The sequence below is a fragment of the Streptomyces sp. HUAS 15-9 genome (assembly GCF_025642155.1).
Taxonomy (GTDB): domain Bacteria; phylum Actinomycetota; class Actinomycetes; order Streptomycetales; family Streptomycetaceae; genus Streptomyces.
In genome coordinates this window covers 1,016,866-1,130,233 of record NZ_CP106798.1, presented here as the reverse complement: position 1 = coordinate 1,130,233, position 113,368 = coordinate 1,016,866, and the positions used below count along the sequence as shown (strand labels likewise).

Annotated in this window: 101 protein-coding genes and 10 pseudogenes (2 of these 111 running past the window's edge); 63 read left to right on the top strand and 48 right to left on the bottom strand. The window is 71.1% G+C overall.

Annotation, left to right across the window (positions count from 1 at the left end; all coding sequences use genetic code 11):
• The 3 genes from N8I87_RS05060 to N8I87_RS05050 all read left to right on the top strand — a co-directional run.
• Positions 1-166: the final stretch of a TetR/AcrR family transcriptional regulator gene (locus N8I87_RS05060; RefSeq protein WP_263205842.1), read on the top strand. Its footprint begins 494 nt before the window's first position; 166 of the gene's 660 nt are visible here — the last part of the coding sequence; its start codon lies off the left edge, out of view; its stop codon occupies positions 164-166.
• A 91-nt stretch (positions 167-257) separates the two neighbouring features.
• Positions 258-1,496 (top strand): sensor histidine kinase, encoded by a 1,239-nt coding sequence (locus tag N8I87_RS05055; protein WP_263205839.1) that lies wholly within the window; start codon positions 258-260, stop codon positions 1,494-1,496.
• Positions 1,493-2,158 carry a response regulator gene (locus tag N8I87_RS05050; RefSeq protein ID WP_263205837.1) on the top strand — a complete coding sequence of 222 codons (666 nt, stop codon included), beginning with the start codon at positions 1,493-1,495 and terminating at the stop codon, positions 2,156-2,158. Before N8I87_RS05055 ends, N8I87_RS05050 begins: the two co-directional genes overlap by 4 nt.
• On the opposite strand, the gene N8I87_RS05045 is transcribed toward N8I87_RS05050, so the two are convergent.
• Both N8I87_RS05045 and N8I87_RS05040 read right to left on the bottom strand, forming a co-directional pair.
• A complete protein-coding gene (locus N8I87_RS05045; RefSeq protein WP_263205836.1) occupies positions 2,119-2,403 on the bottom strand; it encodes a DUF6332 family protein in 285 nt (94 codons plus the stop codon). The genes N8I87_RS05050 and N8I87_RS05045 overlap by 40 nt on opposite strands.
• 73 nt (positions 2,404-2,476) lie before the next feature.
• Complete coding sequence (locus N8I87_RS05040; protein ID WP_263205834.1) at positions 2,477-3,979, bottom strand: MFS transporter; 1,503 nt, start codon at positions 3,977-3,979, stop codon at positions 2,477-2,479.
• Between the two features lie 85 nt (positions 3,980-4,064).
• Between N8I87_RS05040 and N8I87_RS05035 the strand changes: the two genes are divergently transcribed.
• Entirely contained in the window at positions 4,065-4,457 is a 393-nt protein-coding gene (locus N8I87_RS05035) for a MarR family winged helix-turn-helix transcriptional regulator (RefSeq protein WP_263205832.1), read from the top strand.
• Between the two features lie 10 nt (positions 4,458-4,467).
• On the opposite strand, the gene N8I87_RS05030 is transcribed toward N8I87_RS05035, so the two are convergent.
• The 3 genes and pseudogenes from N8I87_RS05030 to N8I87_RS05020 form a co-directional block, all read right to left on the bottom strand.
• A complete protein-coding gene (locus N8I87_RS05030) occupies positions 4,468-5,202 on the bottom strand; it encodes a maleylpyruvate isomerase family mycothiol-dependent enzyme (RefSeq protein WP_263205830.1) in 735 nt (244 codons plus the stop codon).
• Positions 5,203-5,269: 67 nt separating this feature from the next.
• Positions 5,270-6,754 carry a basic amino acid/polyamine antiporter gene (locus N8I87_RS05025; protein ID WP_263205828.1) on the bottom strand — a complete coding sequence of 495 codons (1,485 nt, stop codon included), beginning with the start codon at positions 6,752-6,754 and terminating at the stop codon, positions 5,270-5,272.
• A 76-nt stretch (positions 6,755-6,830) separates the two neighbouring features.
• Positions 6,831-7,399: pseudogene (locus N8I87_RS05020) on the bottom strand (MFS transporter).
• Between the two features lie 242 nt (positions 7,400-7,641).
• Between N8I87_RS05020 and N8I87_RS05015 the strand changes: the two are divergent.
• Together N8I87_RS05015 and N8I87_RS05010 are read left to right on the top strand one after the other, a co-directional pair.
• Positions 7,642-8,613, top strand: a complete 972-nt coding sequence (locus N8I87_RS05015; protein ID WP_263205825.1) for a hypothetical protein — start codon at positions 7,642-7,644, stop codon at positions 8,611-8,613.
• Positions 8,614-9,091: 478 nt separating this feature from the next.
• Positions 9,092-9,487: a luciferase domain-containing protein gene (locus N8I87_RS05010; RefSeq protein WP_263205824.1), complete on the top strand. Its 396-nt coding sequence runs from the start codon at positions 9,092-9,094 to the stop codon at positions 9,485-9,487.
• A 17-nt stretch (positions 9,488-9,504) separates the two neighbouring features.
• Here N8I87_RS05010 and N8I87_RS05005 read toward each other — a convergent pair whose 3' ends face one another.
• Positions 9,505-10,284: a DeoR/GlpR family DNA-binding transcription regulator gene (locus tag N8I87_RS05005; protein WP_263205821.1), complete on the bottom strand. Its 780-nt coding sequence runs from the start codon at positions 10,282-10,284 to the stop codon at positions 9,505-9,507.
• A 122-nt stretch (positions 10,285-10,406) separates the two neighbouring features.
• Here N8I87_RS05005 and N8I87_RS05000 point away from each other — a divergent pair, with 122 nt between their 5' ends.
• Positions 10,407-11,288: an SIS domain-containing protein gene (locus N8I87_RS05000; RefSeq protein ID WP_263205819.1), complete on the top strand. Its 882-nt coding sequence runs from the start codon at positions 10,407-10,409 to the stop codon at positions 11,286-11,288.
• A 23-nt stretch (positions 11,289-11,311) separates the two neighbouring features.
• Positions 11,312-12,157, top strand: coding sequence for a class II fructose-bisphosphate aldolase (locus N8I87_RS04995; RefSeq protein WP_263205818.1), 846 nt, complete (start codon positions 11,312-11,314; stop codon positions 12,155-12,157).
• A gap of 50 nt (positions 12,158-12,207) precedes the next feature.
• Here the strand turns inward: N8I87_RS04995 and N8I87_RS04990 are convergent, their stop codons facing one another.
• On the bottom strand, positions 12,208-13,341 hold the full coding sequence (locus N8I87_RS04990) for a methyltransferase (protein ID WP_263205817.1): 1,134 nt from the start codon (positions 13,339-13,341) through the stop codon (positions 12,208-12,210).
• 80 nt (positions 13,342-13,421) lie between these two features.
• On the opposite strand from N8I87_RS04990, the pseudogene N8I87_RS04985 reads away from it, so the two are divergent.
• The 7 genes and pseudogenes from N8I87_RS04985 to N8I87_RS04955 all read left to right on the top strand — a co-directional run.
• Positions 13,422-13,788 (top strand): annotated as a pseudogene (locus N8I87_RS04985) (2OG-Fe(II) oxygenase family protein); the annotation flags it as partial.
• A 242-nt stretch (positions 13,789-14,030) separates the two neighbouring features.
• Positions 14,031-15,095: a tyrosine-type recombinase/integrase gene (locus N8I87_RS04980; protein WP_263205814.1), complete on the top strand. Its 1,065-nt coding sequence runs from the start codon at positions 14,031-14,033 to the stop codon at positions 15,093-15,095.
• 827 nt (positions 15,096-15,922) lie between these two features.
• Positions 15,923-17,404 (top strand): tyrosine-type recombinase/integrase, encoded by a 1,482-nt coding sequence (locus tag N8I87_RS04975; protein WP_263205812.1) that lies wholly within the window; start codon positions 15,923-15,925, stop codon positions 17,402-17,404.
• 132 nt (positions 17,405-17,536) lie between these two features.
• On the top strand, positions 17,537-18,880 hold the full coding sequence (gene istA / locus N8I87_RS04970; protein ID WP_438829308.1) for an IS21 family transposase: 1,344 nt from the start codon (positions 17,537-17,539) through the stop codon (positions 18,878-18,880).
• Positions 18,877-19,647, top strand: coding sequence for an IS21-like element helper ATPase IstB (gene istB / locus N8I87_RS04965; protein WP_263205806.1), 771 nt, complete (start codon positions 18,877-18,879; stop codon positions 19,645-19,647). Before istA ends, istB begins: the two co-directional genes overlap by 4 nt.
• A 72-nt stretch (positions 19,648-19,719) precedes the next feature.
• Positions 19,720-20,058: a hypothetical protein gene (locus N8I87_RS04960; protein WP_263205803.1), complete on the top strand. Its 339-nt coding sequence runs from the start codon at positions 19,720-19,722 to the stop codon at positions 20,056-20,058.
• Entirely contained in the window at positions 20,055-20,630 is a 576-nt protein-coding gene (locus N8I87_RS04955; protein WP_263205801.1) for a DUF6262 family protein, read from the top strand. Before N8I87_RS04960 ends, N8I87_RS04955 begins: the two co-directional genes overlap by 4 nt.
• Before the next feature lie 109 nt (positions 20,631-20,739).
• Here the strand turns inward: N8I87_RS04955 and N8I87_RS04950 are convergent, their stop codons facing one another.
• A complete protein-coding gene (locus N8I87_RS04950; RefSeq protein WP_263205799.1) occupies positions 20,740-21,690 on the bottom strand; it encodes a hypothetical protein in 951 nt (316 codons plus the stop codon).
• Positions 21,691-21,693: 3 nt separating this feature from the next.
• Positions 21,694-22,104, bottom strand: a complete 411-nt coding sequence (locus N8I87_RS04945; RefSeq protein WP_263205797.1) for a hypothetical protein — start codon at positions 22,102-22,104, stop codon at positions 21,694-21,696.
• Positions 22,105-22,242: 138 nt separating this feature from the next.
• Between N8I87_RS04945 and N8I87_RS04940 the strand changes: the two genes are divergently transcribed.
• The 4 genes and pseudogenes from N8I87_RS04940 to N8I87_RS04925 all read left to right on the top strand — a co-directional run bounded on the left by N8I87_RS04940 (position 22,243) and on the right by N8I87_RS04925 (position 28,484).
• Positions 22,243-25,911: a CHAT domain-containing tetratricopeptide repeat protein gene (locus tag N8I87_RS04940; protein WP_263205794.1), complete on the top strand. Its 3,669-nt coding sequence runs from the start codon at positions 22,243-22,245 to the stop codon at positions 25,909-25,911.
• Positions 25,912-26,209: 298 nt separating this feature from the next.
• Entirely contained in the window at positions 26,210-26,797 is a 588-nt protein-coding gene (locus N8I87_RS04935) for a hypothetical protein (protein ID WP_263205792.1), read from the top strand.
• Positions 26,798-26,903: 106 nt separating this feature from the next.
• Positions 26,904-27,197: pseudogene (locus tag N8I87_RS04930) on the top strand (alpha-ketoglutarate-dependent dioxygenase AlkB); the annotation flags it as partial.
• A 48-nt stretch (positions 27,198-27,245) separates the two neighbouring features.
• Positions 27,246-28,484, top strand: coding sequence for an ROK family protein (locus N8I87_RS04925; RefSeq protein ID WP_263205789.1), 1,239 nt, complete (start codon positions 27,246-27,248; stop codon positions 28,482-28,484).
• Positions 28,485-28,523: 39 nt separating this feature from the next.
• Here N8I87_RS04925 and N8I87_RS04920 read toward each other — a convergent pair whose 3' ends face one another.
• Genes N8I87_RS04920 through N8I87_RS04905 form a run of 4 tightly spaced genes read right to left on the bottom strand, consistent with a single transcriptional unit; the run spans position 28,524 to position 31,022 of the window.
• Positions 28,524-29,432: a phosphotriesterase family protein gene (locus N8I87_RS04920; protein ID WP_263205787.1), complete on the bottom strand. Its 909-nt coding sequence runs from the start codon at positions 29,430-29,432 to the stop codon at positions 28,524-28,526.
• Positions 29,429-30,013 (bottom strand): DUF4865 family protein, encoded by a 585-nt coding sequence (locus N8I87_RS04915; RefSeq protein ID WP_263205785.1) that lies wholly within the window; start codon positions 30,011-30,013, stop codon positions 29,429-29,431. The genes N8I87_RS04920 and N8I87_RS04915 overlap by 4 nt, the downstream gene beginning before the upstream one ends.
• A 28-nt stretch (positions 30,014-30,041) precedes the next feature.
• Positions 30,042-30,437 (bottom strand): (R)-mandelonitrile lyase, encoded by a 396-nt coding sequence (locus tag N8I87_RS04910; RefSeq protein ID WP_263205783.1) that lies wholly within the window; start codon positions 30,435-30,437, stop codon positions 30,042-30,044.
• Between the two features lie 12 nt (positions 30,438-30,449).
• Positions 30,450-31,022: a TetR/AcrR family transcriptional regulator gene (locus N8I87_RS04905; protein WP_263205781.1), complete on the bottom strand. Its 573-nt coding sequence runs from the start codon at positions 31,020-31,022 to the stop codon at positions 30,450-30,452.
• Between the two features lie 177 nt (positions 31,023-31,199).
• Here N8I87_RS04905 and N8I87_RS04900 point away from each other — a divergent pair, with 177 nt between their 5' ends.
• From N8I87_RS04900 to N8I87_RS04890, 3 genes are read left to right on the top strand one after another with little or no spacing between them, the layout of a single operon-like run.
• A complete protein-coding gene (locus N8I87_RS04900) occupies positions 31,200-31,490 on the top strand; it encodes an SHOCT domain-containing protein (RefSeq protein WP_263205779.1) in 291 nt (96 codons plus the stop codon).
• Positions 31,487-32,248 carry an ABC transporter ATP-binding protein gene (locus N8I87_RS04895; RefSeq protein ID WP_263205778.1) on the top strand — a complete coding sequence of 254 codons (762 nt, stop codon included), beginning with the start codon at positions 31,487-31,489 and terminating at the stop codon, positions 32,246-32,248. The genes N8I87_RS04900 and N8I87_RS04895 overlap by 4 nt, the downstream gene beginning before the upstream one ends.
• A complete protein-coding gene (locus tag N8I87_RS04890; protein WP_263205777.1) occupies positions 32,245-34,806 on the top strand; it encodes an ABC transporter permease in 2,562 nt (853 codons plus the stop codon). Before N8I87_RS04895 ends, N8I87_RS04890 begins: the two co-directional genes overlap by 4 nt.
• 116 nt (positions 34,807-34,922) lie before the next feature.
• Here the strand turns inward: N8I87_RS04890 and N8I87_RS04885 are convergent, their stop codons facing one another.
• Both N8I87_RS04885 and N8I87_RS04880 read right to left on the bottom strand, forming a co-directional pair.
• The gene (locus N8I87_RS04885) at positions 34,923-35,465 is read right to left on the bottom strand and encodes an ATP-binding protein (protein WP_263205776.1); all 543 of its coding nucleotides are present in this window, start codon (positions 35,463-35,465) and stop codon (positions 34,923-34,925) included.
• 191 nt (positions 35,466-35,656) lie between these two features.
• On the bottom strand, positions 35,657-35,980 hold the full coding sequence (locus tag N8I87_RS04880; RefSeq protein ID WP_263205774.1) for a hypothetical protein: 324 nt from the start codon (positions 35,978-35,980) through the stop codon (positions 35,657-35,659).
• 356 nt (positions 35,981-36,336) lie between these two features.
• Between N8I87_RS04880 and N8I87_RS04875 the strand changes: the two genes are divergently transcribed.
• Positions 36,337-37,461, top strand: coding sequence for a PLP-dependent cysteine synthase family protein (locus tag N8I87_RS04875; protein ID WP_317633449.1), 1,125 nt, complete (start codon positions 36,337-36,339; stop codon positions 37,459-37,461).
• Positions 37,462-37,596: 135 nt separating this feature from the next.
• Here N8I87_RS04875 and N8I87_RS04870 read toward each other — a convergent pair whose 3' ends face one another.
• Together N8I87_RS04870 and N8I87_RS04865 are read right to left on the bottom strand one after the other, a co-directional pair.
• The gene (locus N8I87_RS04870) at positions 37,597-38,067 is read right to left on the bottom strand and encodes an SRPBCC family protein (RefSeq protein WP_263205773.1); all 471 of its coding nucleotides are present in this window, start codon (positions 38,065-38,067) and stop codon (positions 37,597-37,599) included.
• A gap of 67 nt (positions 38,068-38,134) precedes the next feature.
• Positions 38,135-38,968, bottom strand: coding sequence for a DeoR/GlpR family DNA-binding transcription regulator (locus N8I87_RS04865; RefSeq protein ID WP_263205771.1), 834 nt, complete (start codon positions 38,966-38,968; stop codon positions 38,135-38,137).
• Between the two features lie 295 nt (positions 38,969-39,263).
• Between N8I87_RS04865 and N8I87_RS04860 the strand changes: the two genes are divergently transcribed.
• On the top strand, positions 39,264-41,660 hold the full coding sequence (locus tag N8I87_RS04860) for a hypothetical protein (protein ID WP_263205770.1): 2,397 nt from the start codon (positions 39,264-39,266) through the stop codon (positions 41,658-41,660).
• On the opposite strand, the gene N8I87_RS04855 is transcribed toward N8I87_RS04860, so the two are convergent.
• The 4 genes from N8I87_RS04855 to N8I87_RS04840 form a co-directional block, all read right to left on the bottom strand.
• The gene (locus N8I87_RS04855) at positions 41,630-44,068 is read right to left on the bottom strand and encodes a right-handed parallel beta-helix repeat-containing protein (protein ID WP_263205769.1); all 2,439 of its coding nucleotides are present in this window, start codon (positions 44,066-44,068) and stop codon (positions 41,630-41,632) included. The genes N8I87_RS04860 and N8I87_RS04855 overlap by 31 nt on opposite strands.
• A gap of 156 nt (positions 44,069-44,224) precedes the next feature.
• Positions 44,225-44,830 carry an Rv1733c family protein gene (locus N8I87_RS04850; protein WP_263205767.1) on the bottom strand — a complete coding sequence of 202 codons (606 nt, stop codon included), beginning with the start codon at positions 44,828-44,830 and terminating at the stop codon, positions 44,225-44,227.
• 239 nt (positions 44,831-45,069) lie between these two features.
• Entirely contained in the window at positions 45,070-45,894 is an 825-nt protein-coding gene (locus tag N8I87_RS04845) for an MOSC domain-containing protein (protein WP_263205766.1), read from the bottom strand.
• Between the two features lie 42 nt (positions 45,895-45,936).
• Positions 45,937-46,401, bottom strand: coding sequence for a DUF6643 family protein (locus N8I87_RS04840; protein ID WP_263205764.1), 465 nt, complete (start codon positions 46,399-46,401; stop codon positions 45,937-45,939).
• Between the two features lie 301 nt (positions 46,402-46,702).
• Between N8I87_RS04840 and N8I87_RS04835 the strand changes: the two genes are divergently transcribed.
• Entirely contained in the window at positions 46,703-48,025 is a 1,323-nt protein-coding gene (locus N8I87_RS04835) for a TerD family protein (protein ID WP_263205762.1), read from the top strand.
• Positions 48,026-48,059: 34 nt separating this feature from the next.
• Here the strand turns inward: N8I87_RS04835 and N8I87_RS04830 are convergent, their stop codons facing one another.
• Complete coding sequence (locus N8I87_RS04830; RefSeq protein WP_263205760.1) at positions 48,060-49,253, bottom strand: glycosyltransferase; 1,194 nt, start codon at positions 49,251-49,253, stop codon at positions 48,060-48,062.
• Positions 49,254-49,292: 39 nt separating this feature from the next.
• Between N8I87_RS04830 and N8I87_RS04825 the strand changes: the two genes are divergently transcribed.
• Together N8I87_RS04825 and N8I87_RS04820 are read left to right on the top strand one after the other, a co-directional pair.
• Entirely contained in the window at positions 49,293-50,078 is a 786-nt protein-coding gene (locus N8I87_RS04825) for a glutamate racemase (protein ID WP_263205759.1), read from the top strand.
• Between the two features lie 78 nt (positions 50,079-50,156).
• Positions 50,157-50,702, top strand: coding sequence for a hypothetical protein (locus N8I87_RS04820; protein ID WP_263205757.1), 546 nt, complete (start codon positions 50,157-50,159; stop codon positions 50,700-50,702).
• A gap of 68 nt (positions 50,703-50,770) precedes the next feature.
• On the opposite strand, the gene N8I87_RS04815 is transcribed toward N8I87_RS04820, so the two are convergent.
• Positions 50,771-51,802, bottom strand: a complete 1,032-nt coding sequence (locus N8I87_RS04815; RefSeq protein WP_263216300.1) for an O-antigen ligase family protein — start codon at positions 51,800-51,802, stop codon at positions 50,771-50,773.
• Positions 51,803-52,033: 231 nt separating this feature from the next.
• On the opposite strand from N8I87_RS04815, the gene lnt reads away from it, so the two are divergent.
• The 4 genes from lnt to N8I87_RS04795 all read left to right on the top strand — a co-directional run bounded on the left by lnt (position 52,034) and on the right by N8I87_RS04795 (position 57,110).
• The gene (gene lnt, locus N8I87_RS04810; protein WP_263205755.1) at positions 52,034-53,656 is read left to right on the top strand and encodes an apolipoprotein N-acyltransferase; all 1,623 of its coding nucleotides are present in this window, start codon (positions 52,034-52,036) and stop codon (positions 53,654-53,656) included.
• A 75-nt stretch (positions 53,657-53,731) separates the two neighbouring features.
• Positions 53,732-54,211, top strand: coding sequence for an NUDIX hydrolase (locus N8I87_RS04805; protein WP_263205753.1), 480 nt, complete (start codon positions 53,732-53,734; stop codon positions 54,209-54,211).
• A gap of 54 nt (positions 54,212-54,265) precedes the next feature.
• On the top strand, positions 54,266-55,066 hold the full coding sequence (locus N8I87_RS04800; RefSeq protein WP_263205751.1) for a 3-hydroxybutyrate dehydrogenase: 801 nt from the start codon (positions 54,266-54,268) through the stop codon (positions 55,064-55,066).
• A gap of 76 nt (positions 55,067-55,142) precedes the next feature.
• Positions 55,143-57,110: a helix-turn-helix domain-containing protein gene (locus N8I87_RS04795; RefSeq protein ID WP_263205748.1), complete on the top strand. Its 1,968-nt coding sequence runs from the start codon at positions 55,143-55,145 to the stop codon at positions 57,108-57,110.
• Positions 57,111-57,155: 45 nt separating this feature from the next.
• Here the strand turns inward: N8I87_RS04795 and N8I87_RS04790 are convergent, their stop codons facing one another.
• A complete protein-coding gene (locus N8I87_RS04790; RefSeq protein ID WP_263205746.1) occupies positions 57,156-58,565 on the bottom strand; it encodes an MFS transporter in 1,410 nt (469 codons plus the stop codon).
• Positions 58,566-58,979: 414 nt separating this feature from the next.
• Between N8I87_RS04790 and N8I87_RS04785 the strand changes: the two genes are divergently transcribed.
• Positions 58,980-59,819 (top strand): IS5 family transposase, encoded by an 840-nt coding sequence (locus N8I87_RS04785; RefSeq protein WP_263205744.1) that lies wholly within the window; start codon positions 58,980-58,982, stop codon positions 59,817-59,819.
• Positions 59,820-59,985: 166 nt separating this feature from the next.
• Here the strand turns inward: N8I87_RS04785 and N8I87_RS04780 are convergent, their stop codons facing one another.
• The 7 genes and pseudogenes from N8I87_RS04780 to N8I87_RS44275 all read right to left on the bottom strand — a co-directional run bounded on the left by N8I87_RS04780 (position 59,986) and on the right by N8I87_RS44275 (position 68,208).
• Positions 59,986-61,842, bottom strand: coding sequence for an alpha-keto acid decarboxylase family protein (locus tag N8I87_RS04780; RefSeq protein WP_263205742.1), 1,857 nt, complete (start codon positions 61,840-61,842; stop codon positions 59,986-59,988).
• Positions 61,839-63,968 (bottom strand): flavin monoamine oxidase family protein, encoded by a 2,130-nt coding sequence (locus N8I87_RS04775; RefSeq protein WP_317633448.1) that lies wholly within the window; start codon positions 63,966-63,968, stop codon positions 61,839-61,841. The genes N8I87_RS04780 and N8I87_RS04775 overlap by 4 nt, the downstream gene beginning before the upstream one ends.
• 484 nt (positions 63,969-64,452) lie before the next feature.
• Positions 64,453-65,949, bottom strand: a complete 1,497-nt coding sequence (locus N8I87_RS04770) for a Dyp-type peroxidase (RefSeq protein WP_263205740.1) — start codon at positions 65,947-65,949, stop codon at positions 64,453-64,455.
• 379 nt (positions 65,950-66,328) lie between these two features.
• The gene (locus tag N8I87_RS04765; protein ID WP_263205738.1) at positions 66,329-66,763 is read right to left on the bottom strand and encodes a septal ring lytic transglycosylase RlpA family protein; all 435 of its coding nucleotides are present in this window, start codon (positions 66,761-66,763) and stop codon (positions 66,329-66,331) included.
• Positions 66,764-66,841: 78 nt separating this feature from the next.
• Entirely contained in the window at positions 66,842-67,210 is a 369-nt protein-coding gene (locus N8I87_RS04760) for a glycosyl hydrolase (RefSeq protein ID WP_263205736.1), read from the bottom strand.
• A gap of 94 nt (positions 67,211-67,304) precedes the next feature.
• Positions 67,305-67,469 (bottom strand): annotated as a pseudogene (locus N8I87_RS44280) (glycosyl hydrolase); the annotation flags it as partial.
• Complete coding sequence (locus N8I87_RS44275) at positions 67,426-68,208, bottom strand: chitinase (RefSeq protein WP_411577195.1); 783 nt, start codon at positions 68,206-68,208, stop codon at positions 67,426-67,428. The pseudogene N8I87_RS44280 and the gene N8I87_RS44275, both read right to left, overlap by 44 nt.
• Before the next feature lies 1 nt (position 68,209).
• Between N8I87_RS44275 and N8I87_RS04745 the strand changes: the two genes are divergently transcribed.
• Positions 68,210-68,470 carry an ATP-binding protein gene (locus N8I87_RS04745; RefSeq protein WP_411577194.1) on the top strand — a complete coding sequence of 87 codons (261 nt, stop codon included), beginning with the start codon at positions 68,210-68,212 and terminating at the stop codon, positions 68,468-68,470.
• Positions 68,471-68,556: 86 nt separating this feature from the next.
• Here N8I87_RS04745 and N8I87_RS04740 read toward each other — a convergent pair whose 3' ends face one another.
• The gene (locus N8I87_RS04740) at positions 68,557-69,732 is read right to left on the bottom strand and encodes an MFS transporter (protein ID WP_317633447.1); all 1,176 of its coding nucleotides are present in this window, start codon (positions 69,730-69,732) and stop codon (positions 68,557-68,559) included.
• 199 nt (positions 69,733-69,931) lie between these two features.
• Between N8I87_RS04740 and N8I87_RS04735 the strand changes: the two genes are divergently transcribed.
• Both N8I87_RS04735 and N8I87_RS04730 read left to right on the top strand, forming a co-directional pair.
• Complete coding sequence (locus tag N8I87_RS04735) at positions 69,932-70,717, top strand: DeoR/GlpR family DNA-binding transcription regulator (RefSeq protein WP_263205735.1); 786 nt, start codon at positions 69,932-69,934, stop codon at positions 70,715-70,717.
• A gap of 190 nt (positions 70,718-70,907) precedes the next feature.
• Positions 70,908-72,527, top strand: a complete 1,620-nt coding sequence (locus N8I87_RS04730; protein WP_263205734.1) for a sigma-70 family RNA polymerase sigma factor — start codon at positions 70,908-70,910, stop codon at positions 72,525-72,527.
• Between the two features lie 116 nt (positions 72,528-72,643).
• Here the strand turns inward: N8I87_RS04730 and N8I87_RS44855 are convergent.
• Positions 72,644-72,709 (bottom strand): annotated as a pseudogene (locus N8I87_RS44855) (hypothetical protein); the annotation flags it as partial.
• A 10-nt stretch (positions 72,710-72,719) separates the two neighbouring features.
• Here N8I87_RS44855 and N8I87_RS44850 point away from each other — a divergent pair.
• Positions 72,720-72,893 carry a hypothetical protein gene (locus N8I87_RS44850; protein WP_491743932.1) on the top strand — a complete coding sequence of 58 codons (174 nt, stop codon included), beginning with the start codon at positions 72,720-72,722 and terminating at the stop codon, positions 72,891-72,893.
• Positions 72,894-72,920: 27 nt separating this feature from the next.
• Positions 72,921-73,895 carry a threo-3-hydroxy-L-aspartate ammonia-lyase gene (locus N8I87_RS04720; protein ID WP_263205732.1) on the top strand — a complete coding sequence of 325 codons (975 nt, stop codon included), beginning with the start codon at positions 72,921-72,923 and terminating at the stop codon, positions 73,893-73,895.
• 3 nt (positions 73,896-73,898) lie between these two features.
• On the opposite strand, the gene N8I87_RS04715 is transcribed toward N8I87_RS04720, so the two are convergent.
• On the bottom strand, positions 73,899-74,312 hold the full coding sequence (locus N8I87_RS04715) for a DUF3291 domain-containing protein (RefSeq protein ID WP_263205730.1): 414 nt from the start codon (positions 74,310-74,312) through the stop codon (positions 73,899-73,901).
• A gap of 143 nt (positions 74,313-74,455) precedes the next feature.
• Here N8I87_RS04715 and N8I87_RS04710 point away from each other — a divergent pair, with 143 nt between their 5' ends.
• Positions 74,456-75,097 carry a MerR family transcriptional regulator gene (locus tag N8I87_RS04710; protein WP_263205728.1) on the top strand — a complete coding sequence of 214 codons (642 nt, stop codon included), beginning with the start codon at positions 74,456-74,458 and terminating at the stop codon, positions 75,095-75,097.
• A gap of 34 nt (positions 75,098-75,131) precedes the next feature.
• Here N8I87_RS04710 and N8I87_RS04705 read toward each other — a convergent pair whose 3' ends face one another.
• On the bottom strand, positions 75,132-76,553 hold the full coding sequence (locus tag N8I87_RS04705) for a family 2B encapsulin nanocompartment shell protein (RefSeq protein ID WP_263205727.1): 1,422 nt from the start codon (positions 76,551-76,553) through the stop codon (positions 75,132-75,134).
• Between the two features lie 557 nt (positions 76,554-77,110).
• Between N8I87_RS04705 and N8I87_RS04700 the strand changes: the two genes are divergently transcribed.
• Positions 77,111-78,223, top strand: a complete 1,113-nt coding sequence (locus N8I87_RS04700; protein ID WP_263205725.1) for a hypothetical protein — start codon at positions 77,111-77,113, stop codon at positions 78,221-78,223.
• A 64-nt stretch (positions 78,224-78,287) separates the two neighbouring features.
• Entirely contained in the window at positions 78,288-79,178 is an 891-nt protein-coding gene (gene pqqB / locus N8I87_RS04695) for a pyrroloquinoline quinone biosynthesis protein PqqB (RefSeq protein ID WP_263205724.1), read from the top strand.
• Positions 79,179-79,184: 6 nt separating this feature from the next.
• On the opposite strand, the gene N8I87_RS04690 is transcribed toward pqqB, so the two are convergent.
• Both N8I87_RS04690 and N8I87_RS04685 read right to left on the bottom strand, forming a co-directional pair.
• The gene (locus N8I87_RS04690) at positions 79,185-79,592 is read right to left on the bottom strand and encodes a MarR family winged helix-turn-helix transcriptional regulator (protein WP_263205722.1); all 408 of its coding nucleotides are present in this window, start codon (positions 79,590-79,592) and stop codon (positions 79,185-79,187) included.
• A 91-nt stretch (positions 79,593-79,683) separates the two neighbouring features.
• Entirely contained in the window at positions 79,684-80,034 is a 351-nt protein-coding gene (locus N8I87_RS04685; protein ID WP_263205721.1) for a VOC family protein, read from the bottom strand.
• Positions 80,035-80,199: 165 nt separating this feature from the next.
• Between N8I87_RS04685 and N8I87_RS04680 the strand changes: the two genes are divergently transcribed.
• The 16 genes and pseudogenes from N8I87_RS04680 (at position 80,200) to N8I87_RS43960 (ending at position 94,131) form a co-directional block, all read left to right on the top strand.
• Positions 80,200-80,349 (top strand): hypothetical protein, encoded by a 150-nt coding sequence (locus tag N8I87_RS04680; protein WP_263205719.1) that lies wholly within the window; start codon positions 80,200-80,202, stop codon positions 80,347-80,349.
• Positions 80,350-80,447: 98 nt separating this feature from the next.
• A pseudogene (locus N8I87_RS04675) lies at positions 80,448-80,720 on the top strand (Beta-galactosidase C-terminal domain); the annotation flags it as partial.
• Positions 80,721-80,832: 112 nt separating this feature from the next.
• A pseudogene (locus N8I87_RS04670) lies at positions 80,833-81,488 on the top strand (arabinogalactan endo-1,4-beta-galactosidase); the annotation flags it as partial.
• Positions 81,489-81,731: 243 nt separating this feature from the next.
• On the top strand, positions 81,732-82,019 hold the full coding sequence (locus tag N8I87_RS04665) for an ArsR family transcriptional regulator (protein WP_263205718.1): 288 nt from the start codon (positions 81,732-81,734) through the stop codon (positions 82,017-82,019).
• Between the two features lie 128 nt (positions 82,020-82,147).
• Complete coding sequence (locus N8I87_RS04660; RefSeq protein WP_263205717.1) at positions 82,148-83,113, top strand: SMP-30/gluconolactonase/LRE family protein; 966 nt, start codon at positions 82,148-82,150, stop codon at positions 83,111-83,113.
• A 126-nt stretch (positions 83,114-83,239) separates the two neighbouring features.
• Positions 83,240-83,700 (top strand): annotated as a pseudogene (locus tag N8I87_RS04655) (fluoride efflux transporter FluC).
• A complete protein-coding gene (locus N8I87_RS04650; RefSeq protein ID WP_263205716.1) occupies positions 83,697-84,071 on the top strand; it encodes a DUF190 domain-containing protein in 375 nt (124 codons plus the stop codon). Before N8I87_RS04655 ends, N8I87_RS04650 begins: the two are co-directional and overlap by 4 nt.
• A 2-nt stretch (positions 84,072-84,073) precedes the next feature.
• The gene (gene crcB, locus N8I87_RS04645) at positions 84,074-84,448 is read left to right on the top strand and encodes a fluoride efflux transporter CrcB (RefSeq protein WP_263205715.1); all 375 of its coding nucleotides are present in this window, start codon (positions 84,074-84,076) and stop codon (positions 84,446-84,448) included.
• Between the two features lie 72 nt (positions 84,449-84,520).
• Positions 84,521-85,357 (top strand): undecaprenyl-diphosphate phosphatase, encoded by an 837-nt coding sequence (locus N8I87_RS04640; protein WP_263205714.1) that lies wholly within the window; start codon positions 84,521-84,523, stop codon positions 85,355-85,357.
• Between the two features lie 182 nt (positions 85,358-85,539).
• Positions 85,540-86,217: a FadR/GntR family transcriptional regulator gene (locus N8I87_RS04635; RefSeq protein ID WP_263216298.1), complete on the top strand. Its 678-nt coding sequence runs from the start codon at positions 85,540-85,542 to the stop codon at positions 86,215-86,217.
• Complete coding sequence (locus N8I87_RS04630) at positions 86,214-87,653, top strand: amino acid permease (RefSeq protein WP_263205712.1); 1,440 nt, start codon at positions 86,214-86,216, stop codon at positions 87,651-87,653. The genes N8I87_RS04635 and N8I87_RS04630 overlap by 4 nt, the downstream gene beginning before the upstream one ends.
• Positions 87,654-87,697: 44 nt before the next feature.
• Positions 87,698-88,714, top strand: a complete 1,017-nt coding sequence (locus N8I87_RS04625; protein WP_263205710.1) for an asparaginase — start codon at positions 87,698-87,700, stop codon at positions 88,712-88,714.
• 110 nt (positions 88,715-88,824) lie between these two features.
• Complete coding sequence (gene aspA, locus N8I87_RS04620; protein WP_263205708.1) at positions 88,825-90,237, top strand: aspartate ammonia-lyase; 1,413 nt, start codon at positions 88,825-88,827, stop codon at positions 90,235-90,237.
• A 50-nt stretch (positions 90,238-90,287) separates the two neighbouring features.
• Positions 90,288-91,226, top strand: a complete 939-nt coding sequence (locus N8I87_RS04615; RefSeq protein WP_263205706.1) for a glutaminase — start codon at positions 90,288-90,290, stop codon at positions 91,224-91,226.
• Between the two features lie 137 nt (positions 91,227-91,363).
• Positions 91,364-92,758 (top strand): polyprenol phosphomannose-dependent alpha 1,6 mannosyltransferase MptB, encoded by a 1,395-nt coding sequence (mptB, locus tag N8I87_RS04610; protein ID WP_263205705.1) that lies wholly within the window; start codon positions 91,364-91,366, stop codon positions 92,756-92,758.
• A complete protein-coding gene (locus N8I87_RS43960) occupies positions 92,755-94,131 on the top strand; it encodes a glycosyltransferase 87 family protein (protein WP_317633445.1) in 1,377 nt (458 codons plus the stop codon). The genes mptB and N8I87_RS43960 overlap by 4 nt, the downstream gene beginning before the upstream one ends.
• A gap of 59 nt (positions 94,132-94,190) precedes the next feature.
• Here the strand turns inward: N8I87_RS43960 and N8I87_RS04600 are convergent.
• A pseudogene (locus N8I87_RS04600) lies at positions 94,191-94,994 on the bottom strand (D-alanyl-D-alanine carboxypeptidase family protein); the annotation flags it as partial.
• Positions 94,995-95,096: 102 nt separating this feature from the next.
• The gene (rho, locus tag N8I87_RS04595) at positions 95,097-96,245 is read right to left on the bottom strand and encodes a transcription termination factor Rho (protein ID WP_263205701.1); all 1,149 of its coding nucleotides are present in this window, start codon (positions 96,243-96,245) and stop codon (positions 95,097-95,099) included.
• A 236-nt stretch (positions 96,246-96,481) separates the two neighbouring features.
• Here rho and N8I87_RS04590 point away from each other — a divergent pair.
• Positions 96,482-97,670 (top strand): annotated as a pseudogene (locus tag N8I87_RS04590) (IS110 family RNA-guided transposase).
• Between the two features lie 583 nt (positions 97,671-98,253).
• On the opposite strand, the gene N8I87_RS04585 reads toward N8I87_RS04590, so the two are convergent.
• Complete coding sequence (locus tag N8I87_RS04585) at positions 98,254-98,673, bottom strand: nuclear transport factor 2 family protein (protein WP_263205699.1); 420 nt, start codon at positions 98,671-98,673, stop codon at positions 98,254-98,256.
• A 100-nt stretch (positions 98,674-98,773) separates the two neighbouring features.
• On the opposite strand from N8I87_RS04585, the gene N8I87_RS04580 reads away from it, so the two are divergent.
• Entirely contained in the window at positions 98,774-99,499 is a 726-nt protein-coding gene (locus tag N8I87_RS04580) for a class I SAM-dependent methyltransferase (protein ID WP_263205697.1), read from the top strand.
• Positions 99,500-99,526: 27 nt separating this feature from the next.
• Here N8I87_RS04580 and N8I87_RS04575 read toward each other — a convergent pair whose 3' ends face one another.
• The 5 genes from N8I87_RS04575 to N8I87_RS04555 form a co-directional block, all read right to left on the bottom strand.
• Positions 99,527-100,270, bottom strand: a complete 744-nt coding sequence (locus N8I87_RS04575) for a GntR family transcriptional regulator (RefSeq protein WP_263205695.1) — start codon at positions 100,268-100,270, stop codon at positions 99,527-99,529.
• A 145-nt stretch (positions 100,271-100,415) separates the two neighbouring features.
• Positions 100,416-101,582, bottom strand: a complete 1,167-nt coding sequence (locus N8I87_RS04570; protein ID WP_263205693.1) for a serine hydrolase domain-containing protein — start codon at positions 101,580-101,582, stop codon at positions 100,416-100,418.
• A gap of 139 nt (positions 101,583-101,721) precedes the next feature.
• Positions 101,722-102,690: an acetylxylan esterase gene (locus N8I87_RS04565; RefSeq protein WP_263205692.1), complete on the bottom strand. Its 969-nt coding sequence runs from the start codon at positions 102,688-102,690 to the stop codon at positions 101,722-101,724.
• A gap of 157 nt (positions 102,691-102,847) precedes the next feature.
• Complete coding sequence (locus tag N8I87_RS04560; RefSeq protein ID WP_263205690.1) at positions 102,848-103,435, bottom strand: Rv1733c family protein; 588 nt, start codon at positions 103,433-103,435, stop codon at positions 102,848-102,850.
• Between the two features lie 144 nt (positions 103,436-103,579).
• Positions 103,580-103,981 (bottom strand): MarR family winged helix-turn-helix transcriptional regulator, encoded by a 402-nt coding sequence (locus tag N8I87_RS04555; RefSeq protein WP_411577364.1) that lies wholly within the window; start codon positions 103,979-103,981, stop codon positions 103,580-103,582.
• A gap of 121 nt (positions 103,982-104,102) precedes the next feature.
• On the opposite strand from N8I87_RS04555, the gene N8I87_RS04550 reads away from it, so the two are divergent.
• A complete protein-coding gene (locus N8I87_RS04550; protein ID WP_263205686.1) occupies positions 104,103-105,164 on the top strand; it encodes an ABC-2 transporter permease in 1,062 nt (353 codons plus the stop codon).
• 179 nt (positions 105,165-105,343) lie between these two features.
• Positions 105,344-106,120, top strand: coding sequence for a putative protein N(5)-glutamine methyltransferase (locus tag N8I87_RS04545; protein WP_263205684.1), 777 nt, complete (start codon positions 105,344-105,346; stop codon positions 106,118-106,120).
• 215 nt (positions 106,121-106,335) lie between these two features.
• Here the strand turns inward: N8I87_RS04545 and N8I87_RS04540 are convergent, their stop codons facing one another.
• Together N8I87_RS04540 and N8I87_RS04535 are read right to left on the bottom strand one after the other, a co-directional pair.
• A complete protein-coding gene (locus N8I87_RS04540) occupies positions 106,336-107,115 on the bottom strand; it encodes a hypothetical protein (RefSeq protein ID WP_263205682.1) in 780 nt (259 codons plus the stop codon).
• Positions 107,116-107,244: 129 nt separating this feature from the next.
• Entirely contained in the window at positions 107,245-109,311 is a 2,067-nt protein-coding gene (locus N8I87_RS04535; RefSeq protein ID WP_263205681.1) for a SpoIIE family protein phosphatase, read from the bottom strand.
• A 425-nt stretch (positions 109,312-109,736) separates the two neighbouring features.
• On the opposite strand from N8I87_RS04535, the gene N8I87_RS04530 reads away from it, so the two are divergent.
• The 3 genes from N8I87_RS04530 to N8I87_RS04520 all read left to right on the top strand — a co-directional run bounded on the left by N8I87_RS04530 (position 109,737) and on the right by N8I87_RS04520 (position 113,078).
• Positions 109,737-110,105, top strand: coding sequence for a hypothetical protein (locus N8I87_RS04530; protein ID WP_263205678.1), 369 nt, complete (start codon positions 109,737-109,739; stop codon positions 110,103-110,105).
• A gap of 134 nt (positions 110,106-110,239) precedes the next feature.
• Positions 110,240-112,255 (top strand): oxidoreductase, encoded by a 2,016-nt coding sequence (locus N8I87_RS04525; protein ID WP_263205677.1) that lies wholly within the window; start codon positions 110,240-110,242, stop codon positions 112,253-112,255.
• Between the two features lie 247 nt (positions 112,256-112,502).
• Entirely contained in the window at positions 112,503-113,078 is a 576-nt protein-coding gene (locus N8I87_RS04520) for a PadR family transcriptional regulator (protein WP_263205674.1), read from the top strand.
• Positions 113,079-113,126: 48 nt separating this feature from the next.
• On the opposite strand, the gene N8I87_RS04515 is transcribed toward N8I87_RS04520, so the two are convergent.
• A protein-coding gene (locus tag N8I87_RS04515) for a hypothetical protein (protein ID WP_263205672.1) crosses the window boundary here: on the bottom strand, positions 113,127-113,368 show its end. 310 nt of this gene lie beyond the right edge of the window; the window shows 242 of its 552 coding nt (coding positions 311-552); its start codon lies beyond the right edge, outside the window; it ends in the stop codon at positions 113,127-113,129.

Below are 113,368 nucleotides of genomic sequence, written 5' to 3'. Positions count from 1 at the left end.
GGCGGGCCACCCCGCCCCGCCCGCTGCCCTGCACCGGGCGCTGCTGTGCTGGACCCGGCTGCACGGGCACCTCTCACTGGAGCTCGCGGGTCATTTCACCGGCATGGGATTCGACCCCGAGCTGCTGTTCGCCGCCGAGGTGGACGAGCTGGCGGGCGGTCGCTGATCACGCCGGCGGGCGTACTCCCCCGGGAGTACGTGTGATCACCTCGTCCGGCTGACGTCCTCGCGGACCGAGGACGTCTAGCGTGGCGGACATGGGAGAGCAGCGCGTGCGCGGACACGCCCCGCCGCAGTGGTGGCGGTACGGGCCCCCGTGGTGGCACCACCCGGACGGCGACACCGAGCCGGGCCGCGCGCGCCTGCCGTGGCGCTCCACCGTGCCGCTCATGGTCTTCGTGGTGTTCGGCTCGAACTTCGCCGCGCACGAACAGCTCCATCGTGTGCCGCTCGACGGCTACGCGCGCGTGCTGCTGCTCGTGGCCTCGGGGCTGCTGCTCTGGCGGCAGCGGTACCCCGCGTTCGTGGCGTTCGGCACGGCCACGACCGCCCTGGTCTACCTGGGCGCCGGCTACCCGTACGGACCGATCTTCCTCACCGTCGCCGTCAGCTGCTTCAGCGCCGTCGTCACAGGCCACCGTCTCGCCGCCTGGGCGTCGGTCGGAATGCTCTGGGCCGGACACGCCCTGATCACGCTCTGGCTCTACCGCTGGCTTCCGCCACCGGGCGACGAGGCCGCGAGCCTCAACCAGGAGATCGTCATCGCGACCTGGGTCGTGGCCGTCGTCGCGGTGTCCGAACTGGCCCGGGTACGACGGGAACAGTGGGCCCGGGAACGCGCCGACCGCGCCCAGGCGGCCCGCCGGCGCGCGGACGAGGAGCGGCTGCGCATCGCCCGCGAACTGCACGACGTCCTGGCCCACAGCATCTCCGTCATCAATGTGCAGGCGGGTGTCGGCCTCGCCCTCCTCGACACCGACCCGGAGCAGGCACGCGAGGCGCTCACCACCATCAAGGCCGCCAGCAAGGAGGCGCTCGGGGAGGTGCGCCAGGTCCTGGACACCCTGCGTGCCCCCGGCGCCGCGCCGCGCGCCCCCGCGCCCGGCCTGAACCGGCTGCCGGAACTGGTGGAACAGGCGGCGGGCGCGGGCCTCACCGTCGACATCGAGGGCGAGCCCCCGCGCCTCGCGCCGGGCGCCGGCCTCGCGGCGTTCCGCATCGTCCAGGAGGCGCTCACCAACGTCGTACGGCACTCCGGCTCGCGGCACGCTCGCGTGTGCTTCGAGGACGACGACGGCGTGCTGCGGCTGCGCATCGACGACGACGGGCCCGCGACCGGCGAGGACGCGGGCGGCAGCGGGAACGGGCTGGCGGGGATGAGGGAACGGGCCGCCGCGCTGGGTGGCACGATCGAGGCGGGCCCGCGTCCCGACGGGGGCTTCCGGGTGCTCGCCATACTGCCGTTGAAGGTGAAGGTCAAGGAGGACGGCCGGTGATCCGTGTACTGCTCGCCGACGACCAGTCGTTGGTGCGGGCCGGCTTCAAGGCGCTGCTGGACGCGCAGCCGGACATCGAGGTGGCCGGTGAGGCGGCCGACGGCGAGGAGGCCCTGCGCGAGGTGCGCGAACTGCGCCCCGATGTCGTCCTGATGGACATCCGCATGCCGCTCCTGGACGGCCTGGCCGCCACCCGCCGTATCACCGGTGCGCCGGAGCTGAAGGATGTGAAGGTGGTCATGCTCACCACCTTCGAACTCGACGAGTACGTCTTCGAGGCCCTCCGCTCGGGCGCCTCGGGCTTCCTGGTGAAGGACACCGAGCCCGAGGAACTCGTGCGCGCCGTAAGGGCGGTGGTCGAGGGCGACGCACTGCTCTCACCGGGGGTGACCCGCCGGCTGATCGCCGAGTTCGCGGCCCGCTCCAAGGAGCCGGCGGCCGCCGACGCACTGACCCAGCTCACCGAGCGGGAAAGGGAGGTGATGGCCCTGGTCGGCATCGGACTGTCCAATGAGGAGATCGCCCGCCGCCTGGTCGTCAGCCCCCTCACCGCGAAGACCCATGTGAGCCGCACGATGGTGAAACTGGGGGCGCGCGACCGGGCCCAACTCGTGGTGCTGGCCTATGAGTCGGGGTTGGTGCGGCCCGGCTGGCTGGGCTGAGGCCCGCGCCGGAAGCGGACCAGCACGGACACGACCCGGGCGACGCCGACGACCGCCGCCAGCGCCAGCCCCGAGCGCAGCAGCAACGCGGACAGCAGGTCCGGCAGCTCGAAGAGGAACACCGGTCCGGCGACAGCCCCGAAGACCACCGCCGCCGCGAACCCCGCGCTGAGCAGCGCGTACCCGAACTCGACCGTCGCCGCGTCCTGCTCGGCCTTGGTGCGCCGTCCCCCGTACCCGTTCATACGGCCAGTCTCACAGCCGTGCGCCCGGCGGGGCAAGCGAAACCCCGCCGGGCGCAGACTCGGAGGCGTCCCCCTAGTCGCGGACCGGGACCGATACCGACACCGGTTCCGCCTGCGCCTCCTCCACAGTGGACCTCGCGACCACGATCGACGCCTGCGTGCGGCGGCCGCGCAGACCGGTGAGCGTGATGAGAAGTCCGGCCACGGCGATGCCCGTGACCACCATGAACCCGGGCCGGTAGCTGTCGAGTACGGCCTGCGGGGTCGCACGGTCGGGGGCGCCCGCGGTGACCACGGCCGTGACCACCGCCAGGAAGACGGCGCCGCCGACCTGGACCGAGGTGTTGAGCAGACCGGAGACCATGCCCTGCTCGTGGTCCTCGACGCCGTTGGTGGCCTGGATGTTGAGCGAAGGGAAGACCAGCGCGCAGGCCGCGCCGATCAGCAGCATCGACGGCAGGACGACGGCCGCGTACACCGGGTCGAGGTCGACGCGCAGGAACAGCGCGTACCCGACGACCATCAGCGCGAAGCCCACCGCGATCAGCCGAGGGGTGCCGAAGCGGTCGACGACCGAGCCGACCTTCGTCGAGGACACCGCCACCAGCGCGCCCGCGGGCAGGAAGGCCAGCGCGGTGTGCAGCGCCGACCAGCCGAGCAGCGACTGCATGTACAGCGTGGTCAGGAACTGGAATCCGACGTACGACCCGAAGAAGGCCACCGCGCCGAGCTGGGCCCGTACTTGGCTGCCGGCGCGCAGCACCCCGAGCCGGATCAGCGGGCTCGCCGCGCGCCGCTCGACCAGGACGAAGGCGGTCAGCAAGGCGGCCGCCGCGAGGAAAGACAGCAGGGTGCGGGCGGATGCCCAGCCGGCCTCGGGCGCCTGGACGACGGTGAAGACGAGCAGCAGCATCGACGCGGTGCCGATGACGGCGCCCGGGATGTCGTAGCCGTCGTGGTCGCGCTCGCGCGTGGTACGCGGCAGCAGCCTGAGCCCGGCGAGCAGGGCGAGCAGCGCGATGGGCGCCGGCAGCAGCATGGTGAGCCGCCAACTGGCCTCGGTCAGCAGGCCGGAGAGCACCAGGCCCATGGAGAAGCCGGTGGCCGCGCAGGTGGTGTAGATGGACAGGGCGCGGTTGCGCAGCGGGCCCTCGGGGAAGGTCGTGGTGATGATCGAGAGGCCCGCGGGAGCCGTGAACGCCGCGCTCAGGCCCTTGATGAAACGGCTGGCGATCAGCAGCGGACCCGAGTCGACGAGCCCGCCGAGGAGTGAGGCGAGCGCGAAGACGCCGAGGGCCACCAGGAACACCTGACGCCGGCCGAGCAGATCGGCGGTGCGGCCGCCGAGGAGGAGCAGCCCGCCGTATCCCAGGATGTAGCCGCTGACGATCCATTGCAGCGTCGACGTGGAGAGGTGGAGGTCGGAGCCGATGGACGGCAGGGCGACGCCGACCATCGACACATCGAGCGCGTCGAGGAACATCGCGGCGCAGAGCACCAGCAGTGTGCCCCACAGCCGGGGAGTCCAGCGAACCGCCGACGACGGCGCCGCGGGGGTGGTGAGCGGAGAGGTCATGGCGAAGACACTACATGCGCATGCATCGAATGCAAGTGCATTTAATTCTGATGCAATGAATTTACTTCTCTGCTACGGTGCGGCCATGGCGGCGAAGAATGCCGAGCAGGCGCTCGTGGACCAGTGGCGGGACATCCTGGCGCTGCACGCCCGCACCCAGTGCGAGCTCGACCGCGCCCTGCACGGACACGGCCTGTGTGCCAGCGACTTCGAGGTCCTCGACCTGCTCGCCGAGGGCCGCGCGGCGGACGGCGGCTGCGCCTATCGCGTCCAGGAGATCTCGGAGCGGGTGCATCTCAGCCAGAGCGCTCTGTCCCGGCTGATCGCCCGTCTGGAGAAGGACGGCCTGGTCGACCGGGCCATGTGTGCGGAGGACCGGCGGGGCGTGCGGGTGGCGCTCACACGGAAGGGGCGCGCGCTGCACGGCGAGGTGCTGCCGGTGCAGCGCGCGGTACTGACCCGGATGCTGGCGGGCTGACCGGCCGCCGTCAGATGCCGGACCGCTCCCGCCACAGCGCGGCGAGCGCGGCGTTACCGGCCACCTCGGGCATCGGCACCCGGTTCCACAGGGCGAGGTACAACTGGTCGGCCGGGCCGGACAGTTCGGCCTCCGCCACGCCGGACTCCTCCCGAGTGGTCACGGGCGGCTCCGCGGACAGCCGTACGGTCCACACGTCCCCGGTGTCCGAGGCACGCACCCGCAGCACGCGCGGCTCGTCCGTGCGCACCCGGCTCCTCGTGCGGGCGTGGAAGCCGCGCAGCAACTCGTCGATGCCGTCCACCGCGAAGTCCCGCGCCACCGGGGACGGAACCCCGGTCCGCGCGGACTCGGCGTCATAGCGGTGCACGGTCGTCTCGTGGGCCTGACGCCTGGTCCAGAACGCCAGCGGCGAGGGGGAGGGCGCGGGGTGGAAGGTCCAGCACTCCAGGTCGGACGGCGCCGCGGCCAGGGTGTCGACCAGACGATGGTGGCTGTCCCGGTACCAGGCCACCAACTCGGCGCCGTCCAGGTCCGGGAGGTCACCGAAGGGGCGCGGCGCGGTCTGCTCGTCGGCGATGATCCCGGCGGCCCAGCGATGCACCGCGCCGGTGTGCCGCAACAGGTCGCGCACCTGCCACTCCGGGCAGGTCGGCACCTTGGCGTCGGTCCCCGCCACCTCGGCGGCCGCGGTCAGCAACCGGCCCTCCCGGTCCAGGGTCTGAAGGAAGTCGGCAGTCTCCATGCAGGTGAGTGTGCCGTATGGAACGACCGTGCATACGACAACCTTGCGTCAGCCCGCGTCCGGGACGTCAGAGGCTGATCCAGCCGAGCGTCAGGGCGAGGACGCCGAGGCCCGCTCCGGCGACCGAGACGGCGAGTACGACGCGCTCGCCCTCCGAGAAGAGCCGGCGGCCCTGTTCCCGGCGGGCCATCATGAACAGGACGGTCGCGGGGGCGTAGACGATGAAGGACAGCAGCAGGAACTTCGGGCCCGCCGCGACGAGGAGGAAGACCGTGTAGACGCTGGCGAGGGAGCCGACCACCAGGTCCCCGGTGCTGTGCCGCCGGGTCCGTCGCTGCCCCGCGATCTTCACGGCGAAGGCCGTCGCCAGCAGGTAGGGGATCAGCGCCAGCGCGCTCGTCAGACCGAGCGCGAAGGTGAAGGCGTCCTTCGAGAACAGCGTGATGACCAGCACGGCCTGGGACAGCAGGGTCGTCATCAGCAGCGCGCGTACGGGCACGTCGTCCGCGGTCGCCCGGCGCAGAAAGCGCGGCATGTCGTCGTCCTGGGCGGCGACGAACAGCACCTCGGCGGCCATCAGCGTCCAGGCGAGGTACGCGCCCAGCACCGAGATGATCAGCCCGACGCCGACGAAGACCCCGCCCCAGGTGCCGACCGCGTGCTCCAGGACGCCCGCCATCGAGGGCCGGCGCAGCTGGGCGATCTCGCCCATGGGCATGATCCCGTACGACACGATCGTCACCGAGGCGAAGACGCACAGGACGCTCAGGAACCCGAGCAGGGTTGCGCGGCCGACGTCCTCGCGCCGCTGGGCGTGCCGGGAGTAGACGCTGGCACCCTCCACCCCGAGGAACACGAACACCGTCGCCGGCAGGGTGCCGCGGACCTGGTCGAACAGCGAACCGGTGGAGGCGGTGCCGTGGAAGTTGGCGGCGAAGACGTCCGTGTCGAGGTAGCAGAGGGCCAGGACGATGAAGACCAGGATGGGGACGGTCTTCGCCACCGTGACGATCCTGTTGATCGACGCGGCCTCCCCGACCCCTCGCCGGATCAGCAGGAAGAACCCCCACAGACCGACCGTGGACAGGGCGGCGGCCACGACCGTGTCGCCCTCGCCCAGCGCGGGCCACACTGCGCCCACCGTCGACATGATCAGCACCCCGTACGCCACATTGCCGACGCAGACGCTCGCCCAGTACCCGAACGCCGAGAAGAAGCCCAGATACTCGCCGAACCCCGCCTTGGCATACGCGTACACGCCCGCGTCGAGGTCCGGCCGCCGCAGCGCGAGGGTGCGGAAGACGAGCGCCAGCATCAGCATGCCGGCACCCGCGATCCCCCAGGCGATCAGGGCGCCGGCGACACCGGTCTGTTCGGCGAAGTGCCGGGGCAGCGAGAAGACACCGGCGCCCACCATGGAACCGATGACCATCGCGGTCAGCGTGGGCCGCGTCAGCCTGGCCGCGGGCGTCGGCTTGGCCGCAGGCGGTGTGGTGCCGGGACTCTCGGTCGACCGAGTCTGCGCCTGAGCCTGAGTCTGCGCCTGAGCCATGATGATCACGCTGGGGCATTCACCAGGGCTCCGCACCTTTTGTTGGGCGAGATGTGTCCGTCGGTCTGACGTGGGGTCAGCCCGATGCCGCGCGGCGAGTGATGACGCCGATCAGGGCCGCCAGTGCCGCGACGCTGGTGAGCGCGGTCGGCAGGGAGAACCAGTCGGCCATGAAGCCGATCGCGGGCGGCCCGAGGAGCATGCCGCCGTAGCCCAGGGTGGAGGCGACCGCGACGCCGGAGGGGCCGGCCAGGGCACCGGCCCGTTCCACGGCGACCGGGAAGAGATTGGCAGGCCGAGTCCGGTGACGGCGAACCCGATCAGCGTCGCCCACACGGACGGGGCGAGCGAGCCGAGCAGCGAGTGGGTGAGCGGGGGCAGCGCGACGCCGAGGGAGAGGAGGACGGCGCACGCGACGGTCACCGGGTGACTTCCGTAGCGGCGGCACAGCCGTCCCGTGAGCATCATCGTGATCACCGCGCCGGCCGAGACGCCGAGCAGCGCGAAGCCCAGCTCGGTGGCCGAGGCGTGGGTCTGTTCCTTGATGGCCGGGATGCGGACGACCCAGCCGGCGAAGACGAAGCCGTCCAGTGCGGAGAACACGGTGAGGGCGACACGGAGACGGGTGAGGTCGCTGCCCGGCACGACGTTGTGCGATCGGGCTTTGTTCATTAGCGGCACAAAGTCGGCCCAGGGGGGTGCCGAAGGTCGGGCAAGGGCAAGGCCGGGCGCATGCCCTGTCCTTCGTGTGTGCGGCAAGCAGCCCCATGGCATGGCCCGCGCGGGCGACCCTCCGGCCCCGGCTGCCGACGCCGCTCACCTGCGCACCCTCATCGTGGTCCGGGCCCGTGTGGCGGTGCTCATGTCCTGTTCGAAGAGAGGTTTCCATGCCCCGTCTTCCACGCCTGGCCGGCGCCGCCGTGGCAGCCGTCATCGTCAGCGTGCTCGCGTCGGCCACCGCGTCGGGCGGTGAGCCGGAGCGCTCGGACGCGCGTGTCGTCGCCCGCTTCGACTTCGCCGCCGGGCAGACACCGGAGAACATCGCGCTCGAACGCGACGGCTCCGCCGATCTGGCCTTCGCGTTCGCCCGGCAGGTCGCCAATGTCACCCCGCGCGGCCGCACCCGGATCCTCGCGACCCTGCCGGAGGTCAAAAACCCGAACACCCCCATCGTCCACAGCGCGGTGGTCCTCGGTATCGCCCGGGCCCACGACGACACGCTGTACGTCACCTACGCGACCGGGACCCGCAAGACCGGCATCTGGCGCATCACGCGCGACGGCGGCACACCGAAGCAGATCGCGAAGCTCCCGGCCGACGGACTGCCCAACGGGCTCGCCCTCGACGAGCACAGAGGTGTGCTCTACGCCGCCGACTCGGTGCTGGGCACGGTCTGGCGCGTCCCGCAGGAGGGCGGGACCGCCACGAAATGGGCCAAGGTCCCCGCGCTCGCCCCGTCCCACGCCCCCTCGGGCGGCTTCGGCGCCAACGGAATCAAGGTCCACGGCCATGCCGTGTGGGTGTCCAACAGCGACCGGGGGACGCTGCTGCGCATCCCCGTACGGCCGGACGACTCCGCGGACGCGATCGAGACCAGAGCGACCGGGCTGCACGGGATCGACGACTTCGCCTTCACCGGCCGCGGGCACACCGTCCTCGCGGCCCTGACCGCCACGGGCCAGATCGCCCTGGTACGACCTGACGGCACCCGCACCATCGTGCTCGCGCGAAAGGACGGCCTGGCCGATCCGACCTCGGTGGCCGTGCGTGACCGGAGCGTGTATGTGCCCAGCGCGGCGTACTTGACCATGCGGGACCCGAACCTGGTCGTGGCCCGCCTGCCGTGGCGCGCGGGCTGACGGCCGGGGGCCGGTGAGTGTCACGGGCCGTTAGTCGGTGCGTTGCGCGGATCAGGACCGTGAGGCCGGCCGTGCCGTCGGGATCGTCCGTGTACCGCGCGACGGGCAGCGGCCCGGCCTCGGCCGGCCGTCCGGTCGCGCCAGGACGCCCCGACCTCCGTGGCCGTGCGTGACCGGAAGTGTCCGTGTGCCCGGTGTGGCATACCGGTTCGAGCCGTACGGAGTTGCCATCCGGTGAATCGCGCGCGACCCCCGGACCGTCGTCGGGCACGAACACCCGCCGCCCGGCGGTGACTTCCGTCGTCTTTCGGCCACTTGCTCGCCCCGCCCGGGCGCGCAAAACATGCTGAAGTGCCTGGTCCGGGAGGAGATGGGCCTGATTTTCCGGTGGTGCGTCTTCGGCCAGACCGTGGATACGGGTCGGTTAATGCTCGCTCACGTGCTGGTTGCGCAAGAGTGAGCGGGCCATGATGGGCCCATGACGTTGGCCTCGCGTGCTCTCACGCAACTGGCGACCTGGCCGGACCTGAGACAGGCCGTACCGAGCTGCGGCCTGGGGCAGGCGCTCAGCTCGGACCGGGGCGAGATCGCCCACTTCCACTCGGACCGGGACGTCGACCTGCATCTGACGGACCGTGCCATCCGGCGTTTCGCCAAGGACCTCAAGGGTTCGGGGGCGATCCGGATCGTCCCGGGTTCGCAGTGGGTGACCATACGCCTCGATGCCGCGAGTGACGTCGACCTGCTGATGACCCTGGTCAGCGTCGCGCTCCAGGCCCAGCAGGTGTGGCCGGACCCCGTCGGCCGGTTCGAAGCGGGCTGCAACGACCAGCGGGGCGCGGGGTTCGTACGGGCGGATCCCGGCGGCATCTGACGCGGCGTGCCGGGGCGTCACACGACGACGACCCGCATCCCCGCCTCCTCGAACCGGCGCACGGTGTTCGGCCCCACTGCTGTGTCCGTGACGAGTGTGTCCACCGTCTCGGCCGCGCAGATCCGGGCGAACGCCCGCCGGCCCAGCTTGCTCGAGTCGGCCGCGACGATCACTCGTTCGGCTTGTTCGCACAGCAGCCGGTTGATCGCGGCCTCCGCCTCGTCGTGCGCCGCCGCGCCGTGCGTGACGTCGAAGGCCACCACCCCCAGCACCGCCACGTCGAGCGTGATCTGGCCGAGCACCCCGTCCGCCAGCGGCCCGATCAGCTCGTACGACTGCGGACGCGCGACCCCGCCCGTCACCACGATCTTGAACTGGGGCCGTACGGCCAGCTCGTTGGCGATGTTGAGCGCATTGGTGACGACGGTCAGCGCCGGTGAGCCCGACGCGAGGTCCGCGCGCACGGCCAGCGCTCGGGCCACCTCGGTCGTGGTCGTACCGCCGGTCAGGCCCACCGCCTCGCCCGGCGCGACCAGGTCCGCCACCGCCTTGGCGATGCGCTGCTTCTCGGAGGCGTGGCGCGCTGTCTTGTAGCGCAGCGGCAGTTCGTACGACACCCCGTGCACGACCGCCCCGCCCCGGGTGCGCACCAGCATCTGCTGTTCGGCGAGCTGGTCGAAGTCCCGGCGGATGGTCGCGGCCGACACCGACAGTTCCGCCGCGGCCTCCTCGACGTCCAGGCGGCCGCGTTCCACCAGCAGTTCCAGCAGCGCCTTCCAGCGGGCATCGCGCGACATCCGGAGCCTCCGTTCCTCGATCTTCCGCGACCCTAGCGCACCCCGTCCCGCCTCGAATGCTTGATTGTGCTTGAAAGCTGGCTATATCTTGCAAGAAAAATCAGCCAGGGGAGGGGTACGGCATGACCCATGTCGAGGACGAGCTGAACAGCCAGCCCGAGTGCTGGATACGGGCGGCCGCACAGGCGGCGCACAGCGGCGGGGCGCTGCCGGGACCGGGGGAGCGGGTCGCGATCGTCGGCTGCGGCACCTCGTACTTCATGGCACAGGCGGCCGCGGCCCTGCGGGAAGGGGCGGGCCAGGGCGAGACCGACGCCTTCGCCGCGTCCGAGTTCCCGTACGGGCGCCCGTACGACCGTGTCGTCGCCCTCACCCGCTCCGGCACCACCACCGAAGTGCTGGACCTGCTGGGGCAGTTGAAGGGGCGCACCCGCACCGCCGCGGTCACCGCGGATCCGGACACCCCCGTGATGACGGCCGCCGACGACATCGTCGTACTGGACTTCGCTGACGAACGGTCCGTCGTGCAGACCCGGTTCGCCACCAGCGCGCTCACCCTGCTCCGCGCCCACCTCGGCCTGCACCCCGACACGGTCGTCGCCGACGCCCGCGCCGCGCTGTTCACCCCGCTGCCCGAAGGGCTCGTCGACTGCACCCAGTTCACCTTCCTGGGGTGCGGCTGGACCGTCGGACTGGCGAGCGAGGCAGGGCTGAAGATGCGCGAGGCCTCGCTGTCCTGGACCGAGGCCTACCCGGCGATGGAGTACCGGCACGGCCCCATCAGCATCACCACGCGCGGGACGGCGACCTGGATGCTCGGCCAGGCGCCGGACGGACTGGCCGAACAGGTGCGTGCCACCGGCGGGTTGTGGGTCGACGGCTCGCTCGACCCGCTCGCCGAACTCGTCCGCGCCCAGCGCCTCGCGGTGGCCGTCGCCGCCCGCCGGGGCCTCGACCCCGACCGGCCCCGCCACCTCACCCGCTCGGTGATCCTCGCCCCCTGACCCACGACCCGCAAGGAGAAGCCGTGCCCCTCGTACGCACCGGCGAGCTCGTCACCCGCGCCGCCGAGGCACGCTCGGCCGTCGCCGCCTTCAACATCATCACGCTCGAACACGTCGAGGCCGTCATCGCCGGGGCCGAAGCGGCGGACGCGCCGGTCGTCCTCCAAGTCAGCGAGAACGCCGTCAAGTTCCGTTACGGACGCCTGCTCCCGCTGGCCCGCGCGGCCGCGGTGGCCGCCGAACGCTCCTGCGTACCCGTCGCGTTGCACCTCGACCATGTACAGAGCGACGACCTGCTGCGCCAGGCGGCCGACGCCGGCTTCGGCTCCGTGATGTACGACGCGGCCCGCCTTCCGTACGCCGAGAACCTTGCCGCGACCCGCGCCGCGGTCGACTGGGCGCATGGCCAAGGGCTGTGGATCGAGGCGGAGTTGGGGGAGATCGGCGGAAAGGGCCGACCGCCGCTGGACGCCCACGCGCCCGGCGCCCGCACCGACCCTGCCCAGGCGGCCGCCTTCGTCGCGGACACCGGTGTCGACGCCCTGGCCGTCGCCGTCGGCAGTGTCCACGCGATGACGACCCGTACGGCAGCCCTCGACCACGAACTCCTCAAACGGCTGTCCGTCACCGTGCCCGTTCCGCTCGTGCTGCACGGTTCCTCGGGCGTGCCGGACGAGGGGCTCGTCGCGGCCGTCGCGGGCGGCATCGCCAAGGTCAACGTCGGCACCGCCCTCAACATGGCCATGACCGGCGCGATCCGGGACTTCCTCGCCACTCATCCCGAGGCGGTCGACTCGCGCAAGTACCTCAGCGTGGGGCGGGAGGCGATGGCACGAGAGGTGGCACGGATCATCAGGGTGCTCGACTAGCCGCCCGACAGCGTTCGGCCGACGGGGGGGCGGCCGGCAGAGGGCGACCGCTACCGTTTGACGGCCTTGAGCACCACGAACTTCGGGTCGGAGGCCACCAGTTGGCTGTTGCCGAACAGGCGCCGCAGCTTCACGTGGTAGCCCAGGTGACGGTTGCCGATCACCCACAGCTCGCCGCCCGGCCGCAGCGCGCGCCGCGCTCCGCTGAACATCCGCCACGCCGTCGCGTCCGTCGTCGCCTGGTGGGAGTGGAACGGAGGATTGTTGAGGACGACGTCCACGCTGCCGGCCGCCACCCCCGCCAGCCCGTCCCCGACCCGGAACTCCGCGTGCCCCGGCACCCCGTTGGCCTTGAACGTGGCCTCCGCCGACGCCACGGCCTGGAACGACTCGTCCACGAACAGCACCTCGGCCGTGGGGTCGGCCAGCGCCACCGCCGTACCCACGACCCCGTTGCCGCACCCCAGGTCCACGACCCGGCGCGGGCCGCGGCCGGCCGGCAGGTGCTGGAGGAAGAACCGCGTGCCGATGTCCAGCCGGTCGGCGCAGAACACGCCCGCGTGGTTGACGACGGTCCGCCCGGAGACCGTGCCGATGCCCTCGGGCAGGGCGTAGCTGTACGGCCACGGATTGGCGGCGCGCTCCAGCGCTGGGTCCGGGGTACAGAGGATCAGCCGGGCCTTCTGCTCCGCGAGAGAGGTCCGGGTCGGCCCGAGAATCCGCTCGAACAGCTCCAGCGTGGAGGTGTGGATCTCCTTCACCATCCCGGTGCCCACGACGACCGTGCCCTCGTGCACGGCGGGCGCCAGCCGCTGCAACTGGTCCTCCAGCAGCGCCAGGCTCTTCGGCACGCGCACCAGCAGGACATCGACGCGGTCCGGCGGGGGATCCTGGGTGGTGAGGAGCCGTACGCCACCCGGCTCGACGCCGGCCCGCGCGAGGTTCGCCCGGGTCGCCTCCTGACTGAGGAAGGAGTCGGTGATCTGCACCGGCCCGTGCTCCGCGAGCGCCGTGACCAGCGCGCCCCAGCGGTCCCCGAGGACCACGACCGTGCCGGAGAGCGGGATCCGCTCCTGGGCCAGGTGCCGCAGCAGATACGCGTCGGAGGCGTCCCAGGCACGCAGCCGGTCACGGGGATCCTCGGGGAAGCGGGACAGCTCGAACTCGCCCCACGCAGTCGTCATACGGTCGCTCATTGTGGGTCCAGGCTATCGGAGCCGCAGATCAGGCCAGGTTGCGCGGAGCTTCGGGCAGGATGGAACGCATGGACGTGGAGCTGTTCCCCAGGGCGCGCCGAGGTCGCCCCCGGCGCCGTGCACATGCCGGACTGGCTCGACGTCCGCGCCCAGCGGGAGCTGCTGGCGGCCTGCCGGGAGTGGGCGCGCCCGCCGGCGGGCCTGCGCACGGTCCGCACCCCCGGCGGCGGCACCATGACCGCCCGCCAGGTCTGCCTGGGCCGGCACTGGTATCCGTACGCCTACGCCCGCACGGTCGTCGACGGCGACGGGGCCCGGGTGAAACCGTTCCCGTCCTGGCTGGGTGAGCTGGGCCGCCGGGCGGTGGCCGACGCGCTCGGCCCGCGGGCGGTGGCATCGGCGCCGTACGACATCGCACTGATCAACTTTACCGACTGGGCAGTGAGTGTTCAGTACGGCCGTTCGGGTGTCTTTTAGTCGCCTCACGTTCGCCTTTACCAAGTCTGGCAAGCCTCTTCGTCGCGTGTTGGACGCAGGGACGAGGGGGTCTGGTGCGAAGCGGGATGGTTCTTGGGGACATCCGAGTACAGCCGATGAAAAGAGCTGGTGGCGGGTGGTCGTACACGATCGTCTTGCCGGATGGGGCTGTCGACGAGGAGGCTGACAGTTTCCTCCGTGTGTACGACGGGCGGGGTACGCAGAAGACCTACGCGTACTACCTGGTCGATCACCTGCGGTGGCGGGCCCGCGAGCAGTTGACGACCCAGACTGCGTCGCTGCGGGATCTGCTGCGGTACATGGGGGCAGTTGGGGCGAGAGTGGAGATGCCGTTCGGTGAGCCGTGGCGGACGCCGCCGAAGCGCCCTTACGGTGCGTCGGCGCTTCAGATCGCTGCCTCGTGTGTGAAGGGTTTCTACCTGCATCAGTGCGGCCTGGGGGCGAATCCGGGGCTTCGGGCCGCCCTGGACGTAAGGGAGTTGCCCACCCGGGTGGACCGGGACCGGGCTCTGCTGGGACACGTGATGGCCTCGGTGGCGAAGAATCCGCTGGCGCCTGCGCAGGGCACGCGGCGGAGGCATCCGAAGATGCTGCCGGACGGTGCGCGCCCGGAGCTGGTGACGGTCGTGAACACGGCGCGGGACAGGATGGTGGTCACCTGGCTGTCCGACACGAGCCTGCGGATCGGGGGTTTGACGGGGCTGCACCTGGTGGACCTGCATCTGCGGGAGAACGCGGGGTGCGGCGAGTGCCGGAGCCCGCACGTCCACGTCTGTCACCGCTGGGGCAATGTCAACCGGGCCGCAGCGAAGGCGAAACCGGACTGGCGGATGGCCAGCGGGGTGATCAGCGGCGGCGAGATCTACCGGGTCAGTCCAGCGATGATCAGCAGTTACTTCGAGTACATGACGACGGAGTACGCGCAGGTGGCCACTGGGCACGGCATGCTGCTGATCCAGCTGTCCGGGCCGAACCGGGGCGAGCCCTGGACCTCGGACGCGGCCCGCGGAATGCTCCGCCGGGCTGGCCGCAGGGCCGGGCTTCCGGGAAGGATCAGGCCTCACTCCTTCCGGCACAGCTTCACCTCGGCGATTCTCGACGCCTCCGGCAATGACCTGTACGTCGCTAAGGAGGCCGGTAACTGGGCTTCGGTGCGGACCGTCGACGAGGTCTACGGACACCCTGACCAGCATTCGCCGGAGTTCATCCAGGCGCTGCGTGCGGTCTGGGGTGAGGAGGAGTGACCGCTTTGCCGCTGGTGGCCGTCGGTGGTTCGCATGCGAGGCGCACGGTCACCGACCGGCTTGAGGCGCTCCAGGCACTGATCGGGGCGCCTGACTTCGACCCGCTGCTGCGGCCCGATGTCATCAGCCTCCCGAGGGACCATCCGACCTACGGGTGGTCGTGCCGCGTCCCGGACTGCGCACGGTCGAAGGCGACGGCGAAGGATTTCTGCAGAAAACACGAAGACGAGTGGCTCGCCTGGCAGAAGGACGGCGGGCACATGGGCGGGTTTCTCCAGGCCGCGCGGCCGCTGTCCCCCGTGGGGTGGTTGGTCGCGCCGCCCTGTCGCCTCTGCCCGGACCTGCCGGCCAAGGGCAAGGAGGGCATGTGCTACCTGCACACGGAACGCTGGATCGGATATCGCAAGCTGCGCAGGGGCCGAGGCCGGTCGGTCGACTTCGAGAGCTGGCTGGCTGGTCAGAAACCCTTCGTCGGCTTCGGGAAGTGCCAGGTGGTCGCCTGTCCGTCGGTCGCCGACCGTCCGCTCGGCCTCTGCCGTCAGCACCACCACCGCTACGTGAGCGCGGGCAAGCCAGGCGGTGCCAAACTCCCGCCCGGCTGGACGCCCCGGCACCTGGAGCGAGGCGAACGTCCCGTGATCAGTTATGCGGACAAAGCCGCCTTCCGGGCTTGGTGCTTGACTGTCCGCCCGGTCGCCCGGATGAATGGGCAGCTGTCCCTGCTGGGACTGCGGTCACTGGTGAAGGCAGAGATCAAGTGGACGGTGTTCCGGCACACGCAGCAGCAGGGCGACGGCCGACGCTGGTCGCTCCCCTGGATCCAGCACGTGGCCGACGAATGCCGGGAACAGAATGTCACCTCGCTCGCCGACTTCGACGAGGCCCAGGCCCGGCCGCATACCAGACACATCGTCAAGGTCATGCTCGACCAGTTGCGGCACGTCTACTTCACCCGCGAGGACACCAAGGACGCTGGGTTCATCGACACCGAGTTCTACGGGGTCCGCGTCCGCAACCGCAGCACAGTCATCGACCTGTCAGGCGTCACTCAGCGCTGGCTCCGCGACCTTCTCTGGGATCTGCTGGACGCCCGGCTGACATCCAACCCGCCCCGCAGCAACAGCACCCTCACCCGGCCGCGCCGAGGCTGTATCGAACTCAGCGCCTTCCTGGAAGCGCAGGCCCCCGCGGGAGGCCATGACCCGGCACTGCTGGCCAAAGACCACGCTGTCACTTTCGTCGCCGACCAGCGACACCGGCGCGAACACGGACTGCTGTCGCTCGGCCTCTACGAGAATGGCAGCAGGTTCGAGCAGAGTCCCGTCACCAAGTGCACGGTGGCGGCGACGTTCTCAGGAGCCCGTCAGGTCTTGCGGACTGCTTTGGAATTAGGTGAGGCCGAACGGCTGGGCCTGGCCCGGGAGTTCATCATCACTATCCCTCTGTCCACCGCGAAGTCGGGCCGCCGCCGTCCCTTTCCCGACGGTGTCGCACGCGCGCTGGCCGGCGAGGACAACCTGCGAAGGCTTGAGGACTTCGACCTCGACGACCGCGGGCTCCGTGACATCTGGGAGGCTCTCGTCTTCACCGGCCGACGCGGCAGCGAGGTCTCCGGCGTCCGCTTCGACTGCATCAGCCGCCTCAACGGCATCCCGATGTTCTGGCACGACCAGACCAAGGTCGGCAACTATGACCAGGCCATCCGCATCCCTGAACGGCTCTATGAACGCATCGAACGGCGTCAGGCAACCACAGTCGCCCGGTTCGTCCGGCAGCACGGCCGTCCGCCGACCGGCCAGGAGCGAAGCGGACTCGCTCTCTTTCCCCGCCGCTCAGCCAATGCCAGCGGACAGCACAGCGTGACCCACGCCTGGTTCGGGCGCTGTTTCCGTGACTGGGTAGACACCCTTGACGTCGGACACTACGTGGCCCATCAGGCCCGTCACACCCTGGCCACCAACCTTCTGCGCAACGGTGCCAACCTCACTCACATCAAGCGTTACCTCGGGCAGGTCTCCGAGAGGATGGCCGAGCACTACACCCACCTTGCCAGCACCGACCCCCGCCTGGAGGATGCGCTGAACGCCGTCTGGGTCGCCGGACCCGGATCGGCGGAGCCAGGACTTCTCCTGTCAGGCAGCGAGCCGATGACACGAGAAGAAGCCGAAGCTCTCGCCGTCGATCTCACCCGCAGATCCACCCCAGCCGAAGGCGGCTTCTGCACCTTCCAGCCCGTCGTCGACGGCGATGCTGTCGGCGTACACCTGAACGTCCCCACCCACGTACGGGCGAATGCGGCCAGTTCCTGATGTGCTGAGGTGGGCTGGTCGGCACTCTGCTGCGTAGTCGGTGTCTGCGGCAGGGGGTGGTCGGCAGTGGTCCTGGATCCGCGCCGGTGGTCCGAACTACGGCGTTTCCGTGGGCTGTTGGAGTCCGGGGCCATGAGCCTGTCGGAGATCGCCCGGGAGACGGGGCTGGACCGCAAGACGGTCCGCAAGTACCTCGCGGGCCCGTCGACGCCGCCGCGTCGTTCGGCTGCCGGTCAGGTGGTGCCCAGGGTGATCGACGAGTTCGCGCCGCTGGTCGACTCGATGCTGCGGGCCGAGATCCTGATGAAGGCGTCGGTGATCCACGAGCGGCTGGCCGCGGAGTACGGGTTCACCGGCAACTATCAGCGCGTCAAGCTCTACGTTCAGCAGGCCCGGCCCAGGATCGCCGAGGAACTGGGCATCACGCCAAAGGAGTTGGCGGGCCTGCACCGCCGCTTCGAGGTCATTCCCGGGGCCCAGGCCCAAGTCGACTGGGGTGATGAGGGCAAGATCCTTGCTCACATGGGCATCGGCAAGGTCTATTCGTTCCACATGGTGCTGTCTTACTCGCGCGACCCGTTCTGCTGCTTCACCACGAGCCAGGACCTGCAGACCTTCTTCGAGTGCCACCGGCGGGCGTTTGCGCACTTCGGCGGGGTGCCGATGACGATCGTTTATGACCGGACCAAGACGGTCGTGCGCCGGCACGTTGCCCCGGGCGAGGCCGTTCCGCTGCATCCGGAAGCGGTCGGGTTCGCCGGCCACTACGACTTCGACATCGACGTCCTGGCCGCCTACCGGCCCACGGGCAAGGGCCGCGTCGAGCGCCAGGTGTTGATCGTCCGCGATCATGTCCTGTCCGGGCGGGCGTTCTCTTCGATCGAGGAGATGGATGCCGCGTTCGCCACGTGGGTGCCGAGGCGCCGGGACCAGATCCACAAGACGCACCGGGAAGTCATCGGCGTCCGGGCCGCCCGCGACCACGCGGCCCTCAAACCGCTGCCGCCGACTCCGTACTTGGTGACTGAGCGACATCTGCGTCCGGTCGGCAAGGACTGCCTGGTCGCCTTCGACGGGAACCTCTACTCAGTGCCAGCCCGCAAGGTCCGCCCACGGCAGCTGGTCGAGATCCGGGCGACGAAGTCCCAGATCATGCTGCACACGACCGTTCCCGACACCAGCGGCGAGACCTTGCTGTCCGCCCACGCGCGGGTGGTCGGCCGCGGCGCCGTCGTCAAGGCGGACGAGCACTGGGACGGCCTGCCCACCGGCAAGAACCGCCGCACGACCACCGGCGAGGGACCCCCGCCGCGTCGCGAACCGGCCTCCGGCAGCCAAGTCGGTTCGCTGCAGGCCCTGTTGAACCGCTCCGCGGCCACCCAGATCGAGGTCTCACGCCGCCCGCTGTCGGTCTATGACGAGCTGACCGGGACCAGGCCCTTCACCACCAAGTCGTCGACGAGGGAGTCGTCTTGAGCGAGCTGACCGGCAACCGCATCCGCAGCACGGCCGGCAAGCTCGGCCTGCCCCACCTGGTGGAGAACATCAACGAGTACATCCGCCGCGCTGACGAGGGCAAGCTCGGCTACCTCGACTTCCTCGACCTGGTCCTCTCCGAGGAGCTGGCCGTCCGCGACGACCGCCGCTTCCGCAACGGCCTGCGGCTCTCCAAGCTGCCGCACCACAAGACGCTGGATGAGTACGACTTCTCCTTCCAGCCCGAGCTCGACCCGCGCAAGGTCAAAGACCTTGCCACCCTCTCCTTCGTCGAGGCGAAGGCCAACGCCGCTCTGCTGGGGCCGCCCGGGGTCGGGAAAACGCATATCGCGGTCGCGTTGGCGGTCGCGGCCTGCCGGGCCGGCTACTCGATCTACTTCACCAGCCTCGACGACATGGTCCGTCAGCTCAAAGCCGCCGAGACCGCCGGGCGGCTGACCAGCAAGCTCACCACCTACCTGCGGCCGAGCGTCCTCGTGGTCGACGAGGTCGGCTATCAGCCCTTGGAACGGGCGGAGGCGAACCTGGTCTTCCAGGTGATCTCCAAGCGTTACGAGAAGGGCTCCATCATCCTGACCTCGAACAAGACCTTCAGCGAGTGGGGCCAGGTGTTCGGTGACGAGGTCCTCGCAACCGCGATTCTTGATCGTCTCCTGCATCACTGCGAAGTGATCTCCATCAACGGCCCGAGCTACCGCCTCAAGAACCGCCTACAGGCCATCGAGCGAGAGAACCAAGTGGCCTGACAGCTGGGGACGTTCGCCCGTACGCACCTGGGGAGAGAACCTCGTACGCCGACAGATGCCTGCCCCTGGAATATGGACTGCCACAACTGCGACAAGTTCGTCCTGTCAGGCGCTGACCTCGTCTATTGGCAGCGCAAACGGGAGCAGTGGCGGATGCTCGCGGAACGCGCCCCCACCAGTGCGACTGCCGACTACCTGCACCGGGTCTTCGAGCCCACAGCCCGCGCGATCAACGGCCTGGAGAGGGCTCTGGCCGCCGTCGACCTCCTCGAAGAAGCCCTCACCCTCGACCTCCGCCGACCGCAGGACTACTTCGGCCGCGTCTGGTCCACCACCTTCCGGGCACGAGAGCTCGCCCGCCACGGGGACACCGACGCCCTCCACGACGACGATGACTCCGAGGCACGGTGACCGCCGCCCCGGACCAGACCGCGGCGGCGACGGCCGCCCGCCGCCGCCAGACCCAGGACAAACTCCACCGCGTCGAGAAGGCCATCGGCCAGCTCCGCCGCGAACGCGGCCGCCTCACCGTCCGGGCGATCGCCCAGCGCGCAGGCGTGTCCGCCACGTTCCTCTACGAGAACACTGACGCCCGCAGTCTCGTCCAGGCCGCCGTCACCGAAAGCAAGAGCCGCCACGACCACGTCAGCCAGAACGAACACGAGCGCATCGAAGCATCATGGCGAGAACGAGCCCTCAACGCCGAGGACCAGCTAACCCGCGCCCAGAACGAAATCCTCGCCCAGCGACAACGAATCGGGGAACTCATGGGTCAGCTCAGGGACTTCGATCAGATGGTCCCCGGCGAATCCGTCCAGCAGCTCACCACCGAGAACACCACTCTCAAACGACGAGTCCAGCAACTGGCCCAAGAACACCGAACCCTGCAAGAGCGACTTGAAGGCGCCCGTTCCAACCTGCGTTTCGCCGAGAAACGCATCGCCGACTTCGAAGCCCGGCTCCTTGAAGGTGGTCAACTGTGAAGTTTCGACTCCGGGGACGGTGGCTCGACGGCATCGTTACTCTGCGCGGGTGATCATCCTCGACACCAACCAACTGGGAGAGCGAGAGAAACCACCGGATAAGGGGCCATTATCCGCCGACAGGCGGGGGTGGTGGGGGTGGGCTGTGTGCCAGGAGACGGGTGAGGTCGTCCCCGGCCTCCCGGGTGAGGGGCCCGGTGAAGTCCAGGCCGAGATGGCGGGCAAGGTCGCCGACATGCACGCGGGTGACGGCCTCCAGCAGTAGCGCGTAGGTGTCGGCGGCAGCCCGGGTGCGGACCTGGCCGGTGAGGGCGAGGGTGACCGTGATCAGGACGGCGGGCCACCACCACGCGACGAGGGGGAGGTAAAGCAGGGCCCAGGCGAACAGGGTGGTGGCGCGGCTCAGGGTCTGGCGGGCGGATGTGATCTCGGCACGGGGGGCATCGGGCAGGAACAGCCACAGGTGGGGCCAAACGGTGGCCAGGCCTAGGTGGTAGTCGCGCTCCAGGCGAACGGTGGCGGCGTGGATGCGGTCTCCGCTCCAGGTGGGGCGGGCAGGGCGTTCGGGAGCAATGCGGGCCATCGCCTGATAGGCGTCTTGACGGGGGGCAGGGTCGGTCTGCCGCCCACCGGAGGCGAGGGCCAGGGCGGCATCCTCGCGGTACTGGTGCCAGGCGCGGGCAGCGGCATCCCAGTCTCTTTGCCGACCGGTAACGTGCTCATCAACGTGGCGGCTTAGGCGAGAGGGCCAAGTGCGCCAGTCGACGGCCAGGTAGAGGCGCTCGGTCAACGAGCCGAGAGCTTGAGCCGCCAGGCCGACCGCAGCCGAGGCAGCCAGTATCGCGGCCAACAGCACGACTTGGCCGCCCAGGGTACGGGCGGCGGGTGCATGGGCCCAGGCGGTGACCTGGTCGGTGAGCCGGGAGAGGGCGAAGGGGTGGGTGTGGCCGAGCGCGTGAGCTGCGGCAGCGACGGCCAGGTACAAAGCACCCGGCAGGACGAGGAGTGACAGCCAACGCTCGGCGAGTTTCTTGCCGAGTTCGGACAGCAGCCCGCCCACCGCTTACAGCCGTCCCCGGCGCAGCTTCTCCCCCCTGATCTGGCACTGGGGTACGGACGCGGCGGCCTGCGGCCACCAATAGCGCGAACACTGGCTGACCGGGCACAGGTACACGATTTCGGGCGGGCCCGATGCATCAATCCCGGCTGGGTGAAGACCGTGGGGAGCTGCACCGTTGCGGATGTTCCCGTAGATGCCCTTGGCATCGCCGTCTGCCTGCAGACGATGGTGCAGCCGGTCGAGCGGGCCGGTGAGGTCCCCGCCGTCGCGTATTGCGGCCAGGAGTTGGTCCAGTGGCGCCTCGTCCCCGCCCGCACCGGTGCACAGGTCCTCGCGGATCTGCTCCACCTTCGCACACACGTAGGCCAACGTTGCGGCCGTGCGCTGCGCCACCTCATTTGAGCTGTCGGTCATGGATCTCTCCCGTGTGCGGTGCCCGTGACGCTCTGATTTCCCGCCCCTGCCGCTAACGACGGCCTGCGGCCGGGCAAAGAGACCGTATCGGGGAAACATCCGGTCGTTCCACCGATTGTGCGACTAACCTCACCATGTGTGAGTGAGCAGACGGGGGAGCGAGCACGCAGACTCGCCGTGATACAGGCGCGGCTGCACCGCATTGTTGCGGGGGATCTCTCCGCGGCGGTGGAGCCGAAGGCGCTGACCGAGGCACGACAGCTTGCCGAACTCCTGTGGGATAACGACGAGGACCCCCTTGAGGCCTCATATAGCCTTGGTTGGTTGCACTGGTTCCGGTACCAGGTGCTCCCCGAAGGGGAGGACCAGGCGGACCTCGAGGCCACGGTTGAGTGGCTTGCGCCGTGTTTTCTCGCTGGCGTCGACGCCCTGCCCGAACCGCTGCTGCCGCTCTTCGCCGACGCCATCGAGCCAGTTGCTACCCGCTTGCTCCAGCAGGCGTTCATCTCCACCGAACTGACTGTGATCTCCGCTGCCGTGGAGCTGTGGCAGCGTATTCTGCACGCCACCCCTGCCGATCACCCCGACCGGGCGGGCTACCTGTCCAACCTGGGCGCCGCGCTGCAGGTGCGGTTCGGGCGCACCGGGGACCAGGCGGATCTGGATGAGGCGATCCGCCTTGGCCGGGAGGCGAGCCAGGCCACCCCTGCCGATCACCCCGACCGGGCGGGCTACCTGTCCAACCTGAGCCTCGCGCTGCGGGAGCGGTTCGAGCGCACCGGGGACCAGACAGACCTCGACGAGGCGATCCGCCTTGGCCGGGAGGCGACCCAGGCCACCCCCGCCGACCACCCCGACCGGGCAGCGATGCTGTCCAACCTGGCTGGGGCGCTGCAGGTGCGGTTCGGGCGCACCGGGGACCAGACGGATCTGGACGAGGCGATCCGCGTCGGTCAGGAGGCGGTGGAGGCCACCCCCGCCGGCCACCCTGACCGGGCAACGATGCTGTCCAACCTGGGCGCCGCGCTGCGGAAGCGGTTCGGGCGCACCGGGGACCAGACGGATCTGGATGAGGCGATCCGCCTTGGCCGGGAGGCGACCCAGGCCACCCCCGCCGACCACCCCGACCGGGCAGCGATGCTGTCCAACCTGGGCCTCGCGCTGCGGGAGCGGTTCGGGCGCACCGGGGACCAGACGGATCTGGATGAGGCGATCCGCGTCGGTCAGGAGGCGACCCAGGCCACCCCCGCCGACCACCCCGACCGGGCGGGTCGTCTGTCCAACCTGGGCGCCGCGCTTCGGGAGCGGTTCGGGCGCACCGGGGACCAGACGGATCTGGATGAGGCGATCCGCCTTGACCGGGAGGCGACCCAGGCCACCCCCGCTGGCCACCCCGACCGGGCGGGCTACCTGTCCAACCTGGGCGCCGCGCTGCGGGAGCGGTTCGGGCGCACTGGGGACCAGACGGATCTGGATGAGGCGATCCGCCTTGGCCGGGAGGCGGTGGGGGCCACCCCCGCTGGCCATCCCGACCGGGCGGGTCGTCTGTCCAACCTGGCTGGGGCGCTGCAGGTGCGGTTCTGGCGCACCGGCGACCAGGCGGATCTGGATGAGGCGATCCGCCTTGGCCGGGAGGCGACCCAGGCCACCCCCGCCGGCCACCCCGACCGGGCAGCGATGCTGTCCAACCTGGCTGGGGCGCTGCATATGCGGTTCGGGCGCACCGGGGACCAGACGGATCTGGATGAGGTGGATCTGGATGAGGCGATCCGCGTCGGTCGGGAGGCGACCCAGGCCACCCCTGCCGACCACCCCGACCGGGCAACGATGCTGTCCAACCTGGGCCTCGCGCTTCGGGAGCGGTTCGGGCGCACCGGGGACCAGACGGATCTGGATGAGGCGATCCGCCTTGGCCGGGAGGCGACCCAGGCCACCCCCGCCGACCACCCCGACCGGGCAGCGATGCTGTCCAACCTGGGCGCCGCGCTGCGGGAGCGGTTCGGGCGCACCGGGGACCAGACAGACCTCGACGAAGCCGTGTCTGCATACGTGGGGGCGTGGGAGTCTGGGTCGGCAGCGCCTTCGGTGCGTATGCGTGCGGCCGGGGCGGCGGCTCGGCTGCTGGCCCAGTCGGAGGACGGGCGTGTGCGGGCAGCGGATGTGCTGGAGGCGGCGGTGTGGCTGTTGCCCGAGGTGGCCCCGCGTCAGTTGGCCCGTGGGGACCAGCAGTATGCGCTCGGCGGGTTTGCCGGCCTGGCTGGTGATGCCGCCGCGCTGGTCCTCGCCAACCCCAGGGGGACAGAGCAGGATTGCGCGGCCCGGGCGTTGCGGCTGCTAGAGGCGGGCCGAGCGGTGTTGTTGAGTCAGGTACTGGATACCCGTAGCGATCTCACTGACCTCCACGAACAGCACCCCGAGCTGGCCGCGCGGTTCGTAGTGCTACGTGACCGGCTCGACCAGCCGGAGACCTCTGCTCTCACCGTCGTGCCAGCTGACGCCCCAGGAACCCCGCTAGGAGGCCAGGACCGTCTCGTACAAGACCGGCATCGGCTCGCCCGTGACTTCGCCGCCACCCTGGCCGAGGTCCGTACCCACGACGCGTTCGCCTCCTTCGGGCTTCCCCCCACCACCGAGGAACTTCTTGCCCAGGCAGGCCAGGGCTCGGTGGTGGTGTTCAACATCAGTGGTTACCGCAGCGACGCCCTGCTGCTCACCGAGACCGGCATCACCGCCGTCCCTCTGCCCGGACTCGGCTACGACGCCCTGATCGACCGCATCAACATCTTCCGCCAGGCCCTGCACACCGCAAGTGCGGGTGCAAGTGGAGCCCTGCGGCGCGAGGCCCAAGCCATCTTGTCGCGGACCTTGGAGTGGTTGTGGGATGTCGTCACCGGACCCGTCTTGACCGCCCTGGGCCACCACCGCCAGCCCTCGCCGGGGGCTGCTTGGCCCCAGGTGTGGTGGGCACCGGGCGGCCTACTGGGCCTGCTGCCCGTCCACGCTGCCGGCTACCACACCGACCCGGCCGACGCCCCGGAGCGGCGCACCGTTCTCGACCGGGTCATCTCCTCCTACACCCCCACCGTGCGCGCCCTGCGCTACACCCGCCAGCGCACCCCCGCACTACCCTCACCCGCCCGCGCTCTCATCGTGGCGATGCCCACCACCCCCCACCTCCCTGACCGCGGTCGGCTGAACTACGTACCTGCCGAAGTCGAGAAGCTGCACCAGCACCTGACCGATCCCGTGCTGCTGCGCGAGCCCGACCCGGACCGCGATCCCGCCAGCCTCTCAGCCTCTCTACCGACCAAGGCCAGCGTCTTGGCGCACTTGCCCACCTGCCCGATCGCACACTTCGCCTGCCACGGCGCCAGCCATCCCGCCGACCCGTCGAAGAGCCTGCTGCTGCTTCACGACCACGACGCCGACCCGCTCACCGTGGCCAGCCTCGCTCCGGTCCGTCTCGACCAGGCGCAGCTGGCCTACCTGTCCGCCTGCCGCACGGCAGCCATCGATGCCGCCGAGCTGCTCGATGAGGCCATCCACCTGACCTCGGCATTTCAACTTGCCGGTTTTCCCCACGTGGTCGGGACCCTGTGGGAGATCGACGACCAGATCGCCGTCACCGTCGCCGACGCTTTCTACACCCACCTCACCACCGACGAGGGCACCTTAGATGCCAGCCGGGCTGCCCACGCCCTTCACCACGCCATCCGGGCCGTCCGCGATGGCCACGACCTTCCCGGCGACCTGAACAGGACCCGCACCCCGTCCCTGTGGGCCGCCCATCTCCACGCCGGCGCCTGACCATGATCCCGCTTATGGCCGGATAACGGTTCCGTTATCACGTCCACCAGGCTCATCCGCAGGCCAACGGGGCCGGCCGCCCTAAGCCGCAGCGACCTCGGACCAGGAGACTGAGTACTTCGAGGCCGCGCTGTGGCAGGCATTCGACGTTCTGCCCACCGATCCGGCGGACGCACTCGAAGCTCTGGAACGTGAGGCTGACCGCCGATCGCCCTGCAAGGCCAATGGCGAAGGCGGTCGGGACACCGCGATCTACCTCACCGCCCTTCGTGCGGCGCGCAGAGACGACGACCTAGAGTTGGCGAAGACCAAGGCCGCCAGCCAGTCCACCAGCGGCGGCCGTCCCCTCCCGGTGATCTTTGTGACCGAGGACAAGGTCTCAGACCCGCAGAACCGCATGGCCTTCGCCCCGGAACTCCGTAAGGAGATCGCCGACGCGCCGCTGGCTCTCCGCCTGGACATCGTCTCTGCCCTCTCAGAGATCGGTTATCCGAGCCTTTGGGTTGACGCCAAAACCATTACTGAGCGGGAAAACGTCCTTGCGTTGCTTCGAGGGGCTGTCACGCGCGAGACGCTGGGCATGCTCTCACCTGCTCCACTCGATGCCTTCCCCGAATGGGTCCGTGTCCGCACGCCGCGGCCGCGCCGCAAGATCGGCAAGGCACGCCAGTGCAAGGGAAACGGCATGGTCCTTTCCACACTGACCGGGACATGGTCATCGAGCATCTACACACGCAACAGGCCTGATGGTTTGAAGCCGAGCATCATGAAGGGCGAATACCGCCTTCGTATCGTTGCCGACTGCACCGCGCTGGTGGTGCAAGACGAGCACGGCGACGTGCTCGGAGCTGCGTTCTCCTCCATAGCGGTCACTGTCTCAGACTGATTTGCACCATCGGATCGGCAAGCGCTGTTCAAAGCGTCCCGGACACCTACACGACGCATATGACCAGCTCACAGCCGTTCCGGTCAGTTCAGCGGTCGGTAAAAGCGACTTCTATGACGGCGACGCCCGCATGGGGATGCACCGGGACAGCGACGAGAACTCCGACGCGCCCGTGGTGTCGCTGAGCCTCGGCGACACCTGCGTCTTCCGCTTCGGCAACACCGAGACGCGGGTCAGGCCCTATGCGGACGTGGAGCTGCACAGTGGGGACCTGTTCGTCTTCGGCGGCGTGTCGCGCATGGCGTACCACGGGGTGCCGCGGGTGCACCCCGGCACGGCGCCGCCCGGGCTCGGGCTCACCGGGCGGTTGAACATCACCCTGAGGGTGAGTGGAATCTAGGTTGCGGCGCAGGCCGGCCGGTCTGCGGATCATGGGAGACTCGCCCTCATGAGCGGCAAGGCGGACCCCCGGGCGGCGGGGGAAGGGACCACCTCGAGGACGCGGCTGGACCGGGGGCGCGGTGCGCTGGGGCCCGCGCTGGAGCTCGTGCACACCGGGCGCGCGCCGACCCGGGCGGTGCTCACCGCCGAACTGGGGGTGACCCGGGCGACGGCCGGTGCGGTGGCCGCCGAGCTGGAGGCGCTCGGGCTGATCCGGGTGGACGCCCGGCCGGGCGCGGCGGCCGGTTCCCAGGGGCGCCCCTCGCACCGGCTGGAGGTGGCCGACGACGGGCCCGTGGCGCTCGCCGCGCAGGTGCACGCCGACGGTTTCCGGGCCGCGCTGGTCGGCCTGGGTGGCCGGATCGTGGCGACCGCACCGGGCTGCGAGACCGTGGACGAGGACCCGGCGAAGGTGCTGGGCTCGGTGGTCGAGGCGGGCGCCGAACTCCTGCGTACGACGGGCCGCCGCTGCGTGGGCGCCGGGCTCGCCGTGCCGTCCGCCGTCGCCGAACCGGACGGGCTGGCTCTCAACCCTCTGCATCTGGCCTGGCCCGTGGGCGCGCCGGTCCGCCGTATCTTCGCGGAGTGCGTGGCCGCGGCCCAGATCACCGGCCCGGCCTTCGCGGGCAACGACGTCAACCTCGCCGCGCTCGCCGAGCACCGGCACGGCGCGGGCCGCGGCGCCCGGGACCTGCTCTGCGTGGCCACCGGACACCGGGGAGTCGGCGGCGCACTGGTCCTCGACGGCCGCCTGCACACGGGCAGTTCGGGCCTGGCCCTGGAGGTCGGCCACCTCACGGTGAACCCCGAGGGCCGCCCCTGTCACTGCGGCAGCCGCGGCTGCCTGGACGTCGAGGCGGATCCACTGGCCCTGCTCATCGAGGCCGGCCGCGAACCGGGCCCCGAGGTGTCCCTGCTCCAGCAGGCCAACGACCTGCTCCGCAACCACTACCACGACCCCACCGTGCGCACCGCCGCCGAGGCCCTGATCGACCGCCTGGGCCTGGGCCTCGCCGGGCTGGTGAACATCCTCAACCCCGACCGCATCATCCTCGGCGGCCTGCACCGCACCCTGCTCGACGCCGACCCCGACCGGCTCCGCGCGGTCGTCGCCGACCGCAGTCTGTGGGGCCAGAGCGGCGGCGTGCCCATCCTCCCGTGCACCCTCGACCACAACAGCCTGGTCGGCGCGGCGGAGTTGGCCTGGCAGCCGGTACTGGACGACCCGCTGGCCGCGCTCCGGTGACACACGGACGCCGTCCCGGTCCCCGACCGCGACGCGTCCTCACCGCCAGTCCGCGCCGAACGCCCCGGCCGGATTCCGCGTGAAAAGGCGCCCCACCAGCTCCGCGCCGAGGGCCACTTCGAGCCGTTGACGCAGCCGGCTCAGCAGGTACGGCATCCCGGGCCCGCCGTCGACCGACCGGGCACCGGCGACCACGGTGTCCCCGCCGAGCAGCAGCCGGTGGCCGAACCCGGCCTCGGCCAGGGCCAGTACGGCGTCCGGCATGCGCCAGTCGGTGGCGTGATGGGCGCGGGACGGACCGTCGAAGGCCAGCCAGCAGCCCGTCCCCGCGGCCTGCCGGTGGACGACCGGGTCGGGGGAGCGGTTGAGGTGGCCGAGGATCACCCGGTGGGGCGGGACGCCCAACTCGACGCAGAGCAGGTCCAGTACGTCGAGTGCGCCCGTGCCCTGCTCCAGGTGCACGGCGATGGGCGCGCCCGTCGCGTGGTGGGCCTCGGCCGCGGCGGTCATCGTCCAGCGCGCGTGCGCGTCGAGGGCGTGGAAGCCGCCGGCCACCTTGACCAGCCCGGCACGGACGCCCGAGGTGCCGATGCCCACGGTCAGCTCGGAGACGAACACCTCGGCGAGCTTCCCGCGCAGTCGGCCGAGCAACTCCGGTGCGTAGTGCGCCGCTTGATGCAGACCCGTCGCGCAGACCAGGTGAACTCCCGCCGAGCGGGACAGGCGCGGCAGGTCGGCGGCGCGTCGGCCCATCCCGTACGGCGTCCACTGGACGACAGCAGCCCCGCCCGTCGCACGGAACGCCTCGAGTTCGGCCCGCGCGGCGGCGGCGTCGTCGAGTCCCTGACCCGGCAGTTGCGGGCTGCGCAGGAAGAGGTGGTCGTGCGCGTCGCACACGCCCAGGTCCTCGGGCGGTATGTCACCGAGGACCGAACGGACGGTGCTCACCACTGCCGCCCGCGCGGCAGCCGGTCCCGGCCAGGCGCCGACATGTGCAGCACCTCGAACACCTCGCCCTCGGCCTTGGGCGCGTCGTGCTCCCAGAGCGAGAAGTGCACCAGCTCCCACCGACGCGTGTCCACGGCGGCCGCCGCCAGCACGGCCCCGTCCTCCGCGGCCACCCGCCCGGTCTCGCGCACCGCGTCCTCCATCACCCCGGACAGCTCCACCCCGGCCGGCACCGGCTCCCGCCGACGTACGGCCCACGCGGCAGGGGAACCCACGGCGCTTCCCTCCTCGAACGCCAGGCCCGACCACTGCCGGGCCTCGGGCCGCCCGAAGTCGTCGACGAGCCCCTGGAAGGGGCCGCCCCACAGGAAGCGGTTCATGCCCTCCATGGTGTTCCAGAGGTAGAACGGCGCGTACTGGTTCACCGGAGAGCCGTGCACTCCGCGCTCGCGCAGCAGATACGTCTTGAGGCCGAGTCCGTCCCAGTCGTCGAGCAGATGCCCGACGCGGGCCACACGGTCGCGGACGATGCCCATGTCGTAGTCGGCGGGGAGGGTCAACTCGTACTGCAGGGCGTGCATGTGGGACGTCCTTCCTCGGATGACGCGGTCAGGCGGGGTACACGTCGGCGGACACGTGCGCGTCCCATTCGGTGGTCGTGCCGTCCGCCGCGGCCTCGACGACGGCGAGGTGCGTCATGAAGGTGCGCGGCCCGGCGCCGTGCCAGTGCCGTTCGCCCGGCTCGATCCACACCGTGTCGCCCGCCCGGATCGCCTCCACCTCACCGCCCTCGCGCTGGACCAGGCCCTCGCCCTCGAGGACGTGCAGCACCTGGCCGTGCGGGTGCCGGTGCCACGAGGTGTGGGCGTCCGGCGCGAAGTGGACGCTGAACATGCGCAGCCGGGACGGCGCGGCGGGCGTGGCCACCTCGTCGAGCCAGACCGTGCCGGTGAAGTGCTCGGCCGGGCCCCGCACGGTGTCGGGACGCTTTCTCCTGATGTGCACGTGCGTGTGCTCCTATCGGGGTGTCAGAAGGGAGAGCAGACCCCGGACGCCCGCGTCGAACGCGGCCGGTGAACCGGAGGCGCGCGCCAGGACATAACCGCCCTGTACGGTCGCGAGGACGGCCGCGGCGATCTCCTCGCCGTCGAGACCGGGAGCGAACTGCCCCTGCTCCTTGCCCTCTTCGACGATCCCGGCGATCCGTCGGCGGATCCAGGCGATCGTCTCGTCGACCGGTGCGCGCAGCTCGTCGCTGGCGATCACGTCCGGGTCCATCGTCAGCCGGCCGAGCGGGCAGCCGCGCAGCACGTCGCGCTCGCGCAGCAGATACGCCTCGATGCGCTCGTACGGCCTTCCCGGCCCGCCGAGTACTCCCTCGGCGGTAGCCCGCAACTCCTCGGCCGTACGCCGGATCGCCGCAAGCGCCAGGTCCGGCTTGCCCTTGAAGTGGTGGTACATGCTGCCCTGCCCGGCGCCCGCGTGTTCCAGGATGGCCTTCGGGCTGGTGCCCACGTATCCGCGCTCCCACAGCAGCTCGCGGGTGGACTCGATCAGTCGCTCCGAGGTGCTCACGAGATCACTGTACATACTAGTAGTTACAGTCGCCACCCGTTCGGACGCCGCCCGGGGGAGGAGCCGCCGTACACCCGCGTACTCCCGCGGAGGTATGCCCACTGCCGCTGGCCGTACGACGACCCGGACCCCTTCCCGGGGCCAGTCTCGACGCATCACCACCACACGCTTCGGCACAGGAGATGAACCGAGATGCAGACCCTGGCGCACTGGGACGGCGGCCCCGGCCCGTGGATCCTGTTCTTCCCGCTGATCTGGGCGGCCGTCGTGATCGGCGCCGTCACCGTCCTTCGCCGCACCGTGTGGCGCGGCCGCCGTGGACCGTGGCGCCCGATGGACGAAGGGCGCCCGGCGGGCGACTCGCCCATCGCCATCCTCGGCCGGCGCTTCGCCACCGGCGAGATCGACGAGGACGAGTACTGGCGGCGGCTGTCCGTCCTGGACGAGCAGTTCGGCCGCGTCGGCAAGGGCGGTGCGGCATGACCGCCACGACCACCACCATGACCTCAGCCCGTACGGCCGCCCGGGTCGAGGGCGCCGTGAAGGTGTACGGCCGCGGCGACACCGCTGTACAGGCGCTGGACGGGATCGACGTGGACTTTCCCGCCGGACGCTTCACTGCGATCATGGGGCCCTCGGGCTCCGGCAAGTCCACCCTGATGCACTGCGCGGCCGGGCTCGACACGCTCACCTCGGGCACCGCCTACATTGGCGACACCGACCTCGGCTCGCTCGACGACCGGCGCCTGACCCTGCTCCGCCGCGACCGGGTCGGCTTCGTCTTCCAGGCGTTCAATCTGGTGCCGACCCTGACCGTCGCGGAGAACATCACCCTGCCGCTGGACCTGGCAGGCGACCGGGGCGACCCGGAGTGGATCGACGCGCTCATCGACGTCGTCGGCCTGCGCGACCGGCTGCACCACCGCCCCTCCGAGCTCTCCGGCGGACAGCAGCAACGCGTCGCCGTGGCACGGGCGTTCGCCGGACGGCCGGACGTCGTCTTCGCCGACGAGCCCACCGGCAACCTCGACTCCCGCTCCGGCGAGGAGGTCCTCGGACTCCTCGGCTCGGCCGTACGCCGGACCGGCCGCACGGTCGTCATGGTCACCCATGACCCGGTCGCCGCCGCCCACGCCGACGAGGTCGTCTTCCTCGCGGACGGACGCCTGGTGGACCGTATGGAGTCGCCGACCGCCGACAAGGTCCTGGACCGTATGAAGGCCTTCGAGGTGAGGGCGTGAACGCCTCGGTACGGCTGAGCCTTTCCTCGCTGCGCGCCCATCGGCGCCGCTTCGCCGGCACGTTCCTCGCGGTGTTCCTCGGCGTCGCCTTCCTGGCCGGGACCCTGGTCATGGGCGACACCCTGCGCGCGAGCTTCGGCTCCATGTTCGGTGAGGCGACCAGCGGCACGGACGCCGTCGTACGCGGCGCCGACGCCATCACGACGCCGGGCGACGCGCAGGGGGTGCGCCGGCCGGTCGACACGTCGCTGGTGAAGACCGTCGAGAAGGTCCCCGGCGTCGCGGCCGCCGCCCCGGACATCCAGGGCGCGGGCCAACTGGTCGGCGCCGACGGCAAGCCCGTCGGCGGCCAGGGCCCGCCCACCGTGGCGGGCAACTGGATCACCGACCCGGAGCTCAATCCGTACCGGCTCGCCGAGGGCCACGCCCCCCTGAAGTCCGGCGAGGTCGTGGTCAATCGCGGCACTGCGAAGAAGGGGCACCTGAAGACCGGCGACACGACGACGCTGCGCACGCCCGATCCCGTCAAGGTGACCATCGTCGGCCTCGCGACCTTCGGCGGCGAGGACGGCATGGCACAGGTGACCTTCACCGGCATGACCCAGGCCGACGCCGAGAAGTACCTCACCGCCCGGCCCGGCCAGGCGGCGAGCATCGAGGTGCGGGCCGGGCCGGGGGTGAGCCAGCAGCAACTCGTCGACCGGCTGACTCCCGTACTGCCCGAGGGAGTCGAGGCCATCACCGGCCAGGCGTCGGCGCAGGAGAACACCGACATGATCTCCAGCCAGTTCCTGACCGTCTTCACCACCTTCCTCCTCGTCTTCTCCGGCGTCGCCCTGCTGGTCGCGACCTTCTCCATCCACAACACGTTCGCGATCGTCGTGGCCCAACGCGCCCGTGAGAACGCCCTGTTGCGTGCCCTCGGCGCCTCCCGCCGGCAGGTGACGGCGTCGACCCTGGTGGAGGCGAGCGTCGTCGCGGTGACCGCGTCGGCCGCCGGGCTCGCCGGCGGCATCGGGATCGCCGCCGGGCTGCAGGCGCTGTTCCCGGCGATCGGATTCCCCTTCCCCGGGGGCGACTTGGTCGTCAGGACGCTGTCGATGGTGTTGCCGCTCGCCGTGGGCGTCGTGGTCTGCCTGGGCTCGGCGCTGATGCCCGCGGTACGGGCCGGACGCACCGCCCCGCTGGCCGCGCTGCGCGAGACGGCCGTCGACTCCTCCGGCGCCTCCCGGCTCCGCGCGGTCACCGGCACGGCCCTCGCCGCCCTGGCGGTCGCGGTGGCGCTCACCGGCGTCCTGGTCGCACCGTCCGTGTGGCTGGCGGGACTCGGCGCCGTCCTGGCCCTGGTCGCGTTCGTGGTCCTCGGCCCGGTCGCCTCCTCCATGGCCGTACGGCTCCTGGGCAGCCCCCTCGACCAACTGCGCGGTGTCACCGGTGCCCTCGCCCGGCGCAGCGCCCTGCGCAGCCCCCGGCGGACGGCCGCCACCGCGAGCGCCCTGATGATCGGTGTCGCCGTCGTCTCCCTGTTCACGGTGTTCGGGGCCTCGCTCAAGGCGACGATGGACCAGACCGTGTCACGCTCCTTCGCGGGTGACGTGGCCGTCAGCACCCCGTCCTTCGGTGCGGGCGGCAGCGGGCTCAGCCCCGGACTGGCCCCAGCCGTCCAGCGGCTGCCCGAGGTGGACACCGCCGTCGGACTCGGCCGCGGGATCGCGCAGGTCGATGGCAAGGGACGGGCGCTGACCGTCACCGACCCGGCCGTACTCGCCCGCTCCTTCGACCTCGGCACGGTCCGGGGCGACCTGCGCGGCCTCGGCGGCGACGGCATCGCCGTCACCCGGAAGGAGGCCGACCGGCAGGGACTGCGCACCGGCGACACCGCCCGGCTCACCTTCACCGACGGCACGACGGAGAAGTTCACCGTCCGTGCGGTCTACGGTCAGTCCGAACTCGCCGGTGACTACGTCATCACGCGCGCGGCCTGGGCACCGCACCGCACCCAGGACTCCGACCGGCTGGTCGCCGTGACGTTCAAGGACGGTGTGAGCACGGCGGCGGGCAGGGCCGCGGTGGAGAAGGTGGCCGCCCGGTACGGCGATCCGCAGGTGCAGACCCGCGACGAGTACGCACAGTCGTCGGCCGGGGGCATCGACATGATGCTCACCCTCGTCTACGCGCTGCTCGCCCTCGCGGTGTTCATCGCCCTGCTCGGCATCGCCAACACGCTGACGCTGGCCGTGCACGAGCGCACCCGGGAGCTCGGCCTGCTCAGGGCCGTCGGCCAGACCCGGTCCCAGTTGCGGGCCATGGTCCGCTGGGAGTCGGTCCTGGTCGCCGCCTTCGGCACGGCGGGCGGGCTCGGCCTCGGCGCGTTCCTCGGCTGGGTGCTGGTGCGGGCCTCGGACGGCGCGAGCGACAGCGCCTTCGCCTTCGCGATACCGCCCGCGCGGCTGGCGGTGGTCGCCCTGGTCGGCCTGGCCGCCGGAGCCCTGGCGGGCCTGCGCCCGGCGCGGCTGGCGGCCCGGTTGGACGTACTGCGGGCCATCGCCACCGAGTGAGGGCCTACCGCCGTCGCCCCCGGACGCCGCACGAAAGAGCGAAGAAGCGCGGGGCAGCGACGAAGTGCGGGGGAGCGACGAAGTGCGGGGGAGCGAAGAGGAACGTCACCGCCCGGTCAGCCGGCAACGGCCGACCGGGCGGGAGCGTGCGCGGGAGACGGGCCGCACGCCGCCGGTCCGGCCTCCACGAACGGATGCGCGGGCGGCTCCACGGCCGTACGGCGCCGCGGACGGGCCGGCTTGGGCTTCGCCGCCGGGGGCGCGGGCAGGGTGAACCACACGACCTTGCCGTTGTCGCCGTCGGGGCGCACTCCCCAGCTCTCGCTCACCGCGGCCACCATCGCCAGCCCCCGGCCACACGTGGCCAGCGGTGCGATGTCGGCCGACTCGGCGACCTCGGGGAGGCGGGGATCGTGGTCACGCACGGAGACCGTGAGCCGGTCGAGCAGCAGCTCCATCTCCACGGTGCACGACTTGTCGGGCTGGGCATGCCGGTGGACGTTGCTCAGCAGCTCCGTCACACCGAGCGCGGCCCGGTCTATCAATGGGTCGAGATGCCAGTAGCGCAACTGCGCAGATACGATTCTGCGGACCTGGCCGATCCGCGACGGCAGGGCTTGAAGCTCCACCGTGCAGTGCCTGCTCGGATGACTGATCACGGCTGCGACTCCCCGACGTGAGGTCCGGAAGAACACGGAGAACGGATCCAGCAGGGTGCATGCGTCAAGCGGCCGCCTGCTGTCGTGGCCGGCGGGCTGGTTCGCAGCGTTATCGCCGGTAAACCCAGAGTGACGTGAGACCAGCGTGACGCAGTGGTCACGGTCCCGCAACTCGCCGTGGACGGCGCCGCTCAGCCGCCGCGCCCCGCCGCCCTGCGTACCGCCTCGATGAACCGGCGTGCGGCGGGCGGACCCGGCTCGCCCGGCGCGGGGTCGTGCTCGCCCAGAGTCAGCGAGTAGCGATTGCCGTTGAGGTCGGCCAACGCCCGGTCGTCCGGGGCGAACCAGGGCCTGGAGGCGCGCACCGCCTGTACCGGGGCGCTGTCGATCTCACTGCCGTAGCTGGTGAGCAACTCCAGCCTGCCGTCGCTGATCCGGACCTGCCCGGCCCGGGTGAGCGAACGCAGTCGCTTGCCGATCCGCACGCCCGTGGCCGTGAACTCGGGCTCCGCCATCCTTCCCCGCCCCCTTGTGCGCGTCGGTCGTCGTGCCGGTCGCCTCGTGAGCCGTGGCCCGGCGGGATCCGGCTCGTGTCGTGATCCAGTGTGCGCCCCCGTTCGGGACGTTCGTCCCGTCCGGTGCAGTGTGCCCGCAGCCTGCGCGGAGCACCAGTACGCACGAGGTGTGTGGGGCGAGTGGACGGAGCACTCGCCCGAATGCGCCCCCGGATGTTCGCACGGGTGTGCCCCAGGGGCTTCTTTGGGCTGTCCAAAGGTGTGTTTATGCAGGTGGGAAGTGGTGTGGAAGCTGCTTATGATCGAGGTGGCGGCCGCCTCGGGCGCCGTCGGCGCGAAGCGTAAGGAGCACCGCTGTGAGCACCACCCCACAGACCCGGACCGGCGCCACTCTGGACGTCGACCACATCGACGCCGGCTACCGGAACTGGCTGAAAGAGGCTGTCCGGAAGGTCCAGGCGGATGCGAACCGCTCGGCCGACACGCACTTGCTGCGTTTCCCGTTGCCCGAGAAATGGGGCATCGACCTGTATCTGAAGGACGAGTCGACCCACCCCACCGGAAGTCTCAAGCACCGACTCGCCCGTTCCCTGTTCCTGTACGGCCTGTGCAATGGCTGGATCCGGCCGGGCCGCCCGGTGATCGAGGCGTCCAGCGGCTCGACGGCCGTCTCCGAGGCGTACTTCGCGGGGCTCATCGGCGTGCCCTTCATCGCGGTCATGCCGCGCACGACGAGCGCCGAGAAGTGCCGCCTCATCGAATTCCACGGCGGGCAGTGCCACTTCGTGGACGACTCACGCAAGATGTACGAGGAGTCCGCCCGCCTCGCGGTGGAGACCGGCGGCCACTACATGGACCAGTTCACCTACGCCGAACGGGCCACGGACTGGCGCGGCAACAACAACATCGCCGAATCCATCTTCCGGCAACTGGAGTTGGAGCGTTTTCCGGAGCCCACGTGGATCGTCGCCACGGCGGGCACCGGCGGCACGTCCGCGACCATCGCGCGCTACGTCCATTACATGCAGTACGACACCCGCATCTGCGTAGCCGACCCGGAGAACTCCTGTTTCTTCGAGGGCTGGACCACCGGCGATCAAGGCGTCACCTGCGACCGGAGCTCGCGCATCGAGGGCATCGGCCGGCCGCGCATGGAGCCGAGCTTCGTGCCCGGCGCCATCGACCGGATGATGAAGGTCCCCGACGCGGCCAGCGTCGCCGCCGTCCGCGCCCTGGAGCGGGCCATCGGCCGCAAGGCGGGCGGCTCGACGGGCACCGGCCTGTGGAGCTCCCTGAAGATCGTCTCCGAGATGGTCGCCGAGGGCCGCCAGGGGAGCGTGGTGACCCTGCTGTGCGACCCCGGGGACCGCTACCTCGACAAGTACTACTCGGACGCGTGGCTGGAGGAACAGGGCCTGGACATCACGCCGTACGCGACGGCGATCGAGTCCCTGCTGGAGACTGGCGTCTGGCCGGACTGAGCGGAACGGTGAGGTACTCATCCGCCGGAGAGTTCACGGAGTGGCCACTCCACCCACCGCTCGGCCGACGTGCTCGGAACACCCAGAACCTCGGCTGTCACCGTGCGTGCCCGTGCTGGAGGATCCCGTCGAGCCCTAGGGCCCCGTGGCAAGGCGCCGGTCCAGTGTCGTGACCGCCTTCCGGAACGCCCTGCCCGTGCCCGCGCGGGCCAGGCCGAACAGGAAGCGGAACGGGGCTGTTCCGTCGACTGCGAAGGTCATCCGCACTCGTGTGCCGGTGCCGGCCGGGGAGAGCCGCCACTCCTCGACCCAGGCACGGGGACCCGGGACGTTCGTCAGGTCGACCCGGTACGCGTACACCTCGGGCGCCTTCGCGACGATCACCGTCTCCTCGAAGCGCGTACCGCCCCTGAGCCGGATCTCGCGTCCGCCCTCGATCGGCCGGGCGGAGGCCACCGCCGAGAACCACCGCGGCCAGCCCGGCACGTCGTCGGCGAGCGCACGGAAGACCGCGTCCGGGGCGGCCGTGATCTCCCGTGCGAACACGAGTCGTACGGGGGCGGTCTCGGCGAAGTCGATCCCCACCGGGCGCAGACGGTGAGCCATGGACTACCCCCTTGTGAAGTCACGGGAGCGAACGGGCCGTTGGCCCGTCACCCTAGCTGACGGTCCGTCAGAAGTCTGCATCCTCGTCGTCGGTCTCGCCCGCCACCACCAGCCGCCGCAGATGCTCGGAGATCTCCGCCCGCGCCTCGGCCGGCAGGCCCGCGTCCGTGACCAGGGTGTCGACCTGCTCCAGCGCCGCGAACGAACTCAGGCCCACCGTGCCCCACTTGGTGTGGTCGGCGACCACCACGACCCGCCGCGCCGACTGCACCAGCCGCCGGTTGGTCTCCGCCTCCGCGAGGTTCGGCGTCGACAGGCCGGCCTCCACCGATATCCCGTGTACACCGAGGAACAGCAGATCGAAGTGGAGCGCCGCGATCGCCTGGTCGGCCACCGGCCCCACGAGCGAGTCCGACGGGGTGCGCACCCCACCGGTCAGCACGACCGTGGCCGCGCCCTGCCGGGGCCCCGAGGTGCGCTGCGCCGCGTGGAAGACGTCCGCGACCCGCACCGAGTTCGTCACCACGGTCAGATCGGGCACCTCGACGAGATGATGAGCGAGCGCGTAGGTCGTCGTACCGCCCGACATGGCGATCGCCGTGCCCGGGGTGACCAGCTGGGCCGCGGTCCGCGCGATGTCTTCCTTGGCGCTGAGCTCCAGACCCGACTTGGCCTCGAAGCCCGGCTCGTGGGTGCTCGCCTCGACCACCGGCACGGCACCGCCGTGCACCTTCTCCAGCACCCCCTGGCGGGCCAGCGCGTCGAGGTCGCGGCGCACGGTCATGTCCGACACGCCGAGCTTGCGGGTCAGTTCGTTCACCCGTACGCCGCCGCGCCGCCGGACCTCGTCCAGGATCAGGGCGCGCCGCTGCTCCGCGAGGAGGTTCTGATTCTCACTCACGTACGCTCCGGTCCTCTCGTCTCGACAAGCCGTCCGACACGCCCTGCACACCTGCCCCTACCAGGACGTTCCGCCCCTCTCCGGTGTGCGGGCGTCTCATCTTTTCACGGGAGGGTGCAGGTTGCGCCACTCCCCGTACCGACGCGCACATGCCATTCGGTCACCACCTGTCCCGGCGGATGTCACTCGGACCGGGGAGATTCCGTGACGAGAGGTGTACATCGCACCCGAAACGGAGATCCTGAAGGCCGCACGGACACAGCCGACGGCGGGTCACGGGGGAAGTGCGAGAACAGTGGAACGTGCGCAGGAACGTACAGCGACGGACGGACCGGACGGCCTCGCCGTACGGCCCGGGGGACCGCGGACCGACCTGGAACTCCTCGTCCACGGAGTCGGTGGCACCACACCCGAGGAGATGCTCGGCGACCCGCGCACGGTACGGATCACCGGTGACGACACCGCTGCCGTCTTCCGGCGCGCCGACGATGTCGACGCGGAGTCCGTCCCGGACGATCACCGGGACGGGCCCGTGCCCGAGGCGTACGTCTGGTGCAACCTCACCTCCGGCAACGGAGCCCGCGCCCTGTGGTTGCTGCTGCTGCCCTTCATGGTCGTCAACCTCGCCCACTGGATGCGCCCCGCCGCACGCGGCCGGAAACGGGCGGTGCGGCTGTACGGCCTGCTGGTGCGGCTCGCGGGACTCACCCTGACGGTGCTGCTGGTGGCGGCCGCCTGCGAGGTGGCACTCGACCTCGCCGCCTGGCAGTGCGCGGGCACCGGTGCCTGCGTCCGGCACCATTCCTGGCTGGGCTTCCTCTCGCCCGCCGTCTCCGGCGACGGCTGGTGGAGCCGCCCCGGACAGCGGCTCGCCGTGGCGGCGCTGGTCCCGACCGCGCTCACCGGCCTGCTCTGGTACCTCGCGCACCGCACCTGGGCCGCGTACGAGTCCGAGAAGCCGATGACCCGCGATCCCGGACCCGACGACCACGACGACCGCACCTCGCTGGGCCGCCCCGGCTTCTGGTACGGCCGCCGCCCGGTGGCCCGGCTGCGCGCCGCCCACACCGCGGCGGGACTGCTGACGGTCGCCGCGGCGGTCATGACACCGGTGCTCGGCTTCGACCGCCGGGCGGGCGGACCTGCGGCACCGGAGATCCTGGGCCCGCTCCTGGCCGCGGCGACGGCCCTGTGGGCGGCCGTCGTGGTGGGGGTGGTCTGCCGCCGGGGCCGCAGCGAGAACCGCCTCGACCAGGAACTCGACGAGCACCTCGTACGACGCCTGCCGCTCGGCGCCCTGGCCCTGCTCGCCCTCACCCTGCTGTACGCGGGCTGGCCGCGGCCGGGGTGGCACTCGGCCGGGCGGCTGCCCGGCGACACGGCCTTCGGCGGCATCGCCCTGGTACAGGGCGTGCTGGTCATTGCCCTCGGCGTGGTCGCCCACGACCTGCACCGTCGGCATCCCGACCCGCGTGCCGCCATGCGCGGCCTCGGCGGACCGGCGGTCGCGCTGCTCGCCTGCGCGCTGGGCGGGGTGATGTCGGGGGGTGTCGCACAGCGTGTGGCCGACTGGCTGGACGGCACCGGCGGCTCCATCACCGGACCGCCCGTGCTGCTGACCTGGCAGGCCTCGGTGATCCCACCCCTGCTGCTGGCCGTGCTGGCCCTCGCCGGAGTGCTGACCTGGCGCACCTGGCGGCGCTGCCGTGCCGAGCGGCGCACGGTGGAACGCGGTCACCGGCCAGAGCCCGAGGACACGGCACGTACCCGCCGTATCGCCCGCACCCGGGCGATGGCCGGCCTCACCGACCGGGCGCCCCTCGTGGTCGCCGTCGTCTCCGCGGCCACGTTCCTGCTGGGCGCCGGAGCGCTGGTGGGCGCCCAGGTCAGCGAGCGCACCCCGGGCGAGGCGGCCCGGCGCGCCCATGCCGTCGTCCAGGGCGCGGCCGAGACCTCGCAGGCGCTGGGCTCCTGGCTGGTCGGACTCGGCTTCATAGTGTTCGTCACCTGGGGCCGCCGCGCCTACAAGGACGCCTCGGCCCGCCGCACCATCGGCATCCTCTGGGACGTCGGCACCTTCTGGCCGCGCGCCGCCCATCCCTTCGCGCCGCCCTGCTACGCCGAGCGCGCGGTGCCGGACCTGACCTGGCGGATGGCGACCTGGACCCGGCGCACCGGCGGCCGCGTGGTCATCTCCGGGCACTCCCAGGGCAGCGTGCTCGCAGCCGCCGCGGCCTGGCAGCTCGCGCCGTCCGTGCGCAAGAAGGTCGCGCTGCTGACGTACGGCTCGCCGCTGGAGCGCCTGTACGGCCGCTGGTTCCCGGCCCACTTCGGGCCGCCCGCGCTGAGCTCCCTGCACCGTGAGGTCGCCTGCTGGCGCAATCTCTACCGCCTCACCGACCCCATCGGCGGTCCCGTCCGCCTGCCCGGCGACTGCGGGCCCGAGGTGGACCGTGAGCCCCTGCACGACCCGCTCGCCTACGGCCGCACCGCCCTGCACCCTCTGCCCGCCCCCATCCTCGGCCACTCCGACTACCAGGCGGACCCGGCCTTCGCCGAGGAACGGGCCCGGCTGCTGGCAGGGCTGCGGCCGGATGTGCCGGGCCCGCGCCATCGGGGCAAGCCGCCCGCCGGGCCGGACCCGGACGGGGAGGCCGGCTCTCAGGGCAGCTCGGGCAGATCCTCGGCGTAGAGCAGGGTCAGATCGTCGGTGGTCGGCTCGTCGACCTGGGCGACCCGGCTCGCGTGTCGTTCCACCATCGCCTCGAACGTCTGGCGGGCCGTGCGGCCGTTGCCGAAGGCGGGGCCCTTCGGAATCTCCGTGAAGTACTTCAGCAAGGCCTCCGGCGAGCCCGGCGCCAGCCGGTACTCGTGCTCCTCGGCCTGCTGCTCCACGATGCGCAGCAGTTCATCGGGGCCGTAGTCGGTGAAGGTGATGGTCCGGGAGAAGCGGGACGCCACACCGGGGTTGATGGACAGGAACCGCTCCATCTCGGCCGTGTAGCCCGCGACGATGACCACCACCGCGTCCCGATGGTCCTCCATCAGCTTCACCAGCGTGTCGATGGCCTCCTTGCCGAAGTCACGGCCGGCGTCCTCGGGCGAGAGCGCATACGCCTCGTCGATGAACAGCACACCGCCGCGCGCCCGTTCGAAGGCCTCCTGGGTGCGGATCGCCGTGGAACCGATGTGCTCGCCGACCAGGTCGACGCGGGAGACCTCGACGAGATGGCCCTTGTCCAGGACGCCGAGGGAGGCGAGGATCTCGCCGTAGAGCCGGGCCACCGTGGTCTTTCCGGTGCCGGGGGAACCGGTGAAGACCAGGTGGCGCTTGACCGAGGCCGCCTTGAGGCCTGCCTGTTGGCGGCGCCGGCCGACCTCGATCATGTCGGTGAGGGCGCGGACCTCGCGCTTGACGCTCTCCAGGCCGACCAGCGCGTCGAGTTCACCGAGCACGGCCTTCGACGTCCGCGACGGCTCCTTCGGCTCCGCGGCGGTGATATGCGGCTTTTGTTCGGTCGTGCGCTGCCCGGGGATCGCGCCCAGCAGACCGGAGGACTGGTCCGCCGTCTGCACCGCAGTCTCCGCGGCCGGGCGCCCGATGCCGGCCCCGCTCTCGTCGCTGGTGCAGTCCTCCACGACCGGACCCGTGCCGGATGCCGCGTCCGGACCCGCGTCGGCGAACTCGTAGCCGCCGCGCGCGCACCGCTCCGTGCGGCACTTCTTCAGCGTCGTACGGCATCCGTCTATCACATGGAAGCCGTACCCGGTGCTGCCCGTCACCCGGCAGCCGGTGAAGCTGCCCCGGCCCCCGGCCGATACATAGAAGCCCGCCTCCGCCGGAGAGTCGACCGTGCAGCGCTCGATGGTGGGGTCGGCGCCCTTGGTGACGATCACACCGGTCTGGGTGCCGTCCAGGGTGCAGTTGTTGAGGGTGCCGCCGCTGCCGTGGTCCCGGAACCACGCGCCGGTGGCCGCGTCCCGGATCCGGCAGTCGTCCAGCTGCGCGGTCGCGCCGTCGCTCACCGACACGGCCGTGTTGCGGACCTGGGACAGATCGCTGTCGACGACGTCCGCGCGGGAGCCGCGGTCCAGGACGAACAGCGCGTCCGGCACGTCGTGCACCCGGCAGGAGTCGAGCACCGCGGTGGCGCCGTCGCTCACCCACACCGCGGGATAGTCGCCCGTGCTGTCGAAGATCTCGCACTGGTTGGCGTCCACGCGTGTGCCCGGGTCCCACACCGACAGGCCGTTGCGCCCGAACTGACGCACGGTCGTCCGGGTCAGCGTCAGCACCGAGCGGGACCGCAGGTCGACCGCGTTCTCCGGGATGTCGTGGATACGGCAGTCGGCCAGGGTGAGCACGGCCTCCGTGTCGAGCGTGACGCCGTCGGCGGTGGTGCGGTGCACATCGCAGTCGGTGAGGTGTGCGGTGGCCCGCGAGGTCACCTGGGCTCCGGAGCCCCGGATCTCGTAGACCTCGCAACCGACCGCTTCCAGCGCGGAGTTCTCGCCCGTGATCATGAGTCCCGCGCCGGAGGCGTGGTGCACCCGGCAGCGGTTCAGCCGGGGGTGCGCACCGCCGCGTACCGCGACGCCGGACTGGCCGGCCGCGACCACCTCGCAGTCCTCGAACACCCCACCGCCACCGTCGAGTACGGCGATGCCGATACCGGCGGGGTTGTCGACGGTGCAGCGCCGCACGGTGGGCCGGGCGCCGCCGCGGACCTCGATCCCCGCGGCGGACCGGGTGACGACCCGCACGTCCAGCAGCTCCGGTGTGCCCTCCTCGACCAGCAGCGCGGGCGCGGCCGCGTCCTGCCCCTCCACGTGCAGGTCCTGCACCACGGCCGAGGCGCGCAGGGTCAGCGGCACCCCGTCCGTGGGCGCGATGCGCACCGAACCGGGCGAGCCCTCGGGCCCGCGTAGCGTCACTGCCCGTTCGACGACGAGATTCTCCCGGTAGGTACCAGGGGCGACGGTGAGGACGTCCCCGTCGGCCGCGGCCTCCAGGGCGGCGGCGAGCGAAGAGTACTCACCCGTGCGGCGCCGCCACCGCGATGTGCCGGTGTGCGTCACCTGGACCGTGCCCTGTGCCATGGCGTTGCTGTGCCCCCACCTCGTCGTGCTGATGGCTCGTTCGCCTTCGGGGCATGCGGCCCCTACGACTCCCTCGCGCGCGGGTCGATGCCGAATGGTTCGGCGGTCCACCGTAGCGTGCGCGCAGGCAGTGGGTTGACCAGAGACGGAACGCGGTCAGCTGCCCGTGCCGGTCCTGCCCCAGTCCGGGCCCGCCCGGTCCCAGGCCTGGTCCCAACGCGCGTACCTCCGGCGGACCATGCGCCACACGATCAGCCGTCTGCCGCTCTCGACCACCCCCGCGGTCAGGAGCGCCGCGCCGAACCCGGCGAGCACGGCGTGCGTCGTCGCCGTCGCGGAGTCCAATGGGCGGGCAACTATGCGGCCGTGCGAGTCCGTCCAGAGTCTGAAGTGGTCGCCCTTGTGCGGGGACTTGAGGTCCGACATCACCGGGCCGTGGTTCCGGGTGCCGTCCGGCGCGGTCCAGTCGGCGAGGACACGGCTGCGGCTGTCGTGCGCCGAGGTCGAGTCGGGGTCGGGCTCCAGGCGGGCGCTGTCCAGCTTGCGCACCACGGTGGCGGTGACCGGATGACGGGAGTGGTGCTGGTCGACGACGGACTGCTGCAGGGCGTCCTGTGCCACGGCCCCGACGAGCGAACCGATCACGGGTGCGGCCACCACGATGAGCAGCAGGGCCAGGAGAGCCACCCAGGCCTCGGCCAGATCGCTCGTGCGGCGCAGCGGATTGCGCCGCCAGCGCCACAGACCGCTGATTGCTCGCACAGCCCCCCACCCCCCTTCCCGCTCCGTGATAACCCCTGGCGGAGCCGTTCACCCGCGGGCCCGCCGAAGAGAGAGCGAAATCACCTCTGACTCTCTGACCCTCCGACCGGAACCTCTTGCGTACTTCTCACCACACCTCAACGACCGGGGCCCGGCGTCCGGTTCCCCTCCTCCAGAACACAGCGCCCACCTGGAGTGCCGGTCGAGTTCCTCGAGCCCTGGTCGAGGATCCGCACCCGCTAGCCGAGGATCCGCACCGGGTCACCGACCCGTATCGTGCCGGGCGTCGTGGGCACCAGGTTCTGGCCGAAGACGAGGCTGGTGCCGAAGCGGCGGTGCCGTGCCAGGGTGCGCAGGGGCTCCCGGCCGCGCTCCGCGGTGTCCTGGTCGGTCGTGGTCACGACGCACCGCCCGCACGTCTTGGTCACGCGGAACTCCACTTCGCCGACGGCGAGGCGCGACCAGTCGTCCTCGGCCCAGGCCTCGGTGCCCGCCACGACCACGCTCGGCCGGAAGCGGTTCATCGGCAGCGGGCCCTCGTCGGCGTGATCGCCCTGCGCTATCAGGGAGTTCAGGGCGTCGAGGGAGGCGACGGTGGTGACCAGCAGCGGGTAGCCGTCCGCGAAGCTGACGGTCTCACCCGGCAGCGCGTAGTCCGGGTCGATCGGGCGGCGGGTGGCCGGGTCGTCCAGATGGACGAGACGGACGTCGGCCTCGAGGAAGTCGGCGCACCAGGCGCCGGCGGCGTCCTCCGCCAGGACCGCCTCCACCTTGGTGCCGAAGATGTTCACAGGTACCGTGCCCGACTGTTCCGGAACGGACACCGTCATGGGCTCTTGTCCCGGCGCGGACAAGCGAACCCCGCCGCCGGGCACGAGCTCGGCGGCAGCCAGCGCCAGGCGCGGCTGCTCGCGCTGTGTGACGACCTTTCCCCCGTCGTCGATCAGAGCCCAGCGCCGGTCCCCGGACAGCCCCCAGGGCTCCACCACGGCCTGCCGCAGTGAGATGCCCCGGAATGCCTTGACCGGGTGGACGTGAATCGACTGCAGTACGGCGTTCCCCATGAAGCCATGGTGCCAGGCAGCACCGACAGCCGGGGAGACGGGTCAGTAGCCGCGGTACTGCTGCTGGTTGTACGGGTCCTGGTACGGAGCCGGCGCGGGCCGCGGAGCCGCGGGACGCATCGCCTCGTAGCCGGTGCCCGCCGCCATGGGCCGGGGCGGCTGCATCTGCGGCATCTGCTGGCCGGGATAGCCGCGGGGCGCGGTGGCCTGCTGCGGGATGTAGGACGCGGGCGCCTGCTGCAGCGGAGCGGGCTGCGGCATCTGCGGGTAGCCGTAGGAGGGAACGTGGTGCGACGGACCCGCCGGGAGCGCGGGCAGTGCCGAGGGCAGCGCGGGCAGGTGGCCGCCCATCGCCGGCAGGTTGCCACCCATGTCGTAGGCGGCGGGGACCCGGATCGGGGCGATCTGCGGGGTGCCCCGCTCGGCCACGAGCGAGTCGTAGATCGGGGTGTCCGGGAAGGAGGCGGAGTAGTAGCCGCCACCATAAGTGGAGCGGGGGGAGGTCATGGCACATAAGTTAAGCCCACGATGTGCTGGTTGGGGAGACCGATAAGAGGGTTGTTTTCCGTGTCGGCAGTGACGCGGGATCCCTAATCCGAGCGAACTTGGCAAAAAGGGGCGGCGATCAGTGTTCTGATCGTGTAAAGGCCGAGCTCCCGGCGGGTTACCGGGGGTTGGCCAGCGATCTTCCTGTCCCGTCCATGGGAGTACGGCGCCCCTCGGGAATAGGTTGGGCGGGTAGGGATGGAAACCCACGGCCGGGGTGCGGTCCGGCGGGGTGACACACGAGATGGGGGCGTACATGTCAATGCCTAAAGGGTCGAATGCGCCGGTGCCGACGAAGGCCCTGCGCGTCGAATTGGGCTGGCGCTCCGGACCCGGCGTCCCGGACGCGGATGCCTCGGCGCTGCTCCTCGCGGCGGGAAAGGTGCGCTCCGACGGCGACTTCGTCTTCTACAACCAGCCGGCGCACCCTTCCGGCGCGGTCCGGCACGAGGGCAAACGGAACACGGGCGGACGGGTCACCGACACCCTCCTCGTCGACCTCGCACGCGTGGAGGGCACCGTCGAGCGGGTCGTCCTCGCGGCCTCGGCGGACGGCGGCTCCTTCGGGCAGGTGCCGGACCTGTACATCGAGGTCCAGGACAGCGGCGGGGGCGGTGTGGTCGCCCGCTTCGACAGCCCCGGTGCCACGGTGGAAACGGCCTTCGTGCTCGGCGAGTTCTACCGCCGCCAGGGCGGCTGGAAGTTCCGGGCCGTGGGCCAGGGCTACAGCAGCGGACTCGAGGGCCTGGCCACGGACTTCGGGATCACCGTGGACGAGCCGCAGCACACGGCATCGCCCGCCGTCCCGCCCGTCGCACCTCCGGTGACCGTGCCGCCCCCGCCGGCGCCGCCCGCCCCGATGCCCCCGCCCCCGGGGTCCACCGCCCACCTGCCCCCGCCCTCCGGGCCCCCGGTCCACCTGCCTCCGCCCCCGTCGGCACCGCCCGCCCAGCCCGTGCGCCTCAGCAAGGTGACGCTCACCAAGGCGGCCCCCTCGGTGTCGCTGGCCAAGCAGGGCGGCACGTCCGGCACCATGCGTGTCAACCTCAACTGGCAGATGCGCAAGCAGTTCCCCACCTGGGGCGGCCGGCGGGGCGCGGCCCAGGGTGACCTCGACCTCGACCTGTGCGCCCTCTACGAACTCGCCGACGGCCGCAAGGGAGTCGTACAGGCCCTGGGCAACGCCTTCGGATCGCTGCACCGGCCCCCGTACATCCACCTCGACGGCGACGACCGCACCGGCGCCGTGGCGAGCGGCGAGAACCTCACCGTCAACCTCGACCACACCCGCGACTTCCGGCGCATCCTCGTCTTCGTGACCATCTACGAAGGCGCCTCCTCCTTCGCGGACCTGCACGCGACGGTCACCCTCCAGCCGCAGCACGGCGCCCCCGTCGACTTCTCCCTCGACGAGTGCACCGTCCCCTCCACCGTGTGCGCGCTCGCCCTGATCACCAACACGGGCGCCGACCTCGTCGTCCAGCGCGAGGCGCGCTACCTGGTGCCGGATCGCGGAGTGAGCCCGCAGCGCACCGTCGACCGCGCCTATGGGTGGGGCATGAACTGGACCCCCGGCCGTAAGTAGACGGACCCCAGTCGCAACCAATAAGGGGGAGGGGTCAGCCCTCGTCCGGCACGGTGTCCGGACGCGCGTACGTGCGGCCCTTCCAGGCCGCCCCGCGCCCCCTGTAGTGCTGCACCGCGGAGTCGACCGTCATGAGGAGGTAGAGGAACGCGGTGAAGGGCAGCAGGGGAGCGAGCCACAGCGGCAGGCGGTAGTAGCGGAGCATCGGGACGTACGTCGCCGTCATCACCAGCCACGCGGCCGCGCCGGTGACCGCGGCCGCCGTACTTCCCGCCGCGGCACCCGCCACCACGGCCGCCGGCGGCACGAGGTACACCAGCGCCAGCCCGGCGACCGTACCGAGCAGCAGCAGCGGGTTGTGCCGCAGCTGTGCGTACGCGCTGCGCGAGACCATGCGCCATAGGTCGTGCAGCCGCGGGTAGGGGCGCACGCTGTCCACCCGCTCGGCCAGCCCGAGCCAGATGTGACCCCCGGCGCCCTTCACGGCACGGGCGAGGGCCACGTCGTCGATGACGGCGTGCCGGATGGCGTCGGGGATCCGCGCCCGCTCTGCCGTATCCGCGCGCAGGAGCACACAGCCGCCCGCCGCGGCCGCTGTCCGGGCCCCTTTTCGGCCGATTCTGCGGAACGGGTACAGCTGAGCGAAGAAGTAGACGAAGGCGGGCACCACGAGCTGTTCCCACGGGCTCTCCACCCGCAGCCGGGCCATCTGCGACACGGCGTCGAAGTTCCCGGTGCGCGCCGCCGCCACCAGTTGGCGCAGGCTGTCGGGCGCGTGGGCGATGTCCGCGTCCGTCAGCAGCAGGTACTCGGGACCACGCGCGCGTGCCAGGTCGATGCCGTGGCGCACCGCCCAGAGCTTGCCCGTCCAGCCCGCGGGCGGCTCGCCGGGGGAGTCCACCGTCAGCGGCAGTCCGCCGTGACGCGCGGCCAGTGCGCGGGCCAGCTCCCCGGTGCCGTCCGAACTGCCGTCGTCGATCAGGAAGACCTCCGCCCGCCCCGGATACTCCTGTGCCAGCAGCGACGGCAGACTGGCCGGCAGTACGGCGGCCTCGTCCCGGGCCGGTACGACGACACACACGGGCGGCCAGTCGTCCGGATCCCCGCGCGGCGGCAGCCGTACGTCCGTACGCCAGAAGAAGCCCTGGCAGAGCAGCAGCCACAGCCAGGCGGCGAGGGACAGGGCGGAGATCCACACGATCGCGCTCACCCGCGCAGTCTGCACCACCCGGCCGGTCCACAGGGGCCCATCGTCTATCGTGGCCGGGTGAAGATCGCGCTCATGGACTCCGGAATCGGCCTGCTGGCGGCCACCGCCGCGGTACGGCGCCTGCGCCCCGACGCCGATCTCGTTCTCTCCCTGGACCCCGACGGGATGCCCTGGGGACCGCGTACCCCGGAGGACCTCACCGGCCGTGCCCTGGCCGTCGCCGAGGCCGCCGCGGCCCACCGGCCGGACGCGCTCATCGTCGGCTGCAACACCGCGACCGTGCACGCCCTGCCCACGCTGCGCGCCCGGCTGGAGCCCGCCGTCCCGGTGATCGGCACGGTCCCGGCGATCAAGCCCGCCGCGGCCGGCGGCGGCCCCCTCGCGATCTGGGCGACGCCCGCCACCACGGGCAGCCCGTACCAGCGCGGTCTCATCGAGGAGTTCGCCGACGGCGTCCCGGTCACCGAGGTGCCCTGCTGGGGCCTGGCCGAGGCCGTGGAGCACGCCGACGAGGCGGCCATCGACGCCGCCGTCGCCGTGGCCGCCGCACTGACTCCGGACGACGTGACGACCGTCGTGCTGGGCTGCACCCACTACGAACTGGTGGCGGAACGTATCCGCGCCGCGGTGCAGCGGCCGGACGCGCCGCCGCTGGTCCTGCACGGCTCGGCCGGGGCGGTGGCCGCACAGGCGCTGCGCCGGATCGGCCAGGAGCCCGACCCCGGGGCCCCGGCCGACGGCACCCTGACGGTGCTGCTGAGCGGACGCGAGGGCGAGCTGCCCGTGCCCGCGCTGAACTACGCCGAGGGCAGGCTCCTGCCCGCCGTGACCCCCGTCCGCTGACCCCGGGCGCCCTCGTCCGCGGCAGTCACCCTCCGCGACGCGGTACCCGCGCAGCGAAACCTGAGTAACCTCATAGTCATGAGGGACCACCCCCACGACGCGGACGCCTTGCAGCCCGAGGTGTGGACCGGACGCGCGACGAACCGGGCCCAGTGGCTGCCGGCTCTCGCCGGCGCGGCCTGCATGGCGCTCGGCATCGAACTGGCGGTGGACTCCGCCTGGACCTCGGGCGTCGCCCCGCTGGTCATGTCCGTCGTGGGCTGCATCGCGGCCGGACTGCTGGTCCTCTTCGGCACCCTCGCGTTCGTGCATGTCGACCTGAAGCTCGACCGGGAGTGCGTCGAGGTCCGCTGCGGCCATATGGGTGTGCCCCGCCGACGTATCCCGCTCGACCAGGTCGCCGGAGCCGAGTTCGCCCCGATGGTGACTCCGCGGCACTGGGGCGGCTGGGGCTACCGCTGGCGTCCCGAGAAGGGCACGGCGGTCGTCGTACGCCGGGGCGAGGGCGTGGTCCTGCGCCTGTGGGACGGCCATACGTTCACGATCACCGTGGACAACGCGGAGTCCGCGGTGACCGCCATCCGGGACCGGCTGCGGTCGATCGCCCCCGGGACCGCTCGCTGACGTCGCGGGAGTCGTGCGGGGTCACATCGGCACTCCTCGGTGCGGCCCGCGCGACCGGCCGGCCCGAGTCACTGTTCCGCGGGTTCTTGCGCGACGAACGGTCGGGCCGTGGCCAGGCCGGCCAGGAGTCCCGCGCCCACCGACACCGTGGTGAAACTCAGCGCGTTGCCGACCGCGGCGATCGTGGCCAGGGCCGTGAGAGCGGCGCCCGCGCTGAGCGCGACCGGCGTGCTGCGGGGGCTGCGCCACAGCGCGTACAGCACCCAGCAGAACGCCGCCGCAAGGAGCAGCACACCGACGAGCCCCTGTTCGGACGCCTGTTGCAGCGGTGCGGAGTGCGGCTTGCCGTCGGGCAGCAGCGCCTGATGTGCGGTGGTGCTCAGTTCGCCGAAGCGGCCGGGGCCGATGCCCAGGGCGGCGTTTCGGCGGGCCAGCCGCAGCGCGTCCTGCCACAGCCCGACGCGGTGCTGGGTGAGCCGGCCCTCCAGGGTGGCGGTGAGCCCCTCCGGCAGGGTGTTCTCGGCGAGTGCCCAGGTCACTCCGCCCACCAGGGCAACCGCCAGGGCCAGGCTGACAAGTCCCGTGCCGCGCCGGCTCATCCGGCCCGCGGCGAGCGAGCACAGCAGGACGGCGGCGGCCAGGGCACATCCGACGGCCGAGCCCAGGGCCGCCGCGGTCAGCGTGATCCCGAGGGCCAGCAGGCGCAGGGCGAGCCGTAGCGCCGGCACGGGCGTGGCCCACGCGGCACAGCAGGCGGCACCGGTGGCCAGGGTCAGCAGCGCCGCGGTGGCGCCGGTGGGCCCGAGCGGGGTGGTGAACTGGGGGCCGGGCGCGAGGTGGGGCATGGCCACCGCCAGCCCGAGCCCGGCCAGCGCCCCGGCGCAGGGCGCGGCGACCGGCAGCAGGGCTCCGGAGATCCGGCCCGAGGCATAGCCGGCGGCCACGGCCAGCATCGCGAGCAGGACGCCCTCGGGCCGTCCGCCGTGCGCCGCCGCGGTGATCAGCGCCCATGCGGCGCAGGCCCCGAGCACCACGACACCCGTGGCGTCAGAAACGTTTCGTCTGTCGCTCTCCGCGTCCGCCCCCGCCGCGGACGCCATCCCCGTGGAACCCACCCAGTCGCCCCTCGTACCCGTCCCCCGACGTGTGGCTGACCCGTCCGCGCGGCCGGGACGACCGCACGACACAGGCTCCGGCACACCGTAACGGCTGATCACCGTTTTGTGGATGAGCAACGCAGCAAGGATGTGGCTTCCGGACAGCGGCAGCTGTGCTCCCCGCCGTCCGGACCGTCCTGTCCGTGGCAAGGTCACCCGCCGTACACTCCCCGAGTGACCGTCACCGCAACTTCCGTGGACCAGTCGGACCAGCCGGACCAGCTCCAGCCGCAGCCCGCGCCCACCGCGCGCGGCCTTCGGCTGCTCCGGCGTCTGGCCCCGGCCGCAGCCGCCGCGCTCTGCGGCGTGCTCCTGTACGTCAGCTTCCCGCCCCGCACCGTGTGGTGGCTCGCCGTGCCCGCCTTCGCCGGCTTCGCCTGGGTGCTGCGCGACCGCAGCTGGAAGGCGGCCCTCGGTCTCGGCTACCTCTTCGGCCTCGGCTTCCTGCTGCCGCTGCTGGTGTGGACGGGCGTGGAGGTCGGCCCCGGGCCGTGGCTGGCGCTGGTGGCCATCGAGGCGGTCTTCGTCGCCCTCGTCGGTGTGGGCGTCGCCGCGGTGTCCAAGCTGCCCGCCTGGCCGCTGTGGGCGGCGGCCGTATGGATCGCGGGCGAGGCGCTACGTGCGCGCGTGCCCTTCCGCGGCTTCCCCTGGGGCAAGATCGCGTTCGGTCAGGCGGACGGCCTCTTCCTGCCGCTCGCCGCGGTGGGCGGGACGCCGGTGCTCGGCTTCGCGGTCGTCCTGTGCGGCTTCGGTCTGTACGAGGCCGGGCGGCTGGCCGCCGAGGGGCGCCGCACCCGGACCCTGCGCAAGGCGGCCGCGGCCACGGCCCTGCTGAGCGTGGCCGTCCCGGTGGCGGGAGCGGTGGCCGCCCGGGGGCTGGTCAGCGACAAGGCGGAGAACGGCACCGCGACCGTCGCGGTCATCCAGGGCAATGTGCCGCGCGCCGGTCTGGAGTTCAGCGCCCAGCGGCGCGCGGTGCTCGACTACCACGCGCGTGAGACCCGCAAGCTCGCCGCGGACATCAAGGCGGGCAAGGTCGCCAAGCCCGACTTCGTCCTGTGGCCGGAGAACTCCTCCGACATCGACCCCTTCACCAACGCCGACGCGGCCCAGATCCTCGACGACGCGGCCGAGGCCGTCGGCGCGCCCATCTCGGTGGGCGGTGTCGTCGAGAAGGACGGGAAGCTGCTCAACGAGCAGATCCTGTGGGACCCGGTCAAGGGGCCCACGCAGACGTACGACAAGCGGCAGATCCAGCCCTTCGGCGAGTACCTCCCGCTGCGGTCGCTGGTCGGGGCGATCAACAAGAACTGGACCGGCATGGTCCGCCAGGACTTCAGCCGGGGCACGAAGCCGGGCGTGTTCGACTTCGACGGCGCCAAGGTCGGCCTGGTCACCTGCTACGAGGCCGCCTTCGACTGGGCCGTGCGGTCCGAGGTCACCGACGGCGCTCAGATGATCTCCGTGCCGAGCAACAACGCGACCTTCGACCGCAGCGAGATGACCTACCAGCAGCTCGCCATGTCCCGCGTCCGTGCCGTCGAGCACAGCCGTACCGTGACCGTGCCGGTGACCAGCGGTGTCAGCGCCGTCATCATGCCGGACGGGACGATCACCGAGAAGACCGGCATGTTCGTGCCCGACTACCTGGTCCAGAAGGTGCCGCTGCGCTCCTCGAAGACGCCCGCCACCGAGCTGGGCATCCTGCCCGAGATCGCCCTGCTGCTGGTCGCCGCGGGCGGGCTCGGCTGGGCGATCGGCGCCGGTGTGCGCGGTCGGCGCGCCGACGAGGTGTGACCGCACGCCCACACACCGCCAGGCGCCCGAGGCGTGGCGCTGAAGGAAAGGAACCGGCCGGTTAGGGTCGGTTCCATGGCTACTCCTGACTTCATCCGTACGCTCCGCGCCTCCGCCGGACACCAGTTGCTGTGGCTCCCCGGAGTCAGCGCCGTGGTCTTCGACGACCAGGGCAGAGTCCTGCTGGGGCAGCGTGCGGACAACCACAAGTGGGCGGTGCTCTCCGGCATCCCGGATCCCGGTGAGCAGCCCGCCGCCTGCGCCGTGCGCGAGGTGTACGAGGAGACCGCCGTGCGGTGCGTGGCCGAGCGGATCGTGATGGTGAAATCGGGAGGGCCGGTCACCTTCGGCAACGGCGACATCTGCCAGTTCATGGACATCACGTTCCGGTGCCGGGCCGTCGGCGGCGAGGCGCGGGTCAACGACGACGAGTCCCTGCAGGTCGGCTGGTTCGAGGTGGACGCGCTGCCGGAGATGGACGAACGCCATCTCATTCGGATCAAGCAGGCCATGTCCGATGAACCCACGTGGTTCGAGCCTATGAGCTTCGAGTGAAGTATGGGGGCTCACCATATGTGGCCGGGTGGGAGGGCTGCCTAGGGTCGGCACATGACCTCGCCCAGCGCCCTGCCCGGCCATGACGCCCCCACGCTCGACCTCGGCGGCCGTACCGCCCTCGTCACCGGCGCCGCCGGCGGCATCGGCCGCGCCTGCGCGCTGCGCCTCGCGGCCGCCGGGGCCAAGGTGAGAGCCATGGACCGGGACGCAGCGGGCCTGGAAGAGCTGGCCGAGGCGGCCCGCGGCCTGGCGGGCGGCGTCGAACCGCACGTCCTGGACCTCACCGACCTGGACGCCGCCGAACTCGCCGCCGCCGACACCGACGTCCTGGTCAACAACGCCGGACTTCAACTGGTGCGCCCCATCGAGGAGTTCCCGCCCGATGTCTTCCACACCGTGCTGACCGTGATGCTGGAGGCGCCGTTCCGGCTCGTCCGCGGTGCCCTGCCGCACATGTACGGACAGGGCTGGGGCCGCATCGTCAATGTGTCCTCCGTCCATGGTCTGCGCGCCTCCGCCTTCAAGTCCGCCTATGTGGCCGCCAAACACGGTCTTGAGGGCCTGTCCAAGACGGCCGCCCTCGAAGGCGCGCCCCATGGAGTCACCTCGAACTGTGTGAACCCCGCGTATGTGCGCACCCCACTGGTCGAGAAGCAGCTCACGGACCAGGCCCGTGCGCACGGCATTCCTGAGGAACGCGTGCTGACCGAGGTGCTCCTGCAGGACAGCGCCGTCAAGCGGCTCATCGAACCCGAGGAGGTCGCCGAGGCCGTGGCATACCTGTGCGGCCCTCGGGCGTCCTTCGTCACCGGCACATCGCTGGTCCTCGACGGCGGCTGGACGGCGCACTGAGCCACCCGCCGCCCACCCGACCGGAGGTTTTCCACAGGCCCCGACGGACCGACGGACGATGGGGAATCCTGTGACCATGTCCCGCGACCACCTGCACCCCGCCGGACGCCCCGCCACCGGTGCCGGGGCGCCGGCCCGCGCCGCCGTCACACCCGACCCCGGCGCCGAGACACCGTTCCTCGAACTGCTCGCACGCGGCGCGCCCGCGGAGGCGTACGAGCAGCCGGTGCTGCTCGCCCGCGCCGAGGGCCGCCCGGCCGACCGGATCGCCGCGCTGGAGCGGGCCGGACTCCTCGCCCTGCGGGTCCGCTCGGACCTGGAGGGACGCCGCCGCCGCGAGGCGGAGCTGTCCGCCCTCTTCGAGACAGCGCACGACCTGGCGGGCCTCAGGGACCTGGACGCGGTGCTGCAGGCGATCGTGCAGCGCGCCCGCTCCCTGCTCGGCACGGACGTCGCCTACCTCAGCCTCAACGACCCCGACCGGGGCGACACCTATATGCGGGTGACCGAGGGCTCGGTCGCGGCCCGATTCCAGCAGCTGCGCCTGGGCATGGGGGAGGGGCTCGGCGGACTCGTCGCCCAGACGGCCCGGCCGTACGTCACCGACGACTACTTCAAGGACGCCCGCTTCCAGCACACCCTCGCCATCGACGCGGGTGTGCGGGACGAGGGCCTGGTCGCCATCCTCGGCGTACCGCTGATGCTCGGACCCCATGTCATCGGCGTGCTGTTCGCCGCGGACCGGCGCGCCCGGGTCTTCGAGCGGGAGCAGATCGCCCTGCTCGGCTCGTTCGCCGCCCTCGCCGCGGCCGCCATCGACACCGCGAACCTGCTCACCGAGACCCGCTCGGCGCTCGCCGGGCTGGAGCGCGCCAACGAGATCATCCGGGACCGCAGCGCCGTCATCGAACGCGCCTCGGACGTCCACGACCGGCTCGCCGAACTCGTGCTGCGCGGCGGCGGGGTCCACGACGTCGCCGCCGCGGTGTCCCAGGTCCTCCCCGGAACCGTCGAGTTCGCCGAGGCGGACGCCACACCTCCGCGGGCGCTGGAGGCGTCCCGGGCCGAGGGGCACGCGGTGCGGCACGGGGACGACTGGACCGCCGCGGTGGCCGCGGGCGGTGAACTCCTCGGCGCCCTCGTGCTGCGCGGCCACCCGGGCCTCGACCCCGTCGACCAGCTCACCCTCGAACGTGCCGCGATGGTCACCTCGCTGCTCCTGCTCGCCCGTCGCTCCGCCGCCGAGGCCGAGCAGCGCGTTCGCGGCGAACTCCTCGACGACCTCCTCGACGCCCGCGACCGCGACCCCCGCCTGCTGCGCGCCCGTGCGGCCCGGCTGCACGCCGACCTCGACACCACCCATGTTGTCCTGACCGCCCGCCTCGACGGCCCGGCGGCCGACGCCGAGCAGGAGGCCGCCGCCCGCCGCCGGCTGTGGGCCGCGGCCGCCCACCTCGCCGCCACCCGGCACGGCCTGGCCGCGGCCCGCGACGGCGGCACCGTCCTGCTGCTGCCCCTCGGCCCAGGTGACACCGCGACCGACGTGGCCCGCCGCACCGCGCGCCATCTCGGCACCGCCGTCCACGAACCCGTCACCGTGGGCGCCTCCGCCCCCGTCGCCGACCTCCTCGCACACCCCGACGCCTTGGCCACCGCCCATGCCGAGGGCCGCCGCTGTCTCGAGACCCTGCGTCTTCTGGGCCGCTCCGGAGACGGCGCCGCCGCCGAGGACTTCGGCTTCCTCGGACTGCTTCTCGCGGGCGAGCGGGACGTCACCGGCTTCGTCGACCGCACCATCGGCCCGGTGGTGGCGTACGACGAACGGCGCGGTACGGACCTGCTGCGCACCCTCGACGCCTACTTCGCGTGCGGTATGAGCCCGGCCCGCACCAAGGACGAACTCCACGTCCACGTCAACACGGTCGCGCAGCGGCTGGAGCGCGTCTCCCGCCTGCTCGGCGACGACTGGCAGGGCCCCGCCCGCGCCCTGGAGATCCAACTCGCCCTGCGCCTGCGCCGGTTGGCGGCACCGGCACGGCACTGACCCCCGTACGGACGACCTTACGGGGGCCGGTGCGAGAGTGCCCGATCACACGGTGGACGCACCCGACGCGGACGCGCCGGCGGTCTCGGAACCGCCCATGGCCCCGGCCCCGGCTCCGCGCCCGGCCGCGACGTCGGCGAGGTCCCGGTGCCGGGTCTCCTTCGCCACCCCCACCGCGATCAGCGTCAGCACGGCCGCCGCGATCACATACAGGGCGATCGGCGTCGAACTGCCGTAGTCGGAGAGCAGGGCGGTGGCGATGAGCGGCGCGGGGGCACCCGCCGCCACGGACGCGAACTGGGCGCCGATGGACGCGCCGGAGTACCGCATCCGGGTCGCGAACATCTCGGAGAAGAAGGCGGCCTGCGGCGCGTACATCGCACCGTGCAGCACGAGACCCACGGTCACGGCGAGGACGAGGTTCCCGAACGTGGCCGTGTCGACCAGGGAGAAGAAGGGGAACATCCACAGGCCCACCCCGGCCGCGCCCAGCAGATAGACGGGGCGGCGCCCGACCCGGTCGGACAGCGCGCCCCATGCCGGAATGACCGCGAAGTGCACGGCCGAGCCGATGAGTACGGCGTTCAGCGCCGTCTGCTTGGAGACGCCGGCCGACGTGGTGGCGTAGACGAGGATGAACGCGGTGATGACGTAGTAGCTGATGTTCTCCGCCATGCGGGCGCCCATCGCCACGAGCACATCACGCCAGTGGTGCCGCAGGACGGACACGAACGGCAGCTTCTCGGCACCCTCCGCGCGCTCGGCCCTGCGGGCCTCTGCCCGCTCCAAGGCCTCACGGAACACAGGGGATTCATCGACAGAGAGCCGAATCCACAAGCCGATGACGACCAGCACACCGGAGAGCAGGAACGGGATCCGCCAGCCCCAGCTGCCGAAGGCTTCGTCCGACAGCTCGGCGGTGAGCAGCGACAGCACTCCGGTCGCGAGGAGTTGCCCCGCCGGTGCCCCGGTCTGGGGCCACGAGGCCCAGAACCCGCGCCGCCGCGCGTCCCCGTGCTCGGACACCAGCAGCACGGCCCCGCCCCACTCACCGCCGAGCGCGAAGCCCTGGACGAGGCGCAGCGCGGTGAGCAGGACGGGGGCGGCGGCGCCGAGGGTGGCGTGCGTGGGCAGCAGCCCGATCGCGAAGGTCGCGCCGCCCATCAGCAACAGACTCAGCACCAGCAGCTTCTTGCGCCCCAGCCGGTCGCCGTAGTGCCCGAAGACCAGCGCGCCCAGCGGCCGCGCCGCGAATCCGACCGCGTAGGTCAGGAACGACAGCAGCGTGCCGACGAGCGGGTCCGAGCCAGGGAAGAACAACTTGTTGAACACCAGCGCGGCGGCAGAGCCGTAGAGGAAGAAGTCGTACCACTCGATGGTGGTGCCGATGAGGCTCGCGGCCACGATGCGCTTCAGATTGGCGGCTGTCGGGGGAGCGGATGCTGCGGAGGCCATGTGCGCCACTTCCTCGTGTGCGGTGGGGACGGGTACGTGTCGGCACACGGTAGGAAGGAGCACGTCAGGGGCACATGTGGTGGGGCAACATAGTTCGAGGGTTGGCTATGCGTGCGGCCACCATGCCGGTTCACGGAAGGGCGGTTCAGGGGCTCGAAGGTGGTCGAGACGAGTGCAATACGCCCTCTGAGTGGGCGTTCAGGTATGCCTCATGCCGGTATGCGAGTTCTGTCGCTGTGTCAGTTTGAGGTCTTTCGGCGGATCAATGCGCTTCATCACTTCAAGACTTCCGGACCTGCCCGCCCGTTTCGCTCGGCTTCGATCCTCGAAGCGTGTCTGACGTAGAGATGGCACGGAACCGCCCGATGATCACCGGAACCCGATCTTCCGTCACACCCATGATCCCTCTGGAACGTGAGCCAGCGGAAGCCGTACCCCAGCGACCTTTCCGACGCCCGATGGGCCCTAATCGAGCCGACGTTGACGGCCTGGAGAAAAGCCCGGCTCGACCGCAGACCCACCGGGCAGCCGGCCAAGGTCGACCTGCGCGACGTATTCAACGCACTCCTCTACATCAACCGCACGGGAATCCCCTGGAAATACCTCCCACACGACTTCCCGAACTACGGCACCGTCTACGCCTACTATGCCGCCTGGCGCGATGAGGGAATCCTCGCCCAGCTCAACTACGACCTGACCGGGCTCGCCCGCGTGAAGGAAGGGCGCAAGCCCGAACCCACAGGGTCCGTCATCGACACCCAGAGCGTGAAGACCTCCACCAACGTGCCCCTGACCAGCCAGGGAACGGACGCCGCCAAGAAGATCGTCGGCCGCAAGCGAGGCATACTCACCGATACGATCGGACTCATCCTCGCCGTGACTGTCACCGCCGCGAGCCTCTCCGAGAACGCCGTAGGAATACGTCTTCTCGACCAAGCCAAGAAGACGTATCCAACCATCGCCAAGAGCTGGGTCGACACCGGCTTCAAGAACGCCGTCATCGAGCACGGCGCACGTCTCGGAATCGACGTCGAAGTCGTCAACAGAAACCCCGGAGTTCGCGGCTTTCACGTTGTCAAAAGACGCTGGGTAGTCGAGCGAAGCCTGGGTTGGCTTATGTTGCACCGGCGCCTTTCTCGCGATTACGAGACCCTTCCCGCCAGCTCCGAGGCCATGATCCACGTCGCCTCGATCGACAACCTCGCCAAGCGCATAACGGACGAGACGACACCAACCTGGCGAGGGACTTACTAGAATAGAAAGGGCAATTCGCCTAGATCAAATGCCCTCTGAGATCGCGGCGCCCTGCGACGCATGGTGATCCGCACCGCGTGGTCATCGGCAACCACACGCTACGGACGCCTGTGCCAGAAGGTCTTGGTCTTCTGGCGCGGGCGTCCGTCAGCTGTGCAGCGCCTCGTCAGGGACAGTTCTCGGTGATCTTGTAGTGAAGGGCGCGGGGGTAGTCGTGACGGCTGAGGCGGACCTGGACCAGCAGCGGTCCCTGGTTGACCGAGTCGTTCGGCTCGCCGATCCGCTTCAGCACGGATTCCAGTTCCGTGTGGGTGGTGACCGTCATGCCGGTCATCGGGCTCTTGGCCGAGCCGAAGACCTTGGCCAGTTGGTCGTAGTGCCACTGGTGCAGGTTGTTGTAGAAGTCGGCGCCGTCGGACGGCTTCTGCTGGTAGTAGCACGGGTTGACCAGCATCTGCTCGATGCCGTAGAAGCCCTCGTTGTCCAGCACGAAGATCACCGGGTTCAGCCGGTGCCGGGTATGTGTGGACAGTTCCTGGCACGTCTCCTGGAACGCGCCGTCGCCGACGAACACCATCGGCCGTTTGCCCGCGGGTTCCCGGGCCATCGCGACGCCGGTGGCCGCGCCGACCGAGTAGCCGATGGACAGCCACGCGTTCTGCGCCAGGTATCCGGCGCGCTCGACGGTGTGCAGGTTCATCGAGCCCAGGAGGGCGAACGCCGCGTCGGACAGGAGGGTGAACGGTGAGGTGGCCTGGGTGCCCGTGCCCGAAGCCTGGCTGTCGAGGAAACCGCTGATGTGCTGGAAGAAGCTATCGTACGTCAGCTCCGCCTGGAAGTCGGTAGCGCTGAGCTGGGCCTGGTAGGCGGCCGTGCTCTCGGGCACCGGGGCCCCTTCGGCGTGCGCCTGGGCGAAGTAGTCGGCGGCGAAGGCGCGCGGGCCGAACTCGGTCACCAGCGCCTCGCGCAGCGCTGGGATGAACCGTTCCAGCTGGATGTCAGGGTAGTACGAGGCGCCGACGCTCACTCCTTCGCGGGCGGCCACGCACCAGTCGTCGCCGATGTCCTGCTCGCCGCCGAGGTTCTTCGACGTCGACCAGGTGCCCAGCCCGATGCGGCACTTGGCCCGCTGGAATACCTCCCGTACGTACGGATCACTGGCCTTGCCGTTGTAGACGCCGACGAATCCCGGGGTGTTCTCCGAGACCACGGACTTGCCTCCGACGGTCGTGCAGAACGGCATCCCGGTGTCCTGCACGAGTTCGGTGAGGGGATGGGAGAGACGGAACCGGTCGATCTCCTCGCCCGCCCACAGGATGGGCGAGCCCTGTACTCCCCCCTTCCGTTTGACGAGGTCGACGGCGGCGGCGACCGCCTTGGCCAGCATGGTCCGGTTCTTGGGGGTGAACGGGCGTTGCCTGGGGGCCAGACGGCCCTGGGGTGCTTCGCATTCAGCGGCCCAGACGTCCTCCATGACCTCGAGATACACAGGCCGGCGCTCGGACAGGCAGGCGACGATGGCGCTGTCGATCTGGACGGGGGCCAGTCCCGGGTTGGAGATCACCTGCGCGTCGACCGTGACCTGGCGGTACACGTCGAGGTTGCTCTCCCGGCGCTGGCTCATGTGGGAGGTGAGCAGGCCGATGGCCTGGTAGTTGAGCCACTGCTCATAGGTCGGGCAGGCGTTGATCGCGATGAGCGGTACGTACTCGACGTAGGCGCCCCCGATGGGGTTGAGCAGATTGAACGCTCCGACGCTGTAGGTGACGGCGACGGCACCGACGCCGAAGCCGCCGTCAGGGGCGTCGGCGTGGCGGGCCCGCGCATAGGCGTCGGCCGCATAACCGGCCCCGACCTCGGTCGGCGTGCCCACCCACGTCACCTGCGGGTTGTGCTGCTTCATGATGGAAAGGAACGGGCCCAGGTGGTTGCCGGGTACGCCGAACAGGTGCTTGATTCCGAGCTGTTCGAGTCGGGTGGCCAGATACCGCGCCACGTTCCATGTCGAGGGCTGGTGCGTCACTGTGCCTGTACCTCCGCGAACTGTCGCTCGTCCACCGCTTCGCGTCCCACCTCGCGTTCCACGGGCACCGTGTAGGACGGAGGCGACGCCTTCTCGTGCACGTCGATGGCGGCGCGGACCGCCGTCTCCACGGCGCCCTCGATCCAGGCGTGCTTCAGCGAGGTGTGCTCGCCAGCGAAGTGCACCGGCCCTTCGGGCTTGACCGCGTCAAGGTGGAAGCTGGTCATCTGGTGCGGTGTGTAGATCGCGGCCTCCCCGAAGGCGTACGGGTTGCGCAGCCAGCTCTGGGTCTGCCCGGCGCCCGTGTAGAACACCTCGATGCGACGGCCGTGGACCAGTTGCAGGTTCCGCAGGGCGTGGACGTAGCGTTGGGCGTCCTCCATCGAGTCCCAGCGTGCCGCGTCGTCGGACCAGGAGTATGTGGCCAGGACCACCCCGCCGCCCTTGCTGCCCGGCACCGGGTGGGAGGGGTAGTAGATGTACCGGTTGGGGTTGTCGGTGGTCGAGCCACCCCCGAACACGTTGGTCGCCGGCCGAAGCGGTGCCCCGCGCAGCGGCTCCTGGCGGTAGTACTCGAGCTGCCTGGGGTCGATGAGCTGTTCCTGCACGCTGCCGTGGGCACCGAGCAGCCCCGTCGGCAGTGAGCCGAGCTGAGAGGGCAGGTCGTCCGCGGGCTCAACGGGGGCCTTGGCGGACTGCTGGTAGAAGTCGTACAGGCCAGGATCGATGGACTCCAGCTCCCGGCGCCAGTCCTCCTCGGTGAACTCCCACCACCGCTTGGAGAACTCCAGCAGGACCTTCGTCGCCTGGTCGTAGTGCGTCTCGATGACGGCCCGTCGCTTCTTGTACGAGAACGGCGGCGACACCTCGACGAAGCGGAAGCTCGAGAAGGGGACCGTGACGATCGCCATGTCACCCCTCCACACCCGGGGCGGTCCGCTCAGGGAGTCCTCGGGCTCGGTGTGGATCGCGACGGTGCGCCCCGGCTCCGGGCCCACGTGTTCGCGCCGCTCACCGTCCCGGTGCGGGTCCCAGTACTCCAGGCGGACCATCCGGTGTCCCATCACCAGCTCGTCCTGAAGCCCTTCGGCGAGTTTGTCGGGCAGCATCTCGGTGCCGCCCTCGATCTCCCAGTAGGTGACGTTCGGGTTGATGTCACTGCGACCCAGGAAGCTGTGGAAGAACGACAGGTGGAGCCGCGAGGTGAGGTTCTCGATCGAGCCGGCGGCCTCGATGGCCTCGTCGCTCAGACCGGCGTGGTCGCGCAGGAAGTCGCCCATCGAGCAGCCGTCGAAGTCGTGGACCACCCGCGCCCAGCCTTCGAGCCACTCCTTGAACGGCTTGTTCACCCGTTGCTGCGTGCCGTCCTGGCCGGTCACGGAGTCGGAGTAGTAGTCCCTGACCTCTTCCAGAGCATCGTTGATCATCTGGCTGGTGGTCAGCCGTGCTTCGTCCCCCGTCAGGTGGAAGCCCTCGTTGATCAGCGTGGGGTCGTCCGCGTACTCGGACCGGCGGGCCTGGACGGAGTTCATCTGGATCCAGGTGTCGTTCCGCTTGTGGGGCTCCCGGAAGTCGGGGCTGTCCTGTCCGTACCTCCACTCCTGACCGGTGAAGGATTTGTAGACCACGGGGGGTACGGGCGCCTTCTGGAAGCCCGTACGGGGGTCGACGTCGACGTTGTAGAACAGCCGGCGCTTCAGCCCGAGCTTGTCGATCAGGGCGAGGGTGAGGGGGTGGAAGTCGGGCAGCCGCATGGCTCCCGCCTCCGCGTACTGGGCCGGATCGGTGAACGGGCCCTGTACCTCGCCCTCCCGGCGGCGGAAGGTCTTGATACGTCCGCCCACCCGGCTGGCGTTGGCCTCCAGGATCGTGACCTTGTGGCCGGCCTGTTTGAGCAGCGTCGCGGCCACCAGACCGGAAATCCCGGCCCCGACGATCAGCACCTCCTTCGGCCGCCCGGGCGGCTGTACGGGAGCCAGCCCCCGGTCGATGAGGACGTCGAGGAAGCGCAGCTTCAGGTCCTCGTTCTTCGGCTCGGGACCGATCAGAAGCAGCTCGCGCGCCAGCTGGAGACAGGTCTCCCAGCGCACGCGGTTCCTCCAGAGGTCGGTTTGGGTGTTGTCCATGGCATCTGTTCCCTTCTGGGTGAAGCGAGAGCCGCGAGACCCGATGGCTACGGCACGCCGGCCTTCCGTGGCCGTGCGGCCCCGCAAGGCCGGCGTGCCGCATGACGACGCCGTCGGCCTGTCGGGCAGGACCTTGCTCGCGACGTGGATGAACGAGGCCTGGCCGCCTGCGCGCGGGCACGCCGGGCGCAGGCGGGAGACCATCGCCGAACAACTCCCTGCGGCACGCGGGCAGGCAGGGAGGGCCCGAACTGCTGGGGCTGAGGGGGATGGAGCGACATTGGAAGCATGTTCGAACACGAAGCGTGCTCGAACATGCACAATTAGTACCTTTGTCGCCAAGACTCCGTGTGTCAACTCGTAGTCGGGAGACTGCAAGCCGGTCTGGTCATCGCAAGCGGCCGTCTCGACCACGGCCAGGCCCGGCCGGCCCGAACCCGCTACGGCCCACCGCTCCCGGTGGGCCGTAGTGAGTGTGTGCGTGTCACACGCCGGGGTTCTTCAGGAAGCTCAGGCTCGGCATGAAGAAGTACTCGCCGCCCCTCATGACGACCGCCTGCTTGAGCGTGACCTTGATGCGCTCGCTCTTGCCGTGCTTCTTCGGCCATTCCTGCTCCGTCGACGGGCCCTGGCCGACGATCGGGTCGAGACCGGTGTCCAGAGCGCCGGGCGGCTTCGGCTTGACGCTGGGGCGCAGGAATCCCGTGTTGTTGCACCAGGACTCCTGCATGAACTCAAACTGGTGCTCAATGCTGCTCTGTGCGCACAGAAACAGCAGACCGACTCTCTTGCCCTTCTCGAAGCTGATGGCCCGGCGGACGATGCGGTGGCTTCGCTCTGTTGTCGCGTCGCCCGTCTCGTTACGCGGGTTGGTCTTGCGGGTGTGTGCCTGGAAGGGGCACTTGTCGCCGTTGGCGTCCGCGCTGTAGTCGAAGTCGTTCGGGATGTCCTTGCCGACCCCGCTCTCCGAGGCGAACGCCACCACGGGTGCGCCGTCGCGGAATCGTCCCACCATGTAGGCGCCGGCCAACTCCTTGTCCGCCTCGTTGGCCGCCTCCCGACCGTCCTTGTGAGCCAGCGCGGTGGCGAGCGTGAACCTGTCCTGCTTGAACTGGGCGACCTTCTGTTCGAGCTTGCGATAGACGAAGTACGAGCCATAGGTCTCGTCCTTGCCACCCGGCTCCTTGACCAGAACCAGCCCCAGCGGCGCCCGCGGGTCGTAGCGGAACTTGCCATTGGGGGGTTTCACCTTGGCGACGTCCTTGGCGTAGAACAACGGGTTGCTCACTCCGTCGACGAACCCGAAGTGCTCCCTGACCGGACCGTTCTCGCCGTAGCGCAGTACGAGCCCCGTCTCGGTGTGTGCGATCGTTCCGCCGTTCTTCCCGACATCGTCGCTGATCTTCTTCGCCTCTGCCGCGACCTTGGCGGGGCTGTCGTCGGCGACGATGACGAGGGCGTGGAGGTCCTTGCGGAAATCCTCCTCCCATTGGTTCTCGGGATCGCCACCGGAGGGTGCCTTCAGCGGCGGGTCGGCGAGCTTCCTGATCGTGTCGGGGTGCTGCGCACCGCGCTGGAAGGCCGCGTCCTGCGGGATACGCTCCTTGGGGATGCCCAGCTTCAGGTAGCCCTTGTGGGAGAGCAGCAGGTTGATGAAGACGCTGCTCTGCTGCTCCGTCAACTGTTCGTCCCGCCATGCGGCGGGGTAGCCGTGTTTCTCGGACTCCTCGAAGAGGTTGTGGCGTTTCAGCGAATCCTTCCACTGCTTCGACGCCGACGTCACGCGGTCGGCCATCGAGGCGACCCACTTCTTGGCCTTGCCCACATCCGTGAAAGTGATGAACAGATGCTGGCTGTGATCGCGTCCATGGCTCTTCAGGATGTTGCCCTGAATGTCGCTCAGGGGCGCCTCCAGGTCGGGTGGGAGCTGTGCCTTCGGGTCTTCCGGCCCGATTGCTTGCTTGGTGAGGTCCAGCGGCATGGCGTACTACTCCGTTCGGATGATCACGGGGAGTTTGGATCGGCGCGTCGCGCCGCTGTCCGCCTTCCTCTGTGCTCGCCGCGAGTAACGCATCAGGTGTGCGATTACTTCGAACGCTTCGGACTGTCGCCCGCATGATCCGCCACATGCCGGACAACGCAGCCCGCCTTCGCCGGATCACCGCGTACGTCGAGTCGGTTCGGCGGCTGCCGCACGCAAGGCCTCGATACGAGGTGCGACACCGGCTGGGCCGGTGTCCTGGCCGGCCTGCCGGTGTCGACCGACCGACCGGCCGCGCCTCCGCCGTGCGTCCGTCCCCGAGATCGGGGACGGGCGCCACGCTCTTGGGTGTCCCGTCAGACGGACACCGCGGTGGAGGTCACCTCAGCACCTTCTGTCGGACGACGATGTGGCCGGCATCGGGGTTGAGGCTGCCGCCGAGACGGCGGAAGGCTCCGTCGGTCAGATCCAGGCACAGAGGTACCTCCTTCGTCCGTTTGAAGGTGCCGCGGTCATTGATGCGCACGACCAAGGACTTGCCGTTCGCCACGTTGGTGGCCTTCACCCTTGTACCGAACGGCAGCTGATGCCTGCGGCTCAGTGAAGTGGAGGCGGCGTTCTTGCTGTTGTCGAAGATGTCGCCGTTGGACGTCTGGCTGCCGGCGGGTATCGGGCCGTGGTGCGTCGCCCAGCACGGCTCCCTGTGGGCCTGCACGGGGCTGGGCGCGGCCGAACTCGCCGGTGCGAGCGCCACCGTCGCGGTCAGCGCGGCGACACCGGCCGCGAGTGAGACTCGCAGGATCCGCTTGCCCATGTTCTTGCCTCGATTTCCCTTGTCGTTGGATCTGGATCTGGGTGGGGAGTGAATGAGTTCCGGGGGTGCGTGTCCTTGTCAACCCGCCGCGCGGTAGGCGGCGCCCACCCGGTTGGCCTTCGCGCCGTGGTAAAGACCGGTGCCGTCGCCGCGGTTCGTGGAGAGGGTGAACCAGGCGTACCGATGGACGTAGGGCAGTTGCCGCAGCATGGCCGTCGACTTCTTCACGAACGAGGCCTGCTGCGCCTTCGTCGGATACCGCGGGGTCCCGGCCGAGAAGCCGGTCAGCGCGTATTCGGTGAGCCAGATCGGCTTCTTGTAGCGCTGGTGCACGGCCTGGAGGTACGTGCGCAACTGCGCGGTCGCGCGCCGGGCGTTGAAGTCCGCGCCATACCAGTGCAGGGGGATGAAATCGACCCGGTAGTGACAAGCGGCGGCGCCCTTCATGAAGCGGTCCGGCCGGCCACCGGCGACATCGCCCCCCGGTGGCCACCGCCGGAGCGCCGAGTCGCATACGGGTCGACTGCAACCGGGGCCACAGGTCGAGTGCCTGGCGCACCGTCATGTGTGCCTGATCCGCCCGGTCGGGCTCGTTGAAGCCGAGCAACGTCCTGCCCTGCTTCCTGGCCCGGTCGAGCTCCTCCTCGGTCACCGAGCCGGCGTCATGGATCATGGGGACGAACTCGACGCCGCGCGGTGCCCTGATCCCGCCCCTGCCCGAGGCCCAGGTGTAGAACCAGCCGACCTTCGCATCGGCCAGTGCCTTGGTGACCCCGTCGAAGTCCCGGGCTGATGCCCTTCTTCTTCGCCGGCGCGGCGGAGGTACCGGCATGACCGCCGGCCGCGAGCGCCGCGGCCGAGGTCCACGACCGGATCGCGAAGTACAAGAAGTTCACCAGGATGCTCAGCGTCGGCACGGGCCCGTACCTGAGCTGCTGACACCCGGATGACCTGCCGCCGTTGCACTCGACAGCGTCGTTGATGCTGCGGATCGTCTCGCCGAAACCGCCGCTCTCGACCATCGCGTGATGCGACGTCATGGTGCCCGGGCCGGACTGGGTCATCCAGTACCAGAGCGCCAGCTTCCACGTCACGGTGGAGTTCTCCGCCGCGAGATTCGGGTGGTGCAGCAGGTCGACGTGGAACGCGTCACCGGCGGCCTTGTAGTTGTAGTTCCAGCTGATCTGGAGCGGGCCGCGGCCGTGGTACGCGGACTGGCCGGCCGGGCAGCCGTACGGCTCTTGGGTGCAGTAGGTCGGCCAGGCAGCCTTGTTCTGCTCGTTGATGTAGATCAGACCGCTGGTCTCGTGGCTGACGTTCGCGAGGAACGCGGCGGCCTCACGCTTCCCGGTCTTGGCGTCACCGGTGTGTGCGAAGGCCGGGAACGCCTTCATCGCCTCGACCAGGCCCTTGTAGCTGTAGAGCTTCTTGTGCTTCGGGAACATCTTGTACGGCGGTCCCTGGAGCGAGGGCTCAGGCAGCCCCGGCTCCGGTCTCGGCCTGACCCTGGTCGCCCAACAGGTCGCCCTGCACCGAGGCCGGATCACCGTGCGGGACCGTGCCGACCATCGCCCAGGCACCCGCTTCGAGGTTCGGCTGCCGGCCACGACCGTCGGGGACGTGGAGCACACCCTGCCGCTACTGCGCCGGGACTGGCTGGCCAGCACCGGCGGCGAACCACCGGATCCCGTTCACCACTCACGCTGAAGTGTCTCAGCCACTCCTGGGTGGCCTCGTAGCGGACGGCGAGCTCCTCGGGAACTGCTTTCCGCTCACCCTGACTGTTCGTTCGATCACGCCCGCACCTCCGAGGGCTTGGTGGTCCCGGCGGAGCCGGGGCTCGACGCGGGCAGTCCGTTCGGGTCGGGGGCGTTGCCGCGCAGCCAGAGGCTGAGCAGAAGACAGACGCCGGCCAGAGCGAACAGGACGACCGGGAGCGCCTTGACGTCCAGCCCGTCGACGACCACGCCGAGCAGCGGCGGGAAGGCGACGCCACCGATCATCGACGCCGCCATCACATAGGCGCCGGCCGCGGCGACGCTCGGTACCGCCCGGTGCAGCCAGGGCAGACACGTGGGGAAGATCGGCGCGATGGCGAGGCCGACGCCGAAGTAGGCGTACGGCGTCGCCGAGGGGAGGGTCGCGAGCAGCAGGAATCCCGCCATGCCCGCACAGCACACGGTCAGGATCGCGGGCGCCGAGAAGCGCAGGCAGAGCGGGACCACGACGAAGCGGCCGATGGTCATGGCGGCCCAGTACGCCGACGTGGCGGTGGCGGCGGTCGCGGCGGCGTAACCCACGGTCTCCAGATGGGTGGGCTCCCATCCGCCGACCCCGGTCTCGATGGCCACGTGCAGCACGTAGACACCGATGAACGCGGCGATGATCGGTGCGACGCGTGCACCCGTGCCGGACGCGGCCTCGGCGACGGGCTCGGGCTGTCGGGAGGCCACACCCCCGAGGGTGAACAGGATGAGGACACAGACGGCTGCGACGCCGACGAAGATGCCCGGGTAGTGCTCGGCGCCGAGCCATCCCACCAGGGCGGGCCCCGCGATCGCACCCACGCCGAAGTGGCCGTTGAGCAGGTTGAGCATCGCGGTGCTGCGGCGGCCGAAGGCGACGGCGAACAGTTGGTTGAGGCCGTAGTCGACGCCGCCGAAGCCGAGGCCGATGACGAAGGTGCCGACGAGGGCCAGGGGCCAGTCGGGCGCGACGGCGAAGACCACCGCGCCCAGCGCCATGAGCAAGTACGAGGCGCCGAGCAGGATTTGGTGGCCCAGTCGGGTGCACAGCACGTGGTAGACGAGCACGCCGACCACCGCGGCGGCGAAGTGTCCGCTCAGGCTGAGCCCGGCGACGGCGGGGCTGATGCCGTAGTCGTTGCGCAACGCGGGGATCGCGGGACCGTACAGGGCCTGGAGCGCTCCGATCACCACGAACGCCATGCAGGAGGCGATGATCGCCACGGTCGTGAGTAACGGTTGCGGCGCCCCGGACGGATCGGGTCTGCGAGCTGTGGACATCGAACTCCTCCAGAGACGGTAGCTGAGCGCCCATCAAACGCACACGGGAAGACGCAGTTCAGGTAGGCATCACCGCTGAACTCTCTCATGGATCACGTTATATTGAACAGGCTGGATGTTCATTGAGCGGCATCCTGCGGGGATGGCCGATACCCTCGCCGACATGAATGTGATGGAGAGACACAACTTCGTGATCGAGAGGCTCATGCGCGAGAACCGCGCGACGGTCGCGGACCTCGCCCGCGCGACGGGGGCCTCGGAGATGACGATCCGCCGGGACCTGGAACTCCTCGAATCTCGCGGTGCCCTGCGCAGGGTTCGCGGCGGTGCGGTGAGCAATCTGCCGGGCGGGGTCGAGCCGCCGTACGCGATCCGCGCGATGTCGGGCTTGGAGGCGAAGGAGCGACTCGCGCGCGCCGTGCTGTCGTTGCTGACGGACGGCGAGACGGTCGCCCTGGACACCGGTACGACCCTGGTGGCCGTCGCGAAGGCCATGGAGGACCGGCAGTTCACCGTCACCCCGCTGTCGCTGCACGCGGCTTTCGCCCTGTCCCCGTACCCCGGCATCCAGTTGCTGCTGCCCGGTGGCCAGGTCCGTTCGGGAGAGCTCTCCTTCTACGGTCACACACCCGCCGAAACCTTCAAGGACCTGTGCTTCGACACCTTCGTGCTGGGCTGCTGCGGGGTGGACCCGGTGCGCGGAGCCACCGCGTACAACCTCGACGACGTCCGGGTGAAGCGGGCGGCCCTCGATGCGGCCCAGCGGGTCGTCCTGGTGGCCACGGCCGAGAAGCTCGGTCGTACGGCGCTCGGGCGCGTCTGCTCACTGGAGGAGATCGCCCTGGTCGTCACGGACGCGGCACCGGACAACCCGGTGGTCGAGGCGATGCAGGCGCGGGGCGTTCAGGTGGTCCATCCGCAGCCCTGAGCGGAACTTCCCCAGGACCCGCGCGTCGTCCTCGCGCGATGTGACGTCCTCCACTCCGCTCCGCTTCCTGTGCCCCCGCGGTGAACCTCTCGTGGAATATGTGTCCGAAGAACTGTTATCCGAGGCTCACCGAACGATCTCCCATGCATCGGACAGCAACGTTCGGCGTCGAGGACAGGGAAGTTTTTTGATGAGCACACAGAACCCGGTGGCGACCGCGGCACTGGTGACCGCTGCCCGAGGGGGCGACCCCGAGGCTCAGGACGCCCTGGTCAGTGCGTACCTCCCGCTGGTCTACAACGTCGTGGGGCGGGCTCTGAACGGCTCGGTCGACGTCGACGACGTGGTGCAGGAGACCATGCTCCGCGCCCTCGACGGGCTGGGCGGACTGCGCGACCCCGAGAGCTTCCGCTCCTGGCTCGTGGCGATCGCGATGAATCAGGTCCGGGCGCAGTGGCAGGACCGGCAGGGCGCACCGGGTGCCGTGGAGGACGCCCGGGACCTCGCGGACCCGGGCGCCGACTTCGTCGACCTGACCATGGTGCAGTTGCAACTGTCCGGCCAGCGCCAGGAGACCGCCCGGGCATCCCGCTGGCTGGAGCCGGACGACCGGGGACTGCTGTCGCTGTGGTGGCTGGAGTGCGCGGGCGAACTGACCCGGGCCGAGGTCGCCGCGGCCCTGGAGCTGTCGCCGCAGCACACGGCGGTCCGGGTACAGCGGATGAAGGCGCAACTGGAGGCCGCCCGCGTGGTGGTGCGGGCCCTCGACGCGCAGCCGCCGTGCGAGGAACTGCGGGGCATGCTGGGCACTTGGGACGGCCGGCCCTCGGCGCTGTGGCGCAAGCGAATAGCCCGGCACGCCCGTGGCTGCGCGCGCTGCTCCGGCCTGTGGAGCGGATTGATGCCGGCCGAGGGGTTGCTGGCCGGTCTGGCGCTGGTCGCGGCCGCGCCCGCACTGCTGGAGAAGGTGCTCTCCGCCTCCGACTCCATGGCACCGGCCGGGTCGGCATCCTCGCTCGGCGCCTCCGCACATCACGCCGCGGCGGGCACGGGAGCCGGACACCGCGCCGGGCGCGGCCGGTCGAACTCCCGTGGCGAGGCCCGGCGACGACGGCGCGTACGGCGCAGGGCCGTCGGCGGTGCCGTGGTGGCGGCCTGTGTGGCGGGCGGCGGCCTGTGGTACTTCGGCACGGACTCCGGGTCCGGGTCCGACGGTTCGACCACCGCGCGGACGGCCGATGCCCCCGTGACGGACCTCTCGGCACCGAGCGCCGTCGAGACCTCCCCGTCGCCGTCCGCCTCGAAATCGAAGAAGGCGAGCCCCTCCAAGACCCCGAAGCCCGCCAAGAAGAGCGTGCCGCCGAGCCGGCAGTCCGCCCGGCCGACTCCGACACCGGCCGGCACCCCGCAGACCCAGCCGGTCCCGACGGGCACCGTCGCGCAGGTGGTCGCGCTGGTGAACAAGGAGCGGGCGAGCGCGGGCTGCGGTCCCCTCACGGAGAACGCTCAACTGGACAAGGCCGCGCAGGCCCACTCCGACGACATGGCCGCCCGCAACTTCTTCGACCACACCAACCCGGACGGCGCCGACCCCGGGCAGCGCATCACCGCCGCGGGATACCGCTGGTCCACGTACGGGGAGAACATCGCCCAGGGCCAGCAGACCCCCCAGTCGGTGATGGACTCCTGGATGAACAGCCCCGGCCACCGCGCCAACATCCTCAACTGCTCGTTCAAGGAGATCGGCGTGGGCGTCCACAAGGGTTCGGGCGGCCCGTGGTGGACCCAGGACTTCGGCGCCAAGCTGTGAGGTGAGCGGCTCCTGTCCGGTGCCCGGGAGAGGCGGTTGGCGGCGTCGTCGGTGCTCCGCGCCGCGGCGAGGCAGGTGCAGGCGGAGGCGCGGGAGATGCCGAGCCGGGTCGCCACCTGCTGGACCGCGCCCCGTACGGCGAACACACCGCGCCGGTCGCCGATGTCGTCGCTGAAGGTCATGGTGGGGAGCGTGGTGGCGGGCGGCGACGCCGGCGATCTCGCCGACCAGGGTGTGCACTTGGTTCACGGCAGTCACGTCGAGGATGATGCACAGCACGCCCAACACCGCACCGCACCGCTCGAATCGCGGAGCACCATCATGGACGGCTTGACCAACTTGCCGTCCTGCATGCTGGTGATGTAGTTCAGCTCCGTCGAAGGGACCACAACCATGCCCGACGCCCGGCCCGTCACTCTGCAGGACGTCCAGGACGCCGCGGCGCGGATCAAGGGAGTGGCCCATCGCACGCCCGTACTCCGCTCCCGCACGCTGGACGCGCTGGTCGGAGCGCAGGTCTTCGTCAAGTGCGAGAACTTCCAGCGCGTCGGCGCCTTCAAGTTCCGCGGCGCGTACAACGCCGTGTCCAGGCTGTCCCCGGAGCAACTGGCCAAGGGCGTCGCCGCCTACTCCTCCGGCAACCACGCACAGGCCGTCGCCCTGGCCGCCCGGGAGCTCGGCACCAGTGCCGTCATCGTGATGCCCGAGGACACGCCCCGCTCGAAGCTGGAGGCGACCGCGGGCTACGGGGCGGAAATCATCACCTACGACCGTTACACCGGCGACCGTGAGGCGATCGGGGAGGCCCTCGCCGCCGAGCGGGGACTCGCGCTCGTGCCGCCGTACGAGCATCCGCACGTCATCGCGGGGCAGGGTACGGCCGCCCTCGAACTCATCGAGGAAGTGGGGGACTTGGACGCCCTGGTCGTGCCGGTCGGGGGCGGCGGGCTGATCGCCGGCAGCGCCACCGCGGCCAAGGGACTCCTTCCGGACATCCGTGTCATCGGGGTCGAGCCGGAGGCCGGGGACGACACCAAACGGTCCCTCGAAGCCGGGCGGCGCGTCTCCATTCCCGTGCCGCGCACCATCGCCGACGGGCAGGCCGCCGACATCCCCGGAGAGCTCACCTTCTCCATCAACCGGCGTCTGCTGGACGGCATCGCCCTGGTCGGCGACGACCAGATCCGGGACGCCATGCGCTTCGCGTTCGAGCGCATGAAGATCGTCGTCGAACCCAGCGGCGCGAGCGCGCTCGGCGCCCTGCTGGCCCACCGCACCGACCTCGGCCCGGGTTCCCGCAGGATCGGGGTCATCCTGTCCGGCGGCAACATCGGCGCCCAGCGGTTCGCGGAACTCCTCGGCGGCTGAGGATCACGAACCGGCCTGTTGTTGCTGCTGTTCCTGTTCCGCCAGTCGGTGGCGGGCCTCCGTCCAGTCGATGGGCAGGCCGGACGCCGGTACCTGCCAGAAGGTGAAGACCGACGCCTCCATCGAGGAGCGAAGTCCGGTCATGATCGACCGGTGCGGTTCGGTCCTCGCGTACCGGTACAGCGCGTCCTTGTCCTCCCAGGCCGACAGGGTCCAGAAGGTGCGCTTGAGGGGCTGGGCCATCAGCGAGGCGCTGTACGCGCCGGGCGCGCCGGTCACCTGCTTCCATACGGCGAGCGAGCGCAGGAAGAAGCGCGGTACGTCGGAGAGCCGGCGGACCTCCAGGCGTGACGCCATGACGAACGCCTCGGCGTCCGGTGCGGGTGTGTCGACGGTGGTCCAGCGCAGAGTGGGCATGGTTGTCGCCTTCTCGGGTTCAGGGGTCGGATTCCCGGGTTCAGAGGTCGGAGCACGACGGGGGAGAGGAAGCTCTATTGGATACCTCTACTATCCAGATTAGATAGTAGAGGTATCCAGTTTCCGGAGCGAGGCCGATTTCGATGCGCATGTCCGAGCTGAGCCGCCGCGGCGGCGTCTCCGTCTCGACCGTCAAGTACTACATCCGCGAGGGCCTGCTCCCGCCCGGCCGGACGACAGCGGCGACCCAGGCCGAGTACGACGACCGCCATCTGCGCAGGCTCCGCCTGATCCGCGCGCTGACCGGGGTGCGCGGGCTGTCCGTGGGCACCACCCGGGAGCTGCTGGACGCCCTGTCCCGGAGCGCGGGTGACACCCATCTCACGCTCGGCCTCGCCCTGGGCTCGGTCGGCCCGGCCGAGGAACCCGAAGAGCAGGCCCCCGCCGCGGCCGAAGTCGACGCGCTGGTCGAGGAACTGGGCTGGGACGTGCACCGCTCGGCACCCGCCCGTGCCACCCTCGCCGAGAGCCTCACCTCACTGCGCTCGCTCGGAGTCCCCCTGGACTGGTGTACGTTGCTGCCGTACGCACGCCTGGCGGAGCGGACCGCGGTCCTCGACCTCGACCAACTGGACGGCATCGAGGACCCGTTGGAAGCAGCCGAACGCGCCCTGCTGCTGACCGCCCTCCTGGAGCCCGCGCTGATGGCGCTCAGACGCATGGCCCAGGAGAACGAGTCGGCCCACCGCCACGCCGACCCGGACCCTCACCCGCCCAGGCGCTGAAGCCCGTGTGGTCACGCCGCCGCGCACCGCGTCCTCAGTCGCTGTCGCGGCGGGAGACCTCCACGTTCTCCAGGATGCCGAGCGCGTCCGGTACGAGCACCGCGGCCGAGTAGTAGGTGCTCACCAGGTAGGAGGTCACCGCCTGCTCGTTGATGCCCATGAAGCGGATGTTCAGGCCCGGTTCGACCTCGTCCGGGAGGCCCGTCTGGTGCAGGCCGATCACACCCTGGTCGTCCTCGCCGGTGCGCATCGCGATGATCGACGACGTACGGGCCTCGGTGACCGGGATCTTGCCGCACGGCAGCAGGGGCACCCCGCGCCAGGCCGGCAGTCTGTGGCCGTTCACCTCGACGCCGCCGAAGTACAGGCCCCGCTTGCTGCACTCGCGGCCGAACGCGGCGATCGCCCGTGGATGCGCGAACAGGAAACGTGTCTCGCGCCGCATGCTCAGCAGTTCGTCCAGATCGTCCGGCGTCGGCGGTCCGGAACGGGTGGAGATGCGCTGGTCGTAGTCGGCGTTGTGCAGCAGCCCGAAGTCCCGGTTGTTGATCAGCTCGTGTTCCTGCCGCTCCCGCAACGCCTCCACGGTCAGCCGGAGTTGCTGCTGGGTCTGGTGCATCGGCTGGTTGTAGAGGTCGGCGACACGGGTGTGCACCCGCAGCACGGTCTGCGCGACGCTCAGCCCGTACTCACGCGGCTCCACCTCGTAGTCCACGAACGTCCCGGGGATGTCGGGCTCGCCCGAGTGCCCCGAACCGAGCGCGATCTCGGCCTCTCCGGAGTCGTTGACCGGCCGGTGACCGTCCGACCGGGCCAGATCCACGTGCGCCCGCAGGTCGCCGTGGAGCTCCGCGACCTCCTGGTACGCCGAGCGCGGCAGCGCCAGCACGGTGGTGGCGGTGGCCGCGCGAGCGGTGAACTCCCAGGCGCCGTCCAGACCCGCGAGCACCTGGCCGCCGAAGGTGTCCCCGTCCGCGAGCAGGCCTACCACCGTCTCGTCGCCGTAGGGGCCCGCGCCGATCTTCTCCACCTTGCCGTGCGCGACCAGGTAGACATGGTCGGCCGGCCGCCCAGTGGTGGCGATCACCTGGCCGGGCGCGTACTCCCGCTGCTCGAACCGGGCCGCCAGCGCCCGCAGCGCGGCACCGTCCGGGAACCCGCGCAGCAGGGGCAGTTCGCCCAGCTCCGCCGGGACCACCCTGACCCGCGCGCCGGTCTTGACGAACGTCACCCGTCCGTCGCCGAGCACATACGCCAGCCGCCGGTTGACGCGATACGTGCCGCCCGGCACGTCCACCCACGGCAGCATGCGCGTCAGCCACCGCGAGCTGATCCCCTGCATCTGGGGCTCGGACTTGGTCGTCGTCGTGAGATTCCGTGCCGCGGCGGTACCGAGGCTCTGCTGCTCCCGCTCCTCGGCACCCGCTGCGGGGGTCGTACCGGTCTCGACCGACATGGTTCCTTCTCTCCTGTAGCACCCCGGTAGCACCGGTGACGGTTCATGTGCGCACCGTCACCCTCCGTGTCTACAGCTACCCGGAACCGGTCACGACGAGTGATGACCTGGGAGGGCGTGCGAGGCACGGCCCACCGCGAACTGCCCCCGCACCACCCCCGGTTCCGCCGCGGTCACCCGGTTGGCGGTATCCGCCACGGCCGCAGGGCACGGGCGCGCGCCGGACCGGGAAGGGGGGCACGAGGTGGGCCCGGCCGCCGTGTTCACGGGGGAGTGACCCGGGCCCCGAGGGTGCGGGCGGCCGTCGCGCACTCCCGCGCCCCGCTCCACCCGGACGAGGATGAGCGGCGCCGACCCTGCTCATCCCTGCGGCGATCTCCGTTCACCGCGAGCACACCGTAGGCGTCGGGCGTGACCGGGACACTCCGCAATGCGTGGCCGTTGTCCGCACTCCGTGACCGCTTCGGGGGAACGCGCGGCCGTGGCCGTACGGCGTCCATGACCCGTGTGCGGTGCTCCCGCCGCCCCCGGAGCCGGGCGCCGTTCAGAATGACCGCATGGCATGGATCTCCGGCGCGGCCGGGGCACTGGTGCTCGCACTGGTCCTCAGCAGCATCCTGCGCACCTTGGTGGTGCCCCGCGGGCTGTACTCCGGGCTGGTGTTCCGCCTGTGGTGGGTGCTGCGCAGACTGCTGCGGCTCACCCACCGAGGGGGTGGATACGAGGCCGTCGACCGCGCGCAGACCTGGCTCGCCCCGCTGATGCTGATCGGGATGCTCACCACCTGGCTCGGCGGGGCCCTGCTCGCGTTCGGGCTCCTGCTGTACGCGCTGTCCCCGCTGTCCTGGGCCGCGGCCTTCCGGGAGGCGGGCAGCAGCCTGTTCACCCTCGGCTTCGCCAGCGGCGCCCGGCTGAAGCTGTCGGCGCTCGACTTCGTCGCCGCGGCCACCGGACCGGTCGTCATCGCCCTGCAGATCGCCTACCTGCCGACGCTCTACAGCGCCTACAACCGGCGCGAACTGGAGGTCACCCTGCTCCAGTCCCGGGCCGGCGAGCCCGCCTGGGGCCCCGAGCTGCTGGCCCGGCAGTGGCTGGTCGACACCGAGGGCGCGCTGCCCGAGCTGTACCGCGCCTGGGAGCGGCTGGCCTCGGACATGGGGGAGAGCCACTCCACGTACCCGATCCTGCTGACCTTCCGCTCCCCGCGCCCGCACCGCAGCGCGCTGGTCGGGCTCGTCGCCGTCATGGACGCGGCGGCCATGCAGCTCTCCCTGTCCCCGCGCGTCGCCCCGCCGGAGGCGCGGCTGGTGCTGCGCGCCGGGTTCACGGCCCTGCGCGACATCGCCCGCGCGCTGCGCGTCCCCTTCGACGCCGACCCGGCACCGGACGCCTCGATCCGGCTCACCTTCGGCGAGTTCGAGGAGGCGGTGGCGAGAGTGGAGGCGGCCGGTTTCCTGGCCGAGCGGCCGGCCAGGGACGCCTGGCCGCACTTCCGCGGCTGGCGCGTCAACTACGAGGCGATCGTCTACGAGCTGTGCCGCCGCTGCGACGCCGTCCCGGCCCTGTGGACCGGCCCGCGTGACTTCTTCGCCGGCTCGATCCCGCCCCGGCGCCCGGAGGACCGGCGCCCCGCCGAAGGTCGGCCGGAACTGCCCCCCGCAGAGGGGTAGTCCACCGGCCTGTGGAGGGAAGATCCCAGCGGAGGGACCGGGACGGTGAGAGGAGCGGATGGTCGTGAGGGTCGTCCTGCTGGGCACGGCCGCGGGCGGTGGCTTCCCGCAGTGGAACTGCGCCTGCGTGCTGTGCACGACCGCCCGGGACGGCAAACTGCCTTCCCGCACCCAGGAATGCCTGGCCCTCACCGGCAACGGGCGCGACTGGTGGCTGCTCAACGCCTCGCCCGACATCGGCACCCAGCTCACCGCCACCCCGGCGCTGTGGCCGGGCCTCGGCCCCCGCGACACCCCGCTGCGGGGCGTGCTGCTGACCGACGCCGAGGCCGACCACGTCACCGGTCTGACGGTGCTGCGCGGCGCCGTGGACCTGAAGGTGTACGCGGCCCCGCCGGTGCGCGCCGTACTCGCCCCGGCCCGCGCGGCCCTGGACCGCTACGCCCCCTGGGAATGGGCCGACAGCCTGGCAGACGGCGGATTCGTGCTGGCCGGCGGGCTGGTCGTCACGGCCCACCCGGTGGGGGACAAGATCCCGAAGTATGTACCGGCCCCCGTGCGCGAGCCGGACGACCGCTGGGTGACGGCGTACCGCGTGGAGGACCTGGCCACCGGAAGAGTCCTGGTCTACGCGCCCTGCGTGGCCGCCTGGTCGCCCGTCCTGGACGAGCTGTGCGCGTCGGCGGACTGTGTGCTGTTCGACGGCACGTTCTTCGCCGCCGACGAGATGGGCACGGCGGTGCGGTCCGGCGCCGGGCAGCGGGCCATGGGACACCTTCCCGTCGCGGGTCCGCACGGCAGCCTCGCCGGCCTGGCCCGCCATCCCCGCCCGCGCCGGATCTACACCCACCTCAACAACACGAACCCGCTGCTCGATCCGGCTTCACGGGCCCGCTCGCTGGTGACCGAAAAGGGCGTCGAAGTGTTGCCGGACGGTGCGGAGTTCGTGGTCTAGCCGGGTCTAGCCGGTGCTCTCCCCGGTGCCTTCCAGGGTGCGGGCCAGCGCGGCACGTTGCAGCGGCAGCACTTCGGTGTGCAGGTCACGGCCCTTGCGGGTGAGCGCGACCCAGACCCCGCGCCGGTCCTCCGCGCAGACGGAGCGCTCCACCAGGCCCTCCTTCTCCAGGCGTGCTATCAGCCGGGACAGTGCGCTCTGGCTGAGATGGACCCGTCCGACGAGGTTCTGCACCCGGCACTGATCGCCCTCCCGGGGCGCCTCGGAGGCCAGGATGTCGAGCACCTCGAAGTCGCTCGCGCCCAGGCCGTGAGGGTGCAGGACCCGGTCGATCTCGCACATCGTGCGCGCGTGCACGGACAGGATGTCCCGCCAGCGCTCTTCGAGCCGGGACTCGGCCGTTGTGACTGCCATACCCGCACGGTAACACCGATTCGGCCAATCGTTGAATATGCAACTAGTGCGGGTGCAGGCAGTCGCCCGACGCCCGGGCGGGCGTCCGGGCTCAGGCGGCCGCGTCCTGCAGGAGCCCCACGAGGTTGCCGTCGGCGTCCTTCACCGAGGCGATCAGCCGGCCGCCACCGACGTCCTGCACGTCCTGCAGCAGCTCGGCGCCCGCCTCCAGCAGGCTCGCGAGCCGCGCCCGGATGTCGGAGACGTGCCAGTACGGCACGGGCCCCGTCATGCCCTTGGCGTGCCCGTTCGGGTCGAGGCCGACGTCCTGCCCGGCGTCCTTGAAACCGACGTAGTACGGCTCGTCCGCATGGGGCTCGACTTCGAGCAGGGCGCTGAACAGGGCCTTGGCCCGGGCGATGTCCTTGACGGGGTAGATGATCGTCTGGAGACCGGCGGTCATGATGAACTCACTCCTTCGGGGCGCGGGACCGACGTGATCCCGTCGGTGATCCCACGCTAGAGCCGGGGAGCGTGGGTCCGCTTCTCCGATCCTGACCGGTTGCGGCCCCGCCCCTGACCGCTTCCGGCTCCGCCGCACCGTTCGCCGTGCGGCACCTCATTCGCTGTGCAGCACCTCCGCGACGGTCAGGCTCTGCGTGCGGAGGTCCTCGACACCGGCGTGAGCGTGCTGACCGGCTCCGCTCCCGTGCGGCCGTCCGTGCCCGGACGCCACGAGGGCGCGGGGCCGGGGCTCGTCAGGCCGGGGGAGCGGTGATCCGTCCGGACCCGTGCGTACCCGTCCGCACCCGCGACTCAGGTCGACTCGCGGCGCACCAGTTCCGTCGGCAGGATCACCGCCGCCGGGTCCTCGCCGCCGTGCGCCTCGACGCGAACGGCCTGGACGCCCTGATCGGGCGGGCCGCCGAGGACGCGGGCATCGGCCCGTGCGCCGATCTGCCCCGCGACGTCGAGGTCGTGCGCCGCACCGGCGAGTCCGGCAGCTTTCTGTTCGCGATCAACCACACCGCCACCGACGCCAAGGTGCCGCTGGACGCGCACGGCACCGAACTGCTGACGGGCGAACGCGCCGCGGGACGCCTCGCCGTTCCCGCGGGAGCCGTCCGGGTCGTACGCCTCGACGGCTGAGCCGGCTTCCCTCCGCCCGCGCGGGCCGGTCGAGCCGCGGGCGGAGGGGCTTGTCCTGCGGACCCCGTCGGAGGACATCCTCACCCCAGTTACGTCGAAGGGACGGGGGACGATGAAGTTCCGTCCCAGACGCACCATCAGGGCCCTGCTGCTGCCGCTCGCGGCCGGGCTCGCTCTCACCGCCCTGCCCGCGCAGACCGCCCAGGCGGCGAGCACCCTCACCGACGGCGGTTTCGAGTCCGACGGCACCGGCGCGGCCGTGCCCGCGGCTGGTCGGAGTACGGCGACACCGCGGCCTCGTACACCGAGTCCGGTGGCCACGGCGGGAGTTACCGGCTGACCCACTACGCGGCCTCCGCCTACAAGGTGGAGACGTACCAGTACCTGTCGGGTCTGACCAACGGCACCTGCACCCTCACCGCCTGGGTCCGCTCCGGCGGCGGGCAGAACTCGGCCTACATAGCCCTCAAGAATTGCGGCAGTTCAGAACAGCGCACCGATCTGCCGATCTCGTCCAGTGGATGGATCCGTATCGTCACGCCGATCAAGGTGACCAACAACCGGTGCACCATCAGCGTCAACAGTGACGCGAACGCGGGCAACTGGATCAATGTTGACGATCTGACCTTCACGTCCGGTACGACGAGTACGTCGATCCACGGCGCCGACATCTCCTCCCTCGCCAAGAGCGAGGCCAAGGGCGGCGTCTACAAGAGCAGCTCCGGCACGACCGGCGACGCCCTCGCCGTCCTCAAGTCAGGCGCTCTCCTCCATGACGTGGTTCGGCCACCGCTGAGCCATCGCCGGCCGGGCCCGGCCGTAATAGGGGACGGCCGGGCCCTCCGGTGTCCTCCCGGGCACCGGCGCATGTCCCGGGCACCAGGAGAGGACAGCTTTCTGTCGTACGGCGGTTCGGTACCGGACAAGGGTCGCGCAGTCCAGGACGCGGCGGACCCTACTGCGGGACAGTAAGAGACGGGTGAACGACGAGGCCCGGACGGAGGCGTCGAGATGCTGAGGAATCCCGTCGGCGTAAGGCGCCTCGACATCCTCGAGTGGCTGAAGGACCCGGCCGCCCACTTCCCGCCGCAGCGCCACATCGACCCGGTCGAGGACGGAGTCACCGCACGGGCCGTCGCCGTCAAGCTCGGCGTGCCCCGCCGCGTCGCCGTCACACACCTCGGGCTCCTCACCCGCCTGGGCCTTCTGCGCACCAAGCGAGTTCGGTACCGCACGTACTACCGCCGCGACGACGTCCGCGTCGCCGAGGTGGCCCGCATCTTCGAGAAGGGCTGGTAGCCGTCGGCCGCACGGGTCGGCAGGGGCCTCACGTCACGGCGGCGGCCACGGTGACCCGCGCTCGCCCTTGCTCCCCGCCCGCCTGCTGCCAAGATGGGCGGACTTCCTACCGTGAAGGGCAGGCGCACATGGGCCATGACCGTCCCACCGCACTCGTCCCCCGCCACCATGTCGCGATCGGCGGCCACGGCCCCGAGGACGTGGTGGCCGATGCCCGCGGCCGCGTTCTCACCGGTGTCGGGGACGGCCGCATCCTGCGCCTCGACGGACTCACCGACCCGGCCACGGCCCGCGTCGAGGTGCTCGCCGAGACCGGTGGCCGTCCGCTCGGCCTCGAACTCCTCCCGGACGGCGACCTGTTGGTCTGCGACGCCGAACGCGGCCTGCTCCGCGTCGGCCTCGACGACGGCGTCGTCCGTGTCCTCGCCGACTCGGTCGCGGGGGAGCGGCTGCGGTTCTGCAGCAACGCCGTCGCCCTCTCCGACGGCAGCGTGTACTTCACCGTCTCCAGCCGCCGCTACCCGCTGGAGCACTGGATCGGCGACGTCGTCGAGCACACCGGCACCGGACGCCTGCTGCGACTCCCGCCCGGCGGCGCACCCGAAGTGGTGCTGGAGGGGCTCCAGTTCGCCAACGGCCTCGCACCCGCAGCCGACGAGTCCTTCCTGGTCGTCGCCGAGACCAGCGCGTACCGCCTGACCCGCTACTGGCTCACCGGGCCCCACGCGGGACGCAGTGAGCCCTTCGCCGACGCTCTGCCGGGCATGCCCGACAACCTCTGGCGCGACCGGCGGGACGGCCCGATCTGGGTGGCCCTCGCCGGACCGCGCGTGCCCCCGCTGGACCTGCTGCACCGGACCCCGCCCGCCGTGCGCCGAGCCGCGGCCCGGGCCGCCGTACGCGCCCCGTACCGCCCCACCGGCACGATCGGCGTCCTGGCGCTCGACGACGAGGGGCGCGTCGTCCACCACCTCGGCCGCCGCCACTCCGGCTACCGTATGGTCACCAGCGTCTGCGAGACCGACGGACATCTGATCCTGGGGAGCATCTGGGAACGCGGTGTCGCGGTGTGTGAGGGTCCCATCGCGAAGTGACCCGGCACAGGCCGGGCGGTACCCTGTTCACCCGCCGTGATCAACCGATGTTCACCCACCGTGATCAACCGGCGTTCGACGCACCGTGATCACCCGGCAGTGGGGCCGAACAGGAGACGAACCACCATGACCGCCCCGGAAGCCGAGAGCCTCCGTGTCCGGCCGCGCCCCGCGAGGCGGTCGGCGCGGCGCGCCCAGGCCCCGTCGTCGCGGTGGTCGCGCTCGGCGGCGCGCTCGGCGCGACGGCCCGTTACGCCCTGACACTGGGGTGGCCCACGCCGACCGGGGGCTTCCCCTGGGCGACGTTCGTGACCAATGTCGTCGGATGCGCCGTGATAGGCGTGTTCATGGTGATCATCACCGACGTCTGGGCCGCCCATCGGCTGGTGCGGCCCTTTTTCGGCACCGGAGTGCTCGGCGGCTTCACCACCTTCTCGACGTACACCGTAGACATCCAGAAGCTGGCCGACAGCGGCCACCCCGCCACGGGGCTGGCCTATCTCGCCGCGACCCCGGTCGCGGCCCTCGCGGCGGTGTGGCTCGCGTCCGCCGCGGCCCGCCGTGTCCTGACCGGGAGGCAGCCATGACCAGACTCACGGGCCGCGCCCTGCGCGTGACCGTCTACATCGGCGAGAACGACACCTGGCACCACCGGCCGCTCTACGCCGAGATCGTGCACCGTGCCCGCGCGGCCGGTCTCGCGGGCGCCAGCGTCTTCCGTGGTGTCGAGGGGTTCGGCGCCTCGTCCATGATCCACACGTCGCGGCTGCTGTCGCTGAGCGAGGACCTGCCGGTCGCGGTGGTGATCGTGGACACCGAGGAGCGGGTGCGGGCGTTCCTGCCGCAGCTCGACGAACTCGTCGGCGAGGGGCTCGTCACCCTCGACGACTGCGAGGTCATCCGGTACGTCGGCCGCACGGACAGTCCGGGCGAAACGGACTCGAAGGGTAAGAAGTAGTTGTGAACTGGCTGCTGGTGGCCCTCGGGGCCGTGGTCGGTGCTCCGCTCCGCTATCTCACCGACCGGGCCGTGCAGTCCCGGCACGACTCGGTCTTCCCCTGGGGCACTTTCGTGGTGAATGTCACGGGCTGTCTGGTCCTGGGCCTGCTGACCGGCGCGGTCTCGGCGGGCGCCGCGGGCCCGCACCTGCAGCTTCTGCTGGGGACGGGGCTGTGCGGGGCCCTGACGACCTATTCGACCTTCTCCTACGAGACCCTCAGGCTTTCCGAGGCGGGTGCGGGGCTCTACGCTGCCGCCAACGTCGTCGCGAGCGTGGTGGCGGGTCTCGGGGCGGCCTTCGCCGGAGTGTCGATCGCCGGAGTGCTGTGGGCGTAGGCATTTGTCATTCGCCCGCGCGCAGTGAGACTGTCTACAGCACTGTCGACCAACTCCTCAGAACTGGATCCCATGAGCGCCATCTCTGTCGGTCAGGCCGTCGTCCTCGGAGTCGTCGAGGGGGTGACCGAATTCCTTCCCGTGTCCTCCACCGGTCATCTCAAGATCACCGAGGGGCTCATGAACATCCCCGTCGACGACAAGTCCGTCGTCGGTTTCTCGGCGGTCATCCAGGTCGGCGCCATCGCCGCCGTGCTCGTGTACTTCTTCAAGGACATCGTGCGGATCGTCTCCGCCTGGAGCCGTGGTCTGCGCAATCCTCAGGAGCGCTACCACCACGACTACAAGTTCGCCTGGTGGGTGATCTACGCGACCATTCCGATCGTCCTGGTCGGCCTGGCGGCCAAGCCTCTCATCGAGGGTCCGCTCGCCTCGCTCTGGGTGGTCGCGGGCTCCCTGATCGTCGGCAGTGGTGTGATGTGGGCGGCGGACCAGATGGGCCGCCACAAGCGCGGTGAGGACGACACCTCGTTCAAGGACGCGATGCTGGTCGGCTGCTCGCAGATCCTCGCCCTGCTCTTCCCCGGCTTCTCCCGCTCCGGCGCCACCATGTCCACCGCGCTCATCCTGGACCTGGACCGGGTGGCCGCCACCCGCCTGTCCTTCTTCCTCGGCATCCCGGCCCTGACCGGCGCCGGCCTCTACGAACTGAAGGACGCCCTGGGCGCGGGCGTGGGCGCCGCTCCGCTGGTCGTCGGCACGGTCGTCTCCTTCGTCGTCGCCTACGCCTCCATCGCCTGGCTGCTGAAGTTCGTCGCCAAGCACTCCTTCAACGCCTTCGTGCTCTACCGCATCGTCGTCGGCGTGGCGCTGTTCGGCCTGCTCGCGGGCGGGGTCATCGACAGCTGATCCGCGGCCGCCGGATCCGGTCGGCCGCGCACCCCGGGCGTGAAGTCTGCTTACAGGCTTCACGCCCGTTGAATTTTTCCTTTCGGCTCCCTTGACATCGGCCGTCGCTCACCCGGAACATCACTCCCGTGAACCTGTCAGACAGCCAGACAGGTGGAGCGGGGCCGCGGCGCGTCAGCGCCATGGAAGCGGTCCTCGCCCACCTCCGCGGTGCCATCGAGCGCGGCGACTACGCCATCGGCGACAAGCTCCCCTCCGAGGCGGAGCTCTGCCGCACCCTCGAGGTCTCCCGCCCCGTGCTCCGCGAGGCGCTGCGGGCCCTGCAGACGATGGGCCTGACGGTCTCCAGGACCGGCAAGGGCACCTTCGTGGTGGCGAGCGCCGTCGAAGACCCCACCTTCGGCGACTACGCGGCCAGCGACCTGCTGGAGGTGCGCCGCCACATCGAGGTCCCGGTCGCCGGGTACGCGGCCCTGCGCCGCACCCCCGAGAACCTGGACCACCTGGCCCATCTGCTCGACCGCATGGAGCGGGAGACGGACACCACCGCGTGGGTCGCGATGGACACCCTCTTCCACCTCGCCGTGGCCGAGGCCGCCCAGAACCCGGTCTTCCGCCGGGTCATCGAGGAGATCCGGGACGCACTGGCGCGTCAGTCGACCTTCCTCAACCAGCTGGGCGGCCGCCGCGAGCAGTCCAACCGGGAGCACCGGGCCATCGTCGAGGCGCTGACCGACGGTTCGGAGCTCGACGCGGTGGAGGCCATGTCCCACCACCTCGACCGCGTCGAGACCACCCTGACCGACATCGTGCGCTCCGGGCGCACGGACACCCCCATGAAAGGCGGAGCCGAGGCGTGAGCGAGCAGCACCTCAAAGACGAGACGCGCCCGTCGTCCGGTCATGTCGACGCCGGAGACACCGGCTACAGCAAGTCCCTGAAGTCCCGGCACGTCAACATGATCGCCATCGGCGGGGCCATCGGCACCGGCCTCTTCCTCGGCGCGGGCGGCCGGCTCGCCGACGCCGGACCCTCCCTGTTCATCGCGTACGCGGTCTGCGGCGCCTTCGCCTTCCTGGTCGTCCGCGCCCTCGGCGAACTGGTCCTGTACCGGCCCTCCTCCGGCGCCTTCGTGTCGTACGCCCGGGAGTTCCTGGGTGAGAAGGGCGCGTACACGGCGGGCTGGATGTACTTCCTCAACTGGGCCACCACCGGCATCGCCGACATCACCGCGGTGGCCACCTACACCCACTACTGGGGCATGTTCTCCGACATCCCGCAGTGGGTGATCGCGCTGACAGCCCTGGCCGTGGTGCTCACCGTGAATCTGATCTCGGTGAAGATCTTCGGCGAACTGGAGTTCTGGTTCGCCATCGTCAAGGTCGGCGCGCTGGTCGTCTTCATGTGCATCGGCATCTTCCTGCTGGTCACCCAGCACCCCGTCGACGGCGCCACCCCCGGCCCGTCCCTGATCACCGACAACGGCGGCGTCTTTCCCAACGGCCTGCTGCCCATGCTGTTGATCATCCAGGGCGTCGTCTTCGCCTACGCCTCCGTCGAACTGGTCGGCGTCGCGGCCGGTGAGACCGAGAACCCCGAGAAGATCATGCCGAAGGCGATCAACTCGATCATGTGGCGAGTCGGCCTCTTCTACGTCGGCTCCGTCGTCCTCCTGTCGATGCTGCTGCCCTGGAACAAGTACACGGCAGGCGAGAGCCCCTTCGTGACGGTCCTCTCCCACATCGGTGTCCCGGCGGCCGGCGGCGTGATGAACCTGGTCGTCCTGACCGCGGCGATGTCCTCCCTCAACTCCGGCCTCTACTCCACCGGTCGCATCCTGCGGTCGATGGCCGTCAACGGCTCCGCCCCGCGGTTCACGGCGAGGATGAGCCGCAGCCAGGTCCCGTACGGCGGCATCCTGCTCACCAGCGGCATCTGCGTCCTCGGCGTCGGCCTCAACTTCGTGGTCCCCGCCGACGCGTTCGAGATCGTGCTGAACTTCGCGGCGATCGGCATCCTCTCCACCTGGGGCATGATCATGCTCTGTCACCTGCTGTTCTGGCGGAAGACCCAGAACGGCGAGCTGACCCGGCCCGGCTACCGACTGCCGGGTTCCCCCTGGACCGAACTCGTGACGCTGGCCTTCCTCGCCTCCGTCCTGGTCCTCATGTACGCCGACGGCGGCGCCGGACGCACCACCGTGCTGTGCCTGCCGCTGATCGTCGGGGCGCTGGTCGCCGGCTGGTACGCCATCCGCGGCCGCACGGCGCGCAAGTCCGCCGGAACCGACGCGTGAACCCCGTGCCGGTCCACTCCAACCCACCAGTGATCCAGGCAGTCATGTACAGCAGTTCACCCGCGGACGCACCCCTTGTCCGTGAGCCCCTCCACGCTCCCGTCGCCCACCTGATACGCGGCGGGGTCGTGGAGGGCATCCACTACGGTTCCGTCGTCGTCCTCGGCGCCGACGGCGAGGTCCAGTTCCAACTCGGCGACATCGAGGCCGCCTTCTACCCGCGCTCGGCCCTCAAGCCCGTCCAGGCGGTGGCCATGCTCCGGGCGGGGCTGCCGCTCGACGGCGACCTGCTCTCGCTGGCGGCCGCGAGCCACTCCGGCGAGGAGTTCCACCTCGCCGGTACCCGCCGGATGCTCGAACTGGCCGGCCTCGCCGAGGACGACCTGCGCAACGTGCCCGACATGCCCTACGACCCCGTCGTCCGGGACGCCTGGGTGCGCGAGGGCCGGCTGCCCTCCCGGCTCGCCCAGAACTGCTCCGGCAAGCACGCGGCGATGCTCTGGACGGCCAAGCTCAACGGCTGGTCCCTGGACGACTACCTCGACCCGGCCCACCCCCTCCAGCAGGCCATCGCCGAGATCGTCGAGGACCTCACCGGCCAGCGCGTCGCCCGCGTGACGGTCGACGGCTGCGGCGCCCCGCTGTTCGCCGTCTCCCTGCACGGCCTGGCCCGCGCGCTCGCCCGTGTCACCACCGCGCCGCCCGGCACCCCCGAGGCCCGGGTGGCCGACGCGATGCGCGAGCACGCCGAGATGGCCTCCGGCTCCGGCCGGGACGTGGCCGCGCTGATGCGGGCCGTCCCCGGCCTGCTCGCCAAGGACGGCTTCGAGGGCGTCCAGGTCGCGGCACTGCCGGACGGCCGGGCCGTCGCCGTCAAGATCGCCGACGGTGCCGCTCGCGCCCGCGTGCCCGTCGCCGCGGCCGCCCTCGCCCGCGCCGGGGTCGACCCCGCGCTCCTCACCGAGTTCGCGGGCGAACCGCTGCTCGGCGGAGGGGAGCCGGTCGGCTGTGTACGACCGGTACGGGCGCTGGATCCGGTCCAGCTGCCGGCCTGCGCGTAGGGCTCCGCCGACGCCCTCTCGATCTGCCGGTTCGTCCATGGCCGGCCCGCAGTTCCCCGCGCCCCTTCCGGGGCGCTCGTCCCCACCCCTCAGAAAGAGGCAGCACCACCATGACGACCGTCGCCACCCGAAGCGAACACGACCTGCTCGGCGACCGTGACGTCCCCGCCGACGCGTACTGGGGCGTCCACACCCTGCGCGCGACCGAGAACTTCCCCATCACCGGCACACCGATCTCCGTCTACCCGCATCTGATCGACGCCCTGGCCGCGGTCAAGGAGGCCGCCGCCCTCGCCAACGAGGAACTCGGCCTGCTGGAGCCGAAGAAGGCGGCCGCGATCGTCGCCGCCTGCCGCGAGATCCGCAGCGGCAAGCTGCACGACCAGTTCGTCGTGGACGTCATCCAGGGCGGCGCCGGCACCTCGACCAACATGAACGCCAACGAGGTCGTCGCCAACCGGGCGCTGGAACTGCTCGGGCACGAGAAGGGCCAGTACCGGCACCTGCACCCCAACGAGGACGTCAACCTCGGCCAGTCGACGAACGACGTCTACCCGACCGCCGTCAAGATCGCGACCGTCTTCGCGGTGCGCGGACTGCTCAAGGCCATGGCCCTGCTGCAGGACTCCTTCGCCCGCAAGGCCGTCGAGTTCCAGGACGTCCTGAAGATGGGGCGCACCCAGCTCCAGGACGCGGTGCCCATGACGCTCGGGCAGGAGTTCTCGGCCTACGCCGTCATGCTCGACGAGGACCGCAGCCGGCTCGCGGAAGCGGTCGAGCTGATCCACGAGATCAACCTGGGCGCCACCGCGATCGGCACCGGGCTCAACGCCCCCGTCGGGTACGCCGAGTCCGCCCGCCGGCATCTCGCCGACATCACCTGGCTGCCCCTGGTGACCGCCGCCAACCTGGTCGAGGCCACCCAGGACTGCGGCGCCTTCGTCCAGATGTCCGGTGTGCTCAAGCGGATCGCCGTCAAGCTCTCCAAGAGCTGCAACGACCTGCGTCTGCTGTCCTCCGGGCCGCGCGCGGGCCTCGGCGAGATCAACCTGCCCCCGGTGCAGGCCGGTTCGAGCATCATGCCCGGCAAGGTCAACCCGGTCATTCCCGAGGTGGTCAACCAGGTCGCCTTCGAGGTGATCGGCAACGACGTCGCCATCACCATGGCCGCCGAGGCCGGCCAGCTCCAGCTGAACGCCTTCGAGCCGATCATCCTGCACTCCCTGTCGGAGAGCATCACCCACCTGCAGAGCGCGTGCGTCACGCTCGCCGAGCGCTGCGTGGACGGGATCACCGCCAACACCGAGGCGCTGCGCGCGAGCGTCGAGAACTCCATCGGTCTGGTCACCGCCCTCAACCCGCACATCGGGTACTCGGCGGCCACCGACATCGCCAAGGAGGCCCTCGTCACCGGCCGGGGCGTGGCCGAACTCGTCCTGGAGAAGGGTCTGTTGCCCGCCGAGACCCTCGCGGACCTGCTGCGTCCCGAGATCCTCGCGGGCAGCGGCGCACCCAGCGCCTGACCTGCTGGTCCGCACCTGCGACTACGCGCCGGGACCGGCACGGAGGCACAATGGCGATCATGACAACGACGTCGTCGCGCACCTTCCTGCCGGTCCTGGAGCAGATCGCCGAGGAGATGGAGCGCACGCCCGGCCGTGGGCGTCCCGCCGACTACATCCCGGCGCTCGCGGCCTGCGACCCACGCCGTTTCGGCATGGCAGTGGCCGAGCCGGACGGCACGGTGTACGGGGTGGGGGACTGGCGGCAGCCGTTCTCGACGCAGTCCATCACCAAGGTCTTCACCCTCGCCCTGGACCTGGCCCGGGAGGGCGACGAACTCTGGGAGCACGTGGGCCGCGAGCCCTCGGGCAACCCGTTCAACTCCCTGGTCCAGCTGGAGTACGAGAACGGCATCCCGCGCAATCCCTTCATCAACGCGGGAGCCCTGGTGGTCACCGACCGCCTCCAGACCCGTACCGGCGACGCGGCCGGTGAGCTCCTGGCCTTCCTGCGCGCCGAGAGCGGCAACCCCGCCCTGGACTTCGACAAGGACGTCGCCGCCTCCGAGACGGCACACGGCGACCGCAACGCCGCCCTCGCCCACTTCATGGTGTCGTACCGCAACATCGACAACCCGGTGCCGGTCCTCCTCGACCAGTACTTCCGGCAGTGCTCCATCGCCGCCTCCTGTGCCGACCTCGCCCTGGCCACCGGCTTCCTGGCCCGCCACGGCATCCGCGCCGACGGCACCCGGCTGCTCACCCGCAGCCAGGCCAAGCAGGTCAACGCGGTGATGCTCACCTGCGGGACCTACGACGCCGCGGGCGAATTCGCCTACCGCGTCGGGCTGCCCGGCAAGAGCGGTGTCGGCGGCGGAATCATCGCGGTCGTACCGGGCCGGTGCACGCTGTGCGTATGGAGCCCGGGGCTCGACGAGCGCGGCAATTCGGTCGCGGGAGTGGCGGCCCTCGACCGCTTCACGACACTCACCGGACTGTCGGTGTTCTGATCCACAAGCGTTTGCGTTGCGGCGTACCAGCCGTTCTCCGTCGCCGATCACGCTCCGGTCACGTGCAGGCCGCCCGCCGGAGGGTGGGGCGTCGCCTTCCGGCCATTCGGCGTTGACACGCTTCCCCAGTGTTGGCCATGGCTTTTCCCGTCGATCTCCGCCGCTGCCGGATACTCGGTCTGGCCGGCACCGCCTTCCTCGCCCTGGGAGGTGAGACCGCCGGCGCCCTGCCCGTCCGGGAACTGCTGGCCCCCGCCTCGGCGCAGGCGGCCCTGGGCCTGGTCGGGGTGTACTTCGGCGTCGTCCTGCTGATCGCGGCCTGGGTGCTGCTCGGCCGTCTCGTCCGCGGCCCCGAGCCGCCGGCCCCGCGCTCCCTGCTGTTCGTCCTGGCCGTCTGGGCGGCCCCGCTGCTGCTCGCACCGCCGCTGTTCAGCCGGGACGTGTACAGCTATCTCGCGCAGGGTGCCATGGTCGACGCGCACATCGACGTGTACGCCCACGGGCCCGCCATGCTCGGCGGTCCGCTGGCCGACGAGGTCGCCCCCGTGTGGCGCAACACCGGGGCCCCGTACGGCCCCGCGTTCCTGGCCATGGCCTCGGCCCTGTCCGCACTGACCCGCGGCGAACTCCCCGCCGGGCTCTTCGGGATGCGGCTCGTCGCGCTGCTCGGGGTGGCTCTGATGGCGGCCGCGCTGCCGCGTCTGGCCCGGCACAGCGGCGCCGACCCGGCCGCGGCCCTGTGGCTGGGCGCCCTCAACCCGCTGGTCCTGCTCCACCTGGTCGCGGGCGCCCACAACGACGCCATCATGCTGGGTCTGCTCGGGGTCGGCCTGGTCGCGGCGCTCGGCCGGTGGCCTGTCCTGGGCGCCGTGCTCGTCACCCTCGCCGCGCTGGTCAAGGCACCCGCCGCGCTCGGCCTGCTGGCGATCGTGGTCGTCCAGGCGCGGGTGGGCCGCAGTCCGGCGCGGGCGTTCCTGACGACGAGCGCCGCCGCCGGTGCCACCACGGTCGCCGCAACAGCCGTCGCCGGCACGGGCTACGGCTGGATAGGCGCCCTGGACACCCCGGTGTCCGCGCACAACTGGGCGCTCACCAGCCTGCTCGGCCGGGCCACCGGCGCCCTGCTCGACCACCTCGGCAGCGATCTGGCGCCCTTGGCCATTCCGGTCTGGCACGCGTTCGGCCTCGTGGTCACCGCCGTCGCCGTCCTGTTCATCTGGCTGCGGCTGCGCCCGAGACCGGTGTACGCGCTCGGGCTGAGCCTGCTGGTGGTGGCCGCCTTCGGCCCGGCGATCCGCCCCTGGTACGCCCTGTGGGGCCTGTTCCTGATCGCGGCCGCCGCGCCGAGTACGTCGGTACGGCACCGGGTGGCCGCCCTGGCGGGAGTGCTCGCGCTCGCCGTCCTGCCCAGCGGCGGCCCCGCGGACATCGGCCAACTGGTGCTCGCTGTCTCCGGCGGAGTGCTCGCGGTGGTCGTCCTGTGGCAGGCCCACCAGGCGGCGCAGGCCCCGGCGCTGGGACGTACGGCATGAGAGCGCCCCAGACCGAACGCGGCCGGCTGGTCCTGCTCGTCGTCCTCGCCGTCGTCGTCACCCTGTTCACGGCGACCGTGCCGCTGCTGCGTGACTGGTTCGACCTGCGGGTCTACTACGGAACGGTGAACACCTGGGTCCACCACGGCGGCCGGATCTACGACTACCTGGTGCCCGCGACGACCTACGGCTTCACCTATCCGCCGTTCGCCGCCCTCGTCATGCTCCCGATGGCCTTCGTGGGACTGCGCACGGCGATCGTCGCCTCCGTGCTGCTCAACCTGGCCGCGCTGGCCATCGTGCTGCGCATCCTCGCCGGAACCGAGTGGCGACGGTACGGCTGGTACGGCTGGACGCTGGCCGCCTGCGGACTCGCGCTGTACGAACCGCTGCGCGACACCTTCAGCTTCGGCCAGGTGAACCTTCTGCTGCTGGCACTCGTGCTGGGCGACGGACTGCTGCTGTCGACCGGCCGCAGCCGCTGGGCGGGTACCGGGATCGGCCTGGGCGCGGCGATCAAGCTCACGCCCGCCCTCTTCATCGGACTGCTGCTGCTCGCCCGCCGGTGGCGCGCCGCGGCTGTGGCCACCGGGGTCGCCGTGGCCGCGACCGCGCTCGCGGCCCTGGCCGATCCCGGGGCCTCGCGCTTCTACTGGACCGAGGCGCTGTGGGACACCGGCCGGGTGGGCCGCCTCGACTATGTGTCCAACCAGTCGCTGCAGGGCGTACTGGCCCGGCTGGGTGCTGCGGACCCCCCGTTCTGGGCGACGGCGGTCCTGCTCGTGCTGTGCGTGTGGGCGTGGCGGACGCGCCGGGCCGTCGCGGCGGGGGACTGGACGGCCGCCTTCGCCCTCACCGGTCTCGCCGCCTGTCTCATCAGCCCGATCACCTGGGTGCACCACCTGGTGTGGCTGCTGCCGTCCTTCGCCGTGCTGGTCCGGGCCGGACACCCGCGGGTGGCGGGCGCCCTGTACGCGGTGCTGTGCACCAGCGTGGTGTGGCTGTGGTTCGAGAACGCCTCCGGCCTCGACGGATTCCTCGGCAGCAACACCTATGCGTGGATCACGCTGGGCCTGCTCCTCGGGCTGCCCGCCGGTCAGCCGCGCGCGGACCGGCCGCCCTTGACCCGCAGTGCCAGCGCCAGGGCCCCGGCGCCGAGACCGGCGGCGCCGATGATGACGCCGGTGCCGGGCCAGTCGGAGTCGTCGTCGGGAGCCGAGGACGCGGCCGCCGCCACCGCGCCCGTGGCCGACGAGGACTTCGCCCGCAGCCCGTCCAGCGAGCCGACCGGATCGACCCGCCCGGCTGCCGCGAAACCCCAGTCCAGCAGTGCCCGCGCCTCCTCGTACACGGCGAACCCGCCGCCCTCCTGAGGGTTCATCACCGTCACCACGAGCGTGCGGCCGCCCCGGTGGGCGGCGGCGACCAGCGTGTTGCCGGCGTTGCTGGTGTAGCCGTTCTTGACGCCGATCAGACCGGGGTAGCGTGCCACGCCGTCCTCGCCGGTGAGCAGCCGGTTGGTGTTCTCGATGTCGAAGGATCCCGCGCCGTCCGGGAACCGGGCGTCGACGGTGGAGCAGTACCGGGCGAAGTCGGCGTTGTGCAGTCCGGCCCGGCCGAAGACCGCCAGGTCGTAGGCCGAGGACACCTGGCCGGGCGCGTCGTAGCCGTCGGGCGAGACGACATGGGTGTCCAGGGCCCCCAGGGCGCGGGCCTTGGCCTGCATCCCGGCGACGGTGCTGCGCACGCCGCCGTTGAGCGAGGCCAGCACATGCACGGCGTCGTTGCCCGAGCTGAGGAAGACCCCGCGCCACAGGTCGGACACCTGGTACGTCTGTCCCTCGACGACCCCGACCAGGCTGCTGCCCTCGCCGACGTCCGCGAGTTCCTGCCGGCGCACGGTGTGCTGGATGGCGCCGGGCAGGACGGGCAGCACGGTGAGGGCGAAGAGCGTCTTCAGGGTGCTGGCGGGCGGCAGCTTGCGGTGCGCGTCGCCGGCGGCCAGCACCTCGCCGGTGCCGGCGTCGGCCACCAGCCACGACAGCGCGGAGACCGCCGGGACCTCGGGCACCCCGGGGTGCGCTCTGACCTGTGTGCCGGACCGGTAGAGGACCGCCGGCTGCGGTACCGCCGTTCCGGTGCGGGAGGCGGCCGCGGCGGGCGTGAGCGCCAGGAGGCCCGCCACGCACAGGGCACAGGTCGACACAGCCACCCGGGATGAGAATCCGATAGTCATATGGTCAACGTAGAAACGGTGCCGCTGTTCAGCGCGCTGCCAGGGCCGGACGGTGTCAGTGACAACCCGGATGCCGCACGGGCCGTACGGCGAACCCGCGCGCTAGCCGGTCGGCAGCGTCGGCTGGACGCGGCGCAGGAAGGTCGCGTTGTCCGGGGTCTCGCGCATCCGCTCCAGCAGGGTCTCCAGGTTCGCCGGACCGCCGTCCCGGGACTGCAGGGCCCGGCGCAGACCCCGTACGGCGGTCAACTCGGCCGGGGGGAGCAGGAGTTCCTCGCGGCGGGTGCCGGACGTGCCGAGTTCGACGGCCGGGAACACCCGGCGGGAGGCGAGCTCCCGGTCGAGGCGGAGCTCCATGTTGCCGGTGCTCTTGAGCTCCTCGAAGTAGAAGCCGTCGGCACGGGAGCCGGTGTCCACCAGGGCGGTGGCGAGGATGGTGAGCGAGCCGCCCTCCTCGGCCTGGCGCGCGGCGCCGAAGAACCGCTTGGGGCCGAGCAGCGCCGCCGCGTCGACGCCGCCGCTGAGGGTGCGGCCACCGGAGGCCGCCGCGTTGTTGTGGGCCCGGCACAGCCGGGTGAGGGAGTCGAGGAGGACGACGACGTCCTCGCCGTCCTCGACGAGCCGCTTGGCCCGCTCGATCACGAGCTCCGCGAGCGCGATGTGCTGCTTGGGCGCCCGGTCGAACGTCGAGGCGTACACCTCGCCGCGGACGGAGCGCCGCATCTCGGTGACCTCCTCGGGACGCTCGTCGAGCAGCACCACCATCAGGCGGCACTCGGGGTGATTGCCGGCGACGGCGGCCGCGATCTGCTGGAGCAGCACGGTCTTGCCGGTCTTCGGCGGGGCCACGATCAGTCCGCGCTGGCCCTTGCCGACGGGCGCGAACAGGTCGGTGACGCGTCCGGCCAGGCCGGAGGCCGGGTGTTCGAGGCGGATCCGCTCGCGCGGGTGCAGGGGAGTGAGGTCCCGGAAGTGCCGGCGGCCGTGCAGCTCCTCGGGCGTACGGCCGTTCACGCGCCCGACCTCGGCGAGCGAGCGCTGCGCTCCGCGGACGCCCTCGACGAGGTCGCCCCTGCGCAGGCCGTGACGGCGGATCAGTGCGGCACCGACCTGGAGGTCGGAGGACGAGGGCAGGCAGCTCGGGGCCCGCAGATGCCCCTTCCCGCCGGCGTCGATGTCGAGGACACCGGTGACGCTCTGGGGCGTCGCGGGCCGCTGCCGCATGGGGGGCTGTTCGAGTGTGGTGGTCATTTATGGTCCTACCTTTCAAGGGTGGTTGCTCTGGTCATTCGTAAGATCGGAGGGCCCAGGGGTTCTCGGTATGGCTGTCATGCGAGCGCCGGTTCGACGGCTCAAAGGACTTGGCCGCCCGGAGCCCCGCGACGACTCGACCGCCAATTGGGAGACGCGACTCGATCGCTGCTGTAGGACAACGTCGGCGAGGTCGTCTGCGGGATCGATGTGATGGCGAGCTGGCGGAGGGGAACGTGCCCGAGATCTGGGCCGGAGTGGACATCGGCAAGGAACACCACCATTGCGTGGTGATCAACGCGGATGGCGAACGTCTGCTGTCCCGTCGGGTCCTGAACGACGAGACCGAGCTGCTGCAGCTCATCGGCGATGTCCTGGCGATATCCACCGACGTGCTGTGGGCCGTCGACCTCAACCACGGCGGCGCCGCTTTGCTGATTGGCCTGCTGCTCAATCACGGCCAGCCGATGGCTTACCTCACCGGCCTGGCGGTCCACCGGGCCTCGGCCACCTACAAGGGCGAGGGCAAGACCGACGCGAAGGACGCCTTCGTCATCGCCGACCAGGCCCGGGTCCGCCGGGACCTCGGGCTGCTGCGGCCCGGTGACGAGATCGCCGTCGACCTGCGCACTCTGACCACCCGGCGGCTGGACGTGGTCTTCGACCGCACCCGGCAGATCAACCGTCTGCGGGCTCAACTGCTGGAGATCTTCCCGCGTTGGAACGGTCGCTGGACCTGGTCAACAAGGGCCCGGTGACGCTGCTGACCGGCTACCAGACCCCGGCCGCGATCCGCCGCGCCGGCGTCAAGCGGATCGAGACCTGGCTGAAGCACCGCAAGGTCCGCGGCGCCGCCACGCTCGCGAAGAAGGCGGTGGAAGCCGCGCAAGCCCAGCAGACTGCGCTGCCCGGCGAGAGGCTGGCCGCCGCCATGGTGGTCCGCCTCGCGAAGGGGGTGATGGCCCTCGATGAGGAGATCGCCGAGCTCGACGCCCTGATCGAGGCCAGGTTTCGCGAGCATCCGCACGCCGAGGTGATCCGCAGCCTCCCCGGTATGGGCACCAAGCTGGGTGCCGAGTTCATCGCCGCCACCGGCGGTGACATGGACGCCTTCGGCAGCGCCGACCGACTGGCCGGCTTCGCCGGCTTGGCCCCCAGACCACGCGACTCCGGCCGCGTCAGCGGCAACCTGCGCAGGCCCAAGCGGTACCACCGTGGCCTGCTGCGGTCGATGTACCTCTCGGCGATGGTCAGCATCACGACATGCTCCGCCTCCAAGGCGTACTACCAGCGCAAGCGCAGCGAGGGGAAGGACACAAGCAGGCCCTGCTGGCCCTCGCTCGCCGCAGGCTCAACGTCTTGTGGGCGATGATCCGTGACGGAGAGTGCTATCAAGGTTCACCTCCCGTCACGGCTGCGGCTTGACATCACGATTGGGAAGTCCTTTCACGGACGGAAGACATGAGGAAAGGGGGGAGGGGGCCGCGAGAGGGAGGCGTACCGGTGTGCCTCCGGGCGGCGGGAACAGCACCTCGGAGATGAGAGCTGCGAGGTGGTGCGGGAAAGCCGATGCGCCTGGTCGGAAAACGACGGCGGATCAGCGTGAAGAAGTGGAACTGGCACCGGCGCCCCACGACGGGGCGTACACAGGTGCTGTCCGCAGGGTACCACCCGATGGAGCGGTACGACTGTGACACGTCAACATGCAGCCGGCCCGGACTATTCCGCCGACGGCGGGCCCGGAGGGGGAGGCGGGCGGAGTTGACGCGGATCCCGGTTCGGAAGAGGGCCGGGCGAGCTCACGTCCCCCACACGCCGGCGGACGACGTCACGTTCACCCATGTCCGGATCACGGGCGGTTTCCTGCTGTTCGGTGTTGTGGCGCTCGCCCTGTGCACATTCGCCTGGACCCGTGTGCACGCCATCCGGAACACCTAAGGCAACGCCCGTCGGGCCCAGGGGCGTTCAACGCTGCCCCTGGGCCCGCTTCCATGTCACGGAGCTTCCGTCAACGCGCCTTGGTCTTCGCTGCCTCCTCCGCCTCCTGCGCCTCCTTGGTTATGCGGTCGAACTGGGCGCCCATGGCCTCCGCCAGGGCCTGGGCGCCCGACAGCGGGCGCACCATGACCATGAACTCGTCGATCAGGCCGTCCTCGTTCACATGGATGAAGTCGCAGCCGTTGATCTCCCGGTCGCCGACCCGGGTGGTGAACACCAGCGCGTGGTCGCGGCCGTCGGCGCCGGCGAGTTCCCGGTCGTACCGGAAGTCCTGGAAGACCTGGATGACCGTGCGCAGGATCGCCGCCGTGATCGCCTTGCCGTGGTACGGCTTGAACACGACGGGGCTGGTGAAGACGACGTCCGGCGCCAGCAGCGCCTCGACGGCATCGAGATCGCGGGCCTCGACCGCCTCACGGAACGCTCGCATCGGCTCACCTCATAGTCAATTAGTTGATTAGATGCCGATGAGAATAGGCTGCGTCCGTTACCGTGTCCACAGAAACAGCACCGCCCCCTAAGCTGGCCGAATGTTCAGCCCCGAAGGACCCAGCCTCCGCGAGCTCGCCGTCCAGGCACTGTCGTCCGTGGAGCGGGGATACGACCTGCTGGCGCCCAAGTTCGACCACACCCCGTTCCGTACGCCGGACTCGGTGCTGGAATCCGTGGCCGAGGTGCTCACCGGCCTCGGCCCCTTCGCGGACGGGCTCGACCTGTGCTGCGGCACCGGCGCCGGGACGGACGTGCTGGCGCGGGTGTGCCGGGAGAGCGTCACGGGTGTCGACTTCAGCGCCGGAATGCTCGACGTCGCCCGGCGGCAGCCCCGTCCCGAGGGGCCGCGGGTCGCCTGGGTGCGCGGGGATGCCCGTGCCCTGCCGTTCGCGTCCGCCTTCGACCTGGTGGTGAGCTTCGGGGCCTTCGGTCACTTCCTGCCGCGCGAACTGCCGGGGCTGTTCGCAGAGGTCCGCTCCGTACTGCGGCCGGGCGGTCGCTTCGCGTTCCCCGTGCTCGCCCCGCCCCGTCCGTCCCGTCCGGGATTCTGGATCCTGCTCGGCTTCGACGCGGTCATGCGGGTGCGCAACGCGGTGTGGCGGCCGCCCTTCGTCATGTACTACCGGGCGTTGCGGTTCGGGAGTGTGCTGCGGGAGCTGGAACGCGCCGGATTCGCGGTGGACCTGTACCCCCTGCCCGAGTTCGGACGGCGCGACGACGGCAGCCCCCGCGCCCGGCTGGTGGCGGCGCGACGGCTGCCGTAGCCTCCGGCGTGCCCTGCGCGGGCGTGGTCAGCCCGCCGCAGGCAGGGTGAACTCGTAGACCAGCGCGTCCTGTTGGGCGTCCACCACCAGGTCGGTGATCTCCAGCGGGCGGGCGTACTGGTCGTGCACGCGCCGGGTCACCCGGACCGAGGCGGCGTCGGTGGCATGGGTGATGGAGTCCCGGTGGTGCAGGGCCAGGCCCGCCCTGCGCATCCAGTCGTAGGCCCGGCGCAGCTGCGCGGTGGCCGATCCGTCGGCGCGGTCGCGGTACCGGCCCAGCTCCTCGACCTCGGACAGTGCCACCGCCGAGAAGGACGTCACCGCGGTGCGCAGGGTGCGGCCGTCGGGTGCGGCGGACTCGTAGCGGTGCACCAGGGTCGGCCGGTGCGGGGCGAGCCCCAGGGCCGCGGCATGCTCCGGTGGTGGTGTCTCCCAGGTCACGGTGGCCCGGTCGACCGCGCACGGGTCCGCGCTCCGGACGCCCACCGGGAAGGCGAGGGACACCGGGTCCTCCACCGGCCGGCCGGGCAGCGTGGCGTGGCTGCCCCGTCGGTCGGTGGCGACCAGACCGTCCCGCCGCAGCACTTCCAACGCCTGCCTGACGGTCTCCCTGCTGACTCCGAAGTGCTCGGCCAACTGCCGCTCGCCCGGCAGTCGTTCACCCGGCGGTACGGTTCCGTCGCGCAGCTCCGCGAGGAGCCTCGTCGCGATCCGCCAGTACAGGGGCTGGTCGTCGGTCTGCGGGTGGTCGTGAGGGGTGGTGCGGGCCATGCCGCGCCTCCTGTTGGTCACAAGACGTCTGGTCACAAAGCGTAGCCGTGCGGGCTCATTGCGCGACCATATCTAGCATTGGTCTAAACCATCAGGGAAGAGCGGTCCGGCGGTTCGGCCGAAACCGAACCGCGCGCGGTCCGTGTCAGAGCGCTCGGTACAGGGCGTCGACCAGCGCCATCTTCCGTGGGTCGTCGGCGATATGAGGCCCCATCCGGTTCATCGTGTAGCCCATCGACACCCCGGCGTCCGGGTCGGCAAGCCCGCAGGAGCCGCCGAAGCCGTCATGTCCGAAAGCGCGCGGATCGGGTCCGTACGAACCGTTCGGTCCGCTGAGCCACAGACCGAGCCCGATCTCCGTCTCGTGCTCGAAACCGGCCCCGAGGACGAGGTCGCGGCAGCTGCCCTGCCCCTCGCGCACCCGCTCGGCCGCCTCGGCGGAGAGGATGCGCCGGCCGCCGTAGGTGCCGCGTCCGGCGAAGACGCCGTACAGCGCGGCCACGGCCCGCGCCGTGCCGTGGCCGTTGGCGGCCGGGATCTCGGCCGCCCGCCACGCCGGCGTGTTGGCCTCGGCGGCGCCGGCGAGCGGATTGGTCAGTGCCGCGATCACGGTCGGCGTCAACTGGCTGAAGATCGCGGCCTGTTCGCCGGCGTTCACGGCCCGCGGATGCACCAGCTCGGCCGCCCGCCCGGACTCCGCCGGCGGCAGGCCGATGGTGAAGTCGATCCCGAGCGGCCCGGTCACCTCCCGCTCCAGGAAGGCCCCGGGGCGCAGCCCGGAGACCCGCCGTACGACCTCGCCGACGAGGTGGCCGTAGGTCAGTGCGTGGTACCCGGACACGGTCCCCGGCTCCCACCAGGGCTCCGTAGCCGCGAGTCGCGTGGTCGTCAGTTCCCAGTCGTAGAGCTGCTCGAGCGAGTGTGGTTCACGCAGCCCGGCCAGCCCGGCCCGGTGCGACAGCAGATGCCGTACGAGGACCTTCTCTTTTCCGGCGGCGGCGAACTCGGGCCAGTACGCGGCCACCGGTGCGTCCAGGTCGAGGAGTCCCCGGTCGGCGAGGATGTGCGCGCACAGCGCCGTCGGGCCCTTCGTCGTCGACCAGACGTTGACCACCGTGTCCCGCTCCCATGCGCGTGTGCGCGCCGCGTCCGCCCAGCCGCCCCACAGGTCGACCACCGTCTCGCCGTCGACCGTCACCGCCACCGCGGCACCCAGTTCGTCCCGGTCCCGGAAGTTCTCCTCGAACGCCAGCCGCACCGCCGCGAAACGCGCGTCGCAGTGACCGTGAACGTCTGGCTCGTGCTCGGACATGGGCCCTCCGTCGTCGCAGGATGAGCCCGGGTCGCGATGCTGCGGCCCGGGCCCCCTGAACGTACCGACTGGTCGGACTGGAGGGAAGGCGTCGGCCGGTCAGAGGAACGGCGGCTTCCCCCCGTCCGGCGGGCTCCTCTCAGGCGTACGACCGCAGCCAGCGCATCTGCTCCGCCTCGTGGAAGGGGCCGCCGCCCTCGTGGTCGTTGAAGTCGTACACCTCGATCGCCTTGTCGTCGTGCGCCCAGGCGTTGAAGGCCGCGAAGACCGTCGACGGCGGGCACGTCTGGTCCTCCAGCGCCGTCGAGAACAGCGCGGGGACGCGGCCGCGGGACGCGAAGTGGACGCCGTCGAAATAGGAGAGCGTGCGCAGCACGTCGTCGAACCGGCCGCGGTGCGTCTTGAGGTAGAGGGCTATCTCCCGGTACGGGTGACGGTCCGTCAGCGTCGTCGCACGCGGGTAGTCGCACAGGAACGGCACGTTCGGGGCGACCGCCACCAGGTCGGGGACCAGAGCGCCCACCGCGAGGGTGATCCCGCCGCCCTGGCTCGAACCGAGCGCCACCGTGCGCGCCGCGTCGGTCAGCGGGTGCGAGCGGGCCGCCTCGACCGCGCGCACCGCGTCCGTGAACACCCGCCGGTAGTAGTAGTTCTCGGGCGCGTCGATCCCCCGCGTCATGAATCCGGGGTACGCCGGAGCGCCGCCCACCGGGTCCGCGGTCCCGCCCCCGCCGCCCCAGGCGCTGCCCTGGCCACGGGTGTCCATCACGAAGTGCGCCCGGCCCGTCGACGCCCACAGCAAGTGCTCGTGCGGCAGTCCGCGCCCTCCGCCGTAGCCCACGAACTGCACCACCAGGGGCAGCGGCTCCTCGGCCCCGGCCGGCAGGAGCAGCCAGCCCTTGACCGGGTGGCCGCCGAACCCCGCGAACGTCACGTCGTACACCCGCACGGTGGCCAGACCGACGTCGACCGGTTCGAAACGGGCGTCCAGGTCGTGCTCGCGAGCCTCCTGGAGCGTCTTGGACCAGAAGGCGTCGAAGTCCTCGGGCTCCGTGGACTCGCTGCGGTACTCACGTAGCTCGTCGAGAGGAAGGTCGAACAGGGCCATCGGCAACCGCCTTCGAGGAGTGATCCTGCGGATGATCACACCGTACGTGGGCGGTCGGGGGAGTCGATAGGCCTGGGTCGGCCGCGTCGGCGAGCCCCCGGTTCCTGCGCTCCGGTTCCTGCGTCACGCCTCATACGCCCCGGTTCCTCCGCCCGGCTCATGCCGTCCAGCGCGTCCACTCCGGGCCCGTGCGCGCCCACTCCCGCTCCCACTCGGACATCCGGTGGCGGAGCGAGACCCGGCGTATGACGCCGTGGCCGACGAGGGTGACGGCCGCCGCCCCGCCCGCCGCGCACACGCCGACGGAGACGGTGTGCTGCCAGACCGCCACCTCGTTCGGCGGTGGGGCGACACCGCGCCCCCGGGGGTCGAACCACACGTCCACCACGTCACCCTGGCGCGTGCCCGCCGGGACCCGTGCCTCGGCCGTGCGGGCCGCCGCCCCCGGCTGCTGCGTCCAGCGCACCGTCGCCCGGTAGGGGTGCTCCCGGCCGCTCTTCACCGAGGGGAGCTGCCGGGGCGTGCCGCCGATCACCTCGGCACGGACGCGATGCCGCTCGGCCCGCTGCGCCGCGGCCACCGTCCGGGCCCCGTCATGCGCCCACAGGCCCACCAGCGCACCGGCCAGGGGCGCGCCGACCAGCAGCAGTACGGCGACGGTCAGCGCGGTCCACGCCTCCACGACGTCCGACCGGCGCCGCAGCGGGTTGTACCGCCAGCGCCAGCCGCGAACCCGGGTTCGCATGTCGACCTCCTCGCAGCCACCCATGCGAGCGTCCACACCGGTGTGGTACCCCGTTCGGCGCAGTCGGCTCACCTCGCCGGAGGGACCGAGCGTGACAAGGCCGTCCACAGCGACGCTCGACACCCGCTGGCGGACACGCTTCGCTCAGTCGGGGTCGGCGGCCGGTGTCGGCCCCGCGTTGTACCGCTCCAGATACCTGGCGAACCGGATCAGGTCCTCCTCGGGCCAGTGCGCGAGCCGCTCCCGGAAGGCGGTCCGGCGGCTCCGGGTGACCTGGGCGAGGATCTCCTCGCCGGCCTCCGTCAGATGCAGCACCTGGACGCGGTGGTCCTCCGGGTCCGTACGGCGCTCGATCAGTCCGGCCCGCTCCAGCGCGGCCACCTGGCGGCTGACCGTGGACTTGTCCAGGGCGTAGTGCGCGGCCAGGTCGGTGGCCCGGCAGCCGCCGCTCTCCTCCAGGTGCCCGAGCAGGGTGTACGACACCAGCGACAGCTCCGGGTGCATGCGTCCCGCCGAGGCGCGGGCCCGGCGGGCGAAGATCGTCATCTCGCGCTGGATGGTCTCGACGGCCGTCTCCGCTGCTGTCACGGGAATACCTCCTCATTCTGGTTGTATAGTACAACTTGCAGAGAAGGTTGTATAAGCCAACTACTGGAGGTCGCCCCCGATGACGTCACCAGCGCTCCGCCATGTGCTCACCCACCTGATCACCCCCCTGCTGATGTGTCTGGGTATGGGGCTGGCATACATGGGGGCGTTCGTGACCCCGGAACCCCACCACCTGCCCGTCGCCGTGGTCGGCTCGGGTCCCGAGGTGAAGGTGTTCGCCCAGACGGTCAAGGACGCCGCGGGGGACAGGCTCGACGTCCGCACCGTCGCCACCCGGACCGGGGCCGTCGATCTGCTCAAGTCCCGTGACATCACGGGCGCCTATGTGCCGAGCGGGAAGGCGCCGCGGCTCCTGGTCGCGAGTGCCGCGTCCGACATGGACGCCACGGCGGCCGAGAAGGTCTCCACCCCTCTCGCCGCGAAGGAGGGCGCGCCGCTGAAGGTCACCGACGTGGCCGCGCCGGTCGCCGACGACCCCACCGGGCAGGGACTGTTCTTCCTGCTGATCGCGCTGAGCATCGGCTCGTACGCCTCGGTCGCCGCGCTCGGTGCCGCGGGCTCCGCGCTGCCCATGCGGGTGCGGGCCCTGCTGGCGCTCGGCGTGTCCGTCGTCGTCAGCGGTATCGGCGCGCTGCTCGCCGGACCCGTGTTCCGTCTCGCCCACCACGACCTCGCAGGTCTGTGGGGGATGGCGTGGCTCTACTCCGCGGGCATCGTCTTCATCGGCGTCGGCCTGCACACCTTCCTGAAGCGGTGGACCACGCTGACCATGATGGTGCTGTTCGTGATGCTCAACTTCACCAGCTCCGGCGGTTTGTTCCGGCCCGAGCTGCAGAACGGCTTCTTCGGCACCCTGCACGCCTTCTGGAACGGCGCCGGGTTCGTGGAGGGCATCCGCGGCCTGCTGTACTTCGGCGGCGACGGCCTGGGCCGCACCGTGGGCACGCTGGCGGCCTGGCTGCTGGCCGGCCTCGCCCTGACCGCGGTCGCGGCGGCCTGCGAGCGGGCCAGGGCGTCCGCGCCGGCGCTCGCCGTGCCGGGGCCGGTGGCCGCGCAGCGGGCGGTCGTCCTGGCCGAGCACGAGGCCGAGGAGGAGATCGAAGAGACCGTCGGCGTCTGACCGTTGGGGTAGGGTTGCGGTCGGCCGCGGACCGTCCCGGCCATGAGTCGCGAGGAGGTGAGACCCATTACCGCTGTGTCAGCTCGGGTGCTCTCTCTTCAAGGCATTGCGGGTCACCGGCAGTAGGTGACCACGAGAGCATCCTTCGGCCTCAGGTCTCCGAAAGGCTCTCGGCTCTCATGCCCCCGTATTCTCCTGCCACCGTCGTCTCCGCGCTGCGCGCCGCCGGGTGTGTCTTCGCCGAGGACGAGGCGGAACTGATCCTCGCCACCGCCCGCACGCCGGACGAGCTCGCCGCGATGGTCGACCGGCGAGTTGCCGGACTGCCCCTCGAACACGTCCTCGGCTGGGCCGAGTTCCACGGACTGCGCGTCTCGGTGGAACCGGGCGTCTTCGTCCCCCGCCGTCGCACCGAGTTCCTGGTCGACCAGGCACTCGCCCAGGCCCCGCACGCGTCCGTCGTCGTGGACCTGTGCTGCGGCTCCGGCGCGGTCGGCGCGGCCCTGGCCGCCGCGCTCGGCCGGGTGGAACTGCACGCCGCCGACGTGGATCCGGCCGCCGTGCGCTGCGCCCGCCGCAACATCGCCCCCTTCGGCGGTCACGCCCATACGGGCGATCTGTTCGACGCGCTGCCCGACGACCTGCGCGGCCGGGTCGGCATCCTCGCGGCGAACGTGCCGTACGTCCCCACCGACGAGGTGGACCTTCTGCCGGCGGAGGCCCGCGACCACGAACCCCTCGTCGCTCTCGACGGCGGCGCCGACGGCCTGGGCGTCCTGCGCCGGGTCGCCGCCGCGGCGCCGGAGTGGCTCGCGCCCGGCGGCTGCGTCCTGGTGGAGACGAGCGAACGCCAGGCGCCGAGCGCCGTCGAGGCGTTCACCCAGGCCGGGCTGAGCGCCCGCCTCGCGGTTTCCGAGGAGCTGTACGCCAACGTGGTGATCGGCGTCCGGCCCTAGGGGGTGTCGTTTGGATCATCCCGGCGTCGCGGGCCCTGGCACGCACATCTGCGGCGTTGTCGTCACTCGCCGACGCTCCGCGTCGACTCCCTCCTCCGCCTTGCAGCTGCACGCACCAGACCCCGCTCGGGGTCGGCCAGACCGCACCGTTCGTGACGGCCGACCTGATCCAAACGACACCCCCTAGGCGCCACCTCGGGTCGAGCCGTGTCGGCTCAGGTCGTCGCCCCGCTGCCTGTCGGACTCGGTGACGCGGTGCGGTCCGGGTGGCCCCACCGCGGACCGCCGTGGCCGGGGAAGCCCCAGCGGCCGTCGGGTCGGCCCTCGCCAGGGCCACCACGGTCGAAGGTGCCCGCGACGGCCACCGCGGCGGTCCTCGTGCCGTTGTCGGAGCGCGTGCCGGCCAGGAATGCCTTGTCGCCCTTCTTGAGCGCGTCGGCGCCCTTGCCGGACGAGCCCTCGCGGCGCACCTTGGCGTCCGAGCCCACCGTCCAGGTCCACTGGGCGCCGTCGTCGCTCTTCACGGTGACCTGGTCGCCGTCCACCTTCTCGACCGTGCCCCGCTGCCAGGTCCGTACGACCCACTTCCCGGTGTCCCGGTCCTTGACCGTCGCCTCGCCGTGCACGCCGCCCCCGCCGAGGCCGAACCAGCCGAAGCCGGGGCCGTGTCCATGGCCGTCAGGCGACGGTGACCCGGAGGGGGAGCCGTCGGCGGCGGGTACGACGCCGGCGCCCGACCCGCCCGAGGAGGCGGCGTAGGCGACGGTGCCGCCGAGGGCCAGCGCCACGACCGTCGCCGCCACGGTCACCGCCCGGACCCGGGCCGACTGCCTGCGCCACCGTGCCCGCAGCGGCTGACCCGGCTCACGGTCCTGTCCCGGTCCGGCGATCACTTCCCATTGCCCGGCCGCCCGCGGCGGATGCGGGGGCATCGGCGGGATCGACTCCGCGGGCCCGTCGCCGGAGCGGTGCCCGTGGTCCGGTTCGTGCGTCACTGCTCGCTCCCATCGGCCATGACACGCGGCATTCCGTGCGCATGCCTTCCTGTGATTGTCCGATGACGCCGATAAGGACCTGGTAACGAGTAGCTGTGAATCGGGTGGTCGGGCCGGTCCCCGCGCAGCTCAGGGCAGTTCCTGCGCCCGCGCGATCAGGAGTGCCACGTCGTCGTGGTTGTCGGGGTGGTGCAGGGTGCGCAGCAGAAGGTCGCAGGTCTCCTCCAGGGGCCGGGTCGGGGCGTCGAGGAGGGTGAGGAGAAAGCCGAGGCGTTCGTCGAGCGAGTGGCTGCGTGTCTCGACCAGCCCGTCCGTGTAGAACACGAGTTCGTCACCGGGGGCGAAGTCCACCGTGGTGGAGGAGAACGGGACCCCGCCCACCCCGAGGGGCACGCCCGTGGGCAGGTCGAGCAGCTCGGGCGGGTGGCCGACACGGACCCGGGCCGGGGGCAGATGCCCCGCGTTGGCGATGCGGCACTGGCGCAGCCGGGGGTCGTGGACGGCGTACACACAGGTCGCGATGGAGTGGTCCAGGCCCGAGGCGATCTTGTCGAGATGTTCCAGGAGCACCGCGGGATCGAGGCCGAGCGAGGCCAGGGTGGTGGTCGCGGTGCGCAGCCGGCCCATGGTGGCGGCCGCGTTGATACCGCTGCCCATCACATCGCCCACGACCAGCGCCGTCCTGCCGCCCTCCAGCTCGATGACGTCGAACCAGTCACCGCCGACCTCGGTGGTGGCACCCGCGGGCTGGTAGCGCGAGGCGACCTCCAGACCTGTCGTCACCGGCGGATGGCCGGGCAGCAGGCTGCGCTGCAGGGTGAGCGCGGTGTTGCGGGCGTTCTGGTACCAGCGCGCGTTGTCGATCTGCACGGCCGCGCGGGCCGCCAGCTCGCGGGCGAGCACCAGGTCGTCCTCGCCGAAGGGCGCCGGATTGCGGGTGCGCTTGAGGTCGAGGGCGCCGAGCACCTCGCCGCGCGCGATCAGCGGGACGGCCAGATAGGAGTGGACGCCTGCCCGGCCCAGCAGCACGGCCGCCTCGGGGGAGCGGGCGATGCGGGGCAGGTGCTCGTCCTTCACCTGGGGTACCACCACCGGGCGGCCGGTCCGTACGCACTCGGTGATCAGGCGGTCGGGAGCGTACCGGACGAGCTGCCCGGGCGGGTCGGCGGCCTGGAGGGCGTCCTCGCCGTCCTCCGCCCGTACGGCGAGGGCGCGGATCACCGCGGGCTCGAAGGGGCCGAGCGTGCTGCGGCGGCCCTCGACCACCGCGTCGAGCAGATCGACGGCTGCCACGTCGGCGAGTTCGGGCACGGCGACGTCGGCCAGTTCGCGGGCCGTGCGGTCCAGCTCCAGGGTGGTGCCGATCCGGGCGGAGGCGTCGGCGATGACGGCGAGGCGGCGTCGCGCGGTCTCGGCCTCGACCCCGGCCCGGTGCTGCTCGGTGATGTCCACTATGGAGGCCGCGACGCCGAGGATCGTCCCCATGGCGTCCTCCAGCCGGTACAGCGAGACGGACCAGGTGTGGTCCTCGTCCGGATCCGCCGGGGTCCGGCCGACGGTGGTCCTGTCGACGAGCGGTTCTCCCGTCTCCAGGACCCGGCGGGCCGCCCTTTCCAGGGCGCCGGCGTCCGCCAGCGGCAGCACCTCGGGGACCGTCCGTCCGACGTGGTCCCCGGCGGGAACTCCGTTGATCTTGGCCATGGCCGGGTTGACCGAGACGTACCGCAGCTCGGTGTCCAGTACGGCCAGTCCGATCGGCGACTGGTTCACGATCCGCTCGGACAGCGCCACGTCCTGTTCGAGGCGGCGCACCGTCGAGCGGTCGGCCGCGAGACCCAGCGCGTACACATCGCCCTGGTCGTCCAGCAGGCGCATGTTGCGGAACTCCACCAGCCGGGTGCCGCCGTCCTTGATCCGGACGGGGAAGGCGCCGGCCCAGCTCTGCCCGGTGCTCATCACGTCGGCGAACAGCTGGCCGACCAGCTGGATGTGCTGCTCGTGCACCATCAGCCGCGCGGCGTACTCGCCGAGCGCCTCCTGGGCCGAGTAGCCGAACAGCTCCTCCGCCTGGGGGCTCCACAGCACGATGCGACCCTCGGCGTCCAGCACCACCGAGGCCACCCCCAGCACGTCGAGCAGGCCGCTCGGCCGCACCGGTCCGCCGCCCTGGGCCACCGGAGCCTCGGCTGCACTCATTCCACGCACCGCCTTCGACGGATCGCACGGCACGCCGCCCCCTGTGCCGACTCCCTTTGTTCTACCGCGCTCACACCGAATCTCCGACGCCGCCGACGACTGTCTCCACCATCCCTCAACACGACGGCGGGCGTCCGGAGAAGCCACGAGGACGGGGCCAGGCGGGCGTATGACCTGTGCCACGACGTACGGCGGGCACGTCGGGCCTGTTCACCCACCGTTCCGCTGTTGGTCTGTGCATGACCAGCAAGTGTCGCCGGCCTGTCGGCCGAGCGAGGCCGGCTCCGACCACGCCGACCCTCCCGCAGGCCGCGGAGTGCCGCGACGGGTGGTGCGCGCCCGGAAAGTGGTGGTTCTCTTGGGGTGTGGCGCGGTTCGCGGGGAACCCGCGGTATCGCGCCGTCGCCATGAGAGGAGCGATCACGATGGCCCCTGAGCGAACGCACGACGAGTCCGTCTCCGTCGAGATCAGCGGATGCAGCAAGGAGGACGCCCGGATCGTGTTCGACGCGCTGTGCACGTGCTTCGAGTCCGACCGGTGCGCCGAGGATGTGCCGCAGCAGCTCCACGAGACGCGTCCGATGGTGTGGCTCGGCACGTTCGAGGTCACGGACGCGCACGAGTGCACGATTCCCGCGCGGCTCTCGTCGACCGTCGAGGCCGACGCGCATGGCGGCTACTGGGCGATCGACCGGCTCCGTATGACCCTCGACTCCCTCTTCACGGTGAGCAACCTGTCCTCCGCCTCGGGCGACCAGGAGAAGGAGCTGCACGTCCTGCTCGCCAGCAGGTGACCCGGGCCCGGCCGCACCGCGCCCGCGGGTGCGAAGTGGCCGGGCTCACCTCCCTCCGCTTATGCAACTAGTTGCAAAAGGCGGTGGCCGTCCTCTACAACAGAGGCGACGACACCGCGCGCACGGAGGGCCCGATGAGCCGCTACCCGCACCTGCTGAACCCCCTCGACCTGGGGTTCACCACCCTGCCCAACCGTGTGCTCATGGGCTCCATGCACGTGGGCCTGGAAGAGGCCGAGCGCGGGTTCGAGCGCATGGCGGAGTTCTACGCCGCCCGCGCGCGCGGGGGAGTGGGACTGATCGTCACCGGCGGCATCGCCCCCAACGACGAGGGACGGCCGTACGAGGGCGGGGCCAAGCTCACCACCGAGGCGGAGGCCGAGCAGCACGCGGCGATCACCGAGGCGGTGCACCGCGAGGGCGGAAAGATCGCGATGCAGATCCTGCACTTCGGGAGGTACGCCTATCACCAGGACCTGGTGGCACCGAGCCCCGTCCAGGCGCCGATCAGCCCCTTCCCGCCGCGCGAGCTCACCGACGCCGACATCGAGCGGACGATCGAGGACTACGCCCGCGCCGCGCGCCTCGCCCGGCAGGCCGGCTACGACGGCGTCGAGATCATGGGCTCCGAGGGCTATCTGATCAACGAGTTCATCGCCGCGCAGACCAACCACCGCACCGACCGCTGGGGCGGGTCGTACGAGAACCGGATGCGGTTCCCCGTCGAGATCGTCAAGCGTGTGCGCGAGGCCGTCGGCGAGGACTTCATCATCATCTACCGGCTGTCCATGCTCGACCTGGTCCCGGGCGGCTCCTCCTTCGACGAGGTGATCACGCTCGCCAAGGCCGTCGAGGCGGCCGGGGCGACGATCATCAACACCGGCATCGGCTGGCACGAGGCCCGCATCCCCACCATCGCCACCTCCGTCCCGCGCGGCGCGTACACCTGGGTCACCAAGAAACTCATGGGCGAGGTGTCCGTACCGCTCGTGACCACCAACCGCATCAACACCCCTGAAGTCGCCGAGGAGTTGCTCGCCGGTGGTGCCGCGGACATGGTGTCCATGGCCCGCCCGATGCTCGCCGACCCCGACTTCGTGAACAAGGCGGCCGAGGGCCGGCCCGAGGCCATCAACACCTGCATCGGCTGCAACCAGGCCTGCCTCGACCACACCTTCAGCGGCAAGATCACCTCCTGCCTGGTCAACCCGCGCGCCTGCCACGAGACCGAACTCGTCCTCTCCCCGACCCGGCTGCGCAAGCGCGTCGCCGTCGTCGGCGCGGGACCGGCCGGTCTGGCCTGCGCGGTGAGCGCCGCCGAACGCGGCCACGAGGTGACGCTGTTCGACGCCGCGAGCGCTATCGGCGGGCAGCTCAACGTGGCCCGCAAGGTGCCCGGCAAGCAGGAGTTCGACGAGACGCTGCGCTACTTCCGCCACCAGCTCGACGAGCACGCGGTGGACGTACGCCTCGACACCTGGGTCACCTCCGCGGAGCTGACCGACTACGACGAGGTCGTCGTCGCCACCGGCGTCACCCCGCGCACCCCCGACATCCCCGGCATCGACCACCCGCGCGTCCTCGGCTACCTCGACGTGCTGCGTGACGGCGCCCCCGTCGGCGACCGGGTCGCGATCCTCGGTGCCGGCGGCATCGGCTTCGACGTCGCCGAGTACCTCACCGACGGCGGCGACAAGGCGAGCGAGGACCCGGCGACGTACTTCCGCAACTGGGGCGTCGACATGGACTACCAGGCGCCCGGCGGCCTCGCCGCGCCGCAGCGGCCCGCCCCGCCGCGCACCGTCCACCTGCTCCAGCGCAAGTCCACCAAGGTCGGCGCCGGCCTCGGCAAGACCACCGGCTGGATCCACCGCACCGAGCTCAAGCACCGCGGCGTCAGCATGGTGCCGGGCGTCCAGTACGACCGGATCGACGACGCGGGTCTGCACGTCACCGTGGGCGAGGAGAGCACGGTCCTGGAGGTCGACACCATCGTCCTGTGCACCGGTCAGGAGCCGCGCCGCGGCCTGTACGAGGAACTGGTCGCCGCCGGGCGCAGCGCACACCTGATCGGCGGCGCCGATGTGGCGGCCGAACTGGACGCCAAGCGCGCGATCAAGCAGGGCACGGAGCTGGCGGCGGCGCTGTAGGCCCTGTCGTCAAACTCCCCCCTGCCCCGCGACGCCATGCACGCTCCCCCAAGCTCTTCGAGCAGGGGCGACCCCCACTCGCCGCACCGGGCCCCGACCCAAGTACATCCAGTACGAGGGCCGAGGCCCGGTACGCCGAGAGCACGCACCTGACGCCGCAGGGCCCGCCCTCCGGGCGGACGACGGGAGTTTGACGACAGGACCTAGGGACCCGTGCGGCACATCCGCGCATCCCTAGGATGAGGTCATGTCACTCCCGCACGCGATCCTCACCGCCCTGCTTGAGAAGCCGTCGTCGGGGCTGGAGCTGACGCGCCGGTTCGACCGGTCGATCGGCTACTTCTGGTCGGCGACGCATCAGCAGATCTATCGCGAGCTGGGGAAGCTGGAGGCCGAGGGGTACATCCGCACCCTGCCGGCCGAGCAGCCGGCCCGTGGGCAGAAGAAGCGCTACGAGGTCCTGCCCGCGGGCCGCGCCGAACTGGCCCGCTGGACCGCCGCGTCCCAGGACCCCAAGCCGCAGCGCGACGTCCTGCTGCTGCGGCTGCGTGCGTCGGCGGTCGTCGGCACGGCCGGCCTCGGAACCGATCTGCGCCGCCATCTCGACCTGCACCGGCGCCAGTTGGCCGAGTACGAGGAGATCGAACGACGCGACTTCCCGCCCGGCCGCGACACCCCGCAGGACCGGCTGCGCCATCTGGTCCTGCGGGCGGGCATCGACCTGGAGACCTTCTGGACGCAGTGGCTCACCCACGCGCTGAAGGAGTTCGACGAGCTCTCGGACGCGGCCGGGGAACGGCCGGGCGACGGGGTCGCCGAGTAGGCGAACAGGGTCCGCACCACTGCTCCCGCCGCCCGCCGGCCCCCGCGGTCAGAGCCGGTACGGCTTCGAGCGGCGGCGCAGGTACCAGCCCGTGGCGATGACGCCGCCGCCCACGAGGGCCGCGCCCACACCGATGGCGATCGGGCCGTAGTCGCGGGCCGCGCCGCCGAGTCCGCCCGCGACACCGCGGGTCGGGGCGGAGGTCGAGGACGTCTTGGCGGTCGACGAGGTGGTCGGGGCGTTGGCGGAGGAGACGACGATGGACTGCGTGCCCGCGGTGCCGCCGTTCG

What these genes read in the sequence shown, in the direction of transcription:
- N8I87_RS04545 (WP_263205684.1), top strand. Translation starts at nt 105,344, where the DNA reads ATGCCCCCGTATTCTCCTGCCACCGTCGTCTCCGCGCTGCGCGCCGCC.
- N8I87_RS04530 (WP_263205678.1), top strand. Translation starts at nt 109,737, where the DNA reads ATGGCCCCTGAGCGAACGCACGACGAGTCCGTCTCCGTCGAGATCAGC.
- N8I87_RS04710 (WP_263205728.1), top strand. Translation starts at nt 74,456, where the DNA reads ATGCGCATGTCCGAGCTGAGCCGCCGCGGCGGCGTCTCCGTCTCGACC.
- N8I87_RS04555 (WP_411577364.1), bottom strand. Translation starts at nt 103,981, where the DNA reads ATGACGATCTTCGCCCGCCGGGCCCGCGCCTCGGCGGGACGCATGCAC.
- rho (WP_263205701.1), bottom strand. Translation starts at nt 96,245, where the DNA reads ATGACCACCACACTCGAACAGCCCCCCATGCGGCAGCGGCCCGCGACG.
- N8I87_RS04700 (WP_263205725.1), top strand. Translation starts at nt 77,111, where the DNA reads ATGGCATGGATCTCCGGCGCGGCCGGGGCACTGGTGCTCGCACTGGTC.
- N8I87_RS05040 (WP_263205834.1), bottom strand. Translation starts at nt 3,979, where the DNA reads ATGACCTCTCCGCTCACCACCCCCGCGGCGCCGTCGTCGGCGGTTCGC.
- N8I87_RS04570 (WP_263205693.1), bottom strand. Translation starts at nt 101,582, where the DNA reads ATGTCCGAGCACGAGCCAGACGTTCACGGTCACTGCGACGCGCGTTTC.
- N8I87_RS04775 (WP_317633448.1), bottom strand. Translation starts at nt 63,968, where the DNA reads ATGGACAACACCCAAACCGACCTCTGGAGGAACCGCGTGCGCTGGGAG.
- N8I87_RS04525 (WP_263205677.1), top strand. Translation starts at nt 110,240, where the DNA reads ATGAGCCGCTACCCGCACCTGCTGAACCCCCTCGACCTGGGGTTCACC.
- N8I87_RS04690 (WP_263205722.1), bottom strand. Translation starts at nt 79,592, where the DNA reads ATGGCAGTCACAACGGCCGAGTCCCGGCTCGAAGAGCGCTGGCGGGAC.
- N8I87_RS04580 (WP_263205697.1), top strand. Translation starts at nt 98,774, where the DNA reads ATGTTCAGCCCCGAAGGACCCAGCCTCCGCGAGCTCGCCGTCCAGGCA.
- N8I87_RS04805 (WP_263205753.1), top strand. Translation starts at nt 53,732, where the DNA reads ATGGCTACTCCTGACTTCATCCGTACGCTCCGCGCCTCCGCCGGACAC.
- istA (WP_438829308.1), top strand. Translation starts at nt 17,537, where the DNA reads ATGAGCCTGTCGGAGATCGCCCGGGAGACGGGGCTGGACCGCAAGACG.
- N8I87_RS05015 (WP_263205825.1), top strand. Translation starts at nt 7,642, where the DNA reads ATGCCCCGTCTTCCACGCCTGGCCGGCGCCGCCGTGGCAGCCGTCATC.
- N8I87_RS04615 (WP_263205706.1), top strand. Translation starts at nt 90,288, where the DNA reads ATGGCGATCATGACAACGACGTCGTCGCGCACCTTCCTGCCGGTCCTG.
- N8I87_RS04770 (WP_263205740.1), bottom strand. Translation starts at nt 65,949, where the DNA reads ATGCCGCTGGACCTCACCAAGCAAGCAATCGGGCCGGAAGACCCGAAG.
- N8I87_RS04835 (WP_263205762.1), top strand. Translation starts at nt 46,703, where the DNA reads ATGCCTAAAGGGTCGAATGCGCCGGTGCCGACGAAGGCCCTGCGCGTC.
- N8I87_RS04625 (WP_263205710.1), top strand. Translation starts at nt 87,698, where the DNA reads ATGTACAGCAGTTCACCCGCGGACGCACCCCTTGTCCGTGAGCCCCTC.
- N8I87_RS04925 (WP_263205789.1), top strand. Translation starts at nt 27,246, where the DNA reads ATGAGCGGCAAGGCGGACCCCCGGGCGGCGGGGGAAGGGACCACCTCG.
- N8I87_RS04550 (WP_263205686.1), top strand. Translation starts at nt 104,103, where the DNA reads ATGACGTCACCAGCGCTCCGCCATGTGCTCACCCACCTGATCACCCCC.
- N8I87_RS04990 (WP_263205817.1), bottom strand. Translation starts at nt 13,341, where the DNA reads ATGACGACTGCGTGGGGCGAGTTCGAGCTGTCCCGCTTCCCCGAGGAT.
- N8I87_RS05055 (WP_263205839.1), top strand. Translation starts at nt 258, where the DNA reads ATGGGAGAGCAGCGCGTGCGCGGACACGCCCCGCCGCAGTGGTGGCGG.
- N8I87_RS04870 (WP_263205773.1), bottom strand. Translation starts at nt 38,067, where the DNA reads ATGGCTCACCGTCTGCGCCCGGTGGGGATCGACTTCGCCGAGACCGCC.
- N8I87_RS04945 (WP_263205797.1), bottom strand. Translation starts at nt 22,104, where the DNA reads ATGACCGACAGCTCAAATGAGGTGGCGCAGCGCACGGCCGCAACGTTG.
- N8I87_RS04815 (WP_263216300.1), bottom strand. Translation starts at nt 51,802, where the DNA reads ATGGCGTCCGCGGCGGGGGCGGACGCGGAGAGCGACAGACGAAACGTT.
- N8I87_RS05000 (WP_263205819.1), top strand. Translation starts at nt 10,407, where the DNA reads ATGACCCATGTCGAGGACGAGCTGAACAGCCAGCCCGAGTGCTGGATA.
- N8I87_RS04765 (WP_263205738.1), bottom strand. Translation starts at nt 66,763, where the DNA reads ATGGGCAAGCGGATCCTGCGAGTCTCACTCGCGGCCGGTGTCGCCGCG.
- N8I87_RS04705 (WP_263205727.1), bottom strand. Translation starts at nt 76,553, where the DNA reads ATGTCGGTCGAGACCGGTACGACCCCCGCAGCGGGTGCCGAGGAGCGG.
- N8I87_RS04685 (WP_263205721.1), bottom strand. Translation starts at nt 80,034, where the DNA reads ATGACCGCCGGTCTCCAGACGATCATCTACCCCGTCAAGGACATCGCC.
- N8I87_RS04820 (WP_263205757.1), top strand. Translation starts at nt 50,157, where the DNA reads ATGAGGGACCACCCCCACGACGCGGACGCCTTGCAGCCCGAGGTGTGG.
- N8I87_RS04730 (WP_263205734.1), top strand. Translation starts at nt 70,908, where the DNA reads ATGAGCACACAGAACCCGGTGGCGACCGCGGCACTGGTGACCGCTGCC.
- N8I87_RS04880 (WP_263205774.1), bottom strand. Translation starts at nt 35,980, where the DNA reads ATGGCGGAGCCCGAGTTCACGGCCACGGGCGTGCGGATCGGCAAGCGA.
- N8I87_RS04760 (WP_263205736.1), bottom strand. Translation starts at nt 67,210, where the DNA reads ATGAAGGGCGCCGCCGCTTGTCACTACCGGGTCGATTTCATCCCCCTG.
- N8I87_RS44275 (WP_411577195.1), bottom strand. Translation starts at nt 68,208, where the DNA reads ATGTTCCCGAAGCACAAGAAGCTCTACAGCTACAAGGGCCTGGTCGAG.
- N8I87_RS43960 (WP_317633445.1), top strand. Translation starts at nt 92,755, where the DNA reads ATGAGAGCGCCCCAGACCGAACGCGGCCGGCTGGTCCTGCTCGTCGTC.
- N8I87_RS05035 (WP_263205832.1), top strand. Translation starts at nt 4,065, where the DNA reads ATGGCGGCGAAGAATGCCGAGCAGGCGCTCGTGGACCAGTGGCGGGAC.
- N8I87_RS04535 (WP_263205681.1), bottom strand. Translation starts at nt 109,311, where the DNA reads ATGAGTGCAGCCGAGGCTCCGGTGGCCCAGGGCGGCGGACCGGTGCGG.
- N8I87_RS05025 (WP_263205828.1), bottom strand. Translation starts at nt 6,754, where the DNA reads ATGGCTCAGGCGCAGACTCAGGCTCAGGCGCAGACTCGGTCGACCGAG.
- N8I87_RS04650 (WP_263205716.1), top strand. Translation starts at nt 83,697, where the DNA reads ATGACCAGACTCACGGGCCGCGCCCTGCGCGTGACCGTCTACATCGGC.
- N8I87_RS04840 (WP_263205764.1), bottom strand. Translation starts at nt 46,401, where the DNA reads ATGACCTCCCCCCGCTCCACTTATGGTGGCGGCTACTACTCCGCCTCC.
- N8I87_RS04560 (WP_263205690.1), bottom strand. Translation starts at nt 103,435, where the DNA reads ATGCGAACCCGGGTTCGCGGCTGGCGCTGGCGGTACAACCCGCTGCGG.
- N8I87_RS04735 (WP_263205735.1), top strand. Translation starts at nt 69,932, where the DNA reads ATGGCCGATACCCTCGCCGACATGAATGTGATGGAGAGACACAACTTC.
- N8I87_RS04790 (WP_263205746.1), bottom strand. Translation starts at nt 58,565, where the DNA reads ATGGCCTCCGCAGCATCCGCTCCCCCGACAGCCGCCAATCTGAAGCGC.
- N8I87_RS04635 (WP_263216298.1), top strand. Translation starts at nt 85,540, where the DNA reads ATGGAAGCGGTCCTCGCCCACCTCCGCGGTGCCATCGAGCGCGGCGAC.
- N8I87_RS04720 (WP_263205732.1), top strand. Translation starts at nt 72,921, where the DNA reads ATGCCCGACGCCCGGCCCGTCACTCTGCAGGACGTCCAGGACGCCGCG.
- N8I87_RS04855 (WP_263205769.1), bottom strand. Translation starts at nt 44,068, where the DNA reads ATGGCACAGGGCACGGTCCAGGTGACGCACACCGGCACATCGCGGTGG.
- mptB (WP_263205705.1), top strand. Translation starts at nt 91,364, where the DNA reads ATGGCTTTTCCCGTCGATCTCCGCCGCTGCCGGATACTCGGTCTGGCC.
- N8I87_RS04845 (WP_263205766.1), bottom strand. Translation starts at nt 45,894, where the DNA reads ATGGGGAACGCCGTACTGCAGTCGATTCACGTCCACCCGGTCAAGGCA.
- N8I87_RS04665 (WP_263205718.1), top strand. Translation starts at nt 81,732, where the DNA reads ATGCTGAGGAATCCCGTCGGCGTAAGGCGCCTCGACATCCTCGAGTGG.
- N8I87_RS05045 (WP_263205836.1), bottom strand. Translation starts at nt 2,403, where the DNA reads ATGAACGGGTACGGGGGACGGCGCACCAAGGCCGAGCAGGACGCGGCG.
- N8I87_RS05030 (WP_263205830.1), bottom strand. Translation starts at nt 5,202, where the DNA reads ATGGAGACTGCCGACTTCCTTCAGACCCTGGACCGGGAGGGCCGGTTG.
- N8I87_RS04715 (WP_263205730.1), bottom strand. Translation starts at nt 74,312, where the DNA reads ATGCCCACTCTGCGCTGGACCACCGTCGACACACCCGCACCGGACGCC.
- N8I87_RS04640 (WP_263205714.1), top strand. Translation starts at nt 84,521, where the DNA reads ATGAGCGCCATCTCTGTCGGTCAGGCCGTCGTCCTCGGAGTCGTCGAG.
- N8I87_RS04585 (WP_263205699.1), bottom strand. Translation starts at nt 98,673, where the DNA reads ATGCGAGCGTTCCGTGAGGCGGTCGAGGCCCGCGATCTCGATGCCGTC.
- N8I87_RS04565 (WP_263205692.1), bottom strand. Translation starts at nt 102,690, where the DNA reads ATGGCCCTGTTCGACCTTCCTCTCGACGAGCTACGTGAGTACCGCAGC.
- N8I87_RS04575 (WP_263205695.1), bottom strand. Translation starts at nt 100,270, where the DNA reads ATGGCCCGCACCACCCCTCACGACCACCCGCAGACCGACGACCAGCCC.
- N8I87_RS04800 (WP_263205751.1), top strand. Translation starts at nt 54,266, where the DNA reads ATGACCTCGCCCAGCGCCCTGCCCGGCCATGACGCCCCCACGCTCGAC.
- N8I87_RS04905 (WP_263205781.1), bottom strand. Translation starts at nt 31,022, where the DNA reads ATGTACAGTGATCTCGTGAGCACCTCGGAGCGACTGATCGAGTCCACC.
- aspA (WP_263205708.1), top strand. Translation starts at nt 88,825, where the DNA reads ATGACGACCGTCGCCACCCGAAGCGAACACGACCTGCTCGGCGACCGT.
- N8I87_RS05005 (WP_263205821.1), bottom strand. Translation starts at nt 10,284, where the DNA reads ATGTCGCGCGATGCCCGCTGGAAGGCGCTGCTGGAACTGCTGGTGGAA.
- N8I87_RS04895 (WP_263205778.1), top strand. Translation starts at nt 31,487, where the DNA reads ATGACCGCCACGACCACCACCATGACCTCAGCCCGTACGGCCGCCCGG.
- N8I87_RS04660 (WP_263205717.1), top strand. Translation starts at nt 82,148, where the DNA reads ATGGGCCATGACCGTCCCACCGCACTCGTCCCCCGCCACCATGTCGCG.
- N8I87_RS04915 (WP_263205785.1), bottom strand. Translation starts at nt 30,013, where the DNA reads ATGCACGCCCTGCAGTACGAGTTGACCCTCCCCGCCGACTACGACATG.
- N8I87_RS04520 (WP_263205674.1), top strand. Translation starts at nt 112,503, where the DNA reads ATGTCACTCCCGCACGCGATCCTCACCGCCCTGCTTGAGAAGCCGTCG.
- N8I87_RS05010 (WP_263205824.1), top strand. Translation starts at nt 9,092, where the DNA reads ATGACGTTGGCCTCGCGTGCTCTCACGCAACTGGCGACCTGGCCGGAC.
- N8I87_RS04900 (WP_263205779.1), top strand. Translation starts at nt 31,200, where the DNA reads ATGCAGACCCTGGCGCACTGGGACGGCGGCCCCGGCCCGTGGATCCTG.
- N8I87_RS04795 (WP_263205748.1), top strand. Translation starts at nt 55,143, where the DNA reads ATGTCCCGCGACCACCTGCACCCCGCCGGACGCCCCGCCACCGGTGCC.
- N8I87_RS04960 (WP_263205803.1), top strand. Translation starts at nt 19,720, where the DNA reads ATGGACTGCCACAACTGCGACAAGTTCGTCCTGTCAGGCGCTGACCTC.